We start from the raw sequence: 108596 nt of genomic DNA on the forward strand, positions 1-108596 counted from the left end.
GTGCGGCGCTTGGACCCGCCAAGCACCTTGATGCACTGCACCCGCTTCGCGCCGCTGTTGTCAGCGACGTCGAGATTGGACTGCATCTGGATCATCGATCCGCTTCCTTCTCGCTCATGGGGTGGATACCGACCCAACCCCGCCTAAAAAAACGACCCCCGGCGGCGGGCTTGGCCCGCGCCAGGGGGAGCAGCCCGGTAGCCGCTCCATGGGTGAAAGGCAAGCCCTTCAGCCTACGTCGCCCCTCGCCCGCTCATGTGGTCTCCGCCCTTGCGAACGGACCCTGCACAAAACGGCGCGAGGCACTCGGTCATCGACGCTTATGCGTCGACGTCGACCCGCTCCGGTGCCACGTGGGTGTTCACGCGGTCCAGGACCTTCCAGGTCTTGAGCTTCGACATCGGCGCGATCTCTTCGATGCGCACCGTTTCGCCAGCCTTGTACTCGTTCGCCTCGTCATGGGCGTGGTACTTCTTCGAACGGCGGATGATCTTGCCGTAGAGCGGGTGCTTGACCTTGCGCTCCACGTTCACGACCACCGTCTTCTCGCCCTTGTCGGAGACGATCACTCCGGTCAGCACGCGCTTCGGCATGTGTCGTCCTCTTACTTGGCGTCAGCCGCAGCGTTGCGCTGCGTCTGAAGGGTCTTGATGCGGGCGATGTCCTTGCGGACCTCGCGCACGCGGCTCGGCTTCTCGAGCTGGCTGGTCGCCGCCTGGAAGCGCAGGTTGAACTGCTCGCGCTTCAGGTTGCCCAGGCTCTCGGAGAGCTGGTCGTCGCTCTGGCCGTTATAATCGGTCTTGTTCGCCATCTTACTCGCCTCCCAGGTGCGAGGTGTCGCCGAGGCGCGCCACGACCTTGGTCTTGATCGGCAGCTTCATCGCGGCGCGCTCGAACGCTTCCGCGGCCAGCGGCCCTTCGACGCCGTCGAGCTCGAACAGGATCCGGCCCGGCTTGACGCGGGCGGCCCAGAACTCCGGCGAACCCTTACCCGAGCCCATGCGGACTTCGGCGGGCTTGCTCGACACCGGCACGTCGGGGAACACGCGGATCCACAGACGCCCCTGGCGCTTGATGTGGCGCGTGATCGCGCGGCGGGCCGCCTCGATCTGACGCGCGGTGATACGGTCCGGCTCCATCGCCTTGAGGCCATAGGAGCCGAAGTTCAGCGTCGTGCCGCCCTTGGCGTCGCCGTGGATACGGCCCTTGAACGCCTTGCGGAACTTGGTGCGCTTCGGTTGCAGCATGTCCGTTAATCCTTAGCGGCGGTCGTCGCGCGCCGGGCGCACGCCGGAGGTCTGGGCCTCCATCATGAGACGATCGGTAGCGAACGGGTCGTGACCGAGGATCTCACCCTTGAACACCCACACCTTCACGCCGCAGACGCCGTACGCAGTGTGCGCCTCGGCATGGGCGTAGTCGATGTTGGCGCGCAGCGTATGCAGCGGCACGCGGCCTTCACGATAGCTTTCCGAACGCGCGATTTCCGCGCCGCCCAGACGGCCACCGCAATAGACCTTGATGCCGTCGGCACCGAGCCGCATCGCGGACTGCACCGCACGCTTCATGGCGCGGCGGAACGCGATACGACGCTCGAGCTGGTCAGCGATGCCCTGCGCGATGAGCTTGGCGTCGACTTCCGGCTTGCGGATCTCGACGATGTTCAGCGACACGTCCGAGCTGGTCATCGCGCCGAGCGTCTTGCGCAGCTTCTCGATGTCCGAGCCCTTCTTGCCGATGATGACACCGGGGCGGGCCGCGAAGATCGAAATCCGGCACAGCTTGGCCGGACGGTCGATCACCACCTTGGAGATCGCGGCCTGCGGCAGCGTCTTCATGATGTACTGGCGGATCTTCAGATCCTCCAGCAGCAGCTTCTTGTAATCCGCGCCCTCGGCGAACCAGCGGCTGTCCCAGGTGCGGTTGATCTGCAGGCGCAGACCGATGGGATTGCTCTTGTGACCCATTAGGCTTCTTCCTGCTCGCGCACGACGATCCGCAGCCGCGAGAACGGCTTCAGGATGCGGGTGGACTTGCCGCGGCCGCGCGTGGCGAACCGCTTCATGGTGATCGACTTGCCAACCGACGCCTCGGCAACGATCAATGCATCGACGTCGAGGTTGTGGTTGTTCTCGGCGTTGGCGATGGCCGAAGCCAGCACCTTGCGCGCATCGACCGCCATCGACTTCTTCGAGAAGGCGAGGATGTTCAACGCGTCGCCGACCTTGCGGCCGCGGATCAGCGCGGCGACCAGGCCCAGCTTCTGCGCCGAACCGCGGATCTGCGTGCCGACCGAGAGGGCTTCCTTCTCGCCGACCTTGCGGGGGGACTGAGGCTTGCTCATCAGCGCTTGCCCTTCTTGTCAGCCGCGTGACCCGGGAAATAGCGGGTCGGCGCGAATTCACCGAGCTTCATGCCGACCATGTCCTCGTTCACCGTCACCGGCACGAACTTGCGGCCGTTATAGACAGTGAAGGTCAGGCCGATGAACTGCGGCAGGATGGTGGAGCGACGCGACCAGGTCTTGATCGGCGCACGGCCGCCCGAATCCTGTGCGACTTCGGCCTTCTTGAGCAGGCTCAGTTCGACGAACGGGCCCTTCCAGACGGAGCGCGCCATTACTTCTTCCTCGCGTGACGGCTACGGATGATCATCTTGTCCGTAGACTTGTTGTGGCGCGTGCGCGCACCCTTGGTCGGCTTGCCCCACGGCGTCACCGGATGGCGACCGCCCGAGGTCCGGCCTTCACCACCGCCGTGCGGGTGGTCGACCGGGTTCTTCGCCACGCCGCGCGTCAGCGGGCGCGAGCCCAGCCAGCGCGAACGACCGGCCTTGCCGAGGTTCTGGTTCTGGTTGTCCGGGTTGGACACCGCACCGACCGTCGCCATGCACTCGCCATGGATGTAGCGCTGCTCGCCCGAGTTCAGGCGGACGATGACCATGCCGCGGTCACGACCGACGACCTGGACATAGGTGCCCGCCGAACGCGCGATCTGGCCGCCCTTGCCGGGCTTCATCTCGACGTTGTGGACGATGGTGCCGACCGGCATCTGGCCCAGCTCCATCGCGTTGCCCGGCTTCACGTCGGTCTTCTTGCCCGCGACGACCTTGTCGCCGACGGCGAGACGCTGCGGCGCGATGATGTACGCCTGCTCGCCGTCCGGGTAGGACACCAGCGCGATGAACGCGGTGCGGTTGGGGTCATATTCCAGCCGCTCGACGGTGCCGTCGACGTCCCACTTCCGACGCTTGAAGTCGATGAAGCGATAGCGCTGCTTGTGACCGCCCGCGATGCCGCGCGAGGTCACGTGGCCCTTGTTGTTGCGGCCACCGGTCTTGCGCTTGCCCTCGGTCAACGCCTTGACGGGCTTGCCCTTCCAAAGCGACGACTTGTCGACGAGGATCAGGCCGCGCTGTGCCGGCGAGGTCGGATTATAATGCTTGAGTGCCATCTTACTTGGCCCCCTCGGTGACGTCGATCGACTGCCCCTCGCGGAGCGTGACGATCGCCTTCTTCATGTCGGACCGCTGGTAGGGCGCACCCTTCCAACGCTTGGTCTTGCCCTTCTGGACGATCGTGTTCACGCGAACGACGCTGACGTCAAACAGCGCTTCCACGGCCGCCTTGATTTCGGGCTTGGTCGCCTTGTTGGCGACCTTGAAGACCACCGCGTTCTGCTCGGAGAGCAGGGTCGCCTTCTCGGTGATGTGCGGCGCGACAATCACGTCATAATGACGGTTGTCGATCGCCTTTGCCGGCTTAGCCATTGAAGCGCGCCTCCAGCTTCTCGACCGCCGCGCGCGTCAGCACCAGCGTGTCAGCCTTGATGATGTCGTAGACGTTGGCGCCCACGGCGGGGAGCATGTCCACACCCGGAAGGTTGCGACCGGCGCGGAAGCCTTCGGCTGCCTCACCGTCGATCACCAGCGTCCGCTTGCCCGTGTTGAGCCCGGCGAAATGCCCCTTCAGCTCCTTGGTCTTGGCGACCTCGAACCCTTCCAGGACGATCAGCGAACCCGCCTTGGCGTGGCTGCTGAGGGCCATCTTCAGACCCAGCGCGCGGATCTTCTTGTTCAGGCCCGGATTGAAATCGCGGACGCGGGCGCCGTGCGCCTTACCACCGCCGACGAACACCGGCGCGCGACGATCGCCGTGACGGGCGACGCCGCCGCCCTTCTGGCGCCCGAGCTTCTTGCCCGTGCGTGCGACATCGGAACGCTCGCGCGTACCGCGCGCGGTGGCGCGGCGCTTCTCGAGCTGCCAGGTCACGACGCGGTGCAGGATGTCGGCGCGCGGATCGAGGCCGAAGACCTCGTCGTTGAGCTCGACTTCGCCCGTATCGGTGCCGGCGAAGGAAGAAATCTTGACCTTCACTTCTTAGCCCTCCTGGCTCTCGGCAGCTGCCGGAGCAGGGTCTGCGGAAACATTGTTGTTGGCCGCCTTGATCGACGCCGGGAACGGCGCGCTCTCGTGGCGATCATGCTTGACGGCGTCCTTGACGAACAGCCAGCCGCCCTTGGAGCCGGGAACCGAACCCTTCACGAAGATCAGACCACGCTCGACGTCGGTGCCGACGATCTCGAGGTTCTGCTGCGTGCGGTTACGATCGCCCATGTGGCCGGCCATCTTCTTGTTCTTGAAGACGCGACCCGGATCCTGACGGTTACCCGTCGAACCATGCGAACGGTGGCTGACCGACACGCCGTGCGTGGCGCGCAGACCGCCGAAGTTCCAGCGCTTCATGGCGCCGGCGAAGCCCTTGCCCTGCGTGCGACCCTGAATGTCGACCAGCTGGCCGGCGACATAATGGTCGGCCGACAGCTCGGCGCCGACATCGAGGAGATTGTCCTCGGTCACGCGGAATTCGTGGACGATCGCCTTCGGCTCCACTTCGGCCTTGCCGAAATGGCCGCGCTGCGGCTTGGCGACGTTCTTGGCCTTGGCGACACCTGCACCAAGCTGGACGGCCGTGTAGCCGTCCCGGTCATTTTCGCGACGGGCGATGACCTGAAGCGCCTCAATCTGCAGGACGGTGACCGGCACGTGGCGGCCGTCGTCCTGGAACAGGCGGGTCATCCCCATTTTCTTCGCGATCACGCCAGTACGCATGATCCCTTGCTCCTTGACAGAGGCACCCTGAAGCCCATCCCCAGGGTGCTTGCGACCCGCGGCTTGCGCCGCGGATCAGTCCGGCCCGGAATAGCGAAGCGTGCCCCCGTCCCGGGCTGGGCGCTCTCCACAAGGGAAGAGCAGACGGGAGACGCTGGACCCGGCCACCCGAGGGCGGCCGGCGGTATCTCATGGTCGTCGAAGCGTCCGCTCAGGCGGTGCGCTCGTCCGTTTCGGGCGATACGCCACGAAACGACAAACCCGCGGGACTCACGTCAACCGCGGGAGCCGGCCGATTACGCCAGCTTGATCTCGACGTCAACACCGGCCGCCAGATCGAGCTTCATCAGCGCGTCGACGGTCTGCGGGGTCGGCTGTACGATGTCGAGCATCCGCTTGTAGGTGCGGACCTCGAACTGCTCGCGCGACTTCTTGTCGATGTGCGGCCCACGGTTGACCGTGAACTTCTCGATGCGGGTCGGGAGCGGAATAGGACCACGGATGAGCGCGCCGGTGCGGCGCGCGGTTTCGGCGATGTCGCCGGTCGCCTGATCGAGCACGCGATGATCGAACGCCTTCAGGCGGATGCGGATGTTGCTGTCCATAGTCCCTACCAATGCGAAAGAGCGGGGTACCTGCCCTGCCCGCCTGCCGGATCATCCGGCGCGGCGAATCGGGAGCACCTCTTGCTGTTCTCGAACGAAAACCGAAGCGGCGGCATTAATGCCACCCTCATTAAAAGGCAACCGCCCGACGCACCTTTCGGCGCGCCGGGCGGCAGCTTTTTGCGACAGGCCGCTGACGCAGCCGGCCGTTCTTACTTGGTGATGCCGCTCACGACACCCGCGCCGACGGTCCGGCCACCCTCACGGATGGTGAAACGCTGGCCGACGTCCATCGCGATCGGGGCAATCAGCTTGATGCCCAGCGCGACGTTGTCGCCCGGCATGACCATCTCGGTGCCCTCGGGCAGCTCGACGGTGCCGGTCACGTCCGTCGTACGGAAGTAGAACTGCGGACGATAGTTGGCGAAGAACGGCGTGTGACGACCACCCTCGTCCTTCGACAGCACGTACACTTCCGACTGGAAGTCGGTGTGCGGCTTGATCGAGCCCGGCTTGCAAAGCACCTGGCCACGCTCGACCTCGTCGCGGGCGACGCCACGGATCAGCGCACCGACGTTGTCGCCGGCCTGGCCCTGATCGAGCAGCTTGCGGAACATTTCCACGCCAGTGACGGTGGTCTTGCGGACAGTCGGGTGGATGCCGACGATCTCGACTTCCTCACCAACCTTGACGATGCCGGTCTCGACGCGGCCAGTCACGACCGTACCACGACCCGAGATCGAGAACACGTCCTCGATCGGCATCATGAACGGCTTGTCCAGCGGACGTTCCGGCTGCGGGATGTACTCGTCGACCGCCTTCATCAGCTCCATGACCGCATCCGGCCCGAGCTTCTGGTTCGAACCCGACAGCGCGCAGGTCGCCGAACCCTTGATGATCGGAATGTCGTCGCCGGGGAACTCGTACGAGCTGAGCAGCTCGCGGACTTCCAGCTCGACCAGCTCGAGGATTTCCTCGTCGTCGACCAGATCGACCTTGTTCATGAACACGACCATCGCCGGCACGCCGACCTGACGGGCGAGCAGGATGTGCTCGCGGGTCTGCGGCATCGGGCCGTCGGTGGCCGACACGACCAGGATCGCGCCGTCCATCTGCGCCGCGCCGGTGATCATGTTCTTCACATAATCGGCGTGGCCCGGGCAGTCGACGTGTGCATAGTGGCGGTTCGCCGTCTCATACTCGACGTGCGCGGTCGAGATGGTGATGCCGCGCTCGCGCTCTTCCGGCGCCTTGTCGATGTTCGCGAAATCGACCGCGGCGTTGCCCGCGACGTTCTCCGCCAGCACCTTCGTGATCGCTGCGGTCAGCGAGGTCTTGCCATGGTCGACGTGACCGATGGTGCCGATGTTGAGGTGCGGCTTGGTCCGCTCAAACTTAGCCTTAGCCATTGTTTCCCTACCTTCTTGGATTCGTCTTCGCGAACGGAGCCGCGCCAGAACGCGGCCCCATAGCGGCTGTTTAACCGTTGTGCAAACCCTCGCCTGCTTTTGGCGGGGCCGACGCGGGAGTGAATCCCGCGTCGTCGGACGGGTTCGGCGTGCGCCGACCCGCCGTCCGGCCTTGCGGCGAGATGGGGCTAAGTCGCCTTAGCCCCGTCCGCCTCAGGCCAGCTTCGCCTTCACTTCGTCGGCGACGTTCTGCGGCACTTCGTCATAGTGCGAGAACTGCATCGAGTAGCTGGCGCGGCCCTGCGTGAACGAGCGGAGCGAGTTCACGTAGCCGAACATGTTCGCCAGCGGGACCATCGCGGTCACCGCCTGCGCGTTGCCGCGCGTGTCGGTGCCCTGGATCTGGCCACGACGCGAGTTCATGTCGCCGATGACGTCGCCCAGATAATCCTCCGGGGTGACGACCTCGACCTTCATCACCGGCTCGAGCAGCGTGATGCCGGCCTTCTGCGCGCCTTCGCGCATCGCACCGCGCGCGGTGATTTCGAACGCCAGCGCCGACGAGTCGACGTCGTGGTACGCACCGTCATACAGCGTGATGTCGAAGTCGATGATCGGGAAGCCGACCAGCGAGCCGGTAGCCGCCGTCTCACGGAAACCCTTTTCGATCGCCGGGATGTACTCGCGCGGAATGTTGCCGCCCTTGATCTCGTCCTTGAAGATGATGCCCGCACCGCGCTCGCCCGGCGTCAGCTTCACCTTCACGCGACCGAACTGGCCGGTGCCGCCCGACTGCTTCTTGTGGGTATAGTCGATGTCGACGGCCTTCTTGAGGTACTCGCGATACGCCACCTGCGGCGCACCGACGTTCGCCTCGACCTTGAACTCGCGCTTCATGCGGTCGACGAGAATCTCAAGGTGGAGCTCGCCCATCCCCTTGATGATCGTCTGGCCCGATTCGTGATCGGTCGACACGCGGAACGAGGGATCCTCGGCGGCCAGACGATTGAGCGCGATGCCCATCTTCTCCTGGTCGGCCTTGGTCTTCGGCTCCACCGACAGTTCGATCACGGGCTCCGGGAACTCCATGCGCTCCAGGATGATCGGGTGCGCGGGATCGCAGAGCGTATCACCGGTCGTCGTTTCCTTGAGACCCGCGATCGCGACGATGTCGCCCGCACGCGCCTCTTCGATGTCCTCACGCGAGTTCGCGTGCATGAGGAGCATACGGCCGATCTTTTCCTTCTTGTCCTTCACCGAGTTCAGGTAGCCGCCCTTGGTCAGGACGCCCGAATAGATGCGCGCGAAGGTCAGCGAGCCAACGAACGGGTCGTTCATGATCTTGAACGCCAGCGCCGAGAACGGTGCCTCATCCGACGAAGGACGCTCGTCCGGCGTCTCGCCGTCGAGCTTGACGCCCTTGATCGCGGGCACGTCGAGCGGGCTTGGCAGGTAGTCGACCACCGCGTCGAGCAGCGGCTGGACACCCTTGTTCTTGAACGCCGAACCGCAGACGACCGGCACGAACGCCATGCTCAGCGTGCCCTTGCGGATCAGCGCCTTCAGCGTCTTCGCGTCGGGCTCGTTGCCCTCCAGATACGCTTCCATCGCGTCGTCGTCCTGTTCGACGGCAAGCTCGATCAGTTCGCTGCGATACTTCGCAGTCTTCTCGGCCATGTCGTCGGGGACCGGCTGGTACTCGAACTTCGCGCCCAGCGACTCCTCGAGCCAGATGATCGCGCGGTTCTCGACCAGGTCGACCAGACCCTTGAACCCGCCCTCGATGCCGATCGGGAGGTACAGCACCGCCGGCTTCGCGCCGAGCCGCTCGATGATCGAGTTGACGCAGAAATAGAAGTCGGCGCCGGTACGGTCGAGCTTGTTGACAAAGCACATGCGCGGCACGCCGTACTTGTCGGCCTGACGCCACACCGTCTCCGACTGCGGCTCCACACCCGCGACGCCATCGAAGCACGCGACCGCGCCGTCGAGCACGCGCAGCGAACGCTCGACTTCAATCGTGAAGTCGACGTGGCCCGGGGTGTCGATGATGTTGATCAGATGCTCGGGGCCGTTGCCCTCCTCGGCCTTCCACTTGCAGGTGGTGGCAGCCGACGTGATCGTGATCCCGCGCTCCTGCTCCTGCTCCATCCAGTCCATCGTGGCGGTGCCCTCATGGACTTCGCCGATCTTGTAGGACTTGCCGGTGTAGTAGAGAATACGCTCGGTCGTCGTCGTCTTGCCGGCGTCGATATGCGCCATGATGCCGATGTTACGGTAGAGGTCGAGCGGATGGCTGCGGGCCATGAACGGGCTTCCTTAGCAGATGTGGGGAGCGCAGCGCATCGGCCGGCTCCCCACGATATAGGTCAGATTTGAGACGCTTCCAAGACAGGCCGCGTCCGCATCGCCGCTGTTACCAGCGATAGTGCGAGAAGGCGCGGTTCGCTTCCGCCATGCGGTGCGTGTCCTCGCGCTTCTTCACCGCGTTGCCGCGGTTGTTCGAGGCATCGAGCAGCTCGCCCGACAGACGCGCCGACATCGTGTTCTCGCTGCGCGCACGCGCGGCAGTGATCAGCCAGCGGATCGCCAGAGCCTGCGCACGCTCCGGACGGACTTCGACCGGGACCTGGTAGGTCGCACCGCCGACGCGGCGGCTGCGGACTTCGATGCCCGGCTTGATGTTGTTGAGCGCATCGTGGAACACGCCGATCGGCTCGCGCTTCGCGCGGGTCTCGACGGTGTTCATCGCCGAATAGACGATGCCCTCGGCGACCGACTTCTTGCCGTCGAGCATCACCGAGTTCATGAACTTGGACAGAACCTCATCCCCGTAGACGGGATCAGGCAGGATTTCCCGCTTATCGGGACGACGACGACGCGCCATGATGAATACCTTTCAATCAGCTGGTGAGAATACGGGAGCGGCTTACTTCGGCCGCTTCGCACCGTACTTCGACCGCGACTGCTTGCGGTCCTTGACGCCCTGCGTGTCGAGCACGCCGCGCAGCACGTGGTAGCGCACGCCTGGAAGGTCGCGCACACGGCCGCCGCGGATCAGCACCACCGAGTGCTCCTGCAGATTGTGGCCTTCACCCGGGATGTAGCTGATGACTTCGCGCTGGTTGGTCAGGCGAACCTTGGCCACCTTGCGCAATGCCGAGTTCGGCTTCTTCGGGGTCGTCGTATAGACACGGGTACAGACGCCACGCTTCTGCGGGTTCTGTTCCATCGCAGGGACCTTGCTCTTGGCCTTCTGCGGGTCGCGGCCCTTGCGGACCAGCTGGTTGATCGTCGGCATTGAAGCCTTCACCTTTCCGATAGGTTACTTTGCTGGAGCCCTAAAACAAGACTTGGAATACGAAAAGGAGCCGCGGCGCCACCGCATGGCGGCGACCGGATGGCCCTTGATGCATCCAGCAATGTTCAAGCTGCCCGGCGGAGTCGCCTCCTTCCGGACCGGCGCGCTATACGCAGGCTCGCCCCGTCGGTCAATCGCCACAACGGACAGCAAGCGACTTGCCGTGGCCTGCGCAGCGGCTAGACGCGACGCCTTCACTTGGATCAGCAGGAACCGGGATGATCGACGCTCTGGCACGGGCGCGCACGTTGCGCGACCGCGACCGCTATCTGCTGCTCGGGGCCGCCGCCTCGCTCTACCTGCTGAGCGTGCCGTTCATCAGCGGCGACATGCGCATGCACCTGATACCGTGGACCCGGTACCTGGTCGAGCACGGCCGCTTCGCCGCGCTGGCGGACAGCTTCGCCGATTACACCCCGCCCTACCTCTACCTGCTGGCGCTGACCTCGAGTGCCAACGCCGTGCTCGGCCCGGTCGGCGTCATCAAGCTGCTGTCGATCCTTGGGACGATTTTCACCGCTTGTGCGGTGCGTGCCGTTCTCGCGCCCTGCTTACCGGCACGGGCCGCGAGCAATGGCGCGCTGCTGACGCTGCTGCTGCCAACCATGATCGCCAACGGCCCGGTATGGGGCCAATGCGATGCGCTCTATGGCGGGTGTGTGCTGCTGGCGGTCGCCGGCTTCATGCGCGGCCACGCGGTCGCGGCGATGGCGGCGGTCGGGCTGGCGGTCGCCTTCAAGCTGCAAGGCGTGTTCATTGCGCCGTTGGTGCTGGCGATGCTCCTGTCGCGACGGGCGCCGCTCTGGACGGTCCTGCTCCCGCCGTTGGTCTATGCCGTGGCGATGATGCCGGCGTGGCTCGCCGGGCGCCCTGCCCACGACCTGGCGACCATTTATCTGGCGCAAGGGCATTCGTATCACGATCTCGCACGCTCGGTGCCGAACATCTGGCAGATCCTGCGCGCGCTGGTGACGATCCCCTATGAGGCCGGGGTGATTGTCGGCCTGCTCGCCGCTGCGATCGCAACCGCCTGGACCGCTTGGCGCGCGCGCGGTCGCCTTGATGCGCCGGTCGATGTGCTGCTGCTCGCGCTGACCGGCGCGGTGCTGGTGCCGTATCTGCTGCCCAAGATGCACAACCGCTATTTCTTTACGGCCGACCTGCTGGCGTTCGCTTACGCGTTTGTCCGTCCGACCAGGCGGCCCGTCCGAATCGCGCTGCTGGTGCAGACCGGCTCGCTGCTGTCGTATCTCACCTTCCTGATCGGCCTGACCGGCGGCGCGTTCGTCGGCGCGTTCTTCATGAGCGCGGCACTGGTGCTGGTGCTGCGCGAGTTCCGCGAGCGCCTCACTTCAGCGGATCGTGCCCCCAGTTCATGAGCGAGTAGCGCCAGTCGGACTGATCCTTGTCCTTCGCCGGGCCGCCCTGCGCGAGATGGCGGTGAACGTATCCGACGACCTTCTTCATATGCGCATAATCGTCGTCGGTAAGATCGGCCTTCTTCTTGCGCTTGATCGCGACGATCCGCCGGCCCGATTCGTGGCCGACGCTCTCGCCCGCCCCCTTGCCGTCATCGCCCTTCCAGCCGACGCGCTTGCTGTCGTCGCTGCCGAGGAACTTTTCCAGCTCGGCGGGCGCCATGTTGACCGCCTCGGCGAAGTCCTTCGCAATCTCGTCGTGATCGTCAGCCATTTGCTTCTCCTCGGACGGAAAAAGCGCCAGCGATGCGAACGGTTCAATCGCGCAGGCGCGCGGTCAGGAAGGCGATCAGTGCATCAACGCGCGCCGGACGCAACGCGCTGGGCGGAGTCAGCAAGTGCAGCCCGATCGGCGCGGGTGCCCAGTCGCGCAGGATTTCGACCACCCGTCCCGCCGCCAGCGCCTCACCAATGATGAAGCTCGGCAGGCGCGTGATGCCGAGCCCTGCTTCGACTGCCGGGATCAAGGCTTCGCCGCTGTTCGCCGCCAAAGGCCCGGCCCCGCGCACCGAAACCTCGGCTCCCTCGGGACCTCGGAAACGCCACGGTCCGGGGATATTGCTATAGCCGAGCAGCCGATGCTCCCCAAGTTGCGCGGCGTGTGTCGGCGTTCCATGCACCGCCAGATATGACGGCGCCGCAACCAGGTGCGCCGCAATCGTGCAGAGCCGCCGCGCGCGCAACGAACTGTCGGGCAGGTCGGCAATCCGCAGCGCGACATCGAACCCCTCTGCAACGATGTCGACCCGCGCATCCGAGAGATGCAGGTCGATCTCGATCTGCGGATGCTCGCTGAGAAAGTCGGCGAGCAATGGCGCGACATTCTTCACCCCGAAGGTCATCGGCGCAGCCAGCCGCACCCGCCCGCTCGGCACGCTCGCGCCAATCCGCGCGGCTTCCTCGGCGGCCTGCGCCTCGGCGACGATCCGCGCGGCATGGTCGGCGAGCGGCCCGCCCGCCTCGGTCAGCGCCAGTCGCCTTGAGGTGCGATGGAACAGCGACACTCCCAGATGCGCTTCCAGCCGCGACACCGCCTTAGACACCGTCGCCTTGCTCAACCCGATCGCATCCGCCGCGCCGCTGAACGACCGGTGCTCGGCCACCGCGGCGAAGATCGCCCAGGCCTCGAAATCGGGGAGCCTCATGCCGGGCAACGTACCCTCGGAAACGATCCGTTTCAATCGTTTCTGTTTTGACGAGCACGTGGGCTCCCTAGCTTGGTGGCAACAAAACGGAGGTTCATCATGACCGACACCGCCACCCTGACCCGCACCACCGGCATCGAGCGCCGCGCCTTCGAGACGCTGGGCCACGCCAACCACGGCTGGCTCGACGCGCGCCACCATTTCTCCTTCGCGAGTTACTACGATCCGGCACGGGAGAGCTGGGGCGCGATCCGCGTCTGGAACGATGACACGATCGCACCGAACAGCGGCTTCCCCCCGCATCCGCATCGCGACATGGAGATCATCACCTATGTCCGCAAAGGCGCGATCACGCATCAGGATTCGCTGGGCAATACCGGCCGCACCGAGGCCGGCGACGTGCAGGTGATGAGCGCCGGATCGGGCGTGCGCCATGCCGAATATAATCTCGAGAGCGAGCCGACGACCTTGTTCCAGATCTGGGTCGAGCCGACCCGCAGCGGCGGCGCGCCGAGCTGGGGCGCCAAGCCCTTCCCCAAGGGCGACCGTACCGGCAAGTTCGTGACGCTCGCCAGCGGGTTCGAGGAGGACGTGACCGGACCGGGCGCAGCACTGCCGATCCGCGCCGAGGCACGCGTGCTGGCAGCGACGCTGGCGGCGGGCGAGACGCTGACCCACGCGGTCGGCGAAGGCCGCCACGCCTATCTGGTCCCCGCGACCGGCGCGATCGAGATCGACGGCGAGCGCTTCGCGGCGCGCGACGGCGTTGCGATCACCGGCGGCCGCACCATCACCATCACCGCGATCGACGAGGCCGAACTGGTGCTCGTCGACGCCAACTGACTTTCTGAAAGGAGCTGACGACCATGACCAAGGTGCTCGTGCTTTATTACTCGTCCTACGGCCATATCGAGCAGATGGCCGATGCCATCGCCGAGGGCGCGCGCAGCGGCGGCGCGGAGGTCGACATCCGTCGCGTCGCCGAGACCGCCCCCGCCGAGATCGTCAAGGCGGCCGGCTTCAAGACCGACACCGCGCATCCCGAGATCGAAGGCCCGGACGCGCTGGCGAACTATGACGCGATCGTCGTCGGCGCGCCGACCCGCTACGGTCGGATGCCGAGCCAGATGGCGGCGTTCTGGGACACGACCGGCGGCTTGTGGATGAAGGGCGCGCTGGTCGGCAAGGTCGGCGGGGCGTTCACCTCGACCGCCAGCCAGCACGGTGGTCAGGAAGCGACGCTGTTCTCGATCCTCACCAACCTGCTCCACCACGGGATGACGATCGTCGGGCTCGATTACGGCTTCCAGGGCCAGATGGGCGTCGACGAGGTGAAGGGCGGCACGCCGTACGGCGCGAGCACGCTGGCGGGTGGCGACGGCAGCCGCCAGCCCTCGGCAGACGAGCTGGACGGCGCGCGCTATCAGGGCAAGCGCATCGCCGAGACCGCGGCGAAGCTGAAAGCGTAAGGCTCTCCCGATCGTCGTCTCTGGTCAAATCCGGAACCCCGCTTCTTCTCCACCGCGACAGGAAGCGGGGTCACGGTTTCGGAGCGCGATCTTCTGAAGCTAAGGCGTCACCCCGGCGAAGGCCGGGGCCCAGTTACGGGACGCTGATGATGCAGATCGCGCTTCGTTAAGCCGGGGCGAGGACGCGGAATTGGTCAATACATCTGCGGGACGCCGACTACCGCTTCTTCGCGCGCGCCGCCCTGCACTTGCCCTTGCGGCATTCCGGCGGCGCGATCGCACCTATATACACAGGCGGCGCTGCGACTTGCGCGATCACCACCGGATCGCGCGCCACCGCCGGTTCGGCCGGATAGCGCACCCGCGCGGCGGCGAATAACGCTCGCGCCCGCGCCGCGCCCGGCACCGTCGCGCGCACCCCGACCCAGCGCCAATGCCACGGCTCCCATTTCACGCGTTGGCGGTTACCCGCCGGGAACGACATCTCGAACCCGTAGTGCGGCGCGTTCTTCATCAGCCAGCGGAACGCCGGCGTCGCCGCGACGCACGCCTCGGCATCGGGGCAGTCGTTGCGCCGCGGGCGGAAGGCGAAGTCGAGCGCGAAGCCGGTCGCGTGCTCGCTATGTCCCGGCGGCGCGACCGACAGCGCGCGCTGCGCGGCATCGATCTGGCCCTCGCGGCAGAACACCGCCTCCTGATAGGTGATCGAGCGGTGGCACGACAGCGCGAGCACCTGCCCGCCCGCCACCGGGTCGCGCACGGCCGCCTCGATCAGCCGCTGCAGGTCGGGCAGCACCTCGCGCCGCAGCACGCACGGACTGACCGACAGCGCCGATGGCACCGCAACCAGCGCGTCGGGCGCGGCATCGCCATACGGCAAATGCCCGAGCACGCGGCCATCGGCAGCGGTCGGCACGCGGCGGCCGTCGCACAATTGCGCCTGAACGGGCGCGGCGGCGAGCGTGGCCAGCGCGGCAAGGATCGTCGGGAGTCGCACTGCGCCCTCTGGCCATGCCGCGCGCCAACTGGCAAGAGCCGGGCCATGTTGGGTCAGCATGTTCTTTTCCTCGATGGCGAGGCTCTGGTGATCGACAAGCCCGCCGGGCTGCCTGTCGATCCGCCGCGCGCCGGGGGCCTAAGCCTAGAAAATCATCTGTCGTCGCTCACCTTCGGGTTCCGGCGCTGGCCGGTCGCGGTGCACCGGCTCGACCGCGACACCAGCGGCTGCCTGCTGCTGTCGCGCAACCCGAAGGCGCACGCCCGCTTCCAGCAGGCGTTCGAGCGCGGCGAGGTCAGCAAACGCTATGTCGCGATCCTCGACGGCGTGCCCGAGGGCGAGGCCGGCACGATCGACCTGCCGCTCGGCAAAGTGTCAACCGCCGAGGAAGGCTGGCGGATGACGCGCGACCCGCGCGGCAAGGCGGCGCGCACCGACTGGCGCGTGCTCGCGACGCATGAGGGCCGCGCCTTGGTCGAGTTCCGCCCGGCAACCGGCCGCACGCACCAGATCCGCGTTCACGCGCTGGAGGGACTGGGCGTGCCGGTCACGGGCGATCCGGTCTACGGCACCAGGCATGACGGCGGCATGATGCTCCACGCGATCGCGCTGTCACTGCCGCGCGCAGGGAAAGCGGACATCATCGCCGACGCGCCGTGGCCGGAGCGGTTCACGGCGTTGGGGTTCGAAGCGGTCTGAGGGGTTCGTAAATGCTGGTCATCACCAACGCCCTATGTGTGCTTATAGCTACAGCTTAACGGCCAGCGTTTATTCAGCAGTCATTCTGCCGGCTCGATTCGGTCGTAAGGACAATTGGTATAAGTTGTGACGATGTAAAACCGTGGCCACACTCTCTGCGTTTTCCATAATCCGCAGGATTGACCAACCTCTTTGGTCCATTGAATGGCTCGCCCCTGTGACCCTAAACGATCATCACTATCAACTGCGAGGTAGGAAAAGGTATCCTGCCCCGCCATACCCCAGCTATCCCATCCCACCACAATACTGCTCGCCTTTGATGCCTCCGCCACTTGGCGGTAGTGCGTCACAGCCCAGAATAAGAAACGAAGTTGCTGAACGGGCTCGTAAGACAGCAGGTAAGCGAAAGGGGTCAGGCCGATCAGCAACCACGCTGCAAGTAGGTGAGTTCGCTCAACTCGTTTTACCGACGCCTTTATCGCAGCAGCCACTGCTATGAGCAGCAAACCTGCGAGCATGGGTATCGAAAGCAGGAACGCTCCGAAACTTCGGCTCGAGCCAAAATAGACACCGGCCAGCAAAAGCAGCATAGACAGCCGCACGGCGGGAACGCTCGCCCACCAGCGCCATTTTGCCAGTAGTGCTTTTGGCCAAGAAGATTGCGTGATTAAAGCCATCGAAGGTGCATGACTGAAAGCTAGACCGCGCTCAATGCTCGCTGAGCATCCTGTTACACCGCCTCTGACCCACTTCATCACACCCTAATCAAACCCCGGCTTTTTCCGCCCCGACTTGACTGCCGAGCGCCCCTTCTTCGCATCCACCCGCCGCACCTGCGACGCACGCGTCGGCTTGGTGGCGCGGCGTTTGGCCTGCACGACCGTCGCCTCGCGCACCAGCGCCAGCAGCCGCTCGCGCACCTCCGCGCGGTTGACGTGCTGCGAGCGCGAGCCCTCGCTGCGCAGCGTCAGCACGCCATCGCGCGTCATTCGCGTTCCCGCCAGCTCCGCCAGCCGCAGCTTCACGCGCTCGGGCAGGTCGGAGCGCGCCACGTCGTAGCGGAGCAACACCGCCGAGTCGGTGGTGTTGACATGCTGCCCCCCTGCCCCGCCGGAGCGGGTGAAGCTTTCCTCGATCAGATCGGTGTCGATGCTGATCGAACGGGTGACGGGGACGCGGGCCATGTTCGCCCCATAAACGCGAAGGCCCGGCCGCACCATTGGTGCGACCGGGCCCTGAGTCCGTCCCCGCCGTGGATCAGGCGGTCGGGACGTCGACCAGCCGCGGATGCGCGGTCCAGTCGAAGTTCGGATCGGCACGCAGCTGCTTGCCGTTGCCGAGATCGCCGCCGTTGCAGGTCAGCAGCTTGTTGATGCAATTGTCGATCCAGGCCTTCATCGTGGCGTCGTCCCACGCGCCCATCCAGTCGGCATGGAAGGTCGAGCCCGGACGCTTCGCCGGCATGCCCGGCATGTTGTCGGAGGACAGCGACCAGGTCTGCGTGCCCGGCTTCCACTCGCCCGACCGGTCCAGATTGTCGTCGACCGTGTACCATGCGCCCAGCGAGAAGGTGGGAATGACGTACGGCAGATTGGCCGGGCACAACAGCTGACCGCGGTCGTTGAAGTCCGGGTAGCCGACATGGCTGCGGTGATCGGCACTGTTCAGGTTTTTGCCGTCCCAGCATTGCGGCCCCGCCACCACGGCACCGATGCGATTGCCGGCCGGGCAGTTCTTCGCCGCCGTCACCAGATCGGGATAGGCGCCCGAGGTCGCGGTGGGACCGTCGCAGTTGAAGTAGAAGTGTTCGGCCTTGTCGGTCGCCATGTTGTAGCCGAAGATGTAGCGCATCCCGCGCGGCAACGCGACACAGGCCTTGCCCATCGTCTTGCACTGCGGGCTGTCTTCCGGCAGGCGCTTGTAATAGATCACGACATAATCGGGGCGCACCACCTTGCCCACGCCGTCCAGCATCGCTGGGATCCAGTAAGCGGACCGGTTCAGGATGTTGCCGCAGGTGCTCTCACCCGTGGTGCGCAAGGTGGCGTAGGTCGAATAAGCGTTCGCGCCGGTGTTGCCGAAGAACTGGTGCAGGTGGCTCTTGCCCGGCTGACCCGGGAACACGATCGGATCGTCGCGCTTCACGTCGCCGGCGCTGCACAGGAAGCGGAAGGCGCCGACAACATCGGGGCGACCGGTCTGCGCGATCTCGCCGGTGCCCCATGACGGCACCAGAAACTTGTTCACGTCGAAGTTGGAGGCGATCTTGTCGAGCTGGCCCTGCCCCGGCAACAGGCCGGTTTGCACGGCACCCGGCACCGGCTCGATCGCCTTGCCCGTCGTGCCGACGGTCAGCGTGACCGGAGTCTTACCGTTGATCTTCACGATCGCAGGCGCGGCGATAACGGTCACCTTGCTGGTGATGGTCTTGATCAGGCTCGTCGGAGAGACGGCAGCGTAAGCAGTAGAGGCCGCCAGGATCATGGCGCCCGAAATGACGATTTTCTTCATCATAGTCCCTGGCGTTGTTGGCGCTTGCGGAACCTTGATTCCTGTCAAACGCTGTTTTTCGACCGGCACGGCCGGTGCCGCGCTGTAGAGACATGATTAGCGATAAAACCCTAACATAATCTAACACTATTGGTTTATTTTCATTAAGTGTTCGAATACTTAGGGGACCGCTTCAAGGATGCTGGTTACTTCCTGTTTACTTCATTTACCAGCACCCTAATTTCGCTTCGTCCCGCAACGCGCTCCCTCTGGCGCAGCGCCTCCGCAGCGCCTACCTCGCCCGCATGTACGACTTTCATATTGCAGCCGAATCGAAGCCGGCGCTGTATCGCGAGCTGCTGGGCGCGCTCGACGCGCTCACTGCGGGCGAACGTGATGGTATCGCCAACATGGCCAATGCCGCGGCGCTGATCGCGCAATATCTGCCGGACCTGAACTGGTCGGGATTCTATCGCCTCGTTGAGGATGAGCTGGTGCTCGGCCCGTTTCAGGGCAAGGCGGCGTGCATCCGCATTCCGCTGGGCAAGGGCGTATGCGGCACGGCAGCGGCGGAGCGGCGAACGCAATTGGTCGCCGACGTCCATGCCTTCCCCGGGCATATCGCGTGCGACGCGGCGAGCCGCTCGGAGCTGGTGGTGCCGATCGTCCGCGACGGCACGCTGCTCGGCGTCCTCGATCTCGACAGTCCGTCACCGGCGCGCTTCGATGAGGAAGATGCGCGCGGGTGCGAGGCGCTAATGGAGATGCTGGCCGATCGGCTGTAGCTCGCCGTCATTGCCAGCGTAGCTCGCAATGACGAACCGTTACTTCTTCTCGCGGCCCGCGAACGTAACGAGGCTCTCTGCGCCATTCGCGCCAACGGCCGCGACCCCGAAGAAATGGTCGTCGACCGGCACGCCCGCGACGTCGAGACTGGTGCCGGTCGCCTCGCGAGACTGCGTCCATGCCGCCGCATCGGCACGCCGCCAGTAGATCCTGTAGCGCGCCGCGCCCGGCACCGCGGCCCACGTCACCCTGGTGTCGTAGGACAGCGCGCCGGAGATCGACGCCACCGGCGGCGCGTTGGGCGCGGCGGCGAGCCGCGCGATCGTCGCGACGTTGATCGCGGTGACCTTCGCCAGATAGGGGAAGTCCATTCCCTCGATCGTATCGGCATAGACGCGACCGTTCTCGGTGCGCACGTCCTGATGCTGGCGATCCCAATTCTCCGCCGCGACCGAGAAGCGCACCGCCGGATAGCCTTGCTTCAGGAACGGCTCGTGATCGCCACCCCGTCCGAAGCGATCGGGGCGACGGTCGACGAACACGCCGAACCCGCCGGGGATCGTCCCCGCGATCCCGTCGATCGCCTTGGCGAGCGCGCGGCTCGGGCCGTCGTCCTCCCCGCCGACGCCACGGCGCTCGACCGCCTCGGTGAGTGATTCGCTGCTACGGATCCCTTCGGAGAAGACGCGGACATAGCCGTCGATCGTCACCCCGCCCTGCCCGACCGTGTTGCCGACGATATCGTTGTTGAGCATCGCATCGACCTGCCACCCGCGCGCCTTTGCGGTCTCGGCGAGCAGGGTCGCGCCCCACAATCCCTGCTCCTCGCCGGAGAAGGCGACATAGACGATGTTCGCCGCGAACTTCTCCTTCGACAGGATGCGCGCCGCCTCCAGCACCAGCGCGACGCCGCTCGCATCGTCGTTCGCGCCCGGCGCGTCGCTGGTCACGTTCATCACGTCGGTGACGCGGCTGTCGATATGTGCGCCGACGATGATGTAGCGATCGGGGTCGCTCCCCTTCTGGACGCCGAGCACGTCCTCGATCACCACGCCGTCGGGTGCGCGCGGACCGACGAAGCGTCGTGACAGCCGCTCGGTCGCGATACACCCGCCGCACGCACGCGACAGTGCGGCGAACTCGCCCGCCACCCAGCTACGCGCCGCGCCGATCCCGCGCTTCGGATCGGTCGCCGAGGACAGCGAGTGGCGCGTGCCGAACGATACCAGCTTCTCGACGGTCGTGCGCTGCCGCGCCTGCGACGGCGCCTCGCGCGCCGCGGCGGGGGTGGCGAGAAGCAGCGGCGCGGCGGCGAGCAGGAAGCGATGGTTCATGGCGCGGGTGTGGCGAGGAAATCGCCCTCGCTCAAGCGATTGCGTTCAACTCAGCCGGTCGATCGCCTCCGCCGACAATCCGCCCGGCACGATCATCAGCGGCACCGGCAGCGCGCCGACATCGGCCGCGAAATGGGTGACCAGCGCACCGGGCGTGCCATCGGCGGCGGCACCGAGCACCAGCGCGGCGATCTGCGGGTTCTCGGCGATCATCGCGCGGATCACCTTCGGTCCGTCGCCGCTGCGCACCGTGATCGACGGGCGCACACCCGATTCCTCCAGCAACGTGCCCGCCGCGCGCGCCACCAGCCCCTCGGCGTGGCGCTGCTGCTCGTCCTCGATCGTCGCCTGCACGCCGCCGAACGGAATGAACTCCAGCGGCGGCAGCAAGGCGAGGATCTCGACCCCGCCGCCCGTCTTCACCGCGCGCCGTGCCGCGAAGCGCAACGCGATCAGCGCCTCGGGCGTGTCGTCGATCACCGTCAGATAGATGCGCATCCATGCCCCCTTTTTGCGCCCGGTGTACCGGTCGATGCGCGCTGCGCCAAGCACATGGGACAAGGCGGCGGGCTTGACCATACGGCGCGCGTCCGCAAGAGACGGGCGCCTGTCCCACGAGCCTCTCGAGGATCACGATGCCGATCGAAATCAAGATGCCTGCCCTGTCGCCGACGATGGAGGAGGGCACGCTGGCCAAATGGCTCGTGAAGGAAGGCGATACCGTCAAGGCCGGCGACATCATGGCCGAGATCGAAACCGACAAGGCGACAATGGAGTTCGAGGCGGTCGACGAGGGCGTGATCTCGAAGATCGCGGTCGCGGAAGGATCGGACGGCGTGAAGGTCGGCACGGTCATCGCGCTGCTGCTCGCTGATGGCGAGGAAGAGGGTGAGAGCACCCCCGCCCCCGCCGCCAAGGAGAGCGAGCCGAAGCCCTCGCCCGCCGATCCGAACAAGACCGGCACCGAAGCGCAGCCCGCGAAGGAAGACGTCCGCGATCACGGCAAGCCCGCCGATCCGAAGCCCGCACCTGCCCGCCAGGACGGCGACCGCGTCAAGGCGAGCCCGCTCGCCCGCCGCCTCGCCGCCGACAAGGGCGTCGATCTGTCGGGCGTGAAGGGCAGCGGCCCGAACGGCCGGATCGTCAAGGCCGATGTCGATGGCGCGCAGCCGGGCAAGGCGTCCCCGCCGACCGCCGCCGCGAGCAGCGCGGCGCCTGCGGCATCGCCCGCCCCAGCGCCGACCCCGGCGCAGGTGCCGGATATTCCGCACGAGCTGACCAAGCTCACCAACATGCGCAAGACGATCGCGCGCCGCCTGACCGAATCGAAGCAGCAGGTTCCGCACATCTACCTCACGGTCGACGTGCAGCTCGACAAGCTGCTCAAGCTGCGCGGCGACCTCAACGCCGGGCTCGAATCGCGCGGCGTGAAGCTGTCGGTTAACGATCTGCTCATCAAGGCGCTCGCGGTCGCGCTGATCCAGGTGCCGAAGTGCAACGTGATGTTCACGCCGGACCAGCTCGTCAACTTCCAGCGCGCCGATATCTCGGTCGCGGTCTCGACCCCGGACGGGCTCATCACCCCGGTCATCACCGAAGCCGATACCGCCTCGCTGTCGAGCATCTCGACCCGGATGAAGGACCTTGCCACGCGCGCGCGCGACAAGAAGCTGAAGCCGGAGGAATTCACCGGCGGCACCGCGTCGATCAGCAACATGGGCATGTTCGGGATCAAGCAGTTCGAGGCGGTCATCAACCCGCCGCAGGGCATGATCCTCGCGGTCGGCGCGGGCGAGAAGCGCCCGTGGGTGCTGGGTGACGGCTCGCTGGGCGTTGCGTCGATCATGTCGGCGACCGGCAGCTTCGATCACCGCGCGATCGACGGTGCGGACGGCGCGCAACTGATGAAGGCGTTCCGCGAACTGGTCGAGAACCCGCTGGCGATGCTCGCCTGAGCCATCCCGCCGTGGCGCAGATGGAGCTGAGCGCGGACAAGCGCGAGATCGCGTGGAGCGCCTTGTCGCTCGGCGTGACCGCGTTGGTCTTCAAGGGCGCGGCGTGGAGCTATCCGCAGGGCGCCGACACGATCTGGCTGGTCGGCGCGGCGACGCTGGTCGCGGTCGGTCTGCTCGGCGCGCGCGATATCTGGCGAGTCCGCCGCGAGGGAGCCGCTGCATGAGCGCGATCGAACCGCAACAAGCGCCGACGATCCGCGTCTCGGCAATGCCCGCCGACTGCAACGCCTATGGCGACATCTTCGGCGGCTGGCTGATGAGCCTGATGGACTCGGCCGCCGGGCTGACCGCGGCGCGGCGCGCGCGCGGACGCGCGGTGACGATCGCGATGGACGGGATGCAGTTCCACGCGCCCGTCCATGTCGGTGACGAAGTGTCGGTCTATGCGCGGATCGAGCGCGTCGGGCGAACCTCGATTGCGATCCAGGTCGAAAGCTGGGCGCGTGACCGGCACGGCGAGGAATCGCGCAAGGTGACCGAGGCGCGCTTCACCTTCGTCGCGATCGACGAAGACCGCCGCCCGCGCGAAGTACCGCCGGCGGCGTGAGAGTTTTTCGGGCCGCTGCGCCCGTGGTGACAACAGGGGCTGCGGCCCGGGAGTGGTTACATGGCTGACACCTACGACCTTATCGTTCTCGGCTCCGGCCCCGGCGGCTATGTCGCCGCGATCCGTGGCGCACAGCTCGGCCTGAAGGTCGCGATCGTCGAGCGCGAGCGGCTCGGCGGGATCTGCCTCAACTGGGGCTGCATCCCGACCAAGGCGCTGCTGCGCACGTCGGAAATCTACCACTATATGACGCATGCGGGCGATTACGGGCTCAAGGCCGAGAATATCGGCTTCGATCTAACGAAGATCGTCGACCGCAGCCGCAAGGTCTCCGGCCAGCTGAATGCCGGCGTCAAGGGCCTGATGAAGAAGAACAAGATCACCGTGGTCGAGGGCTTCGGCACGATCACGGCCAAGGGCAAGCTCAGCGTTAAGCAGGGCAACGGGACCGTCGATCTCGAAGCCAGGCACATCCTCGTCGCGACCGGCGCGCGCGCCCGCGACCTGCCCTTCGCCAAGGCCGACGGCAAGCGCATCTGGACCTATCGCCACGCGATGGTCCCGGAGGTGATGCCGACCAAGCTGCTGGTGATCGGCTCAGGCGCGATCGGCGTCGAGTTCGCGAGCTTCTACAACGACATGGGCGCAGACGTGACGATCGTCGAAATGCTCCCGCGCATCTTGCCCGTCGAGGACGAGGAAGTCAGCGCCTTCATGGAGAAGCGCCTGACCAAGGACGGGATCAAGATCGTCACCGGCGCGGGCGTCGAGAAGATCGACACCGGCGCGGACGGCGTGAAGGCGACGATCAAGGGCAAGGACGGCACGTCTACGACCGAAGACTATAGCCACGTCATCGTCGCGATCGGCATCGTCCCGAACACCGAGGAGATCGGGCTCGAGAAGCTGGGCGTCACCACCGAGCGCGGCCATATCAAGGTCGACGGTTTCGGGCGCACCAACGTCGAGGGCATCTACGCGATCGGCGACGTCACCGGCGCGCCGTGGCTGGCGCACAAGGCGAGCCACGAGGGCATCGTCTGCGTCGAGAAGCTGGCGGGCGGCAACCCGCATCCGTTCGAGACGTGGAACATCCCGGGCTGCACCTACAGCCGCCCGCAGGTCGCCAGCGTCGGGCTGACCGAGGCGAAGGCCAAGCAAGCCGGCCGCGAGATCAAGGTCGGCAAATTCCCGTTCATCGGCAACGGCAAGGCAATCGCGCTCGGCGAAGCGGACGGCTTCATCAAGACCGTGTTCGACGCGAAGACCGGCGAGCTGCTCGGTGCGCACATGGTGGGCGCGGAAGTGACCGAGCTGATCCAGGGCTATGTCGTCGCGCGCCAGCTCGAGACGACCGAGCATGAGCTGATGGAGACGGTGTTCGCGCACCCGACGCTCAGCGAGATGATGCACGAGAGCGTGCTCGGCGCCTACGGCCGCGCGATCCACTTCTGACGTCGACACGGTTTGCGTCGCCCCGGGCGTGATCCGGAGCGGCGCTTACTCTGCGGATAAGCGCGCCGCTGAAGAAGCCGCTTCAGCTACGCACCGCAACTCCTCGACAGGGTGGTTGGAGAGCCCCGGCTGCAAACAATCCTTCGTCATTGCGAGCGTAGCGAAGCAATCCAGGGCGTCGTGATCCGCCTTTGGATTGCTTCGCTACGCTCGCAATGACGGATCCTGTCGGCCGCCCGATGATGGCATTCTCTGACCGCGCCGCAGCGATCAGGTATCCCACCCGCCCGCACCACATCGTCGCCACGCTCCTGTTCGTGGCGTCGCTCGCGCTATTCTGGCCGGGCTATGCCGAATACGACACGCTGCGCCAATATGAGCAGGCCGTCGCGGGCCGGTTCGACGACTGGCATCCGCCGGTCATGGCGCGGCTGTGGCAGGCGCTGCTGCCGCTGGGGCACGGCACCGGCCCGCTGCTGACGCTGCAGCTCGCCGGTTACTGGCTGGGCCTCGCCCTGATCGCCGACGCGCTCGCCGTCCGCGGGCGTCCCCGCGCCGGCTGGGCGATCCTCGCCGTGGGGCTGCTTCCGCCGCTGCTCGGGTGGCAAGGCGTCGTGCTCAAGGACGCGCAATTGGTTGGTGCCGGGCTTGCCGCGACGGGGCTGATCGCGCGCTACCGCCTCCGCGACCTGTCGGTCCCGCCCGCAGTCGCGACCGTTGCTGGGGTGCTGCTCGGCTATGCGCTGCTGGTCCGCGCCAATGCGGTGTTCGCGCTCGCGCCGTTGATCGTGGCCTTGCTGCCGCTCCGCCAGCGAATGACGCAGATCGGCGCGATGCTCGGGATCGTCGGCGGCGTGCTGGCGCTCTCCGCACCGATCAACCATCGCTTGCTCGGGGCCACGGCCACCGACGTTACCAGCACTCAGCCGCGCTACGACCTTGCCGGCATCGCCGCGCGCACGGCCGGCGTGTCGATCGCCGACCTTCCGCCGGCAACCGGCGTGCGCCTGCGCGCGGCACGGTGCGTGACGCCCTATTTCTGGGACCCGCTCGGCGACTCGCCCGCCTGCACCGCCGCAATCACGGCCCTCGATAACCGTTCGGCCGGAACGCTATATCGCCAGCTCGCGACCGAGGCGCTGCGACATCCGGTCGCCTATCTCGCGCACCGCTTGGCGCATCTCAACATGACGTGGCGCTGGCTGGTTCCCGCGCGGCTTCCCGGCGCCGAGCCACCGACCGGCAGCGAACCGAACAACGAGGGCATTGCCACGCCGGGTCGTGCCGCGGCGTGGTGGCAGCGGTGGGCCGGGGTGCTGATCCGTACGCCGCTCGGGTGGCCGTTCGCGTGGATTGTCGCGGCGTTGCTGCTGCTTGGCGTGGCGTATCGCACCCCCGAAAGCGTGGTCCGTCGTCTCGCGCTCGGTCTGCTGAGCTCCGCGCTGGCGCTGGAGGCGAGTTTCGCGGCGATCTCGATCGCCACCGACCTGCGCTACCACCTGTGGCCGATGCTCGCGACAGCGCTGGCGGCGGTGTTGCTCGTCGATCGGCTGCCCTCCCGTCGCACCACAATCCTCGTCACCGGGATCGCACTGGTGGTCGGGGCTCCGGCGCTGCTCGCGCGGATAACGTTTGCTGATCCACCCCCGGACTATGACCGGTTGCTGCATTGGCGTCCGCCCGTGGCGCTGCTGCCACGCTGAACCGAAATCTTACGGACGCGCGCGCCTTTTTCGAGGCGAGCGCGTTGTGCCGCTCGTGAAACGTTCTGCCCTCCCTGCATGAACCGGCTCGCGCCTGACGAAGCGGATGCGCGTTTCATCCGCCGCGTGCTCTGGATTGTGGTCATCGTGGCGCTGGTCGCGGCGCTGTATCTCGCCCGGCATCTGCTGATCCTCGCGTTCGGATCGGTGCTGATCGCGATCGTGATCCATGCGATCGCCGAACTCTACGCAAGCCGCGCGCATCTGGGCACGAAACGCGCGATGACCGCTGCGATCCTGACGTTGCTGGGCTTCCTTGCGCTGCTGTTCTGGCTGTTCGGAGTCGAGTTCCGCGCGCAGGTCAACACGCTGGTGGTCGCCTTGCCGGGGCTGCTGGATCAGTTTCAGGCCTATATGTCGCAAAGTCCGGTCGGGGCGAAGGTCGTCGATGCGGTACGCGCCGCTTTTGCGGGCAGTCGGGTGGCACAGGATATCGGCGAGATCGTACGCGGTGCCGGGCAATTGCTGCTCAACACCGTACTGGTGTTGTTCGGTGCGATCTTCTTCGCGGTCGATCCGAAGATCTACGAGCGCGGCGTGCTGTTGCTGGTGCCGCCGTCGCGCCGCGCGGCAATGGAGGATGCGCTGGGCGACATCGGGTCGACCCTGCTGCTGTGGCTGCGCGCTCAGCTGATCCAGATGACCGCAATGGGGACGATGGTAGGGCTCGGCCTGTGGGCGGCCGGCGTGCCCTCCCCGGCGATGCTGGGGCTGCTGACCGGACTTAGCGAGTTCATCCCCTATGTCGGGCCGGTCGCGGCGATGCTGCCCGCGCTGGGACTCGCCGCCACTGCAGGGACTGATCAGTTGCTGTGGGCGCTGGGCGTGTTCGCGGCGGTGCGAATCATCCAGACCAATTTCGTGACGCCGTTCGTGACCAGCCGGGTGGTCGCGATCCCGCCGGCGCTGAGCCTGTTCGCGATCATCGGGACCGGCGCGGTGTTCGGCCTGTTCGGGCTGTTCTTCTCCGGCGGCATCCTGGTGGTAGCCTTCACGCTGGTACGCAGCCTGTATCTGCGCGAGATGCTGGGTGAGGATATTCCCCGCTCGCGCGAGCGCACGCTGTTCACGGCGATGGGTACGCCACGTGAAGCAACTGTCGACAAGCAAAGTGAAAAAAGGGAACACTCAATTTAAGTGGCAGTTAACCTTTATGCTTCAGAGGCAGTTTGGTAAACGAACCAGACAGGCGTGGCCGGGGACGGCATCTCGCCACCGACAACCGGGGAATTGCCGATGCGCGTGCTGCTGATCGAGGACGAGCCGACCACCGCCAAGGCTATCGAGCTGATGCTGTCGACCGAGGGCTTCAACGTCTACAATACTGATCTGGGTGAAGAAGGCCTCGATCTGGGCAAGCTCTACGATTACGACATCATTCTGCTCGACCTCAACCTTCCGGACATGCACGGCTATGACGTGCTCAAGAAGCTGCGAGTCGCACGCGTGCAGACCCCGGTGCTGATCCTCAGCGGCATCAACGAAATGGACTCGAAGGTCCGCAGCTTCGGCTTCGGCGCCGACGATTACGTCACCAAGCCGTTCCACCGCGAAGAGCTGATCGCGCGCATCCACGCCGTCGTCCGCCGCTCGAAGGGCCATTCGCAGTCGGTGATCAAGACCGGCAAGCTGTCGGTGAACCTCGATGCCAAGACCGTCGAGGTCGACGGTGCGCGCGTCCACCTGACCGGCAAGGAATATGCGATGCTGGAGCTGCTGTCGCTCCGCAAGGGCACGACGCTGACCAAGGAAATGTTCCTCAACCACCTGTATGGCGGGATGGACGAGCCCGAGCTGAAGATCATCGACGTCTTCATCTGCAAGCTGCGCAAGAAGCTCAGCCTCGCATGCGACGGCGACAATTACATCGAGACCGTCTGGGGCCGCGGCTATGTGCTGCGCGAGCCGGAAGAGGTCGTGCAGGTCGCGTGATCCCAGGATCGCGCCTCGGGCACATCTAGCCGGCGCGATTCCGGCGCGCCGCAACGCGTGGAACGACTTACATCCGGTCGCGATCGGCTATAACCGATCGACACTCAGCGTTCCTTCTGCATTTTTCCGCCATCGCGGACGTGATCCCGGATCCCGCTTCCTTCCGCCATCGCCGGAAGAAAGCGAGGACCCGGATCGATTCCGTGGCGACGATCGCAGGGGTCGAGATCAAAAACCCAGACGACTCACCATCAAGCCCCGACGGTCGAGCGCGCCTAGATCCCGCCGGCGGTCACCGCGCGCCCATCGGCCTCCAGCGCGGCTGTCAGATCGGCGATACACGCATCGACCAGCGCCTGATCGGGCGAGCGCACGACGAAATTGGCGCCGGTGTGCCCGTCGCGGAAGAACGGGTAGCTGCCGATCGCCACGCCCTCATGCGCCTTCTCTTTGGCACGCAGCAGCTCGGCCACCTCGCTTTCGGCGACCCAGCAGCCGATCGCTGCGCTCACCACAGGACGGCCGCCCTCGAGCTTGCCGGTAAGCCAGTCGAGCATCCCGGCGGTGATGTGCGGCACTCCGGCCATAATGAAGATGTTGCCGACGCGGATACCGGGTGCGCCGGAAACGCGGTTCTCGATCAGCGTTGCGCCGGCCGGCACGCGCGCCATCCGCCGCCGCGCGGCGGTCAACCCGCCGCGGGTCTCGTAATGGCGTTCGAGCACCTTGATGGCGTCAGGGTGTTCGACGACCGCGACGTCCAGCGCCGCGGCGATCGCATCGACAGTGATGTCGTCGTGCGTCGGGCCGATCCCGCCGGTCGTGAACAGATAATCGTTGCGCGCGCGCAGCGTGTTGACCGCCTCGACGATCGCACCCTCGCGATCGGGGACGACCCGCACCTCGACCAGCCGGATGCCCTGTACGTTGAGCCATGTTGCGAGCTGCGCGATGTTCTTGTCCTGCGTGCGGCCGGACAGGATCTCGTCGCCGATCACCACCAGCGCGGCGGTCCAGATGCGTTCAGTCGTCATGCCCCTTCCCTAGCTCGCATTCGCGCGCCCGCCACGCTATATCCGCGCGCATGACCGATTATGTGACCGTCACCAGCGATGCGCCGCTTGCGCGCACCGGCGCGATCAAGCTGCACGGGCCGGAAGCCTTTGCGGGGATGCACAGGGCCGGGCGACTCGCCGCCGAAACGCTCGACATGCTCGTGCCGCTTATGGTGCCGGGCGTCACCACCGCCGAGATCGACAAGCTGATCTACGATTTCGTGAAGGCCGGCGGCGGCGTGCCCGCGACGCTCGGCTATCGCGGCTATACGCATTCCAGCTGCATCTCGATCAATCACGTCGTCTGCCACGGCATCCCGTCGGACAAGGCCCTGAAGTCGGGTGATATCGTCAATGTCGACGTCACCCCGATCGTCGATGGCTGGCATGGCGACACCAGCCGCATGTACCTGATCGGCGACGTGCCGCTGAAGGCGAAGCGGCTGGTCGAGGTGACGTACGAATGCCTGATGCTCGGGATCGAGCAGGCGCGCCCGGGCAACACGATGGGCGATGTCGCGCACGCGATCCAGCGCCATGCCGAGGGGCATCGCTTCGGCGTGGTCCGCGATTTCTGCGGGCACGGTGTCGGCCGGCTGTTCCATGACGCGCCGGAGGTGGTGCATGTCGGCCGCCCGGGTACCGGACCGGAGCTGCGCCCGGGGATGATCTTCACGATCGAGCCGATGATCAATATCGGCCGCCCCGACGTAAAGCTGCTCGACGACGGCTGGACCGCGGTGACGCGCGATCGCTCGCTGTCGGCGCAGTTCGAACATTCGATCGGGATCACCGCGGACGGCTGCGAGATCTTTACCGGCTCGCCCGCGGGGCTGGACAAGCCGCCGTATTGAAGGAGATGCGACCAACCCCTTTCGTCGTCCCGGACGTGATCCGCGGCCCCGCTTCTTCGCGACGGAAGTAGAAAGCGGGATCCCGGATCAAGTCCGGGATGACGGGAAAAGCGCTCGTTCGTCGCTCAGGACACGATCCGGAACGTGTAACGGTAATCGGTCGGCGTGCCGCGCACGCCGACGCCGGTGATCGTCACCGAATAGCTTACCCCCGGCTTCAGCCCCCCGACCTTGAACTGGAGGTTGTTGGGCACCGCGTAGCGATCATTGTCGAAGCTGACGCTCGACACCGCCAATGCGTTCGCCCCGTCGCTGACCGCGATCGTCGCCTTGGCGAAGTCGACGGTCGCATTCGCGCCGCCGCGCTGCGTGGTGTCGGCGATGACGGTAAACGACAGCAGCGACGATGTGTCGAAATAGCGCGCCGGATAGTCGCCATAGGGATAAGCGACGAACGCGGGCAGATTGCCGGGGACGCTGACCCCGCTGGCGAACGAGACCACCTTCATCGCCGCCGCGTCGGTGCGGCTGCCGTCGGCGAGCAGCTGCGCGACGCGCCCGTAGGCGATCTTGCCGAGGAACGGGTCGAGGATCCAGCGACGGTGCCCGACGCTGTTGGCGACCAGGTTCGACGTCTCGGTCAGCCAGCCCCCGAGGTACATGTCCTCGGTGTAATAAGCGAGATACGGCGAGATCAGCCCGCCATACAGGTTGCTGGTCCCCGCCCCGTTCGCGCCTAACGTGGTGTAGCACTTCCACGACGCGGCCGGCGTGTGGCTCAGCTGGCCGTTCGCCGCCATCATCAGCGCGGCCTGTGTCGCCTGATCGTCGTCGGCACTCGAATAGCTGACCGCGGGCAGGCGATGAAGCGCGCGGATCGCGTTCAGCCGTGTCAGCACGTCGTCGCGGACGCTCTGCAGCAATGTGCCCGGCTGGCAGTTGGCGACATCCGGCTGGGTGCTGAACAGCGTCGCGGCGTTACTCGCCCAGCTGCCGGTCGGGGTCAGCGGCGGCGGCGGGGGCGTGGGAGTCGGCGTCGCGCTCGGGGTCGGACTGGGGGCCGGAGCGGGCGTCGGCGACGGCGCGGGGGCCGGTACCACCTGCACGCCACCGCTGGCCGGCGCCGCGGCGCCGCCGCCGTCACCACCGCCACCGCCGCAGCCCGAAAGCAGCAGCGACAATGCCGAGACGGCGCCGATCCGGTATCCGCGTGAGGTTCGCATTGCCGCCGCTTAGCCGCCGCCGGGTTAAAAAATGGCACTGCCCGCGAAAGCGGCAGCAACACCGCTTATGCCCTTTTTTCAGGCAGCAAAAAGCCCGGATTTCCGCGAGTCGCTGCCTTGCCCTTCGCGCCTGCGGCTGGCACGATCGGTGCATCGATGCTGCTTGGGGCATCCAGATTTTTCCGGGGTGGGGCGTTCGTCGCGTGAAGAAGATCGAAGCGATCATCAAGCCGTTCAAGCTGGACGAGGTGAAGGAGGCGCTGCACGAGATCGGCGTGTCCGGCATCACCGTCACCGAGGCGAAGGGCTTCGGGCGGCAGAAGGGCCATACCGAGCTGTATCGCGGCGCCGAATATGTCGTCGACTTCCTGCCCAAGGTGAAGCTGGAGGTGGTCGTCGAGGACGGGCTTACCGAGCGCGTCGTGGAGGCGATCGCCGCCGCCGCGCAGACCGGCCGCATCGGCGACGGCAAGATCTTCGTGATCCCGGTCGAAACCGCGCTCCGCATCCGCACCGGCGAGCGTGATAATGAGGCGATCTGAAGACGATGTTATCGCCGTTCGCCACTTCGAACGCGATGACGGCACCGTCATCTTCAGTCTTTATCGCCCGATCCCGTTCCCGGACGACCGCTACGACGCAGACCCGACCAATCCGCCGCGCCGTTGCGACTTCACGATCCACTTTCCAGACGGAGAGGTTGTCCACCATTACATCGTGGGCATCGACGACGTTCAGGCGATCCTGCTGGCCCTCCGCCATGCTGAAGGCAGCCTGACCCGCGTCGGAAATGGAACGCCACAACGACGGCCGGCTATCCGCTGGCTCGGTCAGGACGACCTCGGCCTGACCATCAACAGTTTCGAATAACGCGCCACAGTCAGGCGTAAGCAAAGGAAGACGAGCATGGCGAACACGGCCGCAGACGTTCTGAGCAAGATCAAGGACGAAGAGATCGAGTGGATCGATCTGCGTTTCACCGATCCCAAGGGCAAGTGGCAGCATCTGACCATGGTCGCCTCGTTGATGGGCGAGGACGAATGGACCGACGGCCTGATGTTCGACGGCAGCTCGATCGAGGGCTGGAAGGCGATCAACGAATCGGACATGATCCTGAAGCCGGATCTGGACGCGGTCTACACCGATCCGTTCTCGGCCACCCCGATGCTGATCGTGTTCTGCGACATCGTCGAGCCGTCGACCGGCGAGGGCTATAGCCGCGACCCGCGCACCACTGCGAAGCGCGCCGAGGCCTATGTCGCCACCACCGGGATCGGTGACACCGTGTACGTCGGGCCGGAAGCCGAATTCTTCATGTTCGACGACGTCCGTTTCGACACGTCGTACAACCAGTCGTACTTCAAGCTCGACGATATCGAGCTGCCGACCAACACCGGCCGCGAATATGAGGGCGGCAACATGGCGCACCGTCCGCGCGCGAAGGGTGGCTACTTCCCGGTCGCCCCGGTCGACTCGGCAGTCGACATCCGCGGCGAGATGGTCTCGACGATGATCGAGATGGGCCTGCCGTGCGACAAGCACCACCATGAGGTCGCCGCCGCGCAGCACGAGCTGGGGCTGACCTTCGGGAAGCTGACGCAGACCGCCGACCGGATGCAGATCTACAAATATGTCGTGCACCAGGTCGCGCACGCCTATGGCAAGTCGGCGACGTTCATGCCGAAGCCGATCAAGGAAGATAACGGCTCGGGGATGCACACGCACTTCTCGATCTGGAACGGCAAGGAGCCGCTGTTCGCGGGCAACGGCTATGCCGGGCTGAGCGACACCTGCCTGTACTTCATCGGCGGGATCATCAAGCACGCCAAGGCGATCAACGCCTTCACCAACCCGACCACCAACAGCTACAAGCGGCTGGTGCCGGGCTACGAAGCGCCGGTGCTGCTCGCCTATTCGGCGCGCAACCGCTCGGCCTCGTGCCGCATCCCGTACGGCACCGGCCCGAAGAGCAAGCGCGTCGAGGTCCGCTTCCCGGACGCGATGGCCAATCCGTACCTCGCTTATGCGGCGCTGCTGATGGCGGGTCTGGACGGCATCCAGAACAAGATCCATCCGGGCGAGGCGATGGACAAGAACCTGTACGACCTGCCGCCGGCCGAGCTGGCGGAAGTGCCGACGGTCTGCGCCTCGCTCCGCGAAGCGCTCGACTCGCTGCTGGCGGATCACGACTTCCTGCTGAAGGGCGACGTGTTCACCAAGGACCAGATCGAGGCCTATGTCGAGCTGAAGTGGGCCGAGGTCGCGCGTTGGGAAATGACCCCGAGCCCGGTCGAATTTGATATGTACTACAGCGCCTGAGCGTGCCGTGCCGGCACGCCGTGCAGGGAACCTGCACAGGCGCTGTCGGCCGGCCTCGCCGCAGGTGAGGACCGACGACGCCTGTCCTGAGCGCCTGCCCTGGCAGGCAGTCGAAGGGCGGCTTCGCCGCGTCGTTGCCCCGATTGAAAAAGGGCGTCTTCCAAACAGGAAGGCGCCCTTTGTCGTCATTGCGAGCGTAGCGAAGCAATCCAGAGCCGGACCAGGACGCCCTGGATTGCTTCGCTACGCTCGCAATGACGATAAGTCACAAACCCTCGCCTCACCCCGACAAACGCAAAGCTCACCGCGCCAAAGGTCAACTAGACTCCCCTTCCCGCCCGACTCGCGTACCATCACCACCCTCAACCACGAAAACGGTCCGCGCCACCCGGGAGCCACAGCCATGTTCGCCATCGCCGCCAACGACCGCTTCGCCCCTTTCTCGATCGTCGCGATCTCCGACGCGCGGCAGAGCGAACCGACGTGGCGTACGATGTTCGGCTGGCCCGCCAACGATCCGCGCACGATCCCGATCGCCGCCCGCTCGCGCGCCGAGCGCAAGATCTGGGCGGCGCGCGTCGATCAGGCGGTGTGCGCGGCGGACCGCCCGGTGCTGCTGGTCGCGGACGGGATCGGCTGTGCCGCCAGCGCGTGGTGGGGCCGGCTCTCGCCCAGCGATTACGTGTCGAGGATCGCCGGTGCGTTGCTGTTCGCACCACGCGGGGCGGAGGTGACGCGCGACGGCGACACCGACCTGTTCGCCTCGCCGACCGCGCCGTTACCCTTCCCGTCGATCGTCATCTCGCCGCAGGGGGATGGGGGCCAGATCGATGCCGCGGTCGAAAGCTGGGGCAGCCAGCTGATCGCCAGCCACCGCGACCGCCACGTCACGCGCGAGACGAACGCATGGCGGCAGGCGCAGCGACTGTTCCTGCGCGTGACGCATCAGGTGGCCGCGCACGAGGTCGGCCGCGCCGAGGCGTTGATCGGGCGGTAGGGGTTCGTCCGTCGGACGTTTGTCGTCGAAACCGGAGTAGCTCCGAGCGCTACGTTCCCACACTCTCCGTCGCCCCTGCGCAGGCAGGGGCCCATGTCTGTCTCGTCCTGACCGGACATCTGACACAGCCAGCGACGCCTGTGTATCGGCGTTAGCGCATGACGGGACAGCGATAGGCCCCTGCCTGCGCAGGGGCGAGGGTGAGTGGGGGGCGGCCGTATCGTGACCTCATCGGTCGCGCTCCAGATAACCGACCGTCATTGCGAGCGTAGCGAAGCAATCCAGAGCCGGATCAGGACGCCCTGGATTGCTTCGCTACGCTCGCAATGACGGAAACGTCTACCGCCGCACATCCAGCCCACCGGCAAGGAACGCATCGACGTCCCCCTGCCGGAACAGCGCCGCATCGCCCGGCAGCGAATGCTTCAGCGCCGCCAGTGCCAGCCCGGTCTCCGCCGCCGCCGCGATCCCCTGCCCATTGAGCAACGCATGCAGCACCCCGGCCGCGAACGCATCGCCACCGCCGATCCGGTCGACGATCCCGGCCAGCACCGTCTCCGGCGTCTGCGCATGATCGTCGCGCGTGTCGATCCGCGCCGACAGCCGGTTGAGATCGACATGCTCGACATGCCGCGCCGTGGACGCGATCGTCATCAGCTTCGGGAAGCGCGCGAACGCCGCCTCCGCCGCCGCGCGCCGCCGGTCCTCGCCGTCACCGCCGAAATCGTCGCGCCCGAGCAGCAAGGCGATGTCGTGGTGGTTGCCGAACATCAGATCGGCGTGCTCGACGATCCGCGTCAGGATGCTGCGCGGGTCGCTGTCCCAGCGCGCCCACAATTTGCCGCGCCAATTGCCGTCGAACGACACCGCGACGCCGCGCGCGCTCGCCGCCCCGGCCGCCGCAATCGCGCTCTCGGCGGGCACCGGTCCGAGCGCCGGGGTGATCCCCGACAGATGCAGCCGCGTCACGCCGTCGAGGATCGCATCCCAGTCCCACGCGCTCACCGGCGCTTCGGCGAACGACGATCCGGCGCGGTCGTAGATCACCTCGGTGGCGCGCATCCCCGCGCCCGAGGTGACGAAGTACAGCCCCATCCGCTCGCCGCCAGTCTGGAGGTGCCGCACGTCGACGCCATGCCCGCGAAGGGTCGTGATCGCGCTCTGCCCCAGATCATTGTCGGGCACGCGGCTGACGATCCCGACGTCGTGGCCGAGCTTGGCGAGCTGCGTGACGACGTTCGCCTCGGCGCCCGCCACCCACACGTCGAAGCGCGGCGTCTGCATCAGCAGCTCGCGCCCGGGCGGCGACAGGCGAAGCATGATCTCGCCGAACGCCAGAAACTTGCCCATCACGTCCGCTCCACCAGATCGACCAGCGTCGCGCGCTCGGCGTCGTCGGCCTGCCAGCGCGCGGCGAACTTGCCGCCTTCGCCGAACAGCGCGTCGACCATGCCGCGCGCATCGTTCGCTCCCCACAGCGCCGCCAGCTCGTCCGTCATCGGATCGTTGATCGGCCCTGCCTGCCCACACAGATGCCGCAGCCACGCCGCCAACGCGGTCAGCGTCGCGGTGCGATCGACCCCGCGCGCGCGATTGATCGTCAGCGCCTCCAGCCAGCGCGGCCCGACCTTCTGCGACCCGTCGGTGGCGATCTGCGCCAGTCGGTGCGCAAGCGACGGATTGGCGAAACGCGCGAGCAGCGCATCGGCGTACGCGCGCAGGTCTTGCCCCGGCGCGGCGTCGAGACTTGCAGCGGCCTCGTCGCGCATCAACCGCTCGACGACCGGGCGGACCGCCGCGTCGGCGATCGCCTGATGCACATAATCGTGCCCCGCCCCGAGCCCGAGATAGGCGAGCGCCGAATGCGCACCGTTGAGCATCCGCAGCTTGGCGGTCTCATACGGGCGAACATCGGCGACGAACTGCGCGCCGCCGACATCCCAGCGCGGGCGGTCGGTGGCGAAGCGATCCTCGATCACCCATTGCCGGAACGGCTCGGTGACCACCGCGCCCTCGTCGCGCACCCCGAGCCGCGCCTCGATCCCGTCGAGATCGGCGGCGGTGGTCGCGGGGACGATCCGGTCGACCATCGTCGACGGGCACGCCCAGTCGCGCTCGAACCAGTCGCGCGCCGCGCCGTCGAGCAGTGCCGCGACACCGTCGCGAAGCACATGGCCGTTGTCGGTCATGTTATCGCAACTGACCAGCGTCATCGGCCCGGCACCCGCCGCGTGACGATCGCGCACCGCCTGCGACAGATAATGGTAGATCGTGCCGCCCGCCGCCGCGACCGATGCCGTGTCGATCCCCCCGCCGGGCAGCCGGTGATAGCCCTTTTCGGTAACGGTCAGCGTCACGATGCGCGTCGCGGGCGCGGCCAGCGCCGCCGCCACCGCCTGCGGATCGTCCGGCGCGACCAGCACCTCGCGCACCGCCCCGATCAGCCGCAGCCGCTCGCCCTCCGCATCGCGGGTCGCGACCGTGTAGAGCCCGTCCTGGGCTGCGAGTTGCTCTTGAACCTGCCGCGAGCGCAGCGACACGCCGGTGATCGCCCAGTCGCGGTCGCCCGCCGCCATCGCATCATCGGTATAGACCGCCTGATGCGCGCGGTGGAACGCGCCGATGCCGAGATGCACGATCCCGCGCGCCTGTTCGGTGCGCGCATAGCCGGGCTGCGCGACATCGCCGGGCAGCGAGGCGCGGGCGGCGTCGGAGAGCCTCACAGCTTGTACGCCTTGCGCACCAGTCCGTCGGTCAGCTCATGCGCCAGCTCGACCGCTTCCCAATCCTCGATCCGATGCTCGGCAACCAGCCGCGCGAGGAACGCGCAATCGACGCGCCGCGCGACATCGTGCCGCGCCGGGATCGACAGGAACGCGCGCGTATCGTCGTTGAACCCGACGGTGTTGTAGAAGCCGGCGGTCTCGGTGGTCAGCTCGCGGTAACGGCGCATCCCCTCGGGCGAATCGTGGAACCACCATGCCGGCCCCAGCTTCAGGCACGGATAATGTCCCGCCATCGGCGCCAGCTCGCGCGCATAGACGCTCTCGTCGAGCGTGAAGAGGATGATCGTCAGGTCGCGCTCGTTGCCGACCACGTCGAGCATCGGTTGCAGCGCGCGCGTATATTCGGTGCGCACCGGGATGTCGGCGCCCTTGTCGCGCCCGTGGCTCGCGAACAGCCCGGCATTGTGGTTGCGGTACGAGCCGGGGTGGATCTGCATTACCATCCCGTCCGCGACGCTCATCTTCGCCATTTCGGTGAGCATCTGCGCGCGGAACAGCTCGGCATCGGCCGCGTCCCATGTCCCGCCGACGATCTTCGCGAACAGCGCCTCGCATTCGGCGGTCGACAGGTTCGCGGTCTGCGCGGTGGCGTGGCCGTGGTCGGTCGCGGTCGCCCCGGCGGCACGAAAATCGGCGCGGCGCTTGCGGTGTGCCGCGAGATAGCCCGACCAGCTGTATACGTCCTCGCCGGTCAGCGTCGCGAACTTCTCCATCGCGCCGGTGAACTGCTCATGCTCGACGTCGATCACGCCATCGGGCCGATAGGTGGTGACGACGCGCCCCTTCCAGCCCGAGGCGCGGATCGCGTGATGCGCGTCGAGGCTGTCATGCGCGCCCTCAGTGGTGGCGAGGAAGTCGATGCGGAAGCGATCGAACAGCGCGCGCGGGCGGAAGTCGTCGCCTGCCAGCCGATCGGTGATCGTGTCGAAATACGAATCGGCGGTATCGGCATCCAGCCGTACGTCGAACCCGAACACCTCGGCGAAGACATGATCGAGCCACAACCGCGACGGCGTGCCGCGGAACAGGTCGTAGTGCGTGGCGAACAGCTTCCACGCCGCGCGGGGATCGGTGGCAGGCACGCCGCCGCGATGCGGGATACGCAGATCGTCGAGCGCGATCCCCTGCGAATAGAGCATCCGGAAGACGTAATGGTCGGGCGCGAGCAGCAGGGTGGTCGCATTGTCCCACCTGGCGTCGGTCGCGAACCACGTCGGGTCGGTGTGGCCGTGCGGGCTGACGATCGGCAGCGCGCCGATCTCGGCATAGAGCGCGCGCGCGATGTCGCGAGTCGTCGGGTCGGCCGGGAACAGCCGGTCGGGGTGAAGCTCCAGCGGTCGGGTCATCGTCAATTCGCTCCCATGAACGCCAGCCCGCGCTCCAGCCCGCGCAACTCCGCAAGTCCGCGCATCCGCCCGAGCAAGGAATAGCCGGGGTTGGTGACCTTGGTCAGATCGTCGATCATCTGGTGGCCGTGATCGGGGCGCATCACGATCGAGCGCCGCTCGCGGCGTTGCAGCGCCACCACCTCGGCCATCACCGCGGTCAGGTCGCCGCTGCCCCCGAGATGCGCGGCCTCGTGGAACGCGCCGTCGGGTTCGCGCTGGACGCTGCGCAGGTGAAGGAAGCCGATCCGTGCTCCCAGCCGCCGGACCATGCCGGGCAGATCGTTGTCGGCGCGCACCCCGAACGACCCGGTGCAGAAGCACAGGCCGTTGGCGGCGCTCGGCACCGCGTCGAACAGCGCAGTCACGTCCGCCTCGGTGCTGACAACCCGCGGCAGCCCGAAGATCGCGAACGGCGGATCGTCGGGGTGGACGACCATGCGAATGCCCAGCTCCTCGGCGACCGGACAGATCGCCGCCATGAAGGCGTGATGGTTGGCGCGCAGCTCGTCGGGGCCGGTACCGGCATAATCATGGATTGCGTCGAGGAACTGCGCGGAGGTGAAGCTCTCTTCGCTGCCCGGCAACCCGGCGATGATCGTCCGCTCCAGCCGCAGCTTTGCCTCGTCGTCCATTGCCGCGAAGCGCCGCGCGGCGCGCTCGATCGTGTCGGGCGCATAGTCGGCCTCGGCGCCCGGCCGCTTGAGCAGATGCAGGTCATAGGCTGCTACCGCGTCCAGCTCGAAGCGCAGCGCACGCGCGCCATCCGGCAGCTCCCACGCCAGATCGGTGCGCGTCCAGTCGAGCAGCGGCATGAAGTTATAGGTAACGGTGGTGATCCCCTCCGCCGCCAGATTGCGGAGGGTGGTGATGTACTGGTCGATCAGCCGGTCGCGATCGGGCCCGGCGGTCTTGATCGCCTCGTGGACCGGAACGCTCTCAACGGTGGTCCAGCCGAGCCCGGCGCGCTCGATCATCGCGCGCTGCGCGGCGATCTCCTCGCGCGGCCAGACGACGCCGTTGGGAACATGGTGGAGGGCGGTGACGACGTCGGTCGCGCCGGCTTGACGGATATGCGCCAGCGGCACCGGATCGCGTGGCCCGAACCAGCGCATCGCCTGCGTCATCAACACGTCCGCCATCCTCTCCGATCCTGTCGCCCGCGGCGTTACGCCGCTCCTGTTAGCGATACCACACGACGAAGCAAGCTAGGGCAGCCTGCTCCCCATCCCCGCTTCGAGTACCGCATACCATTGCGACCGCGTCCATTCGACCCGGTATGCTTCCGCGGCGGCCGTGATCCGCTGCGGGGTCTGCGATCCGACGATCGGGATGATCCGCGCCGGGTGTGCCATGACCCACGCCAGCGCCGCGGTCGCCGCATCGACGCCGTAAGCCACGCCCTGTTCGGCGAGCAACGCTCCCGCGGGATGCGCGGCGTCGGTCAGCCGCCCGCCGCCGAGCGGCGACCATGCCAGCACCGCAAGGTCGTGCCGCATCGCATGGTCGAGCGTTCCGTCGAACAGCGGCGCGACGTGCAGCGCGGAGAATTCCGGTTGCGTTGCGACGATCGGCTGGTCGAGGAACGCCTGCAACGCGTCGAACTCGGCTGGACTATGGTTCGACAGGCCGACCGCACGCACCTTGCCGCTCGCCACCATCGCGTCGAGCGCGCCCGCCACTTCCTGCGGATGCGTCAGCAGGTCGCGGCGGTGAATCTGGTAGAGATCGACCGTCTCCACGCCCATCCGCCGCAACGAATCGTCGAGCGCGGCGGCAAGATACTCACGGCTGCTATTGTACGGGATGCCGGGCCGGATGCCGCCCTTGGTCGCGATCACCATCCGGTCGCGCACGCGGCGGTCCTCGGCGAGCGCACGCCCGAACAACGCCTCCGCCGAGCCGAACCCGGCCGGCACGTCGCAGCCATAGATATCGGCGGTGTCGAACAAGGTGATCCCGGCTGCCAGCGCCGCGTCGATCAGCGCGCGCACCGCCGCGATATCGTCACCCGCCAGCCGCCACATGCCCCAGGCGAGCGGCGAAACCGCAATCCCGCTCTTGCCCAATGCCCGTGCTTCATTCGATAGGCGCAATGTCGTCATGAGCGGCGGCATGGCACAGGGTCGATCGGGATGATAGCGTCGAACCGTTTCTCACGCCGGGCTGGCCGGCGATGATCCGCCATGTCGCGATCGTCGGCGGCGGCTTCTCGGGGGCGCTGCTCGCGATCAACCTGCTGCGCCACGACGGCCCACGCGCCACGCTGATCGAGCGGCGTCCGGCGCAGCTCGGGCGCGGCGTCGCCTACAGCGCCGCGCACGAGGAGCATCTGCTCAACGTCCGCGCCGGCAACATGAGCGCGCTGCCCGACGACGCCGACCATTTCGTCCGCTGGCTGACGCACAACGGCCTCGGCGACCGCACCACCTTCGTGCCGCGCCGGGTGTACGGCCGGTATCTTCGCGAGATGCTGGAAGCGGCGGTCGCCGCGCATCCGCACCGCCTGACGCTGATCGAGGACGAGGTGCAGGCAATCGCCCCGACCGCGGACGGCTATCGCGCCACGCTGGCGGGCGGCGGCACGTTGGCGGCGGACACGATGGTGCTCGCGCTCGGCAACCTGCCGCCGCACACCCCGGCGGGGATCGACCCCGATACGCTCCCGCCGGGCTGCTATCGCGGCGATCCATGGGCGGGCGACATCGCGGAGGGGTTGCGCGACGACGATCATGTCGTGCTGGTCGGCAGCGGGCTGACCGCGGTCGATGCCGCGCTGCTGCTCGATGCGAGCGGGTTTCGCGGCCGGATCGTCGCGCTGTCGCGACGCGGGCTCGCGCCGCGGCGGCATGCCGACACGCCGCCGCAGCCTGGTCTGTCCGAACGCCCCGCCGCGACGCTGTCGGCGTTGCTGCGCCACGTCCGCCAGCGCAGCGCCACGATCGGCTGGCGCGCGGCGGTCGATACCTTGCGCCCGATCACGCAGCTGATGTGGGGCGCGGCGGATGCCACGACCCGCGCGCGGTTCCTCCGCCACCTGCGCCCGTGGTGGGACGTGCACCGCCATCGCCTTGCCCCCGCGGTCGCGGACCGGATCGACGCACTGGTCGCCGCCGGGCGGCTGGAGGTGGTGGCGGGCAAGCTGGTCGCCGCCGCCGACGACGGGGCGCAGGCGCTGCTCGACTGGCGCCCGCGCGGCGAAACCGGGACGCGCCGGATTCGCGCGGCGCGGATCGTCAATTGCACCGGGCCGCAGGGCGACCTGCTGCGCTCGCGCGAGCCGCTGCTCCGCGACCTGCTCGCGCGCGGGATGATCCGCCCCGACGCGCTGCGCATCGGGCTGGAGGTCGATGCGCAATCGCGGGTGGTCGATGCAGGCGGCACGGTCGCCGAACAGCTCTACGCGATCGGCCCGATGACGCGCGGCGGGCTGTGGGAAGTCGTCGCCGTCCCTGACATCCGCCAGCAGAACTGGACGCTGGCGCGCCGGCTCGCCAATGCGCAATGGGTGGGCGGCGAAGGGCTCTGATACGAAAACGGTTGCGTGCCAATGATGGTAGCGCTACCTCATTTGCAGTGCGCGGGCGCAGACCCGCCGACTGGACCTGAGAGGAGCCCGAAACGATGCGTCGCCCGAATCGTGCCTGTCTGTTGCCGCTGCTTGCCGCGCTGCCGCTTGCCGCCTGCGGGGATCGCACGACGACCGCCGATAACGCCACGACCGCCAACGCCGCCGCCACCGACGCGCCGCGCGCCAAGGACGGCCGCCGCTATCTGTCGCAGCCTTTGGTCACCGACTTCTACACCGCCGATCCCTCGGCGCATGTCTTCGACGGCAAGCTCTACGTCTATCCCAGCCACGACATCGACGGCTCCGCGAAGGAAGACGATCTCGGCGGGCATTTCGAGATGCGCGACTATCGCGTGCTCAGCATGGACGAGCCCGGCGGCAAGGTGACCGCGCATCCGGTCGCGCTCGACGTCAAGGACGTGCCCTGGGCCGAAAAGCAGATGTGGGCGCCCGACGCCGCCTACAAGAACGGCACCTATTTCCTCTACTTCCCCGCCAAGGACCGGCAGGGCGCGTTCCGCATCGGCGTTGCGACGTCCAAATCGCCGGTCGGCCCGTTCAAGGCCGATCCGCAGCCGATCGCGGGCAGCTTCTCGATCGATCCGGCGGTGTTCACCGACGACGACGGCAAGAGCTATATGTACTTCGGCGGGATCTGGGGCGGGCAGCTCCAGCGCAACACCACCGGCACATACGATCCGAACGGCTCGAAGACCGATCTCGCCGCCGACGACAAGCCCGCGCTGACCGCCAAGGTCGCGCCGATGGCCACCGACATGAAGACCTTCGCCGGCAAGCCGCGCGACGTCGTGATCCTCGACGAAAAGGGCAAGCCGCTGCTCGGCGGCGACCACGACCGCCGCTTCTTCGAGGCGTCGTGGATGCACAAGTACAAGGGCAAATATTACTTCAGCTACTCGACCGGCGACACGCATTACCTCGTCTACGCGACCGGCGACTCTCCCTTCGGCCCGTTCACCTACAAGGGCCGCATCCTCCAGCCGGTCGAGGGCTGGACGACGCATCATTCAATCGTCGAGTGGAAGGGCAAATGGTGGCTGTTCTACGCCGACACCCAGCTCTCGGGGCAGACGCGCCTGCGCAACGTCAAGATGACCGAGCTGCACTATAATCCCGACGGCACGATCCAGACGATCGATCCCTTCGTGAAATAACCCCCCGCACCGCCCCGGCGAACGCCGGGGTTCAGTTGGGAAACCGACCCGCATCTCGCGAGCCGCCCGCAACTGGACCCCGGCGCCCACCGGGGTGGCGCAGATTACAAGCAGGAAAGACCGCCATGTTCCTCGGCATCGACATCGGCACCTCGGGCGTGAAGGCGGTAGTGATCGACCGTGACGGTGCGATCGCCGCCCAGGCGACCGCCGCGCTGACCGTCCAGCGCCCGCACCCGCTCTGGTCGGAACAGGACCCCGACGCATGGTGGCAGGCGACCGACGCCGCGGTCCGCGCGCTCCCCGCCGACGTGCGCCGCGCGGTGCGCGGCGTCGGCATCGCGGGGCAGATGCACGGCGCGACCCTGCTCGGCGCCGACGACCGTCCCTTGCGCCCCGCGATCCTGTGGAACGACGGCCGCTCGTTCGCGGAGTGCGCCGAGCTGGAACGCGCCGTCCCCGCGCTGCGCGACATCGCCGCGAACATCGCGATGCCCGGCTTCACCGCGCCGAAGCTGCTGTGGGTCAAGCATCACGAGCCGGAGACCTTCGCCGCGATCCGCACCGTGCTGCTCCCCAAGGATCACGTCCGCCTCATCATGACCGGCGAAAAGGCCTCCGACGTCTCCGACGCCGCCGGCACGCTCTGGCTCGATGTCGCCCGGCGCGACTGGAGCGACGACTTGCTCGCCGCGACCGGCCTCACCCGCGATCAGATGCCGCGCGCGGTCGAGGGCAGCGACGTGACCGGCCATCTGCGCGCGGAGATCGCCGAAAGCTGGGGGATCGACGCGGTGCCGGTCGCGGGCGGCGGTGGCGACAATGCCGCGGGCGCGGCCGGGATCGGCGTCGTCCGCGACGGCGACGCCTTGCTATCGCTCGGTACCTCGGGAGTCATCTTCGTCGCCACCGACACGCTGCGCGCCAACCCCGCCGCCGCAGTCCACGCCTTCTGCCACTGTATCCCGGACATGTGGCACCAGATGGCGGTGCACCTCTCGGCGGCGGTCTGCGTCGACTGGGTCGCGCGGCTGATCGGCGCAGCCGGTGCCGCCGACGTCTTCGCGCGCGCCGAGATCGCCGGCCCGGCGAGCGGCCCCGAGCTGTTCCTCCCTTATCTCTCCGGCGAGCGCACCCCGCACAATGACGCGCAGGTCCGCGGCGGCTTCCTCCAGCTCGACCATGACAGCACCCCCGAGCGGATGGCGCAGGCGGTGCTCGAAGGCGTCGCCTTCGCGCTCGCCGACGGCGTCCGCGTGCTGCGTGAATCCGGCACGACCGTCGAACGCCTGTCGGTGATCGGCGGCGGCGCGCGCTCGCGCTATTGGGGCGAGACGCTCGCCGCCGCGCTGGAGGTCGAACTCGCCTATCTCAAGGGCGGCGAGGTCGGCCCCGCGATGGGCGCGGCGCGCCTCGCGCAGCTCGCGGTCGACGGCGGCACCCCCGCCGAAATCTGCGTCGCCCCGCCCGTCAGCCACGTGATCACCCCCGACCCGACGCTGGTCGACCGGCTCGCTCCCAAGCGCGCCGCCTTCCGCGCCGCCTATCCCCGCATCAAGCCGTAAAGGAACCAGCGAATGGCCACCGACTTCTTCGCCGACATCCCCCAGATCAAATATGAGGGGCCGGAGTCCACCAACGAACTCGCCTATCGGTTCTACGACAAGGACCGGGTCGTGCTCGGCAAGCGTATGGAGGATCACCTCCGCTTCGCCGCCTGCTTCTGGCACACCTTCTGCTGGCCGGGCTCGGACGTGTTCGGCGGCGGCACCTTCGACCGCCCGTGGCACGCCGGCGCGAACGACAGCGCGGCATCCGCGATGAAGCGTGAGGTGGCGTTCGACTTCTTCTCGAAGCTCGACGTGCCCTATTATTGCTTCCACGACGTCGACGTGATGGCCGACGCCAACAGCGTCGCCGAGCATCGCCGCTACTTCGGCGAGGCGGTCGACCATCTGGAAAAGCTCCAGGCGTCGTCGGGCCGCAAATTGCTGTGGGGCACCGCCAATCTGTTCGGCAACCCCCGCTTCGCCGCCGGTGGCGCGACCAACCCGGACCCCGAAGTCTATGCGTTCGGCGCGATGCAGGTTCGCGACGCGCTGGAGGCGACGCACCGCCTCGGCGGCCAGAACTACGTGCTGTGGGGCGGTCGCGAGGGCTATGAGACGCTCGCCAACACCGACCTGAAGCGCGAACTCGACAATCTCGGCCGCTTCCTCAGCCTGGTCGTCGAGCACAAGCACAAGATCGGCTTCACCGGCACGATCCTGATCGAACCGAAGCCGCACGAGCCGACCAAGCATCAGTACGACTTCGACACCGCCACCGTGTACGGCTTCCTCAAGAAGTACGGGCTGGAGAATGAGGTCAAGGTCAACATCGAGGCGAATCACGCCACGTTGGCCGGCCACACCTTCGAGCATGAGATCGCAATGGCCAGCGCGCTCGGCATCTTCGGCTCGATCGACGCCAACCGCGGCGATCACCAGAACGGCTGGGATACCGATCAATTCCCGAACTCGGTCGAGGAACTGACGCTGGCGATGCTCGAGATCATCCGTGCGGGCGGCTTCACCACCGGCGGGTTCAACTTCGACGCCAAGGTCCGCCGTCAATCGATGGACGCGGTCGACCTGTTCTACGGCCATGTCGGCGGGATCGACGTCGTGGCGAAGGGGCTGCTCAACGCCGCCGCGCTGATCGAGGACGGTCGCCTCGATGCGATCAAGCAGGAGCGCTACGCCGGCTGGGACGCCGACTTCGGCAAGAAGGTGTCGTCGCTCGACCTCGCCGGGATCGCCGATCTGGCCGAGAGCGCCGACGTCAACCCGCGCCCGCGCTCGGGCCGTCAGGAGCGGATCGAGAACCTCGTCAACCGCTTCATCTGATCGACGCGCCACCCGGCGCGCGTGAAAAAGCACCGGTCCGCTCCCCGCGGGCCGGTGCTTTTTTTTCATCCCATCGGCATCAGGATGGCGGGCGGCTCAGCGCCCGCGCAGCGTCGCCATCGTCAGCTTGCCGACCAGCCCCGGCAGCCCGCGATAGTTCGCCTTGTAATAAGGCGATTCCGGCTCCAGCACGCCCGACAGGCGCTGATGCGCCTCGCCCAGCGCGTGATAGGGGACGCCCGGCAACAGATGGTGAAGCGCGTGGTAGCGCAGCCCGATCGGCGCCCACAGCACCGGGAGCAGCGCCGGCGGCGGGACGTTGACCGAGTCGAGATATTGCGCCGTGACGCTCATCACCTCGCCCTCGTTCTCCCACAGATGCGCAACCAGCGTCCGCACCTGGTTGATGAGCGCCACGCCCGATCCCACCGCAAGGAAGATCAGGAACGCCCTGAGCGGCAGCACGCCGGTGGCGGTCGTCACGATCAGCGCCAGCGCCCACACCGCGGTGGCAGCCTCCAGCCGGTTCCAGCGCGCCTTCTCGTCGCCCTGCGGCATCCGGCGGCGGAACTGCGGATTGATCGACAGCGCCGAATAGCGCGACACCACGGCGGTGCGCAGCGCGGGCAAGAGCGCGGAGAGCGGCGCCAGCACGCCAAAGCGGATCAGCAGCCCGACCGGCGCCAGCGCCGAGACAAGGATGAACACCGGCAGCGTCCACGGCTTCATCAGCGCGAGCGGCAGATACTCGGGGTCCTCCGACGTGCCGTAGCGGGTCTTGGCATGGTGCAGGTTATGAACGCCCTCGTACATGAACGACGGAATCATCATCGGCACGCCGATCAGCGCGTTCCACCCGGTGCGGAAGCCCGGCAGCGCCGCATGCTTCACATGCGTCAGCTCGTGAATCATGCTCATGCCACGGTACAGCGCGAACACCGCCACGACCCCGGCGACGATCGCCAGCGCGGTCGAGGCGGTGACGATCGCCACCGCCAGCGCGCCATAGCCGACGACCGACGACGCGATCAGATCGGCCCAGTAGATTCCGGGACGCGGCTTGAGCAGGTCGCGCGTCAGCTCGGCGGCGGCCTTCAGCATCGTCTTGTCGTCGGCGATCGCCGGGCGCGCGGCGCGCACGTCGGCCGTTGCGCGATCGAGAGTGATGGTGTTCATGGGCGTATCCATTGCCCGAACATAGTGGCGAGACGGTGTCGGGAACAGGACCGCAGCGATCGCCAATCTGGATAATTGTTCACTCGCTATGATCGAGGGAGCCGTTTACACGCCAGCAACATGGCTGAGCTTTCGATCACTCCCGTCCTGACCAAGAGCGACCGCAAGGCGTTCGTCGACCTGCCATTTCGAATTTACAGGGACGATCCTTACTGGGTGCCGCCGCTCAAGGGCGAAGCATTGGGCCTCATCACGCCGGAGAAGAACGGCTGGTTCAGCCATGCCAGGGCGCAACTGTTCCTCGCCCATCGCGATGGCCGCGTGGTAGGGCGCATCTCTGCGCATATCGACACGCTCGGGCTGGAGATGCCCGCGGAGCGCGGCTTTGGACCGGGCTGCGGACAATGGGGGTTGATGGACGCCGAGGACGAAGGCGTGTTCACCGCCTTGCTCGCGAAAGCCGAGGGCTGGCTGCGTGAGCAGGGCATGACCCGCGCGCTCGGTCCCGTCAGCATGTCGATCTGGGAAGAGCCGGGGCTGCTCATCCAGGGTTACTATCAGTCGCCGACCGTGATGATGGGGCATCACAAGCCCGAATATCGCGGCTGGATCGAGGGCGCCGGCTATCAGCCGGTCAAGCAGCTCATCACCTACGAACTGGACATCACGCAGGAATTCCCGCCGCTGGTGAAGCGGATCATCCGCTCGGGCGATGCGAACAAGAGCATCGTCATCCGCGAGGTCGACAAGCGCAGGTTCGAGGAAGAGGCGGCGATCATCCTCGACATCCTCAACGACGCATGGTCGGACAATTGGGGCTTCATCCCGCTCACCCCGCCCGAGATCAAGGATGTCGGGGTCAAGCTGAAGCCGATCGTCTTCAACGATTTGATCCGCATTGCTGAAATCGATGGCAAACCGGTCGCGTTCATGATCACCCTTCCCGACCTCAACGAGGCGATCAAGCCGTTGCAGGGCAATCTGCTGCCGTTCGGCTGGGCGAAGGTGCTGTGGTGGCTGCGCAAGCCGCGCGTACAGACGATGCGCGTGCCATTGATGGGCGTGCGCAAGGAGCTGCAAAGCTCGCGGATTGCGGGCCAGTTGGCGTTCATGATGATCGAGGCGATCCGCAAGGCATCGGTCGCCCATTATGGTGCGACACGGGGCGAGATCGGCTGGGTGCTCGACGACAATCAGGGCATGAACTCGATCGCCACTGCGATCGATAGCCGCGTCAACAAGATCTATCAGGTGTACGAGCGGACCTTCTGATCCGCTGCGGCGGGGCTCCGGCCGGCGCCGGAGACCCGCCCCCGGGCGAGGGTCACAGATTCTCGGGGACGATAACGCCAACCTGCTTCCATGCATCGCGCGTCTTGCAGACGCGCGACAGGATGCGCGAACCGGTCTGCTCGGTCTTGTAGCAATAACGGGTCTTGGCGTTACGAACCGGCGCGGTCAGGTCGCTGGCGACGGGTGATGCTTCAGCGTTCGGGGCAGCCTTGGGGGCGGCGTGCGCCGGCGCGACGGCGAACAGGCTGGCGATGACGGCGGTGGCGATGGTCTTCACGGCGGATCTCCCTGCCCCGTTGATCGGGGACACAGGACACTTTGCACCCATCGTGCCAATTCAGAATCTCGCGGTTTTCCGCCGTTTTTGCCACATGACAGGTGTATTACGCTGGCAAGGCACACCAACATCCGGCGCGATACGCCGATTGCCGGTCAGAACAGCAAGGCGCCGCCCAGCGCGATGCGTGCGTCCGGCGCATGACGGTTGAGCCCGGCGACCGCCAGCAGGTCGAGCTGGGTGCGCTTGGTCAGCTTCCACCCCAGCGACGCCGCCGCCAGGGTGCGCACGACATGCTCGGCGGGATCCTGGTCGCGCTCGACCGACAGCTCGGCATTGGCGGTGACACTGTCGGTCAGCGCATAGCCGACGCCGAACACGCCGGTTGCGTCGAAATGGCGACCGTGCCCATCGTCGTCGACCGCCGCCGCGAGCTGCCCGGTGAAGTCGACGCTCCACTTCTTGTTGATCCGCCACATGACCGGCAGCACGGTCCCCGCGGACCAGTCGCCGTCGCCAATCTCGCTATGCCCGACCGGCAGCGTCACATAGGGCTGAACCGCCGTCGACAGTTTCTTGCCATCGGGGTGGCTCAGCGCGCGCCGCCACCCGAGCGTCACGTCGCCCGCGCCGGTATGGCGGGTCACCGCACCGCTCGCGAGGTCGCGCGTTCGCAGCGTCGCCAGCGGGTTCCACGCAATCTGCGCCTCGCTGTTCTGCGTCAGCCCGATCCGCGCGGTCACCTCGCTGCGGATCAGATCCTCGCGCGATTCGCCGTCATCGTCGCGCTGCCAGTCCACTCCGGCCAACTCGACCTGCACCTGTCCCGGCAAGGTCGTGCACCCGCTCGCGCCCAGTGACGGCCGGTTTGGGCAGAAGCGCACGCCGGGCGCGTCCTGCGCGGCCGCAGCGGTCGCGACCATCGCCAGCAGGACGACTGCGGCCCCTCTCAGCATCATCGCAGCCGCACCCAGGTCGGCGCGTGGTCGCTGGCCTTTTCACGCCCGCGATACGCCTTGTCGACGCCCGCATCCGCGAGCCGGTCGGCGACCGCCGGGCTGAGCAGCAGATGATCGATCCGGAAGCCGGCATCGCGCTGCCACGCCCCGGCCTGATAATCCCAGAATGTCCAGATGCCGCCCTTGGGGTTGCGCGTCCGCAGCGCGTCGGTCCAGCCCTGCGCCAGCAGCGCGCGATACCCATAGCGGCTTTCGGGCTGCATCAGCGCATCGGACGCCATCGCCTTGACCGAGAAGGTGTCGTCGTCGTTGGGGATGACGTTGTAATCACCGGCCAGCACGACCGGCAGCTCCTCGGCAAGCAGCGCGCGCGCGCGCTCCTGCAACCGCCCGATCCAGCGCAATTTGTAATCGAACTTCGGCCCCGGCAGCGGATTGCCGTTGGGCAGATAGATCGACGCGATTACCAGCCCGAACACCGAACATTCCAGATAGCGGCTATGCTCGTCCTCCGGTTCGCCCGCCAGCCCGCGTTGCCGCTCGACCGGGTCGACGCCGCGTGCGAGCACCGCAACGCCGTTGAAGCCCTTTTGCCCGTGCCATACAGCGCCATAGCCGGCGGCGCGAATGTCCGCCTCGGGAAAGGTATCATCGCTCGACTTCAGCTCCTGGAGACAGACCACATCGGGCTGCTCCTCGGCGAGATACTCGAGCAGGCGCGGGAGCCGCGCCTTGATGCCGTTGACGTTGTAGGTGACGATCTTCACGCGCGCCGGTCTAAACGCGGACCGCGCGCTTGTCTAACTACACCGAAAAGCTGGTGCCGCAGCCGCAACCGCTTGCGGCATTGGGATTTTCGACCTTGAACGACGCGCCGCCAAGCGACTCGACATAGTCGACGCTGGCGCCGCGGACGAGGCCGAGACTGATGTCGTCGACCACCAGCCGCACGCCATCGGTTTCCGCGATCAGATCGGCGGGTTCGGGCGCGTCGGCAAAGCCAAAGCGATACTGGAAGCCCGAACATCCGCCGCCCTCTACCGACAACCGCAGAATCGCGGGCTTGTTCTGGCGCGCGGCGATCGCCGCAACGCGCGCCGCGGCGGCAGGGGTCAGGACGATATCGGGTGCGAGCGTGGCCATGCCGTCAAGATAGGCGCAGTCGCCGTAAACCGAAAGGGCCGAGCCTGTCGGCACGATCTTCTTCTCCGTCGCCCCGGACTTGATCCGGGGCCCCGCTTCTTCTTGCGACCGAGCCAAGAAGCGCGGCCCCGGATCAAGTCCGGGATGACGGCAAACCTACATCAAAGCGGAGCAGCCGCCTCGCCTCAGTCCTGCGGTACCGGCCCGGTCGTCGACACCGGGATCTGCCCGACCGCGCGATCCTGCGCCGCCATCAGGTAATCGGCAGTGGTCAGGAACGGCACCGGGTTCACCGCATGGCCGTCAATCCGTACCTCGTAATGAAGGTGCGGGCCGGTCGAGCGCCCGGTCGATCCCATCAGCGCGATAAGCTGCCCGCGCTTCACGCGCGTGTTATCGGCGACGATGATCTTGGAAAGGTGACCGTAGCGGGTCGCGATGCCCTTGCCGTGGTTGATCTCGACCATGTTGCCATACCCGCCCTGCCGGCCGGCGTGGCTGACGACGCCGTCGGCAGTGGCATAGATCGGCGTGCCGGACGGGCCGGGAATGTCCACGCCCGCGTGCATCGCGGCGGTGCCCCGGAACGGGTCGGAGCGGATGCCGAAATTGCTGGTGAACTGCAGCTTCTGCACCGGCTGCACCGACGGGATCGCGATCACGCCCTGCTCGAGCCGGTCGAGCTTCTTCCACGTCATGAACAGCGAGCGGAACTGCTGGTCGGCCGCGAGATCGGCGCGCGCCTCGGTGCTGTTCGCCTCGACCAGCGGACCGCCCATCGCCGCACCCGCCTTCGCGACGCGGCCCGGCGCGATACCGCGCTGGCGGAGTTGCTGCGCGGTGGCGGCATAGCGGTCGAGCAAGTGCTGCTCGGCGACCTGCGCCAGCGCCACCTGCCGGCGCTCGACCTTCAGGAACGGCCGAATCGTGTCGGCTGCAACGCGCGTCGCCTGCGGATCGACCGCCAGCGTCGCCAGCGCCAGCCGGCGCGCATCGCCCTGCCCGGTCAGCGCGGCGGTCAGCAGTGCCTGACGCTGTTCGATGCGCGTGGCATGTTGCTGCGCGGCGGTGCGGATCGTCGCGACGCGCGCCTGCATCCGCTCGACCTTATGCTCCATCGCCTGCATCCGCTGCGCCTGCGCCGCCGCGGCGGGCGTCAGCCCGGCGGCTTGCGCGACCTGCGTCGACGCCTGAAGCGCGCCGTAGCCGGCGAAACCGAGCAGAAGTGCGGCGCCCCCGCGCAGCAGCGCCGGTCGTCCGGCGATAAGGGCGTTCAGGCGAACAAGCGGCCGCCCGGCCGGCAAAGAAGCGTTGTCGGTCATCGAACCCCAGATCAAGACTGCGACCAGTGCGACACGCGCCGGTCTTCCCCTTTTTCCGTGTCCGCCCGCGATAGAACCGCTGCAGCGAACGCAAAGGTTTGTGCGCGGTAGAAGGTTAATCGCGCAATAGCGTCCGCCGCCAGGCGCGTCCAAGCGCCGGAGTCGTGCGCCGAGTCGTTGTAAGAAGCGGTAGTTCGGCTGCTCGGGACCGATCGATGCGCGCGTTTCCAGGATCGTCTTGGGCGTTTCGTGTCGAGTACCCGTCCCGTTCGTCACCCCGGATCACGTTCGGTATGACTGAAAAGACAGGAGATCGGCAATCATAAACTTGCTCTTGTCCGACCCGACAACTCCCGCCCGCCACCAGTCTTCGTCATCCCGGACTTGATCCGGGATCCCGCTTTTCGCCTCGGCCTCCCAAAAGAAGCTGCTCCCCGGATCAAGTCCGGGGCGACGAGAAGGAGATGAGACTGACTGAAACGGCAGCAACCCGACGCTCCGCGGTAGATGGCGACTGGCTCTACAGCGCCTTTGCGGCGTCCAGCACCGTCGCGGCGTGCCCCGGCACCTTCACCTTGCGCCACGCCTGAACGAGCTTCCCATCGCGATCGAACAGGAACGTCGCCCGCTCAATGCCCATATAGGTCTTGCCGTAGAGCTGCTTCTCGCCCCACACGCCAAACGCCTCGGTGACGCTGCCGTCGAGGTCGCTGGCGAGCATGACGGTCAGCGCATGTTTGTCGCGGAACTTCGCGTGTTTGGCGACCGTGTCGCGCGACACCCCCAGCACCGTCGCCCCGGCGACGGCAAAGTCGTTGGTCAGCGACGAGAAGTCCTGCGCCTCGCGTGTGCAGCCCGGCGTATCGTCCTTGGGGTAGAAATAGACGACCAGCGGACGCGGCAGATCGTGCAGCCGCAACGGCGCGCCATCGGCGCCGGTAGCGATCACGTCCGGGAGGGTGTCCATGCGATGCTCTCCTGCCAGCTTGCCGCGACGCTCTCGCGCACCCTCGTCAGCGTGGCAAGCACCGTGTCCCAATCGCGCAGCAGCACCGCGCGCGCGATCAGCGCGCGCGTCACCGCCGCGGCGGGTTCCTGCGCATCGGGGGCGATCAGCCGGACCGTGACGAGCAACCGGCCGAGCAGGTCATAGGCCGCGCGCAGTTCCGGCGCGAACACCCCGGCGGCGATCAGCACGTCGATCGCCGCGCCGAGTTCCGGCGTGAAGGCGATGCGGCGCGTCAGCTGCGCGACATGCACCGCAAACTCCAGATCGACGAGCCCGCCCGGCAACAGCTTGGCATCGAGCGGCCCCTGCGGCGGCTTGTGCTGCGCCATCTCGGCGCGCATTGCCGCGGCATCGGCAGCGATATCGTGTTCCGCGCGCTCGCCGTTCAGCACGCGCGCGACGATCGCCTCGACCGCGGCCCGCGCCGCCGGACTGCCATAGATGGCGCGCGCGCGGGTCAGCGCCATATGCTCCCACGTCCAGGCTTCCTCGCGCTGGTAGCGTGCAAAGGAGTGGAGGCTGACCACGAGGGGCCCTTGCGCGCCCGACGGTCGCAGCCGCGTATCGACCTGATACAGCGGCCCCGCCGCGGTCGGCACCGACAGCGCTGCGGTCACACGTTGCGCCAGCCGCGTGAAATAGAGCGTCGCGCCCAGCGGCTTCGCGCCGTCAGACTCGGCGGAGAAATCGCCGGTAAACAAATAGATCAGGTCGAGATCGGACGCATGGGTCAGCGCCGCGCCGCCCAGCCGCCCAAGTGCGAGGATCACCAGCTCGCCGCCGGGCACGCGCCCGTGCACCTCCTCGAACGGCGCAACGGTGGCTGCGGTCAGCACCTTCACCGCCGCTTCCGCAACGCGCGCATACCCCGCTGCGACATCGAGCGGATCGGCGCGCCCGGCGACGATCTGCGTGCCCAGCGCAAACTGCCGGTCGCCGACGAAGCGGCGCACATGGTCGAGGATCGCCTGATAGTCTGCGCCCTGCTCGGTCGCGCGCATCTGCGCCATCAGCGCCGGAACGTCACCGACCGGATCGAACGCGCTCGCGTCGATCAGCCCGTCGAGCAGATCGGGTCGCCGCGCCAGCGCCTCGGCCAGGGTCGGCGCATGGCTGAGGATCTCGGCGAGCAACGTCGCCAGTGCCGGTCGCGCCTCCAGCAAGCGAAAGATATTGATCGCGCTCGGCAATCGCTCCAGCAACCGGTCAAGCCGGTTGAGCGCCATCAACGGCACCGGCGCCTGCGCCAGCGCTTCGACCAGGCCGGGCAGCACCGCCTCCAGCGCGCTTTGTGCCGCGCCGCTGCGCAACGCAGGGTAGCGCGCCTCGCGCCACGCGACGATCCGGCGCGCGGCATCGTCGGTCTCGGCAAAGCCGGCCGCGGCAAGATAATCGCCCAGCCGGCCCGCGTCGTGCGGCACCGCGGCGGTGGGCGCTGGCGCGAGCCGGTCGAACGTCGCAGCCACCTGTTCGACATGCGGGCGGAGCAGGTCGAGCAGTGCCGCGCCGTCGGCCAGCCCGTGCAGCCGCGCGACCCGATCAAGCCCGTCGCCGGTCGGCAGCGCATGGGTCTGCCGGTCGTCGATCATCTGGATGCGATGCTCGATCGTCCGCAGCAGCGTATAGGCCGCCGTCAGCGCGCGTGCGTCCGCGGGATCAATGCGCCCCGCCGCGGCCAGCGCCGCCAGCGCGTCACGCGTGGCGGGCGCGCGCAGCGCCGCATCACGCCCGCCATGGATCAGCTGGTGAATCTGCGCGAAGAACTCGATCTCGCGGATCCCGCCGCGCCCGCGCTTCAGGTCGTAACCGGGGCCGAACGCCTGCCCCTGTGCGTAATGGTCCCGAATGCGCCGGGTGATGTCGAGGATTTCGCCGACTGCGCCGAAGTCGAGGCTGCGCCGCCAGATGAACGGCCGGATCGTATCGAGGAACTGCTGGCCAAGGGCGCGGTCGCCCGCCGCTGCCCGCGCGCGGATGAAAGCGGCGCGTTCCCACGGCAGCGCCTGCGACTCATAATAAACGATCGCCGCATCGATCGGGATCACGATCGGAGTCGCTTCGGGCGACGGCCGCAGCCGCAGGTCGACGCGCAGGACATAGCCATCGGCATCCCGCGCCTGCAGAAGTTCGAGCACGCGCCGACCGATCCGCACCGCGGCGTCGGCGACATCCTCGCGCGGACGGTGCGGCAACGTCCGTGGGTCGTAGATCAGGATCGGGTCGATGTCCGACGAATAGTTGAGTTCGCGGCTGCCCTGCTTGCCCAGCGCGATCGCGGCAAAGCCTTGCACCATGGCGTCGGGCGTCCGCTCGGTGATCGCCGCCGTGATCGCGCGGTCGAGCGCCGAGTCCGCGAAGTCGGTCAGCGCCGCCGTCACGCCGGTCAGATCGAGCGCCCCCGCCAGATCGCCCTCGGCGACCTGCAGCGCCAGCTGCCGCCGCTCCAGTCGCAGCCGCTTGCCAAGCGGCAGATCGTCCGCGGAAAGCGCGGCGGCGGTCACCGCCTCGCGCGCGATCAGGCCGTCCAGAAATGGCGCAAAACGGGCGGCGCGAGCCCGCGCGTCGGTGACAGCTTCTGTCATACGGGCGCAACCTTAGCGAAAAAGCGGCGTTGCGACACCATGGCTCAAGACGCGACCTCCAACGGCATCCCTCCGCACGGCGCCTATGCCGTGCGCGATCCGCACGCCGCGGACGCGCTGGCCACGCCGTTGCGGGCGGCGTTCCGCAGGGAGGCGAAGATGCCGTGCGAGATCGAGGCATGTCTCGACCAGTTGCGGCGTGTACGTTTCCGCGGCTGATTGACCATTCCGTCATTGCGAGCATAGCGACGCAATGACGGATGTCGATTAAGCGTCGCGATCCCGGCTGAGTTCGTCGACCTCGCTCATGATCGAATCGAGCGTCGAGCGCTCGGTATCGACCTCGTGATCGCGCCGCGACGACAGCGCGCTGCCGGCCATCAACGCCTCGAGCGCCACGCGACCGCGCGCCACCCGGCTCTTGATCGTACCGACCGCCACGCCGCAGATCTCGGCCGCTTCTTCATAGGCGAACCCGCCAGCGCCAACGAGGATCAGCGCCTCCCGCTGCGGCTGCGGCAGGTGCATCAGCGCACGTTGCATATCCGCCAGTTCGACGTGCTTGTCCTGGCTGGCGGGCGCAGCGAGCACGCGATCCGCGACCAGATCGTCCCATTCGCCTTTGAAGCGCGCCCGGCGCATCTGGCTGAGGAACAGGTTGCGCAGGATGATGAAGGTCCACGCGCGCATATTGGTGCCGGCCTGGAAGCGCTTGCGCGCCGCCCATGCCTTCAGCAGGGTTTCCTGCACCAGATCATCTGCCAGATCGCGATTGCCCGACAAAGAACGCCCGAAGGCGCGCAGATGCGGGATCACCAGCGCCAGCTGCTTCTTGAACTCCGGGTCGGAGAGCGCGACGTGCTCGACCGGCGCCGTCTCCGGCGCGTCGTCTGCGAGCGTATTGGATTGGGTCATGCCGCTCCGTTATGCTGGATCGGCGCCCGGCTGGCGCCCGTCCGAGCCGTAAAGATAGGTATCGTCCGGCCGCTTGGCCAGTCCGTGCATCAACATCGACGCGTCAGGAAAGAAGGAGGGCAGCGAAGATCGCTATCACCAGCAGCAGCGACGCTGCCAGAATGTACCGCGTCATCCCGGGCGTACTGCCCGCCCGCGCTTCGTCGGTTTCCAGATGAATGCGCTCGTTTTCGTCTGCCATAAGCGGTGTAACCCCTTAGAACCGTTTTGGGTCCGTATCGAAGACGGACCCGCAACAGGATGCCGGATCGTATGGCAGCGCCACGATCAGGCCGGAACCGTGCTCTCGTCGAAGAACAGCGCCTGGCTGATCGCCGCCTTTACCGTCGACCGCTGGAACGGCTTCGTGATGAGGAAGGTCGGTTCGGGCCGCTCGCCGGTCAGCAACCGCTCCGGGAAAGCGGTGATGAAGATCACCGGCACGTTGAACTCGGCAAGGATGTCCTTGACCGCATCGATCCCCGAGCTGTCGTCGGCGAGCTGGATGTCGGCGAGCACCAGACCTGGGCGATCTTCCATCGCCAGCGCCACCGCCTCGTCGCGGGTCACCGCCACGCCGGTGACCTCGTGTCCGAGATCGCGGACGATCGATTCGATGTCCATCGCGATGATCGGCTCGTCCTCGATGATGAGCACACGCGCGCGGGTCTGCTTCTCGATCTCCGCGAGCGCTTCGGCGACCAGCGCGTCGACCTCGGCAGGTTCGACCTCGATCAGATAGGCCGCATCCTCGGGGGTGAAGCCTTCCATCGCGGTCAGCAGCAGCGCCTGCCGCGACAACGGCGTCATTCGCGACAGCCGCGCGCGCGCCACCGCTTCCTGATCCTCGGCCGGCATCTCGTCGGCGGTCTCGTCGAAATTGGCTGAATTCCAGATCGCCTGGAAGGTACGATACAGCCCGAGCCGCGGATCGACGTCACGCGGAAATTCCTCCGGCGCGGCCACGATCGCTTCCAGCGTGGCGCGCACATACCGGTCGCCCTGCGCCTGGCTGCCCGTCAGCGCGCGACCATAGCGGCGCAGGAACGGAAGGTGCGGCGCGAGTTGTTGTCCGAGCGACATGTGTAGAAAACCCTCCCTGCGGCGCGGCTCCGGCCGCCACCGCCGATACCCAATAGGCGTGCACGTCATGACAGGTCGCAGATGATACCCCCCGACCGCCGATTTTCGTCGCACCCGCATGGAACCAACGATGCCGGATTTGGTTTCATGGCTCATACGTGCATTACGCGCTTGTCCGGCTGTGGCGTTCGTCCGAGGAACGTCCTGCGGTGCTGTATTGTCCCGTCTGGGGCGCCGATGGTCGGACTGTCTTAGGGGGTTTACGTTGACGTCGGATAAGGAAGCGCCTGAACAGTCGAAAAAGGGCACCGCGGCTCAGTCGAAGAACCGCGACATGGGATCGGCGTTGCGCTCCGTCTATCAGAAGACCGTGGAAGAGACGGTTCCGGACGATCTGCTCTCCTTGCTTGGCAAGCTAGACTGACGCGACGTGGCGACCCTTCCCGCGGCTGACGCCCCCCGGCCCGCCGCGGGGCGTCTGGATATGATTTCGCGTTGGCCGACCGGGGCCAAGCTGTTCCTGATCCTCAGCATCGCGCTGCTGCCACTCGCCCTGATCGCGATTTTCGCCACGCTGCGCGTTACGCAGATCGCCGACACGGAGCTTCGCTCGCACCTGCGCGTCGCCGCATCCGAATCGAGCCGCGCGATCGCGATCGAACTGGTCGGCGACATGACAGCGCTCCGCGTCGCGGTCGACGCACTGACCGCCGACCGCGGCGACGCACCCAGTTGCGCCCGCGCGCAGGGCGTCTTCGCGCAGCAATCGGCGGCGGGCACCGGCTTCGTGATCCTCGACCGCCGCGGTCGCGCGATCTGCGGGGAGCCATTCCCCGGCGCCGCCGCCTTCGCACGCCAGTCCGCGACCGATGCGGTCAGCGCCCGGATTGTCGAGAAGCGCGGCGTGATGCTCCGGTTCGCCGGGCGCAGCGACGGGCTGACCGCCGCCGCCTATTTCCCCGCACCCTTCCTTTCACAGATCAGCCAGCCAAGCGGCTTCGCCCCGGATTACGGGCTGATGCTGGCGCTCGGCGACGAGCGACTGGAACTCGACCCGCTGGCGCGCGAAAGCGCATTGGAGCGGCGGGAGACGATCCGCAGCGACCTCGGTATCGCCGGGCTCGCGCTGGAAATGCAGGTGCGCAGCGCGCCGATCGGCTCGCCGCTGCTGATCGCCCTGACCTTCCCGCTGCTGATGTGGGCAGCGGCGGCTGCGATCAGCTGGTTCGTGGTTGACCGCCTGCTGATCGCACCACTGCGCGCCCTCCGCGGCAGCATCGCCGCCTATGCGCCGGGCGATCAGCCGGATCCCGCGATGCTGCGCGCGCTGCCGGCGCAGGAGATCCGCGATCTCGGCGACACGTTCCGCGCGCTCAGCCGTACCGTCGCGATCCACGAGGCCGGACTGGCCGACGGCCTGATGCGGCAGACCAAGTTGACGCGGGAGGTGCATCACCGCGTCAAGAACAACCTCCAGGTGATCTCCAGCCTCATCAACTTCCACGCGCGCGGCGCCCGCAGCACCGAGGCGACGCAGGCCTATGCGTCGATCCAGCGCCGCGTCGACGCACTCGCGGTCGTCCACCGCTATCATTTCGCAGAGATGGAAGAGAACCGCGGCGTTGGGCTGCGCGCGGTGCTGGGGGAGCTGGCGTCGAGCATCCGTGCCACCGCACCCGAAGGTGCGCGCGTCGGGATCGTGCTCGACATCGATACCTTCTACGTCACGCAGGACGTTGCTGTGGCGGTGGCCTTTCTCGTCACCGAGCTGGTCGAGCTGGCGATGACCTGCCTTGGTGAGACGCAAGTGCGGATCACGCTCAAGCCGCTCGACGATCCGCAGCGCGCGCTACTGCGGCTGTCGTCACGCGCGCTGGTCGACAGCGATCCGCTGCGCGAGGGGCTCAAACACCGCTATGGCCGTGTAATTGAGGGACTGACGCGGCAGCTGCGCTCGACCTTGCAGCATGATCCGCTGACCGGCGCCTATGAGATTGCGATTGCCGTCACCGGCCGCGAATGACGTTGTAAATTTTTTCTGAGATATTCGAGCCGATGCGGAACCCCGCTCCCGCATTGTCGTTCTCACCTTCGGACAGCGGCTATACGCCCCCCCGCTTACGCTGTCCAAGACATGGGCCCGAAAGCATCCACCCTCCCCCCCGGTGATGCTTTCGGGCCTTATTCGTTTCTCCCCAGCGGCTTGTGACTGACGCGGAACGAAGCGCGACGGTCGGCATTGTGCGATGTGTATCTAGGGAGACCGTTCAATGCGTAAGGTTCTGACAGCGGCAGTGCTCGCGGGCGCGGTACTGGTCTCGGCATGCAACACCGTCAGCGGCGTCGGCAAGGACGTGTCGTCGGCGGGCGATGCGGTCGCCGGGGCTGCCGACAAGAACAAATAAGCTTCGTCACGACGACGTCGAAACGGGCGGCTCGTCGATGACGGGCTGCCCTTTTTCGTACCCGCGCCGCTCTCACGACCGCCGGCCGTTCCCCCGCCGTCCGGACGTGATCCGGAGTCCCGCTGCCGCCCGAGCGCCGTCAGCAGCGCTCCCCCTGACCAGGTTCGGGATAACGGGGGAGTTCAGGCTGGCGCGTTCGTCATCACGGTCGCATGACCGCGAAACGCACGGTCACTCAGCGGCGGCGGTGGCGACTTCCTCGCGTGCGCGTTTGCGTTCGGTGAACCAGATGCCGATGATCGCAGCCTCGTAGAGGATCACCAGCGGTATCGCGAGCAACAGCTGCGACCCGACGTCGGGCGGGGTGAGCACCGCAGCGATCGCGAACGCGCCGACGATCGCGTAGCGGCGCGCACCGATCAGTTGCTTGCGCGTGACGATCCCGCCGCGCTCCAGCAGCATCAGCAGCACCGGCAACAGGAACGCGGCGCCGAACCCGAACAGGAATTGCATGACGAAGCTGAGGTAATTGCCGATCGCCGGCAGCGCCTGCTGCTGCACGCCGCCGATCATTCCCGAATAACCGAGCAGGAAATGCAGCGCCATCGGGATCGCGATATAATAAGCCATCGCCGCGCCCATGAGGAACAGCACCGGCGTGGCGAGCAGGAATGGCAGCAACGCGCGCCGCTCTTTCCGATACAGCCCCGGTGCGACGAACTGCCATAATTGATTGGCGATCACCGGAAAGGCGATCATCATCGCCGAGAAGAACGCGACCTTCACCTGGACGAAGAACGCCTCGAAGATCTGCGTGTAGATCACCGTCTTCTGACCGGCGTGCAGCAGCGGCTGGACGAGGAAAGCAAAAATGTTTTCCGCGAAATACCAGCAGACGAAGAAGGCCAGCAACACCGCCACGATGCAGTAAAGCAGCCGCCGGCGCAGCTCGAGCAAATGATCGAGCAACGGCGCGCGCGAGTCTTCCAGTTCGTCGACGATCTCGGTCACGATGCAGCCTTGTCCTGAACCACGCGCCCGTCGGCGGCATGATGATCGTCGTTGCGCGGCGCGGTGACGTCATGGGGAGCAACCGGCGCCGCGGTGTCGGGCACGACATGCGGCTTCTCGACCATCACCGGCTGTTGCACGGGGTCGTCTAGCGGCGTGACGGGATCCGCCGATACCGGGTCAGCGACAGAGGCGTGATCGGGCAGCGCCGGGGTCGCGGGTGGCGGCGGCGCGAAGGGATGCTCGCGCATGATCCGCTCGTTCTCCGCCTTCCACTTCTTTTCCATTTCCTCCAGCTCGGCCTCGCGCACCATCTCGTCGAAGCCGTTGCGGAACTGGCGACCGACCGCGCGCGCGCGGCCGACCCAATAGCCGAGCACCCGCATCGCCTTCGGCAGGTCCTTGGGGCCGATCACCACCAGCGCGACAAACGCGACCAGCAGGAATTCGGAGGGAGCGATGTCGAACATTCAGCGCGCGCCGGATCGGGTGCAGGGGCTCAGCGCCGTTCCTCGCGCACCGGCTCGGCATCGCGGTCGAACGCCGGCTCGGCGTGGCTCTTGGCCTCGATCCGCGGCTTCGGACGCGCATCGTCCTCGTCCTCTTCGGCCATGCCCTTCTTGAAGTTCTTCACACCCTTGGCGACGTCGCCCATCAGGTTCGAAAAACGCCCGCCGCCCAGCAGCAGGATCGCGACCACCGCGAGGATGAGGATATGCGGAAGGCTGAAACTGCCCATGACGAAATCTCCTAAGGTGCAACGGTATCTAGTCTTCCTCGGCGGCGTTTTCCACCGCGAGTTGATCGAAGGCGAGATCGACCGGGTCGAGCAGCCCGGCGGCACGCAGATCGTCGACGCCGGGAAGGTCGCGACGGCTCCTGAGCCCGAAATGTGACAGAAATGCAGGGGTTGTCGCGAACATCAGCGGTCGCCCCGGCACCTCGCGCCGCCCCGCCGGGCGAATCCACCCTGCCTCCATCAGCACGTCGAGTGTCCCACGCGCGGTCTGCACGCCGCGGATCGCCTCGATCTCGGCGCGCGTGACCGGCTCATGATAGGCGATGATCGCCAGCGTCTCGATGCCGGCGCGGCTGAGTCGCCGAACCTCGTCGCGGCCGCGCCGCAGCAAATGCGCGAGATCGGCGGCCGTCTGAAAATGCCAGCGTCCGCCGCGTTCGACCAGCTCGAACCCCCGCCCACGATAATGGACCGTCAGCCGGTCAAGTGCGCCGGCGACATCGCCGTCGCCGGCATGGGCGCGGATCGCGTCGCGGGTCAGCGGCTCGGTCGCGGCAAACAGCACCGCCTCGACCGCGCGGTCGAAATCGTCGCTCACGAGGCCGCCCGACGCAGGTAAAGCGGTGCGAACGGCGCTTCCTGCTGCAACTCGGCGCGCCCCTGCCGCGCTAATTCGAGCACCGCAAGGAAACTGGACGCCAAACTCGAGCGACGCAGCCGCGGGTTCGGTGTCTCGGGAAGGAACCGCTCGATCTCGCGCCAGTCGATCGCGGCACCCAGCAACCCTGCGATGCGTGCCAACGCCGCCTCCAGCGTCACCACCTCGCGATCCCGGACCACATGCAGCGCCGGCCTCGTCCGCGCCTTCACTTGCCCGTAAGCCGCGAGCAGATCGTAATATTCCACTTCCCAGAACGACTTGCGGACGACGTGCAAGCCCTCCGGCGTCCCACGCCGGAAAACGTCCCGGCCCAGCCGGTCCCGTGCCATCAGCCGCCCCCCCGCCTCCCGCATCGCGTCGAGCCGTTCCAGCCGCAATTGCAATCGGATAGCGAGATCCTCGACATCCGGTTCCACCTCGGGGTCGCGCGGCAGCAGCAGCGCTGATTTGAGGTACGCAAGCCACGCCGCCATCACGAGATAATCGGCGGCGAGTTCCAGTTGAAGCACCCGCGCTCGCTCGACATAGCCGAGATATTGCTCGACCAGTTGCAGGATCGATATATCGCGCAGATCCACCTTCTGGGCGCGGGCCAGCGACAGCAATAGGTCGAGCGGCCCTTCGAACCCGTCGAGATCGAGCGTCAGCTGTTCGGGCGCCGCATCGGTCATGCTGCCCGCAGATCAATTACATAGGCCACGCGCGGAGACTGGCATAACCCGCCGCTCGCGGCCAGAGGGGTTCAGCGCCGGCCGCGCGGCCGGAACGCGCCGTCCGGGCGAGGCGTACGGACACCGTCCGCGCGGTTCTGCCGACGCAAGTCACGGTAATCGCGGCGAACATCGCTGCGATAGTCGTGCCGCGCCGCACGGCGCTCTTGCCGTAACTGGTCGCGGGTCAGGCGACCATCGCGATATTGCTGCCGGTCCGCCCGGACGTCGCCCCGGTAATCGCGGCGCTCCCGGCGCACGTCACGACCGAAATCGCGCCAGTTGGAGCGCACGTCGCGGTCACCGTAGCCGGCGCGGCGCTGCGCCCAATAGCGTTGCTGACGGTCGTTCCACGGATAGGCGCGGCGGTAGCGATCGTATACATAGCCGCCGGTGCCGGGATAATAATAATTGTCGTACCAGCCGTAATAGCCGGAGCCATAGCCGCCGGCATAATAAGCATCGTCGTAATAGCCGGTACCAAGCCCGACCCCCGAATAGCCGTATCCGTCGGTACAGGCGGCGGTCGCCAGCGACAGCCCACCCAACAGCCCGATCAGCAGCACCCGTGGCGCAAACATCGTGGCATCTCCTCACATGGAGCAAGGCAGCAAAACGCGCCGCCAATCACGATCAACGAGGGGAAGGTGGCGCGGTTCCGGCGCGCCGCTCAGTGACCCGGGAAAGCGACCAGCGACGTCACCGCGATCTTCTCGGCGCGGAGCAGGTCGGCGCCACCGAGATCAGGCAGGTCGACGACGAACTGCGCCTGCTCGACCACCGCGCCGGCCTTGCGCAGCAGCCGCACCGCGGCGCGCGCGGTGCCGCCGGTGGCGATCAGGTCGTCGACCAGCAGCACGCGCGCGCCCGGCGCACAGGCGTCGGCGTGGATCGCGATCCGGTCGGTGCCATATTCCAGCGCATAATCCTCGGCGATCGTCGCGCCGGGCAGCTTCCCGTCCTTGCGGATCAGCAGCACGCCCGCCTGCAACGGGATCGCCAACGCCGCGGCAAAGAGGAACCCGCGCGCCTCGACTCCCGCGACGAGATCGACCGGACCCTCGACCGCCGCGCCCATCCGCGCGACGCAGGTCGCAAGCCCTTGCGGCGAGAGCAAGAGCGTCGTGATGTCGCGGAACTGGATGCCCGGCTTGGGGAAGTCGGGGATGGTGCGGATCAGTGCCTTGAGATCGTCGTTCATGCGTCCCGCCTACACGAAAACGGCGACCGGGGGAGTGCCCGGTCGCCGCGTCCGATTGGTCGATGTCACGCCGTAGCGAGTGCCGATCCTGCTCGCGCAGGGCCGGCCTGCCCGCTCAATGCTTTATGTCGCGCCACACGTTCTGGTACGCGCCCCACGTCAGATAGACGAAGATCAGCAGGAAAATCACTACCGCGATACCCGCTGCGTGGCGCGCCTCGAGGTTGGGCTCGGCGGTCCAGGTCAGGAACGCCGCAACGTCGCGCGCCATCTGGTCCTTGGTGGCCTTCGTACCGTCCGAATAGGTCACCTGCCCGTCCGAGGTGATCGGCGGCGGCATCGCGATGTTAAGGTTCGCGAAATACGGATTGTAGTGCAGCCCCTCCGGCGTCTTGGCGTCCGGGAATTCACGCAGCAGCTCGGCCGGCTGGTCGCGATAGCCCGTGATCAGCGCATGGACGTAGTTCGAACCGTCCTCGCGCGCCTTGGTCATCAGCGACAGATCCGGCGGCAGCGCATTGTTGTTCGCCGCGCGCGCCGCGACCTCGTTGGCGAAGGGCGACGGGAAGTGATCCGACGCCAGGTTCTTGCGAGTCGCCGCCTCGCCCGTCTCCGGGTTCACGCTCGGCTGCTCGATCACCCACTGCGTGGCGATCGCCTTCACCTCGGCCTCGTTATAGCCGATCTTCTGCAGGTCGCGGAACGAGACGTACTTCAGCGAGTGACAGGCGGCACAGACTTCCTTGTAGACCTGGAAGCCGCGCTGCAGCTGCGCACGGTCGAACTTTCCGAACATCCCCGCCGAGGACAGCTTGATGTCCTCGGGATGCTGGTGGAACGCATGTTCGGCGGTGTGCGGTGCCGGGTTCTGGATCGCGTCCTTCGCGGTGAAGAAGAGCGCCAGCGCCAGCACGAAGACGAATCCCGCGCCGACCAGCAGTGAAATGAGACGAACCATATTCTGTCGAATCCCCTCTTCGTCTCTGTCTCAGCTCGCCATCGCGGTTTGCGCGGGGCTGGTGCCACCATGCTTCGCCAGCACCGCCTCGGTGATCGAGTTCGGCAGCGAGCGTGGACGCTCGGCCGCCGACACCAGCGGCAGGATGATGAGGAAGTGCGCGAAATAATAACCCGCCGCGATCTGGCCCATCATCACGTTGCGCGCGCTCGCCTCCGCCCCGCCGACATAGCCGAGCACCAGCACGTCGAGCAGCAGCACGAGCAGGAACCAGCGGTAGGTCGGACGGTAGTTGGCGGAGCGCACCGGCGAGGCATCCAGCCACGGCAGGAAGAACAGCAGCAGGATCGAACCGAACATCGCCAGCACGCCCCACAGCTTGGCCGGCAGGATGAAGTCCGCCGTGAAGCTCTTCAGGATCGCGTAGAACGGCAGGAAGTACCATTCGGGGACGATGTGCGCCGGGGTCGAGAGCGGGTTCGCCTCGATGTAATTGTCCGGGTGGCCCAGCAGGTTCGGCGAGAAGAACACGAACAGCGCGAAGATCAGGAAGAACACGCCGACGCCGACGCCGTCCTTCGCGGTGTAATAGGGGTGGAACGGCACCGTGTCCTGCTCGCCCTTCACGTCGACGCCGGTCGGATTGTTCGACCCCGGAATGTGCAGCGCCCAGATGTGGAGGATGATGACCCCCGCGATCACGAACGGCAGCAGATAGTGGAGCGAGAAGAAACGGTTGAGCGCGGCATTGTCGGGCGCGAACCCGCCGAGCAGCCACACGCGGATCGTTTCGCCAACCAGGGGAATCGCCGAGAAGAAGCCGGTGATGACCTGCGCGCCCCAGAAGCTCATCTGCCCCCAGGGGAGCACATAGCCCATGAACGCGGTCGCCATCATCAGCAGGAAGATGACGACGCCGAGCAGCCACACCATCTCGCGCGGTGCCTTGTACGACCCGTAATAGAGCCCGCGGCCGATGTGGATGTAGACCACCGCGAGGAACATCGACGCGCCATTGGCGTGCGCATAGCGCAGGAACCAGCCGGCGTTGACGTCGCGCATGATGCTTTCGACCGAGCCGAACGCGACCCCGGCATTGGCGGCATAATGCATCGCCAGCACCACGCCGGTGACGATCTGCAGCACCAGCGCCGCGCCCGCGAGCACGCCGAAGTTCCAGAAATAGTTGAGGTTACGCGGCACGGGATAACCAGCGCCGATCGCGTTGTAGACGAGGCGCGGCAACGGCAGCTTCTCGTCCATCCAGCGCATCAGCGGCGCCTTCGGCTCGTAATGCTTGGCCCAGGGAAAGCTCATTTCTCTATCTCCCCTCAGCCGACCGTGACGACGGTGTCGGAATTGAACGTATAGTCTGGCACATGCAGGTTCTGCGGCGCCGGCCCCTGCCGGATGCGACCGGCGGTGTCATAGGCCGAGCCGTGGCACGGGCAGAAATAGCCGCCGAACGGTCCCTTGTTCTCGCCCTCGCCCGCGCCCAGCGGCACGCAGCCGAGGTGCGTGCAGACGCCGAGCGTGATGAGCCAGTTCTTCTTGCCCGCCTTGGTCCGCTCTTCCAGCGTCTGCGGATCGCGCAGCGAGGCGACGTCGACCGCATCGGCCTCGCCGATCTCCTTCGGCGTCAGGTTGCGGACGAACAGCGGCTGCTTGCGGAAGCTGGCCTTGATCGCCTGTCCCGGCGCAATCTTGGAAATGTCGATCTCGGTGGTGGACTGCGCCAGCACGTCGGCCGACGGGTTCATCTGGTTGATCAGCGGCAGGACGATCGCGACCGCGCCGACCCCGGCGAACGACACCGCGGCGATGTTGATAAAGTCGCGGCGGCGCGGATCGTGCGCTTCCTCATGATAAGGCGCGGGATCTTCGCCGAGGGGGATTTCCTGCTCTGCCATCGCCATTCGCGTCACACCTCTGCCCGTTCCTCTGTCCGGCGGGTGGCTGATGCCGCGTGCGACACTGTTGCTCCCCGCCTGTGGCCTGCCCGTCCCCACGGCGGCCTTTCCGGCCTGATAGCCGTGCCCTCGCCGCTTTGCCAACAGCATTTTGCGTCGGTAAGGACCGCACTGATGCGGATCGCGCTGTACCAACCGGACATTGCGGGCAACGTCGGCACGCTGCTGCGGCTTGGCGCGTGCCTCGGCGTGGCGGTCGATCTGATCGAGCCGATGGGTTTTCCGTGGAGCGATCGGGCGCTGGCGCGCTCGGGAATGGACTATGCCGGCAAGGTCGAGGTTCGCCGTCACGTCGACTGGGACGCGTTCCTCGCCGCCAGTGCCGGCCGGATCGTGCTGGCGACCACCACCGGCGCGGCGCCGCTGACCGACGCGCGCTTCGCGAGCGATGACATTTTGTTGCTGGGCAGCGAGGGTGCCGGCGTGCCCGCCAACGTGCACGACCGCGCCGACCTGCGCGTGCGCGTGCCGATGCGCGCCGGGCTGCGCTCGCTCAACGTCGCGGTGGCGGGGGCGATGCTGCTGGGTGAGGCGCTGCGTCAGACGGACGGCTGGCCGGCCGCGTAGCGCGTGCGACCGCGCCGAGCACGTGCGCGAGCAGGCCGTCGGCGTCGTGGTGGAGGTTATGCCCGCCCGGCATCGCGATGATCGTCGCGCCGGGGACGCGCAGCTTCGGGCAGAGGCTGTCGTCCTCCTCGTCGCCGTAGATGCAGGTCAGCGGTGCCCAGGTCAGCGTGTTGCCCGTCTCCACCCCCATACTATCGGGCGTGCCGCGATAGACCCAGCCGGTCGGATCGGCGCGGAAGAACACCGTCTCCCCCGGCAGGATCAGCACGACACCGGCGACGTGCGCGCGCAGGTTGTCGGGCAGATGCGCCAGCCCGGTCTGGACGATGTCCGCGCCATAGGATTGCCCCATCACCACCACGCGCTGCTGCCCGGTGCGCTTCAGCGCGGTGCGCACCGCATCGGCGACGAACGCATCGACCTCCGCGCGGGTGCGGCGGAACCGGAAGAAGACCGGCGAGGACACGCCCAGCACCGTGACGCGATGCTCGGTCAGCCCACGCGAGGTCGAGGCGCCCAGCAGGAAGCGCAGCCCCATGTCGCCGGAAATGTTGACGACCGCGATCGGTCGCGCGGGTGGCTGCGCCGGATAGAGATGGTACGGATCGCGATCGAAATAGCCGCCTGCCGCCACCAGGGCGCAGACGAAGGCGGAGCTGACCGCGGTCACGCGCACCCCGCGCCAGAAGGATTTGGCGTTCATGCGCGCCGCTCTGCCATCGCCGCTGCGCCTTGGCCAGCGCGCACCGACGCGCTAGGCCGGTGACATGATGACGCTGGATGACGAACAGACCGCCGCGCGCGCCTGGTTCGAGGAGTTGCGCGACCGGATCTGCGCGGAGTTCGAGGCGATCGAGCGCGAGGCCGGGTCCGACGCCGGGTTCGACTATACGCCTTGGGATCGCGTGGACCCCGGCGGCCTGCCCGGCGGTGGCGGGGTGCGCGGCGTGATGAAGGGCCGCGTGTTCGAGAAGGTCGGGGTCAACGTGTCCACCGTCGGCGGCACCTTCGAGGGTGAGTTCGGCAAGACGATCCACGGCGCGGGCGACGATCCGCGCTTCTTTGCGACCGGGATCAGCCTCGTCGCGCATATGGCAAACCCGCACGTGCCCGCGGTGCATATGAACACGCGCTTCCTCGTGACGACGAAGCGCTGGTTCGGGGGCGGCGCGGACCTCAACCCGCCGCTGCCGATCGCCGCGGATACCGAGGATTTTCACGCGACGCTGGCGCGCGCCTGCGACGCGCACGACCCGGATCATTATCCACGGTTCAGGAAGTGGGCCGACGACTATTTCTACATTCCGCACCGGCAGGTGCATCGCGGGGTCGGCGGGATCTTCTACGATCATCTCGAGGGTGAGTTCGCGCGCAACTTCGCGTTCACGCAGGATGTCGGACGCGCCTTCCTCGACGCCTATCCCCGCATCGTGCGGCGGCGGATGGACATGCCGTTCAGCGAGGCCGACGTCGCCGAGCAGCGCGCGTGGCGCGGCCGCTACGCCGAGTTCAACCTCGTCTACGATCGCGGCACGTTGTTCGGGCTCAAGACCGGCGGCAACATCGACGCGATCCTGATGAGCCTGCCCCCGGTCGCGACCTGGGCGTGACGGTGTCGGGGCTGACCACCTTGCGCGACGAGCAGGTCGCGACGATCGTGACGACGCTGGTGATGACCGAGCGGCCACGCCGGCGCGCGCTGCCGGATACTATGCTGCGGCTGGTCCGCTGGGAAAGGCCCTCGCCTGACAAATACCGCGCCTTGTTCCGCCGTGTCGGCGCACGCTGGCTGTGGTTCTCGCGGCTGGTCATGGACGATGCCGCGCTCCTTGCGATCGTCCACGATCCGGCGGTCGAGGTCTATGCCGCGGTCGATCGCGCCGGGATCGAGGTCGGGATGCTCGAGCTGGACTTCCGTCACGCGGCGGCGTGCGAGATCGGCTATTTCGCGCTGGTCCCCGAACTGGCGGGGCGCGGGCTCGGGCGGTGGCTGATGGCGCAGGCGCTGGGGCTCGCGTGGCGACGCGGCATCGAACGGGTGTGGCTGCACACCTGCACGCTCGACCATCCGCACGCGCTCGGCTTCTACCGTGCGCAGGGCTTCGTCGCGACCAAGCGGACGATCGAGACGTTCACCGATCCGCGCGTGCTCGGCGTGCTTCCCGCCGACGCCGCGCCTCAGGTGCCCTTGCTGGCGCGGACGCGGTAGGCGACGACGCCGAGCAGGAGCGTCGCAGTCGCATAGCCCGCGCCGATCGCGGCGATCAGCGCATCGACCAGCGCGAGCGCCAGCGGATTGCCCGCGCCGCTGCGCAGCGATTCGTCAGCGAGCAACAGCGGCGACACCGCCAGCCATTGCGCGAGAAACAGCGTGACCAGCGCGCCGGTCAGCGCGCGATCGAGCCCCTTGGTCATCTTCCAGCTGAGCCGCAGTGAGGCGAGCGGCCGCAGCGCCGGGTGGCGGGCCATCGCCGGCACCGCGACGATCAGCCGGGCCTGCACGTACAGACCCGGCAGCACCAGCATCCACAACCCCATGGCGACCGGCACCGCGATCGCCGCGGTCACGATCGTGAACGCCACCAGCCGGACGATCGCCTGTCCCAGCGCCTGCCCCACCGTCAGCCGATCCGGCTCTAGCAGGAACAATGCGATCGCCGCCAACCCGAAGGTGCCGATCAACTCGGCGAGCAGGAACCAGACGCCGTTGCCCTGACCCCACAAGGCGACGGCGTTGAGCCACGCCTGCATGATCGCCTCGTCGCGCGGGCCCGCCGGAAGTGGCGGCACCGGGTCGCACAGCAACAAGGCCGCGAACGACGGCAGGAAGACGAACGTGCCGATGACCGGCAGCAGCAACACCGCATCGCGCCGGAACAGTCGCCAGACGACCGACAGCAATCCTGCGAATCCGATCGTCATGCCAGCGGCGCCAGCCGTTGCTCGCGCTCGATCGCGGCGACATAGAAGCGCGCGTAGAACACGCTCTGCACCATCGTCGCACCCGCGGAGATCAACGTGCGGACCACCGCCACGACGAAGGCGACGCCGCCCGGCGCGTCGCCGCCCAGCACCAGCCGCGCGATCACCCCCACGACCGACGTGGCCGCGAGCATCGCGACGGTGGTCAGCACGAAATACAGGATCAGCACGCCGATCAGCTTCAGCGTTGATCCGCTGGTCAGCGTCAGGCTGCGCCGCAACGCGCCGAACCCGCGACGTTCGTTGACGACGATCCCGAACAGCGGCACGATCCGCGCGCTCAGCCATAGTCCGAACAGCGCCGCCAGCAGGACAAGCAACCCTGCACCTGCGGTATAGCCCGGTGCGGCGTGCGACATGTCGAGCGTGCCGGCGCCGCTCAGCGTCGCGCCCGACAGCCTGAACAACACCCCCGCCGGGATGAAGAGCGCAATCGCCGCGATGACCAGTGCGGTCAGTACACCGAGCGCCGGCAGCAGCCGCTGCCCCGCGATCCGCAGCCCCTGTGTCCGATCGACCGCCGGATCGCTCGCTACTGCCGTTATCGCCAGCACGCCGAGCACCAGCAACACCAGGGTGGCGAAGCGGATCAGCGGCACCGCCGCCACGAACGGGTCGGACACGGGCACGATCGTGCCGAGCGCGCCCACGACGATCCCCGGCAGGACCAGCGTCAGCAACACGATGCCCGTCAGGATCGCCGTGCGTCCGCGCAGGACGTCCACCGTCCGGTCCCACACGTCGCCGATCCTGACCATCGCCACCTCTATGCCGCCCGCGGTTGCACCCCGTTCGGGGCGTAGGGACAGTTCCGTCGCTCGGCAATGGCCGTCGTCGGTGCCGCCGGCTTGCCAAGCGCCCGGATGGTCCGCATCTGTGCCGCGTGGACACGAACGTAGAAACGGGGGTCACCGGCCCCGACGGGATCGAATGGCGGCTGACGCCGGGGCTGACCGATTATGCCGCCGCGCTCGCCGAAATGGAGGCGCGCGCCGCGGCGGTCGCCGCCGGCGAGGCGCGCGAGCTGGTGTGGCTGCTCGAACATCCGCCGGTCTATACCGCGGGCACCAGCGCCGACCCCAGCGAGCTGGTCGACCCACGCTTTCCGGTCGTTCCGGCCGGGCGCGGCGGGCGCTACACCTATCATGGGCCGGGACAACGTGTCGGCTATCTGGTGCTGGATCTCAACAGGCGCGGGCGCGACGTGCGCTGCTTCGTCCATGCGGTCGAAGGCTGGGTGATCGCGGCGCTCGCGCGGATCGGGATCGCGGCGTTCCGCGCGCCGGGGCGGATCGGGATCTGGACGATCGACGCCGCGGGGCAGGAAGCGAAGATAGGCGCGATCGGCATCCGCGTGCGGCGATGGGTGACGCTGCATGGCTTTTCGGTTAATCTTTCGCCGGATCTGCAACACTTTACCGGGATCGTTCCCTGCGGTCTGGCCGAATATCCGGTGACCAGCGCAGCAGCGCTGGGGATAAGTTCGGACCCTGCAACCTTCGACGCCGCTCTGGCGTTCACCGTCGACGCCTTTCTCAATAGCCTGACTTGTGCTGGTGAAAACGAGACTTGAGGGGCCGATCATCTGTGATTAATGTCCATGTCGGTTTGGGAACAAAACAACGGCCGCTGGGTCGCCAAATCCACAGTCTAGGGAGCAATTTCATGCGTGCAGTCATCACCAAGTTCGTGGCCGGCTCGGCACTCGCGGCGGCCGCTCTCGCGGTTTCGGCGTGCGGTTCGAAGACCGAAGGCACCGAGAACACCATGGTCACCGACATGAACGCCACCGAGGGCATGGACACCATGACCGACAACATGACCGCCGTCGACGGCGCCATGAACGGCGGGATGATGGCCAACGACACCTCCATGAGCAACGACATGATGATGTCGAACATGGGTGGCATGTCGAACGCGATGTAATCTGCCGCATTGGCGATTGTATCCGAAAGGCCGTTCGGGAAACCGGGCGGCCTTTCTCTTTGCAGCAACGAACCGTTACGCGACGCCAACAAGTTCCCGTTTCGCAAGCTATTTGCGGCGAAACGAATCCGGGCCGCGCTAGTTTGCGCTTGGGTCCCTGCCCCAAATTATCGTAAAAGGCCGCTGACGGCGTGGCCGTGTGCGATGGAGTGTTGGGGAAATGCAAAAGGTGGGGATCGCCGGCGCGATCGCGACGCTGGCGGCCGGGTTGCTGGTCACGACGCCGGCGGCGGCGCAATTCTATATGAAGAGCAAGGATTTGCGCGGCGAACGCGTCCGTGGTGATGAACCGGGGATCGGGCAGCTGTTACCCGGCGCGACCGGCGACGAGTTGCGCGCGGCGATGGTGTGGAACATGCGCGCGGCACTGAATGTCGCGGCACTGCAGTGCCAGTTCGAACCATCGCTGTTGACCGTTCAGAATTACAACGCCATCCTCGCCGATCACAAGCAGGAGCTGGCGCAATCCTATACGGCGCTCACCAAATATTTCGAGCGCTCCGCCAAGTCGAAGAAGGAGGGCCAGAACGCGCTCGACCAGTTCGGCACGCGCACCTATTCGGGCTTCGCGACGGTCGCCGCGCAATATGGCTTCTGCACCACCACCTCGAACATCGGGCGCGAGGCGCTCTATGCACCGCGCGGCACGTTCGGCGAGATCGCGCTCGCCCGGATGCGCGAGGTGCGCAACAGCCTGACGCCATGGGGTGAGCAGCAATTCCCGCGCATGGAGGTCTATCTGACCCCCGCCTTCCTGCCGCGCTTCGACAAGGCATGCTGGAAGAAGGACGAGTTCGTCACCAAGAAGTGCGGGCAGCCGTTCGGCACCCTGAGCTACGCGGCGCGGTAAACCCGAACCCGGTGCGGAGACCTCCGCACCGGCATCCGGCGTCAGCGCAGACCAAGCAGCTTGTGCGTCTGGAGCGACAGCCGCCAGCGCGGGCGTGCCATCACCACCGCCATCGCCGCCCCGACATTCGCCTCGCCTGCCGCATCGTCGAGCGGCTGCAGCAGAAAATGCGTGAAGTCCCACCCCTCGATCGTCTCGATCGCGGTGCCCGGCTGCGGCCACACCAGCTTCAGTTCGTCGCCGTGGCGCTGCACGGTCTCGCTGCCCGCCTTGGGGCTGATACATACCCAGTCGATGCCGGGATGCACCGCCAGCGTGCCGTTGCTTTCGATCGCGATCTCGAACCCGGCGGCGTGCAACGCGTCGACCAGCGCATCGTCGACCTGCAGCATCGGCTCGCCGCCGGTCAGCACGACGAAGCGCCGCGCGCTGCCTTCGCCCCAGAACCCCGCGACCGCCGCGACCAGCGCCGCGGCGTCGGCGAACTTGCCGCCGCCCAGCCCGTCGGTACCGACGAAATCGGTGTCGCAGAAGCGGCAGATTGCCGTGGCGCGGTCCTGCTCACGCCCGCTCCACAGGTTGCAGCCGGCGAAACGCACGAACACCGCGCGCCGCCCGGCCTGCACGCCCTCGCCCTGGAGCGTCAGGAACATTTCCTTGACGGCGTAACTCATGGTGCCGGCGGCGTGACCGCATAGACGGTCGGGTCAGGGATGCCGGCGTCTTCGAAGCCCTTGTGGCGCAGCCTGCAGCTGTCGCACAGCCCGCAATGCTTCGTGTCGGGCGTCGGATCGTAGCACGACCAGCTCATCCCCATGTCCAGCCCGAGCCGCGCACCCTCGCGGACGATATCGGCCTTGGTCATGTGCTGGAGCGGGGCGCGAAAGCGGAACGGCACGCCCTCGACCCCGGTCTTGGTCGCCAGCGCGGCGAGATGCTCGAACGCGGCAATGAACGCCGGCCGGCAATCCGGGTAGCCGGAATAATCGAGCGCATTGACACCCAGATAGATGTCGCGCGCGCCCGCCGCCTCCGCCCAGCCCAACGCCAGGCTCAGGAAGATCGTATTGCGTGCGGGGACATAGGTGACCGGGATCGCATCGCCGACGCCGTCCTTGGGAACGTCGATCGCGGCGTCGGTCAGCGCCGAGCCGCCGAACGCCGAGAGGTCGATCGGCAGCACGACGTGCCGCACGGCGCCCAGCGCCGCCGCGACGCGGCGCGCGGCGTCGAGCTCGACGTGGTGACGCTGATTATAGTCGATCGACAGCGCATAGAGCGGATGCCCGGCTTCGCGCGCGAGCGCCGCGGACACCAGGGAGTCGAGCCCGCCCGAGACGAGCACGACCGCAGGAGTGGGTTGGGTCATGATCCGCGCGAGCTAGGCGCACTGCCGCCGCAGCGCAACCACCGGCGCCGCCGGAGCGGTCGCAAAAAAGAACGGGCCGCCCGTCAGGCGACCCGCAGGATGCCCGTGCTACCGGGCGGGGGAGAGAGCATGCCGCCGAAACAGCATGGCATCCTTATGACGGGTAAAGGTTAATGAAGAGTTAGGACGGATTGGTTGTCCTTGCCTCGCTCGTTCGTCGCCCCGGACTTGTTCCGGGGCCCGCTTGTTCTTGGCGCGTGAGAAGTAGAAGCGGGATCCCGGATCAAGTCCGGGATGACAGGCAGGGGCAAGTGAACTGCGTCTGGATCTCCGCCTGCGCGGCGATGACGAAAAGGCTCAGGCCGCCAGATCCTCCGCGCGCAATGGGAACACCGTCGAGCAGAACGCGCAGTCGACCGCGATCAGCCCGCGCTCGTCCGCCATCTCCAGTCGTTGTTCGAGCGGAAAGCGCTCCAGCACCGAACGGATGTGCTCGACCGTGCAGCGGCAGCCGCGCGACACCGGCTGCCCGTCGAGGACGCGCACCTCGCTCTCCTCGTTGAACAGCCGCCACAGCAACGTCTCCAGCGGCAAGTGCGCGTCGGCGAGTTCGTCGACCGCGATCGTCTGGCCGAGTGCCTCGACATGCTCCCATTCGGGATGGTCGAGCTTGGTGTGGAGTCGCTCGCGCCCCTCCTCGCCCTCGGGCAGATGCTGGAGCAGCAACCCGCCCGCGACGCACTTGCCCGCCGCATCCTTGTGCATCCCGACGCGCACCAGCGTCGGGATCTGCTCGGACTGATAGAAATAGCTTTGCGCCGCCTCGGCAAGCGTCGCGCCGTCGAGCGGCACGATCCCCTGATAACGTTCGTAGGTGCTCGCCAGATCGAACGTGATCGCGAGATAGCCGGGGCCGAACAGCGCGAACAACGTCGGGTCGGCGGGGGCCGCCGCGAGCTTGTCGGCATCATACTGGACGTAGCCGCGCACCTCGCCGCCGCGCCAGTCGCAGACGAGCAGCTTGACGATCCCGTCCCCGGTCTGCGTCTGCATGGTAAGCTGCCCGGCGGGGTCCTTGAGCGTCGCGCCGATCAGCGCGGTCAGCGTCAGCGCCTCGGCGAGCAGTTTCTCGATCGCCGCCGGATAGGCATGCGCGGACAGGATCGCGTCGAGCGTCGGCCCGAGCCGCACCGCGCGCCCGCGCGCGTGCCGGTCGGGGATGGTGAAGCCGAGCGCACGGTCGAGATCGGGGGTTGTGGTCTGGTCGGTCATCGTCTCTTTCGCCACCGAACCGTCACCCCGGGCCTGACCCGGGGTCCCGCTACCTCGTGGCGCAGGAGAAGCGGGCCCCCGGGTCGAGCCCGGGGCGACGAAGGATGTTCCGGTGAGGCGCCTAGATGGTAGCGCGTGCGCCCGCGATCAACCGATCTGTCCGAGGCACCAGCGCAGCACCGACTTCTGCGCATGGAGCCGGTTCTCGGCCTCCGCCCAGATCAGCGACTGCGGGCCGTCGATCACGTCCGGCGTCACTTCCTCGCCTCGATGCGCGGGCAGGCAGTGAAGAAACTTCGCGTCGGGCTTTGCGCTCGCCATCAGCGCCGCGTCGACCTGATAGGGCATCATCGCCGCGAGCTTGGTCTCGGCATGCGCCTGCCCCATCGAAATCCACGTATCGGTGACGACCACGTCGGCGCCCGCGACCGCTTCGCGCGGATCGGCGACGATGCGCGCGCGGCCGTTCCCGCGCGCGACCGACGCTTCCTCGGGCTGGAATCCTTGCGGGCACGCAGCGACGACATCGAAGTGCATCAGCCCCGCCGCCTCGACGATCGAGGCGAGCACGTTGTTGCCATCGCCCAGCCACGCGACCTTCAGCCCGGGCAGCGACTTGCCGCTTTCGATGATCGTCAGCAGGTCGGCCATGATCTGGCACGGGTGCGATTCGTCGGTCAGCCCGTTGATGACCGGTACGGTGGCGTAATGCGCCATCTCCTCGATCTTGGCGTGATCGTCGGTGCGGATCATGATCGCGTCGACATAGTTCGACAGCACGCGCGCGGTGTCGGCGACCGTCTCGCCGCGGCCGAGCTGCATCTGCCCGGCCTCCATGACGATCGACTGCCCGCCAAGCTGACGCACCGCCATGTCGAACGACACGCGGGTGCGCGTCGAATTCTTCTCGAAGATCATCGCCAGCACATGCCCGGCGAGCGGCGCGTCGGCATCGACGCGCCCCTTGGTCCAGCCCGCGCGCGCCTGCTTGCGCGTCAGGGCATCGTCGAGCATCGCGGCGATCGCGTCCGGCCCGGCATCGGTCAGGTTCAGGAAATGGCGCATCGTCTCTCCCCCGCTCCGCCCCCCGCGTCGAAGGGGCGGAGATCAGGCCATCAATCGTCGGCGACCGGCACGTAGACGCGTGCGGCGTCGCTCAGCTTCTCCACGCACTCGGCGATATGACTTTCGTCGATCACGAGCGGCGGCAGGATACGAACGACATTCTCGCCCGCCGCGACCAGCAGCAGGCCGTGGTGGTCGCGGCAATGCGCGACGAAACGGCGGCTGTCGCTCTTGAGCTTCAGGCCCTGCATCAGCCCGTGCCCGCGCACCGAGTCGAACAGGCCGTCATGGTTGGGGATCATCTGCTCCAGCGAGGAGCGCAGCCGCTCGCCCATCTGCGCGACATGGTCGAGGAAGCCGTCGGCGAGGATCACGTCGAGTACCGCCTCGCCCGCTGCCATCGCCAGCGGGTTGCCGCCATAGGTGGAACCGTGCGTGCCGAACACCATGCCCTTCGCCGCCTCGGCAGTGGCGAGGCACGCGCCGAGCGGGAAGCCGCCGCCGATGCCCTTCGCCGCCGCCATGATGTCGGGGGTGATCCCGTACAGCTCGTGCGCGAAGAACTTGCCGGTGCGGCCATAGCCCGCCTGTACCTCGTCGAGCACCAGCAGCAGGCCATGCTCGTCACACGCCTTGCGCAGCCCTTGCAGGAACTCCTGCGAGGCCGGGCGGATACCGCCCTCGCCCTGGATCGGCTCGACCAGGAAACCGGCGGTGTTGCCGTCGATCAGCGCGAGCGCGCCCTCCAGATCGTTGAACTTCGCGTATTTGAAGCCGGGCAGCAGCGGCTCGAACCCGTCGCGCATCTTCGGCTGGTTGGTGGCCGAGATCGTCCCCAGCGTCCGCCCGTGGAAGGCGGTGTCGAAGGTGATGAGATCGTGCCGCTCGGGGTTGCCGTTGGCATAATGATAGCGACGCGCGGTCTTGATCGCGCACTCGACCGCCTCGGCGCCCGAATTGGTGAAGAAGACGGTGTCCGCGAAGGTGTTGTCGACCAGCCGCTGCGCGAAATGCTCGCCCTGCGGGCTGCCGTACAGGTTGCTGACATGCATCAGCGTCGCGGCCTGTTCCGAAATCGCCTTGGTCAGCGCCGGGTGGCCGTGGCCGAGCGCATTGACCGCAATGCCGCTCGCGAAGTCGAGATACTGGCTGCCGTCTTCGCCATAGAGGTACACGCCCTCACCGCGCACCGGTCGCACGCCGCACCGCGGGTAGACGGGCATCAGCGGCGGGATGGATGCGTCAGGCGACACGGGGCCTTCTCCTCGAACGAAAGCGGGCGGCCCGACACGGACCGCCCTCACTCCACTAATAGAGCAAAAACGCGCACGAACAACACCGCGTCAGCGCGGCGCGACCCCCCGCCCCGCCGCCGCGATCGCCAGTGCGAAGGCGAAGGCCGCGGCGCCCCACAAGGCATCGGTGCCGAGTGCGCGATAGGTTAGCGCGCCCCCGACCGCGCCGAGCACCAGCCCGCTCCACAGCAGCAGATACGGCACCCAGCCGGTTGCCGACGCGGTACCGAGCAGCGCCCCTGCCAGCGACTGGCCGAGCCGCACCAATGTGCCTGTGACATAGGTGATCGGGATGCTCACCCCGCCGCCGCGCTGGAACACGACGTTGAGCGCCCCCATCGCCGCGGCGAGCAGCACCGCGCCCGGCCCGTCGACCATCAGCAGCGCCGACCAGGCGAGCAACGCGGTGCTGAACAGGATCATCGCCATCGGCGACCAGCGCCCGAGCCGTTCGCCGAGGATCGACGCGGTCATCACGCCCGCGAGGAAGCCAAGGATCAACGCCACGACCGTGACCGTCGCCCCGTCGCGCTGGATCAGATCGATCCCGAGCAGCGTCGAGTTGCCACTCATGAACGACACGAACAATCCGCCGATCCGCAGGAACCCCACCGCATCGACGAACCCCGCCAGCACCGCCAGCGCAATGGCGAGCGGCCAGTCGGCGCGCGGACGCTCCGTTATCGGCATGTGGCGTGATCCGTCAGATATTTGCCAGCCATGTTCGACAATTTCACGTCATCGCGAGCGTAGCGAAGCAATCCAGGGCGTCCTGATCCGGCACTGGATTGCTTCGCTCCGCTCGCAATGACGGATGTGCGTGCATCCACAACATCGAAAACAAGTGAAGCCGCGAACGTCATCGCATTCAGAACCTCCAATTCACGCAGCCACCTCCTCGTTCGTCGCCCCGGACTTGATCCGGGGCCTCGCTTCTTCTTGGCGACAGAAGGAAGAAGCGGATCCCGGATCAAGTCCGGGGTGACGAACAGGCAAGTGATCAGTGTGGCTGCATTCCCCCTCCCCGCCCTGACCCCGTCACGCGTCGATCGCCTCTCCATCGAGCCGCGCGGCATTTTCCTGAATGAACGCGAAGCGATGCGCCGGGTTGGTGCCCATCAGCCGGTCGACCAGATCCTTGACCCCCGCGCGCTCCTCATATTCGTGCGGCAGCGTGATGCGGATCATGCTGCGCTTCGCCGGGTCCATCGTCGTCTCGCGCAATTGCTGCGGGTTCATCTCGCCCAGCCCCTTGAAGCGCGCCACCTCGACCTTCTTGCCCTTGAACGCGGTGCGTTCGAGCTGCGCGCGATGCGCGTCGTCGCGCGCGTACAGGCTCTTGGTCCCCGCGGTCAGGCGATAGAGTGGCGGCTGCGCCAGATAGAGATGCCCCTGCCGCACCAGATCGGGCATCTCCTGAAAGAAGAACGTCATCAGCAACGTCGCGATATGCGCGCCGTCGACATCGGCGTCGGTCATGATGACGACGCGTTCGTAGCGGAGCTGTTCCGGGCGACAATCCTTGCGCGTACCGCAGCCCAGCGCCTGGATCAGATCGGCGATTTCCTGATTGGCGAGGATCTTGGCGCTGGTCGCCGAGGCGACGTTCAGGATCTTGCCGCGGATCGGCAGGATCGCCTGCGTCTTGCGGTCGCGCGCCTGTTTCGCGGAGCCGCCCGCCGAATCGCCCTCGACGATGAAAATCTCGGTCCCGTCCGAATTGTCCGCGGCGCAGTCGGTCAGCTTGCCCGGCAGCCGCAGCTTGCGCGCCGAGGTCGCGGTCTTGCGCTTGACGTCGCGCTCGGCCTTACGCCGCAACCGCTCGTCCATCCGCTCCAGCACATAGCCGAGCAGCGCCTTGCCGCGGTCCATATTGTGGCCGAGCCAATGGTCGAAATGGTCGCGCATCGCCTTCTCGACCAGCCCCGCCGCCTCGGGGGAGGTCAGCCGGTCCTTGGTCTGCGACTGGAATTGCGGGTCGCGGATGAACACCGACAGCATCAGCTCGCTGCCGACCATCACGTCGTCGGCGGTCAGCTCCTTGGCGCGCTTGTTGCCGACCAGATCGCCGAACTGGCGAAGCCCGCGCACCAGTGCCTGCCGCAATCCCTGCTCATGGGTGCCGCCATCGGGGGTCGGAATTGTGTTGCAATACCAGCTGTAGCTGCCGTCGCTCCACAGCGGCCAAGCGACCGCCCATTCGACCTTGCCCTGGCTGTCGGCGAAATCCTGCTGCCCGGCGAAGAAGTCGGCAGTCGCGCATTCACGGGTTCCGATCTGCTCCTTGAGATGATCGGACAGGCCGCCGGGAAACTGGAACACCGCCTCCGCCTGAGTGTCGTCGGTGATGAGCGACGCGGCGCATTTCCAGCGGATCTCGACCCCGGCGAACAGATACGCTTTCGAGCGCGCCAGCTTGTAGAGCCGCGCCGGCTTGAAGTGCAGCTCCGGCCCGAAGATCTCGGTGTCGGGGACGAAGCTGACCGTCGTCCCGCGCCGGTTGGGTGCGGCGCCGACCGTCTCGAGCGGCCCCATCGTCTGCCCGCGCGAGAACCGCTGGCGATAGAGCTGCCGGTCGCGCGCGACCTCGACCACCGTCTCGCTCGACAGCGCGTTGACCACCGACACGCCGACGCCGTGCAGCCCGCCCGAGGTCGCATAGGCCTTGCCCGCGAACTTGCCGCCCGAGTGGAGCGTCGACAGGATCACCTCCAGCGCCGACTTGTCGGGAAACTTCGGATGCGGGTCGACCGGGATGCCGCGGCCATTGTCGTGGATCGTCAGGCGGTTGCCCGGCTCCAGCGTGATCTCGATCCGCGTCGCATGGCCAGCGACCGCCTCGTCCATCGCATTGTCGAGCACCTCGGCTGCCAGATGGTGGAGCGCCCGCTCGTCGGTGCCGCCGACATACATGCCGGGACGACGGCGAACCGGCTCCAGCCCCTCCAGCACCTCGATCGACGACGCGTCGTAACTGGCGGAGCTGGCGGTGGCGGACGCGAAGAGATCGGACATGACGGACATATACGCCGCCGTCCGCCCGCGCGCCACCATCGCCGGGCAGCAACCGTTCGTCACGCAACCTATCCTGGGAGCCTCCCGTTGCCGATCCGTGTTCTCAGGGAGTTAGTGAATGAAGTCGTATCTTTTCGCGGCAGTCGCCGCGCTGGTGTCGGTGCCCGCGGTCGCGCAGGATGGCACCAGCGGCGACCCGGCGGTGACCACCGGCTTTTCGGGCATCTACGTCGGCGCGTCGGGTGGTTATGACGTCCAGCCCAACGATGGCGGATCGACGATCCTGTTCGACCGCAACCTCGATGGCCGGTTCGGCGACACCGTGTTGACCGGCGGCGGCGCGAATGCGTTCGGCCCCGGCTTCTGCGGCGGTCGCGCACAGGCCGCGACCGGCCCGCAGAACGGCGGTCCGGGGTGCCGTAACGACAAGGACGGCTGGTCGTACAACGCCCGCGTCGGCTTCGATCACCAGTCGGGTCCGATCGTCTATGGCGTGGTCGGCGAGTTCGGAAAGTCGCACATCAACGATAGCGTCACCGGCTTTTCCTCCACGCCCGCCAATTACGTGATGACGCGCGAGATCGGCTGGGAAGCCGCGGTGCGGGCACGCGCGGGCTTCACGCCCAACGATTCGACGTTGTTCTACGGGACGTTCGGTCCCTCGCTGGCGCGCATCGACCGTGATTTCTCGTCGAGCCAGAGCACCAACAGCTTCGAGCAGCGCGGCAAGCGCAACCAGTTCGGCTTCCAGGGCGGCGGCGGCATCGAGCAGCGGATCGGCGACCATTTCTCGGTCGGGATGGAATATGTCTACCATCAGTATCAGGACAACGACTTCCGCGTCCGTGCGGCTGGTCCGGCCGGAACGCCGTTCACCAACGCCATCAATGGCGGGACGGTCAGCGGGACGGACTTCCGCCGCTCCGACGACAAGTTCAACTGGCACAGCCTGCGCGCGACCGCGGCGTTCCGGTTTTAAGGCGCCGGGTGGCCCCGGCCAGCATGGCTGGTCCGGGGACTCACCCAAGCCCGGCCAGCGGGGCAGCGCCCCGACTGACGACGCGGCTTTGCCGCGGCGGGCTCGAGGAGAGAACGTCGCTCCCTGCAGCCGTCATTGCGAGCGTAGCGAAGCAATCCAGGGCGTCCTGATCCGGCCCTGGATTGCTTCGCTACGCTCGCAATGACGAAAGATGCATACCTGACCCGGAAGGCCACGCCGCGGGCAAAGCCCGCGTCGTCGGACGCGGCAATGGCCGCGCCGGCCGCGCCGATCGCCGGAAGCGCGCTCCAGCTTCGCTGGAGCTTGCGCGATCGGTCGTCAGCGCATCCGTGGCCCACCAAACGGTATCGGCGGCGCGCGCCGGTCGCGACGCGGCAATTGCGCCTGATACGCATGCCCGCAATGCGTCACGCAATACGGGAAGCCCGGGTTCACCTTGTCGCCGCAGAAATGGAAGTCCGGCTCGCCCGGATGCCCCAGCGGCCACTTGCAGATCTTGTCGTTGAGATCGAGCAACGACGTCTTGTCGGCATATTCCGGCGACGTGCGCGCAGGCACCAGCCGGCGCGGTGGCGCAGGCGCGATCGGCGGCTGCTGCTCGCCGGGCGCCTGACGGACGAAGCCGCCCGGCCCGACCGAGCGCAGGATCGGCTGCGGCGGACGCTCCGGTGCGGGCGCGGCGGGAGTCTCGCCCTCGGCAGCGAACGGCGCGTCGTCCTCGTCCTCATCGTCGGCTTCGACCACCGGAGCAGGCGGCGGCGGCGAAGCGGCGGGGGCGGCCGCCACCGGCCTGGGACGCGGCTCCGGCTTCGGCTCGGGCGGTGGCGGCGGTGCGGCTGCGGCGACCGGTGCCGGAGCGGCCGCGGCACTTGCCTTCTCGGCGGCGACTCGCGCCTCTTCCTTGCTGACCACCGGCGACGGACGCGATTGCAGGCCGAGGCGATGCGCCTTGCCGATCACCGCGTTGCGGCTGACGCCGCCCAGTGCTTCGGCGATCTGGCTGGCGGTCTGGCCACCTTCCCACATCGTCTTGAGCGTATCGATGCGCTCCTCGGTCCAGGACATGATCGTCTTCCTCGTTCGCGTTCCGGTTGCGGGCAGCGGCGGCAGCGGGTACCCGCGTTTGCGATGAGCAGCCAGCCCCCTATCGGACAAATTCCATCAGGCGTCAGAAACGCCCCCGGCGTCCCGGTCATCCGGAACGTCAACTGGGGCGGCCTGAAGACCCTCTATGTGAAGGAGGTGCGCCGTTTCTTCAAGGTGCAGCTCCAGACGATCTGGGCGCCCGCGATCACGACGCTGATGTTCCTCGTCATCTTCACCGTCGCCAATGGCGCGCGCAGCCCGGTGCGCGTCGGCGGCAGCGAGGTGGCGTTCGCGGACTTCATCGCGCCCGGGCTGATCGTGATGGGGATGCTCAACAACGCCTTCGCCAACGCCAGCTTCTCGCTGCTGGTCGGCAAGATGCAGGGCACGATCGTCGACTATCTCCAGCCACCGTTGTCGACCGCCGAGTTGCTCGCCGCGCTGACCGGCGGCGCGGTGACGCGCGCCTTCTGCGTCGGCGCGACCGTGTGGCTGGCGATGGCGCTGTGGCCCGGCGTCCACGTCACGCCGCAGCATCTGTGGGCGGTGTTGTGGTTCGGGCTGCTCGGCGCGGTGTTCCTCAGCCTCGCGGGCGTGCTGACCTCGATCTGGGCGGAAAAGTTCGACCATGCCGCCGCGGTCACCAATTTCGTGATCGCGCCGCTGACGCTGCTCAGCGGCACCTTCTATTCGGTCGATCACCTCGCGCCCGCGTTCCGCGCGTTCAGCCATGTGAACCCGTTCTTCTACGTCATTTCGGGCTTTCGCTACGGCTTCCTCGGCACCGCCGATTCGCCGGTCGCGACCGGCAGCGTCGTGATCCTCGCGATCGACGTGGCGCTGGGGCTGCTCTGCTACACGCTGCTGCGCCGCGGCTGGAAGCTCAAGAGCTGAGCACGCCCGTCCCCGCCGCAGAGCTGCCCGCCGCCGAGCCGCGCAGCACGCCGACCGCCCCGCGGCTGGCGTGGATCGCGCTGGCGATTGCCGGACTGATCGCCGCCGCGCTGCTCGCCTATGAAATCGGCGACGGGGCGCCGCTGGCCTGGGACCGCGCGATCATCCTCGCGCTGCGCACGCCCGGCGACACCGCGCAACCGCTCGGCCCCGCATGGCTCCACGCGGCGATGGTCGACGTCACCGCGCTGGGCAGCGGGACGATCCTCACCTGCGTGGTGATCGCCGTGGCGGGGTTGCTGCTGGTGCAGCGACTATGGCTGACCGGCGCGCTGGTGCTGGTCGCGACGCTGGGCGGGTCGATCATCGCCGGGCAGGCCAAATATTGGGTCGGCCGTCCGCGCCCCGAGCTGGTCGATCATCTGGTGCAGGTGACCGGGCTCAGCTTTCCCAGCGGCCATGCCACCAACAGCGCGATCATCTATCTGACGCTCGCCGGGCTGGTCGCGCAGGTCACGCCACGGCGGGCCGTGCGGCGCTATGTGCTGGTGCTGGCGGTGGTGCTGGTCGGCGCGATTGGAATGAGCCGGGTGTACCTGGGCGTCCACTGGCCGTCCGACGTCCTGGCGGGCTGGTGCGCGGGCACCGGCTGGGCGGCCTTGTGGTGGTGGATCGCCGCGACGGTGCGGGGGCGGCTGGCTTCAGGTCCGTCTTTGCGAGCGTAGCGAAGCAATCCAGCGCCGGATAAGGACGCGCTGGATCGCTTCGCGACGCCCGCAATGACGATCAGCCCTGCCGCTCGGCCAGCTTGCGCTCCCACGCCAGCGCGTCGCGAACGATGCCCTCGAGATCGTCGCGCTTCGGCGTCCACTCGATCGTCCTTAGGATCGCGCTGTTCTCCGCGACCAGCTCGCCCGGATCGCCCGGACGCCGGCCCTGCAGCTTGCGCTCGATCGTCCGGTTGGTCACGCGATCGACCGCATCCAGCACCTCCAGCACCGAGAAGCCGCGCCCATAGCCGCAATTCAGCACATGGCTCTCGCCCGGCTGGTCGATCAGCAGCTTCAGCGCCGCGACATGCGCCTCCGCCAGATCGCTGACGTGGATGTAATCGCGCACGCCCGTGCCGTCGCGCGTCTCGAAATCGGTTCCGAACACCCCGACGCTGTCGCGCTTGCCGGTCGCGGCCTCGACCGCGATCTTGATGAGGTGCGTCGCGCCGACCGTCGACTGGCCGCTGCGCCCCTCGGGGTCCGCACCCGCGACGTTGAAATAGCGCAGGCAGCAATGGTTCATCGGATGCGCCGCCGACACGTCGCGCAGCATGAACTCGGTCATCAGCTTCGACATGCCGTACGGGTTGATCGGCGACTTCGGATCGTTCTCCGAAATTGGCACGCGCTCGGGGGTGCCATAGGTCGCGGCGGTCGAGGAGAAGATGAAGTGCGGCACGCCCTCCGCCACCGCGCTCTCGATCAGCGTGCGCGTCGCCGCGGTGTTGTTGCGATAATATTTGAGCGGGTCGCTGACCGATTCGGGCACCACCACCGATCCGGCGAAGTGCATGATCGCCTTGACGTTGTGATCACGGATCACGTCGCGCACGCCCGGGTCCTCGACCGCGATCTGCACGAACGCTGCGCGCCCGTCGACCGCCCAGTCGAATCCGGTGACGAGGTTGTCGATCACCACGACCTCATAGCCGGCATCAAGCAGCGCCAGCACCGCGTGGCTGCCGATATAGCCCGCGCCGCCCGTCACCATCACCTTGCCGTTCAACGCCGTCATGTCAGTCTCCCGAAACGTTGCCGCCGCGTAGCGACTTCCTACATGGGACGCAAAGGAGACGAGTTTCATGACGGAATATGCGACGCTGGCCGGCGGCTGCTTCTGGTGCACCGAGGCCGTGTTCAAGGACGTGATCGGCGTCGAGAGCGTCGAGAGCGGCTATATCGGCGGCCACGTCCCCGACCCGACCTACAAGCAGGTATGCGGCGGCGACACCGGCCATGCCGAGGCGATCCGCGTCGGGTTCGATCCCGAACAGGTCAGCTATGCCGATCTGCTCGACATCTTCTTCGGGACGCATGATCCGACGCAGCTCAACCGGCAAGGCAATGACGTCGGCACGCAATATCGCTCGGCGATCTTCCCCGAGACGGTGATGCAGGAAGAACAGGCCAATCAGGCGATCGCACGCGCGCAGGAAACCGCATCGGGCAAGATCGTCACGACGATCGAGCCATTCGCGGACTGGTACCCGGCCGAGGGCTATCATCAGGATTATTGGGACGGCGAAGGCCAGCGCAATCCCTATTGCCTCGCGGTGATCCCGCCGAAATTGCAGAAACTCCGCAAGAGCTTCGCAGCGCGCAGCAAGGCGGTGACCGCCTGACACCGTCGCCCCTGCGCAGGCAGGGGCCCATGTCTGTATCGTGCGTCGGGACGGTCTGACACAGCTGCGACGTCCTTTTGTCGAAGTTCTTGCAACACAAAACAGACATGGGCTCCTGCCTGCGCAGGACCGACGAGCACCTCGTCCGTCATTCCCGCGAAGGCGGGAATCCAGAACCTCTGACGTCCCGGCTCCTACGAAGACCTGCGCATCTGGCCCCCCGCCGCCGCGGGGATAACGGGAAAATCACCGATGCGCTGCGCGACGGAGGCGGTCGTTGATCGCGACGCCGATGCCAGCCTCCGGGATCGGCGCGACGGCGATCCCCTTACCATCGCTCGCATCCGCGCGGTGGAGCGCATCGAACAACCGCGCCGCCGCTTCCTCCAGATCACCCGTCGCCGACAGCGTATCGTCCCCCTCGACCGCACCGAAACCGATCAGCCACTCCCCCGCCTCCCGCGCCAGCGCGCCCAACCGCAACGGCTTGCGCGGCGCATAATGCGTGGCGAGCTGCCCCGGTGCGCTGACATGCGCCGTTACACCCGCCGCGACCGGCAAGACCTCAAGCAGCATCTCCACCGTCACCGGCCCCGGCCGCAGGATCGTCCGCCCGGCGACGATCGTCGACTCGACCCCCGTCGCGGTCGCGCCGTCGTCGAGGATCAGCGGCACCGCGCCGCCGAGGCTCGCCGCAACATGCGCGGCGCGCGTCGGGCTGATCCCGTTGCTCGCATTGGCCGACGGCGCGGCGAGCGGCGCGCCACTCGCCGCCAGCAATGCCTGCATCGCCCGATGCGCCGGCACGCGGATGGCGATCGTGTCGAGGCCTGCGGTCACCAGCGACGCGATCCCCGCCTCCGCGCGCACCGCCAACACCAGCGTCAGCGGACCCGGCCAGAACCGCGCCGCCAGCGCACACGCATCGGCATCGAACACCGCAATCCGCTCCGCCGCCGCAAGATCGGGCACATGGACGATCAAGGGGTTGAAGCTCGGCCGCCCCTTGGCCGCATAGATGCGCGCCACCGCCGCCGAATCACGCGCGTCGGCAGCAAGTCCGTACACGGTCTCGGTCGGCACCGCGACGATACCGCCGGCACGAATAACGCCGGCGGCTTCCTCGACGGCGGCCATGCCGTAACGTCGAATGACAGGGTCTTGAGCACGCATCACCGTCGGCTATAGCGGCTGGACAGGAGAGAGAGAAATGCCCTTCGCTGCCGCCACCGCCGATCAGCGCTTCGTGCTCGACCATGTCGTCCGGCTGGACGAGATCGCCGCCGCCGAGCGCTTCGCCGCCGCCTCGCCGGACGTGATCGAGGCGGTGCTCGAGGGCGTCGCGCAATTCGCGGCCGGCGAATGGGCGCCGCTGCTGCGCACCGGTGACACGGTCGGCGCGAAATGGACGCCGGAGGGGGTGAAGATGCCCGAGGGCTTCGCGGCCGCGTACCGCGCCTATGTCGAGGGCGGCTGGGGCACGATCGGCGTCGACGAGCAATGGGGCGGACAGGGCCTGCCGTTCGTCGTGCAGGCCGCGGTGCTGGAAACGCTTGGCACCGCCAACATGGCGTTCGCGCTGTGCCCGACGCTGACGGTCGGCGCGATCGAGGCGATCGCGCATCACGGCTCGCCCGAGCAGCAGGCGACCTACCTCCCCAAGCTCGCGACCGGCGAATGGACCGGCACGATGAACCTGACCGAGCCGCAGGCGGGCAGCGATGTCGGCGCGCTCCGCACGACGGCCACGCCGCGTGGCGACGGCACGTTCGCGATCAAGGGCACCAAGATCTTCATCAGCTTCGGCGACCACGATCTCGCCGACAATATCGTCCACCTCGTGCTCGCACGCACCCCCGATGCGCCCGCCGGCACACGCGGCATCTCGCTGTTCCTCGTGCCGAAGGTGCGGCTCGACGGCACACCCAATGACGTGCGCGTGGTGTCGATCGAGCACAAGATGGGGCTGCACGCCTCGCCGACCTGCGTGCTGTCGTTCGGCGATCACGACGATTGCCTCGGCGAGCTGATCGGTCCCGAATTCGGCGGGATGCGCGCGATGTTCACGATGATGAACAACGCCCGCCTCAACGTCGGGCTACAGGGCGTACAGTCGGCGGAAGCGGCGACGCAGGCGGCGGTCGCCTATGCGCGCGATCGCGTACAGGGCGCGCGCGACGGCAAGGCGGCGGCGATCGTCGAACATGCCGACGTGCGCCGGATGCTGCTGCGGATGAAGGCGCAGACGATGGCGGCGCGCGCGCTCGTCTATTACGCCTGCGGACAGGTCGATCGCGCGACGCTGGGCGACACGCGCGCGAGGGAGCGGCTGGAGGTGATGACTCCGCTCGCCAAGGCGCATGCCACCGACATCGGCAATGAGGTCGCCAGCATCGGCATCCAGATCCACGGCGGGATGGGCTATGTCGAGGAGACCGGCGCGGCGCAGTTCCTTCGCGATGCGCGGATCACCCCGATCTACGAGGGCACCAACGGCATCCAGGCCGCCGATCTGGTCGGGCGCAAGCTGGCGCTGTCGAACGGCGGCGCCTTCGCGGACCTGATCGCGGACATGCGCGCCGAGGCGCAGGCGCCGGCGCTGGTGCGGCTGATCGACGCGTGCGAGGCGGTCGGGCGGCGGTTGCAGGGCGCGAACGCCGACGATCGCCACGCGGCGAGCTATCCGTTCCTGACGATGCTGTCGGTCGCCTCGTGCGGGTGGCTGATGGAGCGGCAGGCGCGGATCGAGGGCGCGGATCAGGTGAAGAAGGTCACGGCGGCCTTCTATCTGGAGCAGATCGTGCCCGAGGCGCTGGGGCTGGAAGCGGCGGCGAATGCCGATGCGTCGGTGCTGTACGCGCTGCCGGCGGAAGCGTTCTAACGTCTCGTCATTGCGAGCGCAGCGAAGCAATCCAGGGCGTCCTGATCCGACCCTGGATTGCTTCGCTGCGCTCGCAATGACGGTCGGCGTCGTCCCGGGCTTGACCCGGGACCCCGCTTCTTCTTCGCTCACGTCGAAAGGAAGCGAGACCCCGGATCAAGTCCGGGGTGACGGTGAAAGGCTCACTCCCCCGACGGACATCCGTTGACCGGCGCCGGCCCGGCCTTGTCGGGATACCAGCGCGCCACCCGCCGGTCCTGATCGTACAGGCACACCGCCGCGTCCGTCCCATCCGGGCGGATCGCCACCGCCCAGTTATGCGGCCCGCAATTGTGCGGCTCGCACCCGAACGCGACCAATTTGCCCTCGACCAGCGCGATCGGCGTTGCAGTCACGTCGCTGCCGAGCACCAAGGCGCGCACCTGCTTGTCGGGGACAACTGCTGCCACCGCCTCGCGCACCTGCGGCTGACGCAGGAAGCTGGGCGCACCACCCTTCGGCTCGGTCGGATATTCGCCGACATAGGCAGACAGATCGGAAGACGGCGACGACAAAGCGCTCGGCGTCGGTGACGGCGCGGTTGCGGTGGGGGTCGGCGTCGGGGCGGCAGGCTCACGCTGGCACCCGGCCAGCACAACGCCCAGCGTCAGCGGAAGAAGAAAGGCACGCATCACCGGGGTCAAAGCGTCACGCCGGCGCCCGTTCCAGCAACTCGGCCGCATTCAGCCCGAGCAGCGCGATCCGCTCGCGGATGCGCGGCCATTGCTGCGCGACGAAATCCTCGCGCTCGACGGTCCGCAAACGTTCGGCGGCGCCGGGTAGCACGAACATCCCGACCCCGCGTCGCACCTCGACATAGCCGTCGTCCTGAAAGCTCTGATACGCCTTTGCCACCGTCAAAGGGTTCGCGCCATGTTCGGCGGCGAGCGCCCGAACCGAGGGAAGCTGGTCACCCGCGCCGAACTCGCCGCGCAGGATCGCCGCCGCGATCGTGCCGCGCAGGCGGAGATAGACGGGCGAGTCGTCGTTGCTGAGCGCTGCCATGCTGCCTTAATACAGCATGGGGCCTGGGCTGTCGAGGCGCGCTCAGCCCTGCCAGTCGCTCCACAGCCGCGCCTCATCGGGACGCGGACGCTCATCGAGTTCGCGGCCGGGCGTGCCGATGAACATGAAGCCCGCGATCCGCTCCGGCGCTTCACCGAAGGCATCACGGACGCGATCCGAAAAGGCGGGCCAGCCGGTCAGCCACCCGCCCGCAAACCCATGTGCATGGACCGCATGAAGCAGGTTCATGCACGCCGCCCCCGCCGACAATTCCTGCTCCCACAACGGGATATGGCTCTCCGTCCGCGGGCTCGACAAGGCGACCACCAGTGCCGGTGCCTGCCGCGCGAATTGCTCCATCGCCTCGATCTCGGCGCGTCCCGCCGCGGGACGTTCTTCGCGATACGCGTCGACCAGCAGCGCGGCGAGTGCGTCGCGACGGTCGTCGCCGACGATCACGAACCGCCACGGCGCCAGCTTGCCATGATCGGGGGTGCGCCCGGCGATGCGGATCATCTCGACCAATTGCGCGTGATCGGGCCCCGGCGCGATCAGGTCGCGCGGCTTGCCCGAACGGCGCGTGGTCAGCAGCGAAAGCGGTGAGGAAAGGTCGTTGAACATGACCCGGGTGTGGATAGGCGATGTGACAGGATATTTACAGCGCCCGCTTAACCGTTAGTCTCCGCCGCAACCTTGTTCCCCCGCGCGCCGCCGCGGGCGACGACCCATATTCTGGAGAGCTTGCCCCTCATGGTGGACACCCCAACCGCGGACAGCCCGCGCGAGCCGGATATCAGTCACGTCAATCCGGCCGATGAAGCGACGTGGTTCGGCCACCCCCGCCAGCTCGCCCGGCTGTTCACGACCGAGATGTGGGAGCGGTTCGGCTTCTACGGCATGCGTGCGCTGCTCACTTTGTACCTGACGCAGCATTTCCTGTTCGGGGACCGGCAGGCGACCGGGCTGTACGGCGGCTATACCGCGCTCGTGTACCTCACCCCGCTGATCGGCGGCTATCTCGCCGACCAGTATCTGGGCTCAAAGCGCGCGGTGAAATTCGGCGCGGTGCTGATGGCGATCGGTTATTTCACGCTCTGCTTTGGCGGTGAGACGGCCAAACCGTTCGCGACCGTCGACGGCCAGCGCTACGAGGTCGCGATCGAGAAGAACGCCGAGGGTGTCGAGACCCGCTACGTGCTCGATGGCGCGAAGCGGCTGGCGATCAAGGGCAATGACGACGGCAGCGTCGCGCTGCTCGGCACCGACGGCCAGCCCGAACGCACCGTCGCCAGGGGCGCGTTCCAGTCGGATGGCGAGCGCAGTCCGTTCTACGTGACGGTGATGCTGCTCGCGCTGTGTCTGGTGTCTGTCGGCAACGGCTTCTTCAAACCGAACATCTCGACGATGGTCGGCGAGCTGTACCCGGTCGGCGACCGCCGCCGCGATACCGGCTTCACGATCTTCTACATGGGGATCAACATCGGCTCGACGCTGTCGCAACTGCTGTGCCCGCTACTCGCGACGATGGTCGGCTGGTGGGCGGGCTTCGGGCTGGCGGCGATCGGAATGCTGGCGTCGTGGTCGCTGATCCAGTTCGATGGCGGGCGGCTCAACGGTTATGGCGAATCGCCGGTGCAGCCGGGTCAGCAGGACCGCGCGCTGGGCATCTATGCCGCCGCGCTGATTGGCGTGCCGATCTTCTACCTGCTGTTCACCAACCTGATGAACGCGCCCGAGCCGATCGCCGGCGCCGGGCTGATCGGCTATATCATCGCACTGCCGCTTATGGGCAAATTGCTGTTCGGCACCTTCCTGATCGCGGTGCCCGGCATCCTGATCTGGTCGTTCAAGAACGGCTCGCGCGCCGAATTTCAGATGATGCTGGCGGCAATGGTGCTGATCGTCTTCAATGTCGTATTCTGGACCCTGTTCGAACAGGCCGGGTCGAGTCTGACGCTCTACGCCGACCGCAACACCGATCTGTCGATCTTCGGATTGTTCTCGCTGTCGGCCGGGCAGACGCAGTTCTTCAACGCCTTCTTCATCGTCGTCTTCGCGCCGATCATGGCGGCGATGTGGACGAAGCTGGCGGCGGCGGGGCGCGAACCGTCGATCCCGGTCAAGTTCGGGATCGCGCTGATGCTGGTCGGGTTCGGCTTCCTGTTCCTCGTCTTCGGCGGGCGCTTCGCTGGCGCGGACTTCAAGGTCGCGATCTGGTGGCTCGCCGGACTGTACCTGATCCACTCGGTCGCGGAATTGTGCATCTCGCCCGTCGGGCTGTCGATGATTACGAAGCTGTCGATCGCGCGCGTCGTCGGGCTGATGATGGGCGTATGGTTCCTGTCGGTCTCAGTGGCGCAATATGTCGCCGGGATCGTGGCGCAGGTCGCCAGCGTCGACACGGTCGGCGGGCAGGTCACCAACCTCAAGGTCAGCCTCGACACCTACAACGGCGTCTTCTGGACGATCGGCCTTGCCGCCACCGCGATTGGCCTGCTGCTGATCGCGTTGTCGCCGGTCATCCGGAAGTGGATGCACGGTGTGCAGTAATCGACATCAATCGATACGCGACAAGCGCGCGGCCTTCTGGCAGCAAGACGGCGGCGACCCGACACTTCGGGCGCCGCCGTTTTCGTTGGTGCGTATCGGGGAGCATTGATGGCTGAGTTGTTCGGATTGATGCAGGACACCGCGCTCACCGTCGACCGCTTCCTCGATCACGGCGCGACCTGGCACGGCGATCGTGAGATCGTCTCACGCGCGGCGGACGGCAGCATCACCCGCACCGATTATCGCCAGCTCCACCACACGGCCAAACAGGTTTCCGACGCGCTGCTCGCCGCCGGCATCGCGCGCGGCGACCGGGTCGCGACGCTCGGCTGGAACGGCGCGCGCCACATGGCGGCGTGGTATGGCACCACCAACATCGGCGCGGTGCTCCACACGCTCAATCCGCGGCTGTTCCCCGAACAGATCGCGTGGATCGCGGCGCATGCGGGCGACCGGCTGCTGCTCGCCGATCCCGCCTGCGCCGCGCTCGCCGCGCGGCTGGTGCGCGACGTACCGTCGATCGAACAGGTCGTGTTCCTGTGCGACCGCGCGACGCTCCCCGCGACCGACTATCCGGTGGTCGCGTTCGACGACTGGATCGCGCCGCACGCCGGCAGCGCGGCATGGGGCGGGTTCGACGAGCGGCTGGCGTGCGGGCTCTGCTACACCTCGGGCACCACCGGCGATCCCAAGGGCGTGCTCTACTCGCACCGCTCCAACTACCTGCACACGATGATGGCGTTGCAGGCCGACGCGCTGGCGCTGACGCAACGCGAGACGGTGCTGCTGGTCGTGCCGATGTACCACGCCAACGCCTGGGGTGTGGTCTATGCCGCGCCCGCGGCGGGGGCGAAGCTGGTGCTGCCCGGCGCGCGAATGGACGGCGAGTCGCTCTACGAGCTGATCGAGCAGGAGGGCGTCACCTTCTCCGCCGCGGTGCCGACCGTCTGGCAGGGGTTGCTGCAATATCTGCGCGGTACCGGGCGCGGCTTCTCGACGCTGCACCGCGTCGTGATCGGCGGCGCCGCGCCCCCGCCGGCGCTGATCCGCGCCTTTCAGGACGATTACGGGGTCGAGGTCGTGCAAGGCTGGGGGATGACGGAGACCTCGCCGCTCGCCACCTTGTCCTCGCCGACCGCCGGGGTGCTGGCGCAGCCCTATGACGAGCAGGTGCGGCGCAAGGCGATGCAGGGGCGTTTGCAGGTCGGGCTGGACTTCAGGCTGGTCGACGATGCGGGGCAGCCGCTGCCGCACGACGGCCAGACCGCCGGGCGATTGCTGATCCGCGGCGCGACGATCACCAGCGGCTATTTCCGCGACGAGACGCCCGTCCTCGACGACGACGGCTTCTTCGATACCGGCGACGTCTCAACGATCGACCCGGCTGGCTACATGCACATCACCGACCGCGCCAAGGACATCGTGAAGTCCGGCGGCGAGTGGATCAGCTCGATCGAGATCGAGAACATCGCCAGCGGCCACCCGGCGGTGGCGATTGCGGCGGTGATCGGCGTCGCGCATCCGAAATGGGACGAGCGCCCGATCCTGCTGGTCCAGCCCGCCCCGGGGCAGACGCCCGACAAGGCGGAAATGCTCGCGTTCCTCGACGGCAAGATCGCACGCTGGTGGATGCCCGACGACGTGCTGGTGGTCGATGCGATCCCACTGGGTGCAACCGGCAAGATCGACAAGAAGCTGCTCCGCCGCCAGTTCGGTGATTATCGCCTGCCGGAGTAAGCCGGATCGACATCATCCCAGGCAGATCGTCGCGTTGGCCGTGCTTGCGGCCGCAGAAATAAGAGGCTGCGCGCAGCCGGGCGTTCGATGCCGGCCTCCGGGGATTGCGGCCGGCACGTCATGGTCACCGCGCGGCGAAGCCGATGCCGCGGTGGCGCAGCGCGAGGAGTTTGGGTTCGGCATCGTCATGCATCGTGTGCCGGCATGTCTCTTCGAGCTGCGCCGCGGCGATGCCCCGAACACCACTCCACGGGATCCGGCAGGCATTCCGGATCATGCGATCGACCCGCTGAACAAGGCGCGCCTCGCGCTGCGGGCTTGAGAAATCACTCGCGGTGACAGGGATGCGGGTCTGCACCCGATCCTCGGGATTCCGGGCATGGGCGGCGGCAGAAATTGACGCGAGGACGGCCGCGGCGGCGACCAGACACTTCAACATAAACAAAACTCCGGCGGTGATGGCGTCTTCGCGCTGAAATTCGCCCGACAGGGCCACGCCGCCCCTGTAGATCACCTGATCCTTACAATTTTAATCATTCAGCGACATCACACCGGGCGGATCATCGGCTTTCTGTCCTCGTCCAACCTCATTCATCGAGTAGAGTAAGGATTATCTTACGGTTTTCACAAACTTACTGCACGCTTGTTCTGATATATAGCTCACTGGACAATCGTGCAAATTCACCAAAATGAGCCATTTTTATTGGTATCAGCACATCGCTCTCTCTTACTTCTTCATGGCCAGCCTTCATTGTTTACCGCCACCAGCAAGTAACGATCCTGCCCAAGGCCACAAGAGAGCATTGATCTAGGGGCACTTTCTCGAGGCTGGCTCCACTGCGCGATGTCGTCACGTCAGCCCCACCGTTGGAACACCCCGCCCCGCCACCTCGTTACGCCTCCGACCACCGATAACGTGAGAGAAGCAATGGCGGACGGGATAAGGACCGCGCGCGGCTGGCTGCACGATCTGCCCGGCTGGTTGTCCAACATCTTCTATGTGGCAGCGGCGCTGGCGCTCGCGCTGGTGCTTCACCGCGTCGTCATCTGGGTCGCACGCCGCGCCACCGCCGCCCGGCCCGACAGCGCCAGCGCGCTGTTCGTCGAGCGCATCCGCAAGCTGTTGCGCTGGCTGATGCTCGCCATCGCGCTGGCGGCGGTACAGCCGGCGCTCGATCTCACCCGCGGTCAGGCGACCTTGTGGGGACGGCTCGCCGCGCTGCTGGTGCCCGGCCTGATGGGCTGGTGCGCGATCGTCGCGGTCGGGACGGTGACCGACGTGATGATCCGCCACGCCGACATCAGCGTCGCCGACAACCTGCGCGCGCGCCGCCGCCGTACCCGGCTCGGCATCTTCCAGCGGATCTTCGTCTCGGTCATCATGCTGGTCACGATCTGCACGATGCTGATGACCATCCCCAGCGTCCGCAGCCTCGGCGTCACGCTCGCCGCCTCGGCGGGTCTCGCCGGCCTCGCGGTCGGCGCCGCCGCGCAACCCGCGCTCAAGAACCTGATCGCCGGGTTCCAGATGATCTTCACCGAACCGATCCGCATCGACGACGTCGTCATCATCGACAACGAATGGGGACGGATCGAGGAGATCCGGCTGACCTATGTCGTCGTCAAGATCTGGGACGAGCGCCGGCTGGTCGTCCCCGTCTCCAAATTCCTCGAACAGAGCTTCCAGAACTGGACCCGCCAGTCGAGCGCGTTGCTGGGCAGCGTCTTCTGGTATGTCGACGCCGATGCCGACGTCGAGGCGCTGCGCGCGAAGCTGGGCGAGATCGTCACCGCCAATCCGCGCTGGGACGGTCGCTTCTGGAACCTGCAGGTTACCGACGTGAAGCCGGACGGCTCGGTCGAGTTGCGCGGGCTGATGACGGCCAAGGACGCCTCGACCGCGTTCGATCTGCGCTGCGACGTACGCGAGGCATTGATCGCCTACATCCGCGCCGAACAGCCCGGCGCGCTGCTCCGCCGCCGCGCCTATGTCGCGCTCGAAAGCGCCGGATAGATGCGGTCGCGCCCGGCCTGCTTGGCCTCATAGGCCTGGTGATCGGCGCGATCGAGCAACGTTCCCAGCGTATCGTGCGGACGAAGCTCGGCGACGCCGCCACTGACCGTGACCGCCGGCAGCCGCGGCTCGAGCCGTGCGATCGCGGCGCGGATCGCTTCGGCGACCAGCGCTGCGCCGTGCTGGTCGGTGCCGCGCAGCAGCGCGACGAACTCCTCCCCGCCCAGGCGCGCGACCAGCGCGTCGGGCGGCACCGCCCCGCGCAGCGCCTGCGCCACCGCGTGCAGCACGGCGTCGCCGGTGGCGTGCCCGAAGCCGTCGTTGATGCCCTTGAAGTGATCGAGGTCGAGCATGATCGCGCTTACCGCCTGCCCGTCCCGCCGTGCCGTACCGATCAGTGCGGCCGCGTGGCGCTCGAACCCGCGCCGATTGGCGATGCCGGTAAGCAGGTCGGTCTCGGCCTCGATCCGCGTCGACCACAGCACGGCGCGCACGATCATCAGCAACACCGCCAGCGCGGCGGCGATGGTCAGCAATCCCCCCACGGCCTGCGAGAACAAGGCGTAGGAGCTCGCCGCATAGTCGCGCATCGTCGCGCCCGAGCCGAAGGCGGCGGCAAAGAACGGCTTGACCAGAAAATAGCTGACGGAGATCGCGAGGACGACGCCCAGCGCCGCCCACCACGGATCACGCCGCTCGCGCACGGCGGCGACCGCCATCGCCGTGCACAGCAACAGCATCGAATAGAACGGGAATTGGTAGACGAGGCCGTAACCGATCGTGTTGCGCGCGCCGTCGTCCAGCATCGCGCGCCCGACGAGGGCCAGCACGACGATGGTCGGCGTCACCACGCGCGGCGGCGACCGTCCCGACAGTGCGGACACGCCGTGCGTGAAGCACAGCATCGACAGCACCAGCGCCAGATAACTGCTGGCATTGAACAAGGCCGGGGTGGAAGCGAATCGCACGCCCAATTCGCTGAGCGGCGACAGCAGTCCGATCGAATAAGTGGCGCAGAACCAGCCGATCGCGCGATGCTGCGGATAGGAGGCGCGCAGCACCGCGAAAGTGGCCGCGAACATCATCGCGACACAGCCATTCACTATCAAGGCATAAACCGCACCACTCACACGCACGCACCACTATGATTTCCGGTTAGCAGCCCGTGCTATGAAGATGCTGCGGCAGCAACCGGAACGCCATCCCTGATGCAGGTTTATTTTGATCAGCCGCCTGCATCGGCAGGAATTTTGCTCCGTTCGAGCGCGGTGAGGAAAGTTTGTGCCCACCAGGTGACATCCTGCGCCTGCACCCCGGCCATCAGCTTTTCCCAGCGCCGCACTCGTTCGTCGCGCGGCATCCGCAGCGCCTGACAGATCGCATCCGACACTTCCTCGGCGCTGTACGGGTTGACCAGCAGCGCGTCGCCCATCTGCTCGGCCGCTCCCGCAAAGCGCGACAGCACCAGCACGCCGGGGTCCTCGGGGTCCTGCGCCGCGACATATTCCTTGGCGACCAGATTCATCCCGTCGCGCAACGGCGTCACCAGCCCGATCTTCGCGGCGCGATAGATGCCGGCGAGATGATCGCGCGGATAGCCCTGGTTGACGTAACGGATCGGCACCCAGTCGACATCGGCATAGGCACCGTTGATCCGCCCCGACAGCCCTTCCAGCGATTGCCGGATGCGCTGATAGCTCTCCACCGACACGCGGCTCGGCGGCGCGATCTGGAGCAGGAACACTTCCTTGCGCTCCTCGGGATGCTCGTTGAGGAACCGTTCGTAGCCGAGGAAACGCTCCTCCAGCCCCTTGGAATAATCGAGCCGGTCGACGCCGACGATCATGTCGCGCCCGTCGGCGCTGTCGCGCATCCGGCGATAGGCGAGCCGCGCCGGCACGCTCTTCGACATTTCGGCGAACTCAACCGCGTCGATCCCGATCGGGCAGGCGATCAGCTCGACCTGCCGGTCGCCGAGCCGCGCGATATTGTTCTCGATCGTCGCGCCCATATCGTGCCGCGCAAAGTCGCAGAACGACTCCAGCCATTCCTCGGTGTGGAAGCCGATCAGGTCATAGGCGAACAGTGACTCGCCCAGCTCGCGCGCGTTGGGCAGCGTCCCCAGCAGCCGACGCGGCGGCCACGGGATGTGCAGGAAGAAGCCGATCCGGTTGTTCAAGCCCCGCGCGCGCAGCTCGGCGCCCAACGGAAACATGTGATAATCCTGGATCCACACCACATCGTCCGGCTCGATCAGCGGACGAACCGTGTCCGCGAACCGCTGATTGGTGCGCTTGTAGCCGCCCGCGAAATCACGCTCATATTCGGCCAGATCGATGCGATAATGGAACAGCGGCCACAGCGTCCGGTTGGCGTAGCCGTCATAATATTCCTGAACGTCCTGCTCTTCCAGGTCGACCGTCGCGGTGGTCACGCCGCTGTTGCGCTGGAAGTTGATATGGCCGCTGAACTGATCGGTCTGCTCCCCCGACCAGCCGAACCACATGCCGCCGCGATCGCGCAGCGCGGCGGCAAGCGCGACCGCCAGCCCTCCCTGTGCGCCGGCGGTCGAGCCCGTGGGCGCGGTGACGCGGTTGGAGATGACGATCAGGCGATTCAACGGATACTACTCCACGGTTTACTGAGCATGGCGGCGCAATTGATCATCCCGACCAACGAATAGGTCTGCGGATAATTTCCCCACAATTCGCCGCTTTGCGGATCGATGTCCTCCGACAGCAGCCCGGCGGCGGTGCAGCGCGACAGCATTTCCTCGAACAGCGCGCGGGCCTCGTCGCTGCGTCCGGTCATGAACAACGCCTCGATCAGCCAGAAGGTGCAGACGTTGAACGCCGTCTCCGGCAGCCCGAAATCGTCCTCGGTATCGTAGCGCAGCATCGTCGAGCCGCGCCGCAACCCCTTCTCGATCGCCACCAACGTATCGAGGAAGCGCGGATCGTCCGCTTCCAGAAAGCGCAGGTCGAGCAGTTGCAGCACGCTGGCGTCGAGATCGTCGCCCGCGAAGGTCGCCGACATCCGCCGCGTATCCTCGCGCCACGCCGCGCTCTCGATCCGCTCGCGGATCACCTGCGCGCGCTCCGACCAGAGCGCCTCGCGCTCCGGCAGCTTCAGCCGCTCGGCGGCATTGGCGAGCCGGTCACACGCCGCCCAGCACATCGCACTTGAATAGGTATGGACGCTCTGCCGCGTGCGCAGCTCCCACAGCCCGGCGTCGGGCTGGTCGTAATAGGCCCAGGCGCGTTCGCCGACCCGCTCCAGCGCTTCGAAATCCTCGACCCCGCTCTTGCGGAACAGCCGGTCGTCGAAGAAGGCATGGACCGAGCACAACACGATCTGGCCATAAGCGTCGTGCTGGATCTGCTCGGCGGCCTGATTGCCGACGCGCACCGGACCCATCCCGCGATAGCCCGTCAGCGATTCCTCGATCCGCTCGGGTAGCTGCGCTTCGCCCAGCACGCCGTACAGCGGCTGGATATGCCCGCCGCGCGCGCCGTCGACGATGTTGCGGAGATAGCCGAGATAGCCCTCCAGCACGTCGAGCGCGCCGAGCCGGTTGAGCGCCTGCACCGTATAATAAGCGTCGCGGATCCAGCAGTAGCGATAGTCCCAGTTGCGCTGCGACCCGGCATGTTCGGGCACCGACGTGGTCAGCGCCGCGACAATCGCGCCGGTTTCCTCATGCTGGCAGAGTTTCAGCGTGATCGCGCAGCGGATCACCACTTCCTGCCACTCCAGCGGCACCGCCAGCCCGCGCACCCAGCCCTGCCATTCCTGCGTCGTGCGATACAGCATCAGGTCGACGGTGCTGGCGAGATCGCCCTGGAAGCTCTCGTCCGGGCCGAGGAAGAAATGCAGCGGCCGCTCGACGCGGAAGGAATGTTCGCCCTGCACCATCGCGATCGGCGCGGTGGTGGTCAGCCGCAGCGCGATCGTGTCCATTAGCAACCGCAGATGGTTCGACCCGCCGATCTGCTCGCGGCATCCCCCGCCCCAGCCGCACGTCGGGCGCAGCGCGATGCGGACGCGCGGACTGCCCGCGATTGGCCGCACGATCCGCGCGAACGCCACCGGGCGATAGGTGCGCCCCTCGCGCTGGAAACGCGGGCAGAAGTCGATCACCTCGATCGCGCCGCCGTGTGAATCGCGGTGCGTGGTGACGAGGATCGGGGTGTTGCGGATATAAGCCTGCTCGATCGACACGCTGTCTTCGAGACAAATGCCCCAATAGCCGGTATCCGGCTGCTCGCCGCCCAGCAGCGCGGAGAAGAGCGGGTCGCCGTCGACGCGCGGCACGCAGCCCCAGACGAACCGTCCCTCGCGATCGACCAGCGCACTCACCTGGCAATTGCCGATCGGCCACAGATCCAGCGTCGTCATGTCTTCTCCCTGCATGCGGCATCGAGCCACGCGAGCACGTCGGCGACGCCCTCGACCCGGTAAGTGGCGGCAGTGTCCCGTGCCGGGCCGACCAGCACGCCGGCACCGCCCAGTGCGGCGGCCGCGGCGAAGCCGGCCTCGTCGGTCACGTCGTCCCCCACGAACACAGGAACCGTGCGCTGCCGTAACGGTTCCCGCATCAACAGCTCGACCGCCGCGCCCTTGTCGCGCCCGGCCATCCGCAGCTCGACCACCATCTTGCCGTGCTGAAGGTGCAGGTCGTGGACGGTGGCGAGCTGCTCGGCCAGCGCGGTCATTGCTTCACCTGCCTCGGGCGCACCGCGGAAATGCAGCCCGACGCCGAACGGCTTGTCCTCGATCAGCGTACCGGGATGATCGGCCGCGAACGCCTGCGCCTCGGCCAGCGCGGCATCGAGCGCGGCCGAGCGGTCCGGCGCAGTGATGCTGCCGTCCGGCGCGGCGACTTCGAGCCCGTGGCTACCCGCGATCGGCAGCGCGGCGGGCGCAACCAGCGCGCTGATCTCCTGCACCGGCCGCCCGCTGACGATCGCGACGCCGCCGGGCATGGCAGTACCCAGCCGCGCCAGCAACGTCGCCAGTCCGTCCGCCACCTCCACCCCGTCCGGCGTCTCGGCGATCTCGACCAGCGTCCCGTCAAAGTCGAGGAACAGGCTGGCGTCGGTCAACAGCGAAGGCGGCGGCGGCACGAGGTCGGTCATGCACGCTGAAACCCGGCGCGCGCCATTTCGATGCAAGCGCGCAACGATTACCCGGTCGCCGCGACGCGCACCAACGCACCTGACTGCCAGCGATCGTACGCGGTGAAGAAATCGGTGAAGGGAGCCTCCAAAGTCGGCAACCGCTGCGCCGCGAACGTGGGTATTTCCGAGGCGGGTATGCTCCCCACGGACGCCAAAGCGTCACGCGCAGCGCTGCAGAATCCGGCGTGCGCGAAATCCTGTGCGAAGAAATTGTACAGCCGCGTCATCTGGTCGTCGAACGCATCCTCCCACTGCGTCCCGCGGGTGGCGCGATATTCCTGCTGCAACGCCGTCTGCGCCGCCGCCAGTTCGGCTTTGCGCGCGGTCAGCATCGCATTGTATTCATTGACCATCACCGCCTGATCCGCGCCATGGCACGCCAGCACCGCGACGTTGAGCGCGGCACGCAGATGCCAGATACGCCCCGCCGCCGACAGTCCGACATTCGGCGTCGCCCACCGCCCGTCCGCCAGCCGCACCGGTATCCGCATCCCCGCCCGCGCGCCCGCCGGCATCGGCGCAAGCGCCATCTTCACAATGGGTTGCGACGGGGGCGACGGCGCCGCGGGAGGCGGCGTGCGCGAGCAGGCGGCAGCAAAGAGCGACGCCGCCCCGACGGCGAACAGGCGCAGGCGCATCGTAAAACCCCTTTTCGAACGCGACCTTGCCGCGTTCCCATTGCAGGACGCAGCGCGAAAGAGTCGAGCTGCCACGCCGTGCGTCAGACGGGGCGAGGCGAGTCGAAGCCGCCTCTCCGTGCAGCCGCTCTCCTAACCCGCCCGTTTTTCAAACGCCTGCGCCGCTTCCGCCAGCAGCGCCGCGATGATGTCGGCGATCGGCTCTTCCTTCGTCACCATCCCGACCGATTGCCCGGCCATCACACTGCCATGCTCGACATCGCCGTCGATCACCGCACGCCGCAACGCCCCGGCCCAGTAATGTTCGATCTGCAACTGCGCCTCGGCCATCGCGACGCTGCCCTCGTCCAGCGCCTGCGCCACCTCGCGCTGACGCGTCGTAAACAATTCACCGCCGGCGTTTTTCAGCGCGCGGACCGGGATCACCGGCAGCCGCGGGTCGAGCTGGACGCTCGCCACCGCGTCGCGCGCCGAGGCGCGGATGAACGCCTTCTTGAAATTGGCGTGCGCAATGCTCTCGCTCGCACAGACGAACCGCGTGCCGAGCTGCACCCCCGCCGCGCCCATGTCGAGATAGCCGGCGATCGCCTCGCCGCGCCCGATCCCGCCCGCGACGAACACCGGCACCACCTCGGCGAGTTCCGGCAGCATCTCCTGCGCCAGCACGCTGGTCGAGACCGGGCCGATGTGCCCGCCCGCCTCCATCCCTTCGATCACCAGGGCGTCGACGCCCGAGCGCACCAGCTTCTTGGCCAGCGCCAGCGTCGGCGCAAAGCAGATCACCTTCGCCCCGCTCGCCTTGATCGCCTCCAGCGAACCTTTCGGCGGCAGCCCGCCCGCCAGCACGACATGCCCGACCTCGTGCGTCGCGCAGACCTCGATCAGCGCGGTCAGGTCGGGGTGCATCGTGATCAGGTTCACCCCGAACGGCTTGTCGGTCATCGCCTTGGTCGCGGCGATCTCGGCATCGAGTAGCGCCGGCGTCATCGCCCCGCACGCGATCACCCCGAAACCGCCCGCGTTCGACATCGCCGACACGAGGTGCCGCTCGGACACCCACGACATCGCGCCGGCCATGATCGCCACCTCGCTGCCGAGGAAGGACGCGCCGCGTTCCATGCGGGCGGCGAGCCGCTTTTCACCGGACGTGGAGGCGGAAACGGCCGGCACGGCGGCGGTCAGGGTGTCAGTCATCGCGTCTGACTAGGCGGGGTGCGAACCTGTGGCAACACAGGCGGTCGGCCAGTGCCGCCGCAATCGTTTCCACTGATCGAAAATTTGCGCGATGAACGCCAGCAATCCGTCCTTTTCCACGGACCACAGCTGTGTCACCTTCGGTTCATAAAAGTAAGGATGAGGACCCTGAAATGATCGCCGGCTATAATTTCTCGTCGCGCCGCCGCTTCGCCACGCTGGCGGGTCTCGCGGTAGTGAGCTGGGGCGTGATCGCGGTCACGATCGACGCGATGGTGCGGCTGACGCACTGACGCGGAAACGTCACCGATCGGCCATACCGCCGTCACTGCGGCGAGACGGGCGAGTCACATGACGGCGGTATATCGGTGGCGAGGGAGAGCCGCTCATGCCGCCGATCGCCGCCACGCTTGCCTCCACGTCAGGGCCGCTCGCCCTGACTGCTGGGTACATCGCCGACGTCACCGATCTGTTCGATGTCGCGCACTCGCGCCCACATCGGCCGGAGGAGCCGGTCGGAGAGCGCCGTCGCTATCGCACCGTCTGGATCAGCGACGTCCACCTCGGAACCCGCGGCTGCAATGCGGACATGCTGATCGACTTTCTCGATCATGTAGACAGCGAGACCATGTATCTGGTCGGCGATATCGTCGACGGCTGGCAACTCAAGAAGCGCTTCTACTGGCCGGCTGCGCACAACGACGTGATCTGGCGGCTGATGAAGCGCGCGCGGCGCGGCACGCGGATGATCTACATCCCCGGCAACCATGACGAAATGTTCCGCCAGTTCGCCGGACTCGACTTCGGCGGGATCAAGATTCGCCGCAAGGCGATCCACGAAACCGCCGACGGTCGTCGCCTGCTGGTCCTGCACGGCGACGAGTTCGACGCGATCACCCTGTCACATCGGTGGCTCGCACATGTCGGCGACGCCGCCTACAGCGCCTTGATGACGGTGAACCGCGCGGTCAGTGCGGTGCGCCGCCAGTTCGGGATGCCGTACTGGTCACTCAGCAAGCACGCCAAGGCGAAGGTCAAGAACGCCGTCGCGTTCATTTCGCGCTTCGAGGAGATCGTCGCAGAGGCGGCGGGCAGCCGCGGGGTTGACGGCGTCGTCTGTGGTCACATCCACACCGCCGAAATGCGTAACATCGCCGGAGTCGCTTATTACAACGATGGCGATTGGGTGGAGGGGTGCAACGCCCTGGTCGAGCATTTCGACGGCACGATGGAGATCCTGAATTGGGGGGACGAGATCGCGCGTCGCGACGTCCCCGCCGTCACCGCGCTCGCCGCCTGATCCGATGCGGATCGCGATCGTCACCGATGCCTGGGCGCCACAGGTCAATGGGGTCGTCCGCACGCTGGAGAATGTCATCGCGGAGCTGCGCAACAACGGGCATGAGGTGCTGGTCGTCTCGCCCGCCGACGCTCCGTCGGTCCCCTGCCCAACCTATCCCGAGATCCGGTTGGCGCTGATACCCCCCGCGGCAATCGGACGGCGGATCGCCCGGTTTGGCGCAGAGGCGGTGCATGTCGCGACCGAAGGCCCCCTCGGCGTCGCGGCGCGGCACTGGTGCCTGTCGCGCCGGCTACCGTTTACCACTGCCTATCACACGCAATTTCCCGATTATGTCGCGGCGCGCACCGGCGCGAATCCGGAGTGGATCTGGCGGTACGTCCGCTGGTTCCACACCCCCGCCGCCGCGGTGCTCGCCTCGACCCCGACGATCGAGCGCGCGCTCAACGCGCATGGCCTGACCCGCATCCGTCGCTGGGGTCGCGGCGTCGCCCCCCTCTTCCGGCCCCAGGGCGAGCGCAACGCCGCGATGGCCACGCTGCCAGGCCCGATACTCCTCCATGTCGGGCGCGTGGCCGTCGAGAAGAACATCGCCGCCTTCCTCGCCGTGGATATACCCGGCACGAAGGTGGTGGTCGGCGACGGCCCGGCGCGCGGCGCGCTGGAACGGCAATACCCGGATGCGATCTTCCTCGGCGCCTTGTTCGGCGAGGCGCTCGCCGACGCCTATCGCGCCGCCGATGTTCTGGTCTTCCCCAGCCGGACCGACACGTTCGGACTGGTGATGGTCGAGGCGCTGGCGTGCGGCACCCCGGTCGCCGCTTTTCCGGTCGCGGGGCCCGTCGACGTGCTCACGCCCGACACGGGCGCGATGCACGAGGAGCTGTCCGTCGCGATCACGCGTGCGCTGACACTCGACCGGGCCGCCTGCGCCGCGGCAGGTGCGCAATTTACCTGGCCGGCCAGCGCGCAGCAGTTCCTTGACGCGCTGCAACCCTTCGGCGCCGCGCTCGCCCGCGCTTCGTGAGCGCGCGCTTGCCCTAACGCGCGCCACGCACTAAGTCCCTCGGTAACAGGCGGCCGCTCCGGGAAGGGGCGGCCCTTTGCATTTATGGAGACTGTCCGCATGGCCCAGCCGCTCATGCCTCACGCGACCGCCTCGTGGCTCGTCGACAATACCGCACTGTCCTTTGAGCAGATCGCCGATTTCTGCGGGCTGCACATTCTCGAGGTGCAGGCGATCGCCGACGACACTGCTGCGACCAAGCTGACCGGGCGCGACCCCGTCCGCGCGCACGAGCTGACGCAGGACGAGATCGACAAGGCGCAGGCCAACCCCAATTATCGCATGACGATGACCAAGGGCCCGGACCAGGTGCGCCGCACCAAGGGGCCGCGCTATACGCCGGTCAGCAAGCGGCAGGACAAGCCCGACGGCATCGCCTGGATCATCCGCAACCACCCGGAAATCTCCGACGGGGCCATCAGCAACCTGATCGGCACCACGCGCACGACGATCGCGGCCATCCGCGACCGCAGCCACTGGAACATCGGCAACATTACGCCGAAGGACCCGGTGACGCTGGGCCTGACCACGCAGCGCGAGCTGGACACTGCGGTCAACAAGGCGGCGAAAGCCGCCGGCATCGAGCAGGCGCCCACCGACACGCGTCTGGACGGCGATCGCGAGGCGCTGATCGCGTCACTTCGCGCGCAGCGCGAACAGGCCGCGCGCGATGCCGAGAATGGCGTGGAGAGCGGCGCCGCGGCGCGCCCGGCGTTCGAGGACCCGTTCCGCCGCTGATTAGAGCGGTAGAGCTATTTTCGTCGTCCCGGACTTGATCCGGGACCCCGCTTCCTTCTGTCCTTCGCCCGAAGAGCGCGGCCTTGGATCTGGTCCGTGACGACGAGGCTAGATGTCCGTCATTGCGCGCATAGCGAAGCAATCCAGGAAGTCCTGATCCGGCCCTGGATTGCTTCG

The 108596-nt window shown here is 67.1% G+C and carries 118 protein-coding genes (1 of these 118 only partly in view); 43 read left to right on the top strand and 75 right to left on the bottom strand.

Annotation, left to right across the window (positions count from 1 at the left end):
- From rplN to rpsL, 16 genes are all read right to left on the bottom strand, one after another.
- A protein-coding gene (rplN, locus tag BACI71_RS02585; RefSeq protein WP_007406105.1) for a 50S ribosomal protein L14 crosses the window boundary here: on the bottom strand, positions 1-95 show its 5' portion. Its footprint begins 274 nt before the window's first position; only the first 95 of its 369 coding nucleotides appear in the window; it begins with the start codon at positions 93-95; its stop codon lies beyond the left edge, outside the window.
- 225 nt (positions 96-320) lie between these two features.
- Entirely contained in the window at positions 321-593 is a 273-nt protein-coding gene (gene rpsQ, locus BACI71_RS02590) for a 30S ribosomal protein S17 (RefSeq protein ID WP_022687057.1), read from the bottom strand.
- An 11-nt stretch (positions 594-604) separates the two neighbouring features.
- Positions 605-811 carry a 50S ribosomal protein L29 gene (gene rpmC, locus BACI71_RS02595; protein WP_028966615.1) on the bottom strand — a complete coding sequence of 69 codons (207 nt, stop codon included), beginning with the start codon at positions 809-811 and terminating at the stop codon, positions 605-607.
- 1 nt (position 812) lies between these two features.
- Positions 813-1247 carry a 50S ribosomal protein L16 gene (gene rplP / locus BACI71_RS02600; protein ID WP_056637571.1) on the bottom strand — a complete coding sequence of 145 codons (435 nt, stop codon included), beginning with the start codon at positions 1245-1247 and terminating at the stop codon, positions 813-815.
- Between the two features lie 12 nt (positions 1248-1259).
- Positions 1260-1967, bottom strand: coding sequence for a 30S ribosomal protein S3 (rpsC, locus tag BACI71_RS02605; protein WP_159754660.1), 708 nt, complete (start codon positions 1965-1967; stop codon positions 1260-1262).
- On the bottom strand, positions 1967-2344 hold the full coding sequence (gene rplV, locus BACI71_RS02610; protein WP_159754663.1) for a 50S ribosomal protein L22: 378 nt from the start codon (positions 2342-2344) through the stop codon (positions 1967-1969). The genes rpsC and rplV overlap by 1 nt, the downstream gene beginning before the upstream one ends.
- On the bottom strand, positions 2344-2619 hold the full coding sequence (gene rpsS / locus BACI71_RS02615; protein ID WP_028966618.1) for a 30S ribosomal protein S19: 276 nt from the start codon (positions 2617-2619) through the stop codon (positions 2344-2346). Before rpsS ends, rplV begins: the two co-directional genes overlap by 1 nt.
- Positions 2619-3452 (bottom strand): 50S ribosomal protein L2, encoded by an 834-nt coding sequence (gene rplB, locus BACI71_RS02620; RefSeq protein WP_159754666.1) that lies wholly within the window; start codon positions 3450-3452, stop codon positions 2619-2621. Before rplB ends, rpsS begins: the two co-directional genes overlap by 1 nt.
- 1 nt (position 3453) lies before the next feature.
- Positions 3454-3768 (bottom strand): 50S ribosomal protein L23, encoded by a 315-nt coding sequence (locus BACI71_RS02625; RefSeq protein WP_159754669.1) that lies wholly within the window; start codon positions 3766-3768, stop codon positions 3454-3456.
- Positions 3761-4375 (bottom strand): 50S ribosomal protein L4, encoded by a 615-nt coding sequence (gene rplD, locus BACI71_RS02630; RefSeq protein ID WP_159754672.1) that lies wholly within the window; start codon positions 4373-4375, stop codon positions 3761-3763. Before rplD ends, BACI71_RS02625 begins: the two co-directional genes overlap by 8 nt.
- Positions 4376-4378: 3 nt before the next feature.
- On the bottom strand, positions 4379-5110 hold the full coding sequence (rplC, locus tag BACI71_RS02635) for a 50S ribosomal protein L3 (RefSeq protein WP_159754675.1): 732 nt from the start codon (positions 5108-5110) through the stop codon (positions 4379-4381).
- Positions 5111-5406: 296 nt separating this feature from the next.
- Positions 5407-5715, bottom strand: a complete 309-nt coding sequence (gene rpsJ / locus BACI71_RS02640; protein WP_022687067.1) for a 30S ribosomal protein S10 — start codon at positions 5713-5715, stop codon at positions 5407-5409.
- Between the two features lie 212 nt (positions 5716-5927).
- On the bottom strand, positions 5928-7124 hold the full coding sequence (tuf, locus tag BACI71_RS02645) for an elongation factor Tu (protein WP_159754678.1): 1197 nt from the start codon (positions 7122-7124) through the stop codon (positions 5928-5930).
- Between the two features lie 213 nt (positions 7125-7337).
- The gene (gene fusA, locus BACI71_RS02650) at positions 7338-9431 is read right to left on the bottom strand and encodes an elongation factor G (RefSeq protein ID WP_159754681.1); all 2094 of its coding nucleotides are present in this window, start codon (positions 9429-9431) and stop codon (positions 7338-7340) included.
- A gap of 109 nt (positions 9432-9540) precedes the next feature.
- Positions 9541-10011: a 30S ribosomal protein S7 gene (rpsG, locus tag BACI71_RS02655; RefSeq protein WP_159754686.1), complete on the bottom strand. Its 471-nt coding sequence runs from the start codon at positions 10009-10011 to the stop codon at positions 9541-9543.
- Positions 10012-10053: 42 nt separating this feature from the next.
- A complete protein-coding gene (gene rpsL, locus BACI71_RS02660; protein ID WP_022691828.1) occupies positions 10054-10425 on the bottom strand; it encodes a 30S ribosomal protein S12 in 372 nt (123 codons plus the stop codon).
- Between the two features lie 278 nt (positions 10426-10703).
- Here rpsL and BACI71_RS02665 point away from each other — a divergent pair, with 278 nt between their 5' ends.
- Positions 10704-11864 (top strand): hypothetical protein, encoded by a 1161-nt coding sequence (locus BACI71_RS02665; RefSeq protein ID WP_159754689.1) that lies wholly within the window; start codon positions 10704-10706, stop codon positions 11862-11864.
- Here the strand turns inward: BACI71_RS02665 and BACI71_RS02670 are convergent.
- Entirely contained in the window at positions 11833-12177 is a 345-nt protein-coding gene (locus tag BACI71_RS02670; protein WP_159754692.1) for a DUF3140 domain-containing protein, read from the bottom strand. The genes BACI71_RS02665 and BACI71_RS02670 overlap by 32 nt on opposite strands.
- A 43-nt stretch (positions 12178-12220) precedes the next feature.
- Positions 12221-13108, bottom strand: a complete 888-nt coding sequence (locus tag BACI71_RS02675; RefSeq protein WP_159754695.1) for a LysR family transcriptional regulator — start codon at positions 13106-13108, stop codon at positions 12221-12223.
- A 99-nt stretch (positions 13109-13207) separates the two neighbouring features.
- Between BACI71_RS02675 and BACI71_RS02680 the strand changes: the two genes are divergently transcribed.
- Together BACI71_RS02680 and wrbA are read left to right on the top strand one after the other, a co-directional pair.
- Entirely contained in the window at positions 13208-13951 is a 744-nt protein-coding gene (locus tag BACI71_RS02680; RefSeq protein ID WP_159754698.1) for a pirin family protein, read from the top strand.
- Between the two features lie 23 nt (positions 13952-13974).
- On the top strand, positions 13975-14577 hold the full coding sequence (gene wrbA / locus BACI71_RS02685; RefSeq protein ID WP_159754701.1) for an NAD(P)H:quinone oxidoreductase: 603 nt from the start codon (positions 13975-13977) through the stop codon (positions 14575-14577).
- 217 nt (positions 14578-14794) lie between these two features.
- Here the strand turns inward: wrbA and BACI71_RS02690 are convergent, their stop codons facing one another.
- Complete coding sequence (locus BACI71_RS02690) at positions 14795-15634, bottom strand: M15 family metallopeptidase (RefSeq protein WP_159754704.1); 840 nt, start codon at positions 15632-15634, stop codon at positions 14795-14797.
- Between BACI71_RS02690 and BACI71_RS02695 the strand changes: the two genes are divergently transcribed.
- Positions 15620-16273, top strand: a complete 654-nt coding sequence (locus BACI71_RS02695; protein ID WP_159754707.1) for an RluA family pseudouridine synthase — start codon at positions 15620-15622, stop codon at positions 16271-16273. The genes BACI71_RS02690 and BACI71_RS02695 overlap by 15 nt on opposite strands.
- Before the next feature lie 80 nt (positions 16274-16353).
- On the opposite strand, the gene BACI71_RS02700 is transcribed toward BACI71_RS02695, so the two are convergent.
- The 3 genes from BACI71_RS02700 to BACI71_RS02710 form a co-directional block, all read right to left on the bottom strand.
- Entirely contained in the window at positions 16354-16950 is a 597-nt protein-coding gene (locus BACI71_RS02700) for a hypothetical protein (RefSeq protein ID WP_159754710.1), read from the bottom strand.
- An 84-nt stretch (positions 16951-17034) separates the two neighbouring features.
- Positions 17035-17457 (bottom strand): alternative ribosome rescue aminoacyl-tRNA hydrolase ArfB, encoded by a 423-nt coding sequence (gene arfB, locus BACI71_RS02705; RefSeq protein WP_159754713.1) that lies wholly within the window; start codon positions 17455-17457, stop codon positions 17035-17037.
- 73 nt (positions 17458-17530) lie between these two features.
- The gene (locus BACI71_RS02710; protein ID WP_159754716.1) at positions 17531-18784 is read right to left on the bottom strand and encodes a DUF1996 domain-containing protein; all 1254 of its coding nucleotides are present in this window, start codon (positions 18782-18784) and stop codon (positions 17531-17533) included.
- A gap of 284 nt (positions 18785-19068) precedes the next feature.
- Between BACI71_RS02710 and BACI71_RS02715 the strand changes: the two genes are divergently transcribed.
- Positions 19069-19548, top strand: coding sequence for a GAF domain-containing protein (locus BACI71_RS02715; RefSeq protein WP_159754719.1), 480 nt, complete (start codon positions 19069-19071; stop codon positions 19546-19548).
- A 39-nt stretch (positions 19549-19587) separates the two neighbouring features.
- Here BACI71_RS02715 and BACI71_RS02720 read toward each other — a convergent pair whose 3' ends face one another.
- Both BACI71_RS02720 and BACI71_RS02725 read right to left on the bottom strand, forming a co-directional pair.
- Complete coding sequence (locus BACI71_RS02720) at positions 19588-20883, bottom strand: M20/M25/M40 family metallo-hydrolase (protein ID WP_159754722.1); 1296 nt, start codon at positions 20881-20883, stop codon at positions 19588-19590.
- A 45-nt stretch (positions 20884-20928) separates the two neighbouring features.
- The gene (locus BACI71_RS02725; RefSeq protein WP_159754725.1) at positions 20929-21381 is read right to left on the bottom strand and encodes a universal stress protein; all 453 of its coding nucleotides are present in this window, start codon (positions 21379-21381) and stop codon (positions 20929-20931) included.
- Between the two features lie 137 nt (positions 21382-21518).
- On the opposite strand from BACI71_RS02725, the gene BACI71_RS02730 reads away from it, so the two are divergent.
- From BACI71_RS02730 to ctrA, 7 genes are all read left to right on the top strand, one after another.
- Positions 21519-22838 carry a pyruvate dehydrogenase complex dihydrolipoamide acetyltransferase gene (locus BACI71_RS02730; protein ID WP_159754728.1) on the top strand — a complete coding sequence of 440 codons (1320 nt, stop codon included), beginning with the start codon at positions 21519-21521 and terminating at the stop codon, positions 22836-22838.
- 11 nt (positions 22839-22849) lie between these two features.
- Positions 22850-23062 (top strand): hypothetical protein, encoded by a 213-nt coding sequence (locus BACI71_RS02735; RefSeq protein WP_159754731.1) that lies wholly within the window; start codon positions 22850-22852, stop codon positions 23060-23062.
- Positions 23059-23445 (top strand): acyl-CoA thioesterase, encoded by a 387-nt coding sequence (locus BACI71_RS02740; protein ID WP_159754734.1) that lies wholly within the window; start codon positions 23059-23061, stop codon positions 23443-23445. Before BACI71_RS02735 ends, BACI71_RS02740 begins: the two co-directional genes overlap by 4 nt.
- A 60-nt stretch (positions 23446-23505) precedes the next feature.
- Entirely contained in the window at positions 23506-24900 is a 1395-nt protein-coding gene (lpdA, locus tag BACI71_RS02745; RefSeq protein WP_159754737.1) for a dihydrolipoyl dehydrogenase, read from the top strand.
- Positions 24901-25142: 242 nt separating this feature from the next.
- Entirely contained in the window at positions 25143-26603 is a 1461-nt protein-coding gene (locus tag BACI71_RS02750; RefSeq protein ID WP_159754740.1) for a hypothetical protein, read from the top strand.
- 78 nt (positions 26604-26681) lie between these two features.
- Positions 26682-27800, top strand: a complete 1119-nt coding sequence (locus BACI71_RS02755; protein ID WP_159754743.1) for an AI-2E family transporter — start codon at positions 26682-26684, stop codon at positions 27798-27800.
- A 99-nt stretch (positions 27801-27899) separates the two neighbouring features.
- Entirely contained in the window at positions 27900-28595 is a 696-nt protein-coding gene (gene ctrA / locus BACI71_RS02760) for a response regulator transcription factor CtrA (protein ID WP_159754746.1), read from the top strand.
- A gap of 275 nt (positions 28596-28870) precedes the next feature.
- Here ctrA and BACI71_RS02765 read toward each other — a convergent pair whose 3' ends face one another.
- The gene (locus tag BACI71_RS02765; protein WP_159754748.1) at positions 28871-29629 is read right to left on the bottom strand and encodes a competence/damage-inducible protein A; all 759 of its coding nucleotides are present in this window, start codon (positions 29627-29629) and stop codon (positions 28871-28873) included.
- Between the two features lie 50 nt (positions 29630-29679).
- Here BACI71_RS02765 and map point away from each other — a divergent pair, with 50 nt between their 5' ends.
- A complete protein-coding gene (gene map / locus BACI71_RS02770) occupies positions 29680-30504 on the top strand; it encodes a type I methionyl aminopeptidase (RefSeq protein WP_159754750.1) in 825 nt (274 codons plus the stop codon).
- Between the two features lie 125 nt (positions 30505-30629).
- Here the strand turns inward: map and BACI71_RS02775 are convergent, their stop codons facing one another.
- Positions 30630-31727 (bottom strand): CAP domain-containing protein, encoded by a 1098-nt coding sequence (locus BACI71_RS02775; RefSeq protein WP_159754752.1) that lies wholly within the window; start codon positions 31725-31727, stop codon positions 30630-30632.
- Between the two features lie 203 nt (positions 31728-31930).
- On the opposite strand from BACI71_RS02775, the gene BACI71_RS02780 reads away from it, so the two are divergent.
- The 4 genes from BACI71_RS02780 to BACI71_RS02795 all read left to right on the top strand — a co-directional run bounded on the left by BACI71_RS02780 (position 31931) and on the right by BACI71_RS02795 (position 35043).
- Positions 31931-32269 carry a P-II family nitrogen regulator gene (locus BACI71_RS02780; RefSeq protein ID WP_028056880.1) on the top strand — a complete coding sequence of 113 codons (339 nt, stop codon included), beginning with the start codon at positions 31931-31933 and terminating at the stop codon, positions 32267-32269.
- Positions 32256-32597: a DUF6968 family protein gene (locus BACI71_RS02785; RefSeq protein WP_159754754.1), complete on the top strand. Its 342-nt coding sequence runs from the start codon at positions 32256-32258 to the stop codon at positions 32595-32597. Before BACI71_RS02780 ends, BACI71_RS02785 begins: the two co-directional genes overlap by 14 nt.
- Before the next feature lie 36 nt (positions 32598-32633).
- Entirely contained in the window at positions 32634-34046 is a 1413-nt protein-coding gene (glnA, locus tag BACI71_RS02790; RefSeq protein WP_159754756.1) for a type I glutamate--ammonia ligase, read from the top strand.
- 403 nt (positions 34047-34449) lie between these two features.
- Positions 34450-35043 (top strand): alpha/beta hydrolase, encoded by a 594-nt coding sequence (locus BACI71_RS02795; protein ID WP_159754758.1) that lies wholly within the window; start codon positions 34450-34452, stop codon positions 35041-35043.
- Between the two features lie 339 nt (positions 35044-35382).
- Here the strand turns inward: BACI71_RS02795 and BACI71_RS02800 are convergent, their stop codons facing one another.
- From BACI71_RS02800 to BACI71_RS02820, 5 genes are all read right to left on the bottom strand, one after another.
- Positions 35383-36393, bottom strand: coding sequence for a sugar kinase (locus tag BACI71_RS02800; protein ID WP_159754760.1), 1011 nt, complete (start codon positions 36391-36393; stop codon positions 35383-35385).
- Positions 36393-37766: a mannitol dehydrogenase family protein gene (locus tag BACI71_RS02805; protein ID WP_159754762.1), complete on the bottom strand. Its 1374-nt coding sequence runs from the start codon at positions 37764-37766 to the stop codon at positions 36393-36395. Before BACI71_RS02805 ends, BACI71_RS02800 begins: the two co-directional genes overlap by 1 nt.
- Positions 37763-39175, bottom strand: coding sequence for a glucuronate isomerase (uxaC, locus tag BACI71_RS02810; RefSeq protein WP_159754764.1), 1413 nt, complete (start codon positions 39173-39175; stop codon positions 37763-37765). Before uxaC ends, BACI71_RS02805 begins: the two co-directional genes overlap by 4 nt.
- 2 nt (positions 39176-39177) lie before the next feature.
- Positions 39178-40356, bottom strand: a complete 1179-nt coding sequence (gene uxuA, locus BACI71_RS02815) for a mannonate dehydratase (RefSeq protein WP_236552785.1) — start codon at positions 40354-40356, stop codon at positions 39178-39180.
- Between the two features lie 66 nt (positions 40357-40422).
- Positions 40423-41319 (bottom strand): aldo/keto reductase, encoded by an 897-nt coding sequence (locus tag BACI71_RS02820; RefSeq protein WP_159754766.1) that lies wholly within the window; start codon positions 41317-41319, stop codon positions 40423-40425.
- 71 nt (positions 41320-41390) lie between these two features.
- Between BACI71_RS02820 and BACI71_RS02825 the strand changes: the two genes are divergently transcribed.
- The 4 genes from BACI71_RS02825 (at position 41391) to xylA (ending at position 46848) form a co-directional block, all read left to right on the top strand.
- Positions 41391-42743, top strand: a complete 1353-nt coding sequence (locus BACI71_RS02825; protein ID WP_159754768.1) for an FAD/NAD(P)-binding protein — start codon at positions 41391-41393, stop codon at positions 42741-42743.
- A 95-nt stretch (positions 42744-42838) separates the two neighbouring features.
- Positions 42839-43960 carry a glycoside hydrolase family 43 protein gene (locus BACI71_RS02830; RefSeq protein WP_159754770.1) on the top strand — a complete coding sequence of 374 codons (1122 nt, stop codon included), beginning with the start codon at positions 42839-42841 and terminating at the stop codon, positions 43958-43960.
- A gap of 125 nt (positions 43961-44085) precedes the next feature.
- Positions 44086-45525, top strand: coding sequence for a xylulokinase (xylB, locus tag BACI71_RS02835; protein WP_159754772.1), 1440 nt, complete (start codon positions 44086-44088; stop codon positions 45523-45525).
- A 12-nt stretch (positions 45526-45537) separates the two neighbouring features.
- Entirely contained in the window at positions 45538-46848 is a 1311-nt protein-coding gene (xylA, locus tag BACI71_RS02840) for a xylose isomerase (protein WP_159754774.1), read from the top strand.
- Between the two features lie 96 nt (positions 46849-46944).
- Here xylA and BACI71_RS02845 read toward each other — a convergent pair whose 3' ends face one another.
- Positions 46945-48024: a fatty acid desaturase family protein gene (locus tag BACI71_RS02845; protein WP_159754776.1), complete on the bottom strand. Its 1080-nt coding sequence runs from the start codon at positions 48022-48024 to the stop codon at positions 46945-46947.
- Positions 48025-48144: 120 nt separating this feature from the next.
- Between BACI71_RS02845 and BACI71_RS02850 the strand changes: the two genes are divergently transcribed.
- On the top strand, positions 48145-49296 hold the full coding sequence (locus tag BACI71_RS02850; RefSeq protein ID WP_159754778.1) for an N-acetyltransferase: 1152 nt from the start codon (positions 48145-48147) through the stop codon (positions 49294-49296).
- A gap of 52 nt (positions 49297-49348) precedes the next feature.
- Here BACI71_RS02850 and BACI71_RS02855 read toward each other — a convergent pair whose 3' ends face one another.
- From BACI71_RS02855 to BACI71_RS02885, 7 genes are all read right to left on the bottom strand, one after another.
- The gene (locus BACI71_RS02855) at positions 49349-49594 is read right to left on the bottom strand and encodes a hypothetical protein (protein ID WP_159754780.1); all 246 of its coding nucleotides are present in this window, start codon (positions 49592-49594) and stop codon (positions 49349-49351) included.
- A gap of 155 nt (positions 49595-49749) precedes the next feature.
- Complete coding sequence (locus tag BACI71_RS02860; protein WP_159754783.1) at positions 49750-50550, bottom strand: transporter; 801 nt, start codon at positions 50548-50550, stop codon at positions 49750-49752.
- A complete protein-coding gene (xth, locus tag BACI71_RS02865) occupies positions 50550-51320 on the bottom strand; it encodes an exodeoxyribonuclease III (RefSeq protein WP_159754786.1) in 771 nt (256 codons plus the stop codon). The genes BACI71_RS02860 and xth overlap by 1 nt, the downstream gene beginning before the upstream one ends.
- A 37-nt stretch (positions 51321-51357) precedes the next feature.
- On the bottom strand, positions 51358-51696 hold the full coding sequence (erpA, locus tag BACI71_RS02870) for an iron-sulfur cluster insertion protein ErpA (protein ID WP_159760782.1): 339 nt from the start codon (positions 51694-51696) through the stop codon (positions 51358-51360).
- A 185-nt stretch (positions 51697-51881) separates the two neighbouring features.
- The gene (locus tag BACI71_RS17810; protein WP_236552786.1) at positions 51882-53018 is read right to left on the bottom strand and encodes a M23 family metallopeptidase; all 1137 of its coding nucleotides are present in this window, start codon (positions 53016-53018) and stop codon (positions 51882-51884) included.
- A gap of 520 nt (positions 53019-53538) precedes the next feature.
- Positions 53539-53985 carry a peroxiredoxin gene (locus BACI71_RS02880; RefSeq protein ID WP_159754789.1) on the bottom strand — a complete coding sequence of 149 codons (447 nt, stop codon included), beginning with the start codon at positions 53983-53985 and terminating at the stop codon, positions 53539-53541.
- Positions 53964-56609: a bifunctional [glutamine synthetase] adenylyltransferase/[glutamine synthetase]-adenylyl-L-tyrosine phosphorylase gene (locus BACI71_RS02885; protein ID WP_159754792.1), complete on the bottom strand. Its 2646-nt coding sequence runs from the start codon at positions 56607-56609 to the stop codon at positions 53964-53966. The genes BACI71_RS02880 and BACI71_RS02885 overlap by 22 nt, the downstream gene beginning before the upstream one ends.
- Before the next feature lie 39 nt (positions 56610-56648).
- Between BACI71_RS02885 and BACI71_RS02890 the strand changes: the two genes are divergently transcribed.
- Positions 56649-56828, top strand: coding sequence for a hypothetical protein (locus BACI71_RS02890; protein ID WP_159754795.1), 180 nt, complete (start codon positions 56649-56651; stop codon positions 56826-56828).
- A gap of 48 nt (positions 56829-56876) precedes the next feature.
- Here BACI71_RS02890 and BACI71_RS02895 read toward each other — a convergent pair whose 3' ends face one another.
- The 3 genes from BACI71_RS02895 to BACI71_RS02905 form a co-directional block, all read right to left on the bottom strand.
- Positions 56877-57524 carry a sigma-70 family RNA polymerase sigma factor gene (locus BACI71_RS02895; RefSeq protein ID WP_159754798.1) on the bottom strand — a complete coding sequence of 216 codons (648 nt, stop codon included), beginning with the start codon at positions 57522-57524 and terminating at the stop codon, positions 56877-56879.
- Between the two features lie 103 nt (positions 57525-57627).
- Positions 57628-57765 (bottom strand): hypothetical protein, encoded by a 138-nt coding sequence (locus tag BACI71_RS02900; protein WP_201297277.1) that lies wholly within the window; start codon positions 57763-57765, stop codon positions 57628-57630.
- Between the two features lie 86 nt (positions 57766-57851).
- The gene (locus tag BACI71_RS02905) at positions 57852-58646 is read right to left on the bottom strand and encodes a response regulator (RefSeq protein ID WP_159754801.1); all 795 of its coding nucleotides are present in this window, start codon (positions 58644-58646) and stop codon (positions 57852-57854) included.
- A gap of 265 nt (positions 58647-58911) precedes the next feature.
- Between BACI71_RS02905 and BACI71_RS17815 the strand changes: the two genes are divergently transcribed.
- From BACI71_RS17815 to BACI71_RS02920, 3 genes are all read left to right on the top strand, one after another.
- The gene (locus tag BACI71_RS17815; protein ID WP_236552787.1) at positions 58912-59070 is read left to right on the top strand and encodes a NepR family anti-sigma factor; all 159 of its coding nucleotides are present in this window, start codon (positions 58912-58914) and stop codon (positions 59068-59070) included.
- Positions 59071-59130: 60 nt separating this feature from the next.
- A complete protein-coding gene (locus BACI71_RS02915) occupies positions 59131-60669 on the top strand; it encodes a sensor histidine kinase (RefSeq protein ID WP_201297278.1) in 1539 nt (512 codons plus the stop codon).
- Positions 60670-60916: 247 nt separating this feature from the next.
- Positions 60917-61051, top strand: coding sequence for an entericidin A/B family lipoprotein (locus tag BACI71_RS02920; RefSeq protein WP_159754804.1), 135 nt, complete (start codon positions 60917-60919; stop codon positions 61049-61051).
- Between the two features lie 231 nt (positions 61052-61282).
- Here BACI71_RS02920 and tatC read toward each other — a convergent pair whose 3' ends face one another.
- The 10 genes from tatC to petA all read right to left on the bottom strand — a co-directional run bounded on the left by tatC (position 61283) and on the right by petA (position 68241).
- Positions 61283-62053, bottom strand: coding sequence for a twin-arginine translocase subunit TatC (gene tatC / locus BACI71_RS02925; protein ID WP_159760788.1), 771 nt, complete (start codon positions 62051-62053; stop codon positions 61283-61285).
- Positions 62054-62058: 5 nt separating this feature from the next.
- Positions 62059-62532 (bottom strand): Sec-independent protein translocase protein TatB, encoded by a 474-nt coding sequence (gene tatB / locus BACI71_RS02930; protein WP_159754807.1) that lies wholly within the window; start codon positions 62530-62532, stop codon positions 62059-62061.
- Between the two features lie 29 nt (positions 62533-62561).
- A complete protein-coding gene (locus tag BACI71_RS02935; RefSeq protein WP_028965102.1) occupies positions 62562-62801 on the bottom strand; it encodes a twin-arginine translocase TatA/TatE family subunit in 240 nt (79 codons plus the stop codon).
- A 28-nt stretch (positions 62802-62829) separates the two neighbouring features.
- A complete protein-coding gene (gene scpB / locus BACI71_RS02940) occupies positions 62830-63399 on the bottom strand; it encodes an SMC-Scp complex subunit ScpB (protein WP_159754810.1) in 570 nt (189 codons plus the stop codon).
- Complete coding sequence (locus BACI71_RS02945) at positions 63396-64133, bottom strand: segregation and condensation protein A (RefSeq protein ID WP_159754813.1); 738 nt, start codon at positions 64131-64133, stop codon at positions 63396-63398. The genes scpB and BACI71_RS02945 overlap by 4 nt, the downstream gene beginning before the upstream one ends.
- 71 nt (positions 64134-64204) lie before the next feature.
- On the bottom strand, positions 64205-64753 hold the full coding sequence (locus tag BACI71_RS02950) for a peptidase (RefSeq protein ID WP_159754816.1): 549 nt from the start codon (positions 64751-64753) through the stop codon (positions 64205-64207).
- An 89-nt stretch (positions 64754-64842) separates the two neighbouring features.
- Complete coding sequence (locus BACI71_RS02955) at positions 64843-65373, bottom strand: adenine phosphoribosyltransferase (RefSeq protein WP_159754818.1); 531 nt, start codon at positions 65371-65373, stop codon at positions 64843-64845.
- Positions 65374-65488: 115 nt separating this feature from the next.
- Positions 65489-66331 (bottom strand): cytochrome c1, encoded by an 843-nt coding sequence (locus tag BACI71_RS02960; RefSeq protein WP_159754820.1) that lies wholly within the window; start codon positions 66329-66331, stop codon positions 65489-65491.
- Between the two features lie 30 nt (positions 66332-66361).
- Positions 66362-67648, bottom strand: a complete 1287-nt coding sequence (locus BACI71_RS02965; protein ID WP_159754822.1) for a cytochrome b — start codon at positions 67646-67648, stop codon at positions 66362-66364.
- A 14-nt stretch (positions 67649-67662) separates the two neighbouring features.
- Positions 67663-68241, bottom strand: a complete 579-nt coding sequence (gene petA, locus BACI71_RS02970) for a ubiquinol-cytochrome c reductase iron-sulfur subunit (protein ID WP_376699661.1) — start codon at positions 68239-68241, stop codon at positions 67663-67665.
- A gap of 174 nt (positions 68242-68415) precedes the next feature.
- Between petA and BACI71_RS02975 the strand changes: the two genes are divergently transcribed.
- Positions 68416-68868 carry a tRNA (cytidine(34)-2'-O)-methyltransferase gene (locus BACI71_RS02975; protein ID WP_159754824.1) on the top strand — a complete coding sequence of 151 codons (453 nt, stop codon included), beginning with the start codon at positions 68416-68418 and terminating at the stop codon, positions 68866-68868.
- Here the strand turns inward: BACI71_RS02975 and BACI71_RS02980 are convergent.
- On the bottom strand, positions 68795-69571 hold the full coding sequence (locus BACI71_RS02980) for an AcvB/VirJ family lysyl-phosphatidylglycerol hydrolase (RefSeq protein WP_159754826.1): 777 nt from the start codon (positions 69569-69571) through the stop codon (positions 68795-68797). The two genes, BACI71_RS02975 and BACI71_RS02980, sit on opposite strands and share 74 nt — an antisense overlap.
- A gap of 64 nt (positions 69572-69635) precedes the next feature.
- Here BACI71_RS02980 and hemF point away from each other — a divergent pair, with 64 nt between their 5' ends.
- Together hemF and BACI71_RS02990 are read left to right on the top strand one after the other, a co-directional pair.
- Positions 69636-70478 carry an oxygen-dependent coproporphyrinogen oxidase gene (gene hemF, locus BACI71_RS02985; protein WP_159754828.1) on the top strand — a complete coding sequence of 281 codons (843 nt, stop codon included), beginning with the start codon at positions 69636-69638 and terminating at the stop codon, positions 70476-70478.
- Positions 70479-70540: 62 nt separating this feature from the next.
- A complete protein-coding gene (locus BACI71_RS02990) occupies positions 70541-71077 on the top strand; it encodes a GNAT family N-acetyltransferase (RefSeq protein ID WP_159760790.1) in 537 nt (178 codons plus the stop codon).
- On the opposite strand, the gene BACI71_RS02995 is transcribed toward BACI71_RS02990, so the two are convergent.
- Complete coding sequence (locus BACI71_RS02995; RefSeq protein WP_159754830.1) at positions 71047-71790, bottom strand: hypothetical protein; 744 nt, start codon at positions 71788-71790, stop codon at positions 71047-71049. The two genes, BACI71_RS02990 and BACI71_RS02995, sit on opposite strands and share 31 nt — an antisense overlap.
- Positions 71787-72608, bottom strand: a complete 822-nt coding sequence (locus BACI71_RS03000) for a glycerophosphoryl diester phosphodiesterase membrane domain-containing protein (RefSeq protein ID WP_159754832.1) — start codon at positions 72606-72608, stop codon at positions 71787-71789. Before BACI71_RS03000 ends, BACI71_RS02995 begins: the two co-directional genes overlap by 4 nt.
- A gap of 125 nt (positions 72609-72733) precedes the next feature.
- On the opposite strand from BACI71_RS03000, the gene lipB reads away from it, so the two are divergent.
- The 3 genes from lipB to BACI71_RS03015 all read left to right on the top strand — a co-directional run bounded on the left by lipB (position 72734) and on the right by BACI71_RS03015 (position 74686).
- Positions 72734-73423, top strand: a complete 690-nt coding sequence (lipB, locus tag BACI71_RS03005) for a lipoyl(octanoyl) transferase LipB (protein WP_159754835.1) — start codon at positions 72734-72736, stop codon at positions 73421-73423.
- A 92-nt stretch (positions 73424-73515) separates the two neighbouring features.
- Positions 73516-73776 (top strand): hypothetical protein, encoded by a 261-nt coding sequence (locus BACI71_RS03010; protein WP_028965089.1) that lies wholly within the window; start codon positions 73516-73518, stop codon positions 73774-73776.
- Positions 73777-73996: 220 nt separating this feature from the next.
- The gene (locus BACI71_RS03015; protein WP_159754839.1) at positions 73997-74686 is read left to right on the top strand and encodes a hypothetical protein; all 690 of its coding nucleotides are present in this window, start codon (positions 73997-73999) and stop codon (positions 74684-74686) included.
- Between the two features lie 41 nt (positions 74687-74727).
- Here the strand turns inward: BACI71_RS03015 and queE are convergent, their stop codons facing one another.
- The 7 genes from queE to parE all read right to left on the bottom strand — a co-directional run bounded on the left by queE (position 74728) and on the right by parE (position 82702).
- Positions 74728-75360 carry a 7-carboxy-7-deazaguanine synthase gene (gene queE / locus BACI71_RS03020; RefSeq protein ID WP_159754842.1) on the bottom strand — a complete coding sequence of 211 codons (633 nt, stop codon included), beginning with the start codon at positions 75358-75360 and terminating at the stop codon, positions 74728-74730.
- On the bottom strand, positions 75357-76055 hold the full coding sequence (gene queC, locus BACI71_RS03025; RefSeq protein WP_159754845.1) for a 7-cyano-7-deazaguanine synthase QueC: 699 nt from the start codon (positions 76053-76055) through the stop codon (positions 75357-75359). The genes queE and queC overlap by 4 nt, the downstream gene beginning before the upstream one ends.
- Positions 76056-76412: 357 nt before the next feature.
- The gene (gene hslO / locus BACI71_RS03030) at positions 76413-77327 is read right to left on the bottom strand and encodes an Hsp33 family molecular chaperone HslO (protein ID WP_159754848.1); all 915 of its coding nucleotides are present in this window, start codon (positions 77325-77327) and stop codon (positions 76413-76415) included.
- 147 nt (positions 77328-77474) lie between these two features.
- A complete protein-coding gene (argF, locus tag BACI71_RS03035) occupies positions 77475-78392 on the bottom strand; it encodes an ornithine carbamoyltransferase (protein ID WP_159754851.1) in 918 nt (305 codons plus the stop codon).
- 50 nt (positions 78393-78442) lie between these two features.
- The gene (locus BACI71_RS03040; RefSeq protein WP_268894054.1) at positions 78443-79645 is read right to left on the bottom strand and encodes an aspartate aminotransferase family protein; all 1203 of its coding nucleotides are present in this window, start codon (positions 79643-79645) and stop codon (positions 78443-78445) included.
- Positions 79646-79735: 90 nt separating this feature from the next.
- Positions 79736-80377, bottom strand: coding sequence for a YoaK family protein (locus tag BACI71_RS03045; protein ID WP_159754854.1), 642 nt, complete (start codon positions 80375-80377; stop codon positions 79736-79738).
- A gap of 348 nt (positions 80378-80725) precedes the next feature.
- Entirely contained in the window at positions 80726-82702 is a 1977-nt protein-coding gene (parE, locus tag BACI71_RS03050) for a DNA topoisomerase IV subunit B (RefSeq protein ID WP_236552788.1), read from the bottom strand.
- 118 nt (positions 82703-82820) lie between these two features.
- On the opposite strand from parE, the gene BACI71_RS03055 reads away from it, so the two are divergent.
- Positions 82821-83681 (top strand): outer membrane protein, encoded by an 861-nt coding sequence (locus BACI71_RS03055; protein ID WP_159754860.1) that lies wholly within the window; start codon positions 82821-82823, stop codon positions 83679-83681.
- 339 nt (positions 83682-84020) lie between these two features.
- Here BACI71_RS03055 and BACI71_RS03060 read toward each other — a convergent pair whose 3' ends face one another.
- The gene (locus BACI71_RS03060; protein WP_159754863.1) at positions 84021-84767 is read right to left on the bottom strand and encodes a GcrA family cell cycle regulator; all 747 of its coding nucleotides are present in this window, start codon (positions 84765-84767) and stop codon (positions 84021-84023) included.
- 63 nt (positions 84768-84830) lie between these two features.
- On the opposite strand from BACI71_RS03060, the gene BACI71_RS03065 reads away from it, so the two are divergent.
- Together BACI71_RS03065 and BACI71_RS03070 are read left to right on the top strand one after the other, a co-directional pair.
- Positions 84831-85682, top strand: coding sequence for an ABC transporter permease (locus BACI71_RS03065; protein ID WP_159754866.1), 852 nt, complete (start codon positions 84831-84833; stop codon positions 85680-85682).
- Positions 85683-85912: 230 nt separating this feature from the next.
- The gene (locus tag BACI71_RS03070) at positions 85913-86407 is read left to right on the top strand and encodes a phosphatase PAP2 family protein (RefSeq protein WP_159754869.1); all 495 of its coding nucleotides are present in this window, start codon (positions 85913-85915) and stop codon (positions 86405-86407) included.
- A 61-nt stretch (positions 86408-86468) separates the two neighbouring features.
- Here the strand turns inward: BACI71_RS03070 and galE are convergent, their stop codons facing one another.
- Entirely contained in the window at positions 86469-87470 is a 1002-nt protein-coding gene (galE, locus tag BACI71_RS03075) for a UDP-glucose 4-epimerase GalE (protein WP_159754872.1), read from the bottom strand.
- 67 nt (positions 87471-87537) lie between these two features.
- Between galE and msrA the strand changes: the two genes are divergently transcribed.
- Entirely contained in the window at positions 87538-88077 is a 540-nt protein-coding gene (gene msrA, locus BACI71_RS03080) for a peptide-methionine (S)-S-oxide reductase MsrA (RefSeq protein ID WP_159754875.1), read from the top strand.
- A gap of 246 nt (positions 88078-88323) precedes the next feature.
- On the opposite strand, the gene BACI71_RS03085 is transcribed toward msrA, so the two are convergent.
- A complete protein-coding gene (locus BACI71_RS03085) occupies positions 88324-89214 on the bottom strand; it encodes an L-threonylcarbamoyladenylate synthase (RefSeq protein WP_159754878.1) in 891 nt (296 codons plus the stop codon).
- Between the two features lie 73 nt (positions 89215-89287).
- Between BACI71_RS03085 and BACI71_RS03090 the strand changes: the two genes are divergently transcribed.
- The gene (locus tag BACI71_RS03090) at positions 89288-90958 is read left to right on the top strand and encodes an acyl-CoA dehydrogenase (protein WP_159754881.1); all 1671 of its coding nucleotides are present in this window, start codon (positions 89288-89290) and stop codon (positions 90956-90958) included.
- A 182-nt stretch (positions 90959-91140) separates the two neighbouring features.
- Here BACI71_RS03090 and BACI71_RS03095 read toward each other — a convergent pair whose 3' ends face one another.
- The 3 genes from BACI71_RS03095 to BACI71_RS03105 are packed head-to-tail and all read right to left on the bottom strand — an operon-like array spanning position 91141 to position 92623.
- Positions 91141-91629, bottom strand: coding sequence for a hypothetical protein (locus BACI71_RS03095; protein ID WP_159754884.1), 489 nt, complete (start codon positions 91627-91629; stop codon positions 91141-91143).
- A gap of 16 nt (positions 91630-91645) precedes the next feature.
- On the bottom strand, positions 91646-92002 hold the full coding sequence (locus BACI71_RS03100) for a GntR family transcriptional regulator (RefSeq protein WP_159754887.1): 357 nt from the start codon (positions 92000-92002) through the stop codon (positions 91646-91648).
- Positions 92003-92044: 42 nt separating this feature from the next.
- Positions 92045-92623, bottom strand: coding sequence for a nitroreductase family protein (locus BACI71_RS03105; RefSeq protein ID WP_159754890.1), 579 nt, complete (start codon positions 92621-92623; stop codon positions 92045-92047).
- A 129-nt stretch (positions 92624-92752) separates the two neighbouring features.
- Here BACI71_RS03105 and BACI71_RS03110 point away from each other — a divergent pair, with 129 nt between their 5' ends.
- Positions 92753-94552, top strand: a complete 1800-nt coding sequence (locus BACI71_RS03110; RefSeq protein ID WP_159754893.1) for a peptide MFS transporter — start codon at positions 92753-92755, stop codon at positions 94550-94552.
- 108 nt (positions 94553-94660) lie between these two features.
- Complete coding sequence (locus BACI71_RS03115; protein ID WP_236552789.1) at positions 94661-96289, top strand: long-chain-fatty-acid--CoA ligase; 1629 nt, start codon at positions 94661-94663, stop codon at positions 96287-96289.
- 124 nt (positions 96290-96413) lie between these two features.
- Here the strand turns inward: BACI71_RS03115 and BACI71_RS03120 are convergent, their stop codons facing one another.
- Positions 96414-96785, bottom strand: a complete 372-nt coding sequence (locus BACI71_RS03120) for a UrcA family protein (protein ID WP_159754896.1) — start codon at positions 96783-96785, stop codon at positions 96414-96416.
- A 432-nt stretch (positions 96786-97217) separates the two neighbouring features.
- Between BACI71_RS03120 and BACI71_RS03125 the strand changes: the two genes are divergently transcribed.
- On the top strand, positions 97218-98303 hold the full coding sequence (locus BACI71_RS03125; RefSeq protein WP_159754899.1) for a mechanosensitive ion channel family protein: 1086 nt from the start codon (positions 97218-97220) through the stop codon (positions 98301-98303).
- On the opposite strand, the gene BACI71_RS03130 is transcribed toward BACI71_RS03125, so the two are convergent.
- The 6 genes from BACI71_RS03130 to BACI71_RS03155 all read right to left on the bottom strand — a co-directional run bounded on the left by BACI71_RS03130 (position 98276) and on the right by BACI71_RS03155 (position 105315).
- The gene (locus BACI71_RS03130; protein ID WP_236552790.1) at positions 98276-99385 is read right to left on the bottom strand and encodes a GGDEF domain-containing protein; all 1110 of its coding nucleotides are present in this window, start codon (positions 99383-99385) and stop codon (positions 98276-98278) included. The genes BACI71_RS03125 and BACI71_RS03130 overlap by 28 nt on opposite strands.
- Positions 99386-99528: 143 nt before the next feature.
- Positions 99529-100923 carry an alpha,alpha-trehalose-phosphate synthase (UDP-forming) gene (locus BACI71_RS03135; protein WP_159754905.1) on the bottom strand — a complete coding sequence of 465 codons (1395 nt, stop codon included), beginning with the start codon at positions 100921-100923 and terminating at the stop codon, positions 99529-99531.
- A complete protein-coding gene (locus BACI71_RS03140; RefSeq protein ID WP_159754908.1) occupies positions 100920-102701 on the bottom strand; it encodes a glycoside hydrolase family 15 protein in 1782 nt (593 codons plus the stop codon). Before BACI71_RS03140 ends, BACI71_RS03135 begins: the two co-directional genes overlap by 4 nt.
- A complete protein-coding gene (gene otsB, locus BACI71_RS03145) occupies positions 102698-103441 on the bottom strand; it encodes a trehalose-phosphatase (protein ID WP_159754911.1) in 744 nt (247 codons plus the stop codon). The genes BACI71_RS03140 and otsB overlap by 4 nt, the downstream gene beginning before the upstream one ends.
- A 47-nt stretch (positions 103442-103488) precedes the next feature.
- Positions 103489-104121, bottom strand: a complete 633-nt coding sequence (locus BACI71_RS03150) for a hypothetical protein (protein ID WP_159754914.1) — start codon at positions 104119-104121, stop codon at positions 103489-103491.
- Between the two features lie 132 nt (positions 104122-104253).
- Positions 104254-105315: an NAD(P)H-dependent flavin oxidoreductase gene (locus BACI71_RS03155; protein WP_159754917.1), complete on the bottom strand. Its 1062-nt coding sequence runs from the start codon at positions 105313-105315 to the stop codon at positions 104254-104256.
- Between the two features lie 388 nt (positions 105316-105703).
- Here BACI71_RS03155 and BACI71_RS03160 point away from each other — a divergent pair, with 388 nt between their 5' ends.
- The 3 genes from BACI71_RS03160 (at position 105704) to BACI71_RS03170 (ending at position 108419) form a co-directional block, all read left to right on the top strand.
- Positions 105704-106615 carry a UDP-2,3-diacylglucosamine diphosphatase gene (locus BACI71_RS03160; RefSeq protein WP_159754920.1) on the top strand — a complete coding sequence of 304 codons (912 nt, stop codon included), beginning with the start codon at positions 105704-105706 and terminating at the stop codon, positions 106613-106615.
- A 4-nt stretch (positions 106616-106619) separates the two neighbouring features.
- Positions 106620-107642, top strand: a complete 1023-nt coding sequence (locus BACI71_RS03165) for a glycosyltransferase family 4 protein (protein ID WP_159754923.1) — start codon at positions 106620-106622, stop codon at positions 107640-107642.
- Positions 107643-107741: 99 nt separating this feature from the next.
- The gene (locus BACI71_RS03170) at positions 107742-108419 is read left to right on the top strand and encodes a DUF1013 domain-containing protein (RefSeq protein WP_159754927.1); all 678 of its coding nucleotides are present in this window, start codon (positions 107742-107744) and stop codon (positions 108417-108419) included.
- Positions 108420-108596 lie beyond the last annotated feature (177 nt).

The sequence above is a fragment of the Sphingomonas sp. 8AM genome (genome assembly GCF_902506455.1).
GTDB lineage: Bacteria > Pseudomonadota > Alphaproteobacteria > Sphingomonadales > Sphingomonadaceae > Sphingomonas.

What these genes read in the sequence shown, in the direction of transcription:
- BACI71_RS02820 (WP_159754766.1), bottom strand. Translation starts at nt 41,319, where the DNA reads ATGACGACATTGCGCCTATCGAATGAAGCACGGGCATTGGGCAAGAGC.
- BACI71_RS03165 (WP_159754923.1), top strand. Translation starts at nt 106,620, where the DNA reads ATGCGGATCGCGATCGTCACCGATGCCTGGGCGCCACAGGTCAATGGG.
- BACI71_RS03110 (WP_159754893.1), top strand. Translation starts at nt 92,753, where the DNA reads ATGGTGGACACCCCAACCGCGGACAGCCCGCGCGAGCCGGATATCAGT.
- rpmC (WP_028966615.1), bottom strand. Translation starts at nt 811, where the DNA reads ATGGCGAACAAGACCGATTATAACGGCCAGAGCGACGACCAGCTCTCC.
- BACI71_RS03070 (WP_159754869.1), top strand. Translation starts at nt 85,913, where the DNA reads ATGGTCGACGTCACCGCGCTGGGCAGCGGGACGATCCTCACCTGCGTG.
- BACI71_RS02935 (WP_028965102.1), bottom strand. Translation starts at nt 62,801, where the DNA reads ATGGGCAGTTTCAGCCTTCCGCATATCCTCATCCTCGCGGTGGTCGCG.
- rpsC (WP_159754660.1), bottom strand. Translation starts at nt 1,967, where the DNA reads ATGGGTCACAAGAGCAATCCCATCGGTCTGCGCCTGCAGATCAACCGC.
- uxaC (WP_159754764.1), bottom strand. Translation starts at nt 39,175, where the DNA reads ATGACCCGACCGCTGGAGCTTCACCCCGACCGGCTGTTCCCGGCCGAC.
- BACI71_RS02725 (WP_159754725.1), bottom strand. Translation starts at nt 21,381, where the DNA reads ATGCGCATCTATCTGACGGTGATCGACGACACGCCCGAGGCGCTGATC.
- xylB (WP_159754772.1), top strand. Translation starts at nt 44,086, where the DNA reads ATGTTCCTCGGCATCGACATCGGCACCTCGGGCGTGAAGGCGGTAGTG.
- BACI71_RS02895 (WP_159754798.1), bottom strand. Translation starts at nt 57,524, where the DNA reads ATGACCCAATCCAATACGCTCGCAGACGACGCGCCGGAGACGGCGCCG.
- map (WP_159754750.1), top strand. Translation starts at nt 29,680, where the DNA reads ATGACCGATTATGTGACCGTCACCAGCGATGCGCCGCTTGCGCGCACC.
- ctrA (WP_159754746.1), top strand. Translation starts at nt 27,900, where the DNA reads ATGCGCGTGCTGCTGATCGAGGACGAGCCGACCACCGCCAAGGCTATC.
- BACI71_RS02905 (WP_159754801.1), bottom strand. Translation starts at nt 58,646, where the DNA reads ATGTCGCTCGGACAACAACTCGCGCCGCACCTTCCGTTCCTGCGCCGC.
- BACI71_RS02775 (WP_159754752.1), bottom strand. Translation starts at nt 31,727, where the DNA reads ATGCGAACCTCACGCGGATACCGGATCGGCGCCGTCTCGGCATTGTCG.
- petA (WP_376699661.1), bottom strand. Translation starts at nt 68,241, where the DNA reads ATGGCAGAGCAGGAAATCCCCCTCGGCGAAGATCCCGCGCCTTATCAT.
- BACI71_RS02955 (WP_159754818.1), bottom strand. Translation starts at nt 65,373, where the DNA reads ATGAACGACGATCTCAAGGCACTGATCCGCACCATCCCCGACTTCCCC.
- argF (WP_159754851.1), bottom strand. Translation starts at nt 78,392, where the DNA reads ATGCGCCATTTCCTGAACCTGACCGATGCCGGGCCGGACGCGATCGCC.
- hslO (WP_159754848.1), bottom strand. Translation starts at nt 77,327, where the DNA reads ATGACCGACCAGACCACAACCCCCGATCTCGACCGTGCGCTCGGCTTC.
- BACI71_RS03155 (WP_159754917.1), bottom strand. Translation starts at nt 105,315, where the DNA reads ATGACTGACACCCTGACCGCCGCCGTGCCGGCCGTTTCCGCCTCCACG.
- BACI71_RS02945 (WP_159754813.1), bottom strand. Translation starts at nt 64,133, where the DNA reads ATGACCGATGCGGCGCCCGAACAGCTGACGCTCGATCTCGACGGGTTC.
- BACI71_RS02960 (WP_159754820.1), bottom strand. Translation starts at nt 66,331, where the DNA reads ATGGTTCGTCTCATTTCACTGCTGGTCGGCGCGGGATTCGTCTTCGTG.
- wrbA (WP_159754701.1), top strand. Translation starts at nt 13,975, where the DNA reads ATGACCAAGGTGCTCGTGCTTTATTACTCGTCCTACGGCCATATCGAG.
- BACI71_RS02885 (WP_159754792.1), bottom strand. Translation starts at nt 56,609, where the DNA reads ATGACAGAAGCTGTCACCGACGCGCGGGCTCGCGCCGCCCGTTTTGCG.
- rplB (WP_159754666.1), bottom strand. Translation starts at nt 3,452, where the DNA reads ATGGCACTCAAGCATTATAATCCGACCTCGCCGGCACAGCGCGGCCTG.
- BACI71_RS02785 (WP_159754754.1), top strand. Translation starts at nt 32,256, where the DNA reads ATGAGGCGATCTGAAGACGATGTTATCGCCGTTCGCCACTTCGAACGC.
- BACI71_RS03010 (WP_028965089.1), top strand. Translation starts at nt 73,516, where the DNA reads ATGCGTGCAGTCATCACCAAGTTCGTGGCCGGCTCGGCACTCGCGGCG.
- BACI71_RS02690 (WP_159754704.1), bottom strand. Translation starts at nt 15,634, where the DNA reads ATGCTGACCCAACATGGCCCGGCTCTTGCCAGTTGGCGCGCGGCATGG.
- BACI71_RS02830 (WP_159754770.1), top strand. Translation starts at nt 42,839, where the DNA reads ATGCGTCGCCCGAATCGTGCCTGTCTGTTGCCGCTGCTTGCCGCGCTG.
- queE (WP_159754842.1), bottom strand. Translation starts at nt 75,360, where the DNA reads ATGAGTTACGCCGTCAAGGAAATGTTCCTGACGCTCCAGGGCGAGGGC.
- BACI71_RS03095 (WP_159754884.1), bottom strand. Translation starts at nt 91,629, where the DNA reads ATGCGTGCCTTTCTTCTTCCGCTGACGCTGGGCGTTGTGCTGGCCGGG.
- BACI71_RS02845 (WP_159754776.1), bottom strand. Translation starts at nt 48,024, where the DNA reads ATGAACACCATCACTCTCGATCGCGCAACGGCCGACGTGCGCGCCGCG.
- BACI71_RS02715 (WP_159754719.1), top strand. Translation starts at nt 19,069, where the DNA reads ATGTACGACTTTCATATTGCAGCCGAATCGAAGCCGGCGCTGTATCGC.
- BACI71_RS03045 (WP_159754854.1), bottom strand. Translation starts at nt 80,377, where the DNA reads ATGCCGATAACGGAGCGTCCGCGCGCCGACTGGCCGCTCGCCATTGCG.
- lpdA (WP_159754737.1), top strand. Translation starts at nt 23,506, where the DNA reads ATGGCTGACACCTACGACCTTATCGTTCTCGGCTCCGGCCCCGGCGGC.
- BACI71_RS02850 (WP_159754778.1), top strand. Translation starts at nt 48,145, where the DNA reads ATGGCTGAGCTTTCGATCACTCCCGTCCTGACCAAGAGCGACCGCAAG.
- otsB (WP_159754911.1), bottom strand. Translation starts at nt 103,441, where the DNA reads ATGACCGACCTCGTGCCGCCGCCGCCTTCGCTGTTGACCGACGCCAGC.
- BACI71_RS03170 (WP_159754927.1), top strand. Translation starts at nt 107,742, where the DNA reads ATGGCCCAGCCGCTCATGCCTCACGCGACCGCCTCGTGGCTCGTCGAC.
- fusA (WP_159754681.1), bottom strand. Translation starts at nt 9,431, where the DNA reads ATGGCCCGCAGCCATCCGCTCGACCTCTACCGTAACATCGGCATCATG.
- hemF (WP_159754828.1), top strand. Translation starts at nt 69,636, where the DNA reads ATGATGACGCTGGATGACGAACAGACCGCCGCGCGCGCCTGGTTCGAG.
- glnA (WP_159754756.1), top strand. Translation starts at nt 32,634, where the DNA reads ATGGCGAACACGGCCGCAGACGTTCTGAGCAAGATCAAGGACGAAGAG.
- BACI71_RS03055 (WP_159754860.1), top strand. Translation starts at nt 82,821, where the DNA reads ATGAAGTCGTATCTTTTCGCGGCAGTCGCCGCGCTGGTGTCGGTGCCC.
- BACI71_RS02880 (WP_159754789.1), bottom strand. Translation starts at nt 53,985, where the DNA reads ATGGACACCCTCCCGGACGTGATCGCTACCGGCGCCGATGGCGCGCCG.
- BACI71_RS02980 (WP_159754826.1), bottom strand. Translation starts at nt 69,571, where the DNA reads ATGAACGCCAAATCCTTCTGGCGCGGGGTGCGCGTGACCGCGGTCAGC.
- rpsL (WP_022691828.1), bottom strand. Translation starts at nt 10,425, where the DNA reads ATGCCGACGATCAACCAGCTGGTCCGCAAGGGCCGCGACCCGCAGAAG.
- BACI71_RS17810 (WP_236552786.1), bottom strand. Translation starts at nt 53,018, where the DNA reads ATGACCGACAACGCTTCTTTGCCGGCCGGGCGGCCGCTTGTTCGCCTG.
- BACI71_RS03060 (WP_159754863.1), bottom strand. Translation starts at nt 84,767, where the DNA reads ATGTCCTGGACCGAGGAGCGCATCGATACGCTCAAGACGATGTGGGAA.
- BACI71_RS02720 (WP_159754722.1), bottom strand. Translation starts at nt 20,883, where the DNA reads ATGAACCATCGCTTCCTGCTCGCCGCCGCGCCGCTGCTTCTCGCCACC.
- BACI71_RS02755 (WP_159754743.1), top strand. Translation starts at nt 26,682, where the DNA reads ATGAACCGGCTCGCGCCTGACGAAGCGGATGCGCGTTTCATCCGCCGC.
- BACI71_RS03160 (WP_159754920.1), top strand. Translation starts at nt 105,704, where the DNA reads ATGCCGCCGATCGCCGCCACGCTTGCCTCCACGTCAGGGCCGCTCGCC.
- rpsJ (WP_022687067.1), bottom strand. Translation starts at nt 5,715, where the DNA reads ATGGACAGCAACATCCGCATCCGCCTGAAGGCGTTCGATCATCGCGTG.
- BACI71_RS03000 (WP_159754832.1), bottom strand. Translation starts at nt 72,608, where the DNA reads ATGGTCAGGATCGGCGACGTGTGGGACCGGACGGTGGACGTCCTGCGC.
- BACI71_RS02825 (WP_159754768.1), top strand. Translation starts at nt 41,391, where the DNA reads ATGATCCGCCATGTCGCGATCGTCGGCGGCGGCTTCTCGGGGGCGCTG.
- BACI71_RS02965 (WP_159754822.1), bottom strand. Translation starts at nt 67,648, where the DNA reads ATGAGCTTTCCCTGGGCCAAGCATTACGAGCCGAAGGCGCCGCTGATG.
- BACI71_RS02730 (WP_159754728.1), top strand. Translation starts at nt 21,519, where the DNA reads ATGCCGATCGAAATCAAGATGCCTGCCCTGTCGCCGACGATGGAGGAG.
- BACI71_RS02995 (WP_159754830.1), bottom strand. Translation starts at nt 71,790, where the DNA reads ATGACGATCGGATTCGCAGGATTGCTGTCGGTCGTCTGGCGACTGTTC.
- BACI71_RS03130 (WP_236552790.1), bottom strand. Translation starts at nt 99,385, where the DNA reads ATGTTCGCGGCCACTTTCGCGGTGCTGCGCGCCTCCTATCCGCAGCAT.
- uxuA (WP_236552785.1), bottom strand. Translation starts at nt 40,356, where the DNA reads ATGGCGGACGTGTTGATGACGCAGGCGATGCGCTGGTTCGGGCCACGC.
- BACI71_RS02915 (WP_201297278.1), top strand. Translation starts at nt 59,131, where the DNA reads ATGATTTCGCGTTGGCCGACCGGGGCCAAGCTGTTCCTGATCCTCAGC.
- BACI71_RS03090 (WP_159754881.1), top strand. Translation starts at nt 89,288, where the DNA reads ATGCCCTTCGCTGCCGCCACCGCCGATCAGCGCTTCGTGCTCGACCAT.
- BACI71_RS02680 (WP_159754698.1), top strand. Translation starts at nt 13,208, where the DNA reads ATGACCGACACCGCCACCCTGACCCGCACCACCGGCATCGAGCGCCGC.
- BACI71_RS03105 (WP_159754890.1), bottom strand. Translation starts at nt 92,623, where the DNA reads ATGTTCAACGACCTTTCCTCACCGCTTTCGCTGCTGACCACGCGCCGT.
- msrA (WP_159754875.1), top strand. Translation starts at nt 87,538, where the DNA reads ATGACGGAATATGCGACGCTGGCCGGCGGCTGCTTCTGGTGCACCGAG.
- BACI71_RS02795 (WP_159754758.1), top strand. Translation starts at nt 34,450, where the DNA reads ATGTTCGCCATCGCCGCCAACGACCGCTTCGCCCCTTTCTCGATCGTC.
- parE (WP_236552788.1), bottom strand. Translation starts at nt 82,702, where the DNA reads ATGTCCGATCTCTTCGCGTCCGCCACCGCCAGCTCCGCCAGTTACGAC.
- BACI71_RS02750 (WP_159754740.1), top strand. Translation starts at nt 25,143, where the DNA reads ATGGCATTCTCTGACCGCGCCGCAGCGATCAGGTATCCCACCCGCCCG.
- BACI71_RS03115 (WP_236552789.1), top strand. Translation starts at nt 94,661, where the DNA reads ATGGCTGAGTTGTTCGGATTGATGCAGGACACCGCGCTCACCGTCGAC.
- BACI71_RS02765 (WP_159754748.1), bottom strand. Translation starts at nt 29,629, where the DNA reads ATGACGACTGAACGCATCTGGACCGCCGCGCTGGTGGTGATCGGCGAC.
- BACI71_RS02665 (WP_159754689.1), top strand. Translation starts at nt 10,704, where the DNA reads ATGATCGACGCTCTGGCACGGGCGCGCACGTTGCGCGACCGCGACCGC.
- rplP (WP_056637571.1), bottom strand. Translation starts at nt 1,247, where the DNA reads ATGCTGCAACCGAAGCGCACCAAGTTCCGCAAGGCGTTCAAGGGCCGT.
- erpA (WP_159760782.1), bottom strand. Translation starts at nt 51,696, where the DNA reads ATGGCCACGCTCGCACCCGATATCGTCCTGACCCCTGCCGCCGCGGCG.
- BACI71_RS03085 (WP_159754878.1), bottom strand. Translation starts at nt 89,214, where the DNA reads ATGGCCGCCGTCGAGGAAGCCGCCGGCGTTATTCGTGCCGGCGGTATC.
- BACI71_RS03125 (WP_159754899.1), top strand. Translation starts at nt 97,218, where the DNA reads ATGGCGGACGGGATAAGGACCGCGCGCGGCTGGCTGCACGATCTGCCC.
- BACI71_RS03065 (WP_159754866.1), top strand. Translation starts at nt 84,831, where the DNA reads ATGAGCAGCCAGCCCCCTATCGGACAAATTCCATCAGGCGTCAGAAAC.
- BACI71_RS02710 (WP_159754716.1), bottom strand. Translation starts at nt 18,784, where the DNA reads ATGAAGAAAATCGTCATTTCGGGCGCCATGATCCTGGCGGCCTCTACT.
- BACI71_RS02625 (WP_159754669.1), bottom strand. Translation starts at nt 3,768, where the DNA reads ATGGCTAAGCCGGCAAAGGCGATCGACAACCGTCATTATGACGTGATT.
- BACI71_RS02920 (WP_159754804.1), top strand. Translation starts at nt 60,917, where the DNA reads ATGCGTAAGGTTCTGACAGCGGCAGTGCTCGCGGGCGCGGTACTGGTC.
- rpsQ (WP_022687057.1), bottom strand. Translation starts at nt 593, where the DNA reads ATGCCGAAGCGCGTGCTGACCGGAGTGATCGTCTCCGACAAGGGCGAG.
- BACI71_RS02670 (WP_159754692.1), bottom strand. Translation starts at nt 12,177, where the DNA reads ATGGCTGACGATCACGACGAGATTGCGAAGGACTTCGCCGAGGCGGTC.
- tuf (WP_159754678.1), bottom strand. Translation starts at nt 7,124, where the DNA reads ATGGCTAAGGCTAAGTTTGAGCGGACCAAGCCGCACCTCAACATCGGC.
- BACI71_RS02675 (WP_159754695.1), bottom strand. Translation starts at nt 13,108, where the DNA reads ATGAGGCTCCCCGATTTCGAGGCCTGGGCGATCTTCGCCGCGGTGGCC.
- BACI71_RS03150 (WP_159754914.1), bottom strand. Translation starts at nt 104,121, where the DNA reads ATGCGCCTGCGCCTGTTCGCCGTCGGGGCGGCGTCGCTCTTTGCTGCC.
- BACI71_RS03100 (WP_159754887.1), bottom strand. Translation starts at nt 92,002, where the DNA reads ATGGCAGCGCTCAGCAACGACGACTCGCCCGTCTATCTCCGCCTGCGC.
- rpsS (WP_028966618.1), bottom strand. Translation starts at nt 2,619, where the DNA reads ATGGCGCGCTCCGTCTGGAAGGGCCCGTTCGTCGAACTGAGCCTGCTC.
- BACI71_RS02890 (WP_159754795.1), top strand. Translation starts at nt 56,649, where the DNA reads ATGGCTCAAGACGCGACCTCCAACGGCATCCCTCCGCACGGCGCCTAT.
- BACI71_RS02990 (WP_159760790.1), top strand. Translation starts at nt 70,541, where the DNA reads ATGACCGAGCGGCCACGCCGGCGCGCGCTGCCGGATACTATGCTGCGG.
- xylA (WP_159754774.1), top strand. Translation starts at nt 45,538, where the DNA reads ATGGCCACCGACTTCTTCGCCGACATCCCCCAGATCAAATATGAGGGG.
- tatB (WP_159754807.1), bottom strand. Translation starts at nt 62,532, where the DNA reads ATGTTCGACATCGCTCCCTCCGAATTCCTGCTGGTCGCGTTTGTCGCG.
- BACI71_RS02975 (WP_159754824.1), top strand. Translation starts at nt 68,416, where the DNA reads ATGCGGATCGCGCTGTACCAACCGGACATTGCGGGCAACGTCGGCACG.
- rplC (WP_159754675.1), bottom strand. Translation starts at nt 5,110, where the DNA reads ATGCGTACTGGCGTGATCGCGAAGAAAATGGGGATGACCCGCCTGTTC.
- BACI71_RS02740 (WP_159754734.1), top strand. Translation starts at nt 23,059, where the DNA reads ATGAGCGCGATCGAACCGCAACAAGCGCCGACGATCCGCGTCTCGGCA.
- rpsG (WP_159754686.1), bottom strand. Translation starts at nt 10,011, where the DNA reads ATGGCGCGTCGTCGTCGTCCCGATAAGCGGGAAATCCTGCCTGATCCC.
- BACI71_RS02860 (WP_159754783.1), bottom strand. Translation starts at nt 50,550, where the DNA reads ATGCTGAGAGGGGCCGCAGTCGTCCTGCTGGCGATGGTCGCGACCGCT.
- BACI71_RS02950 (WP_159754816.1), bottom strand. Translation starts at nt 64,753, where the DNA reads ATGTTTGCGCCACGGGTGCTGCTGATCGGGCTGTTGGGTGGGCTGTCG.
- arfB (WP_159754713.1), bottom strand. Translation starts at nt 17,457, where the DNA reads ATGGCCCGCGTCCCCGTCACCCGTTCGATCAGCATCGACACCGATCTG.
- queC (WP_159754845.1), bottom strand. Translation starts at nt 76,055, where the DNA reads ATGACCCAACCCACTCCTGCGGTCGTGCTCGTCTCGGGCGGGCTCGAC.
- BACI71_RS03015 (WP_159754839.1), top strand. Translation starts at nt 73,997, where the DNA reads ATGCAAAAGGTGGGGATCGCCGGCGCGATCGCGACGCTGGCGGCCGGG.
- rplV (WP_159754663.1), bottom strand. Translation starts at nt 2,344, where the DNA reads ATGAGCAAGCCTCAGTCCCCCCGCAAGGTCGGCGAGAAGGAAGCCCTC.
- BACI71_RS03140 (WP_159754908.1), bottom strand. Translation starts at nt 102,701, where the DNA reads ATGACGACGCTGGATCTGTGGCCGATCGGCAATTGCCAGGTGAGTGCG.
- galE (WP_159754872.1), bottom strand. Translation starts at nt 87,470, where the DNA reads ATGACGGCGTTGAACGGCAAGGTGATGGTGACGGGCGGCGCGGGCTAT.
- BACI71_RS02695 (WP_159754707.1), top strand. Translation starts at nt 15,620, where the DNA reads ATGTTGGGTCAGCATGTTCTTTTCCTCGATGGCGAGGCTCTGGTGATC.
- BACI71_RS02900 (WP_201297277.1), bottom strand. Translation starts at nt 57,765, where the DNA reads ATGGCAGACGAAAACGAGCGCATTCATCTGGAAACCGACGAAGCGCGG.
- BACI71_RS02700 (WP_159754710.1), bottom strand. Translation starts at nt 16,950, where the DNA reads ATGGCTTTAATCACGCAATCTTCTTGGCCAAAAGCACTACTGGCAAAA.
- BACI71_RS02800 (WP_159754760.1), bottom strand. Translation starts at nt 36,393, where the DNA reads ATGGGCAAGTTTCTGGCGTTCGGCGAGATCATGCTTCGCCTGTCGCCG.